The sequence below is a fragment of the Bradyrhizobium sp. ISRA442 genome (assembly GCF_038085055.1).
In the GTDB taxonomy this organism is placed as follows: Bacteria; Pseudomonadota; Alphaproteobacteria; order Rhizobiales; family Xanthobacteraceae; genus Bradyrhizobium.
On record NZ_JALGCN010000012.1, the window covers coordinates 57672 to 170125 of the forward strand.

A 112454-nucleotide genomic window follows, 5' to 3' on the forward strand; every position below is an offset into this window, starting at 1 on the left:
GCTCACGGGCGAGCGCCGCGGGCTGAAATACGACCCGGAACTGCTTTACCTCGGCGCCATGTTCCACGACATGGGCCTCACCGAGAAATATTCGAGCCCCGATCTGCGCTTCGAGGTCGACGGCGCCAATGCCGCCCGCAAATTCATGAAAAGCTACGGCGTGCCCGAGCGTGACATCGAGGACGTCTGGACTGCCATCGCGCTCCACACCACGCCCGGAATCCCCGAGCATATGCGCCCGACCATCGCGCTGGTGACCGCCGGTGTGGAGATGGACGTGCTCGGCATCGCCTATCACGACTTCACGCATGAACAGCGCGACCATGTCTGCATCCATCATCCGCGCGAGACAAATTTCAAGGAGAACATCATCGATCACTTCGCCAACGGCATCATCAAGAAGCCGCTGACGACGTTTGGAAACGTGAAGGCCGACGTCCTGGCGCTGAAGGACATGAACTATGTCCGTCAGAACTTTTGCTCGATCATCCTTGGCTCAGCCTGGCCGCACTGAGCGCTCGTTGCTCCGAACCGAACCGAGGAGGCCGAGATGGATACCAGCCGTGCGAGCATGTCCAGTCCTGAAGGAGCCGCCACCGGCACGGGTGAGGGAGATGTCGTTGCGCGGGGCCCGATCGATCAGATCTTGGCCGGGCGGTTTGCGTGCCGCGAGTTTTGCAACGCTCCAGTCCCGCGACGCACAATTGAGCAGATTCTCCGTATCGCGCGGTTCGCCCCCAGCGGTGCGAACATCCAGCCTTGGCACATCTACGCGCTGGCTGGCGCGGCCAAGGACAGAGTCTCGACGGCGCTGTTGGACGCGCACGAAAACTCGCGCGACGAGCACGTCTCGGAATACAAATACTACGCCAGCGATTTACCGGACCCGTACCTCAAACGGCGGCAAGAATTTGGTCGGTTGTTCTACGGATCGCTCGGAATTGCTCAAATCGATCTCGAGGCGAGGAGCAGACAAACCGCGAAGAACTACACATTCTTCGGCGCGCCGGTGGGATTGATCGTGACCATCGACCGTCGCCTGGAAGTCGGAAGCTGGCTCGACCTCGGAATGTTCGTGCAGAACGTGATGCTCGCGGCGGCGGGACGCGGGCTTCAATCGTGTCCGCAGGAAACGTTCGCAAAATACCATCGAATTTTGCGCCCGCTGCTGTCAATTCCGGCAGAGCAGATGGTGGTGTGCGGTATCTCGGTCGGGAAAGCCAAGGTTGAGCGGCCGGATAGATTGATGCCGCGGGCGGACATTGATGAGTTCGCCACGTTCGTAGGGTTCGAAACGTAATAGTCGAAGAGGAGAGATCACTATGGGAAGCCGAGAAGAACTGATTCAGCGCAGCATTCCGTTTCTCCGGGAAGTCAAGGACATGACGCCTGGCGCCAAGATGGAACGCTGGCTTAACGAGACATACGGCGAAAACAGCGCGCTTTACCAGGATCTGGCTCGCCTGATCAAAATCGGCGTCGAGGAGGGATGGGCGGCAAACCAGGAGGTGGACGGCCCGAATTACCGGCGCAGCCGCATCCTGGAGCCCACTCCCGAAACGTTCCAGTTCAGCATCACCGCCGTGTACATGAACAGCGCCGATCCGCACCGCTTCAAGGACGAAGACGATCACGACGTGTTGCGCGGACAGTATCACGGCCACCCCTATGGCGAACTCAACCTCGTGGTGCCCTTGAACAAGGGCGCGGAGTTGAAGGGATTGCAGGGCTGGCAAGGACCGGGGTGGACGGCGCCGGATCCGGGCAGCAGGCACTATCCCGAGGTCAGGGGCGGGGCGGTGATCGCGCTGTTCTACCTGCCGGCTGGACGCATTTCATACGATTTCAAGGCTCCGTCTGATCGGTAACGGAGCTCCGAGGTGGCTCGATACGATGGCCCCTCCGCTTTGGAGCAAAGGAAATGGCGCCAGTTTATCCGTAGAGGGTCAAGGCCGATGACCCGGTGCCGACCCAGCTGTCCGTCGGAAGGCGGAGCAACTCTCGTCACCGCGCGGAGTTCGGGCCGGCATTGTCGTCCACAGTCTCGACGTCGATCCGCAGAGCGACCGCGAGACCGTGTTCTTCGGCCCCGTTGGACAGCAGAAGCCGGCCGGTCCGTTGAACTATGGCTCGAGAAGGGTAGTCAATTCAGCTCCCTCATCAGCGACAAAGACGGCTATCAGTTCGGCCGGTTCGGTGTTGCTCGCGTTGGCGGAAACGAGATGCGTCGCGCCGGGCGGTTCGAAGAACGATTGCCCTACCTCGAACGTCTCCAGCGGGCCACCGCTCAGCTGTGAGCGGACCTGACCTTTGGTGATGTAGGCGGTCACCGAGCCGCCGTGGCGGTGCGGCGGCGTGAAGCCGCCTGGCCCGTAGCTGACGCGCACCGCCGTGACGCGCTTGCCCGGTACATTCGGCAGCGCGTGCGAGGAAATCACCTCAACCTTGTTGAGCGACGTGCCCGACGAAGACATCTCGGCGCACAGCGGCGCCGGGAATGCTGTTGTCGCGCTCATCGCCAGCGCAATGGTCTTAGCGATCCCGACCGCGCAGGCGAAGCCGCTGATAAGGGCCAGTGACAGCGGGTGCCAGTCGCGCTCCGCGAACGGCGCCAGGGCTGCGATTGCGATCTGCATGGGTTTCTCCTCCCTCAGGTCTTGACGTTTGGCGCGAACACGGACAGCGGCGCGGGATCGCGGCTCGGCGGCGGTGGGACCTTGCCGTCGACATCGGTGAAGCCGTATTCGGCCGCCAACTCCGAGGCGAGCAGGATTTGGCCGCTTTTGGCCATCACGCCGGGGTCGGCGGCGAGCGCGGCGACCGCGCGCCCGGCGAACACCGGCGTCTCGCCGCGCTCCGCAATCAGTTTGGCGAGCGCCGGCGGCACGCGGTCGGGCTGCGCCGCAAGCTTCTCGCTCTTGATGTAGCCGGGCCAGATCGAGACCGCGGCAATGCCGAACGGCTTCAGCTCATGCGCCATGTCGCGCGCCATCCGGTCGACGCCCGATTTCTGCACGCCGAACGGAACGTTGAACGTGTAGCGGACGCCGCCGCCCGAGGACGTATTGACGATGAGGCCGCGCTGCTGCGGCAGCATCAGCGGCACGGCGAACTGGCTGGCGACGAAATGCGAGCGCAGGCCGACGCGATGCATGGTGTCCCATAGCGAGGCCGGCACCTGCCAGAACGGGATGTTGACCGGCATCGCGTTCGGCGCCGCAAACACGTTGTTGACGAGAACGTCGAGCCGGCCGTGGTCGCGCCGGACGAGGTCGAACACCTCGCGCACCGCTGTATCGTCCGAGTGATCGCACAGGACGCCGATGCCGCGGCCGCCGGCTGTGTCGATCGCGGCGATGGTCTCGTCGAGCGAGCCCGGCCATTCCGATCCGCCGCTATTCCGCGTGCGCGCCGTGACGATCACGGTCGCGCCGGCTTCGGCGAGGCCGATGGCCACCCCCTTGCCGACCCCGCGGCTTCCTCCTGTCACCAGCGCGATGCAGTCCCCAAGCCGTCCCTTGGTCATGCGATTCCCCGATATGGCTTTCCTTGGAAGACAACTTGACAACAATCTTCCTAGGAAGATAGTAGGCCAAGAACGCCGGAGGCGTCAACCAGGGAGGTTTGCGATGATCACGAGGGAAGAGAACGAATTGCTGTGCCGCGTCACAGGCGACGCGCCGATGGGACGGATGCTGCGCCAGCATTACTGGCTGCCGGCAGTGCTCTCGGTGCGCGTGCGCAAGGGCGAGGCGCCGGTGCGGGTCAAGCTGTTCGGCCGCAATTTCGTGGCGTTCCGGGGCAAGGACGGCACGGTCGGATTTCTCGACGAGGCCTGTCCGCATCGTGGCGCCTCGCTTGCGCTCGCGCGCATCGATGACTGCTCGCTCACCTGCCTGTTTCACGGCTGGAAGATCCGCGCCAATGGCGCGGTGCTGGACGTTCCCAACGAGCCAAACAACCCGAAGGAGTTCGCCAAGACCGTCAAAGCGAAAGCCTATCCGACACGCGAGGGCGCCGGCTTGATCTGGGTCTGGCTGGGCGAAGGCGACGCGCCGCCCGCGCCGGACTTTGAATGGATGGATCTGCCGCCGGACCAGGTCTACGCCGCCGGAATCGAGCTGAAGGCGAACTGGCTGCAGGGCGTCGAGGCCACCATCGATTCCTCGCACGTCGCACTGCTGCACCAGAGCTGGACCGCGACTTCGTCAACCGACTTCGGCGCAACGCGGGTCAACACCGAAGTCGGCTACGAGTTCGAGAAGAAGCCCTATGGCTTCCGTGCTGCGGCATTGCGCACTGCGCCCGACGGATCGTGCCTCGCCCGCGTCACCGAGTTCGTGATGCCGTACTACGGCTTGATCGCGCCGATCTTCTCCGGACCCCAGCAGGATCGCACTGCGATCATCGCGGTGCCGATCGACGATGAGAACCTGATCCAGTGGTACATCTACTACAATCCGGAAAAGCCCGTGGATTCCTGGCGCAAGGTGCAGCGTGCCAACCAGTGGCCGATGGCCGGCGGCCTGCCGGGCGATCAATCAAACAATTGGGGCCAGAACCGCCAGATCATGGATGCCGGCAACAGCACCGGCTTCCATGAGATCGTCATCGAGGATTTCGTGGTTATGGTCAGCATGGGCCCGATAGTCGACCGTTCGCAGGAATATCTGTGCTCGGCGGACCAGGCGATCGTCAGGGTGCGTCGCCAGCTGCTCGACGAGGTGCGGGGCTTCATGGCGGGAAAGCCGCCGAAGAGCGGCCAAAGCGAGACCATGTCCTACAAGGACATCCGCGCGGTCGGCGGTCGGCTTGCCTCCGCCTCCGAGGATTGGCGGCAGATTCCCCGTTGACGGGATCGAAAGCGAAGGACGCGACTGCATGTCCGCGTCGATTTCCCAGCTCTGATCGAGGAGATGCCCCATGATCTGGCACCGCCTGTGCGCCGTCGCGAAACTGTCGGAGGGAGAGCCGGTGGGCTTCAAGGTGAGCGACCGGCGCATCGCACTCTACAAGGTCGGCGACGATGTCTTCGCAACGGATGACGTCTGCTCGCACGCATTTGCGCTGCTGTCGACGGGGTTTCTCGAAGGCCATGTGATCGAATGCCCGCTACACGGGGCGATGTTCGATGTCCGTGACGGAAAATGCCAGTCCAGCGCCTACAAGGACATCAAGGCATTTAAGGTCGAGATCCGTGATGGCGACGTCTATGTCGAGCTCGACGGCGACGCTGCCCTGCAAGCCGCCGGTCACGGCGGGGTCGACGTCAAGCCATGAGCGGACTTGTCGTCATCGGCGCATCCTATGCCGGAATCGAGGCCGCGCTCACGGCGCGGGACGCCGGCTATGCCGAACCGGTGATCGTGGTCGCCGACGAGACGTCACTGCCCTATCAACGGCCGCCGCTTTCGAAGGAGTTCTTGCTTGATCAGTTCAGTGCCGAGACGCTCATTCTGCGCGATGAGGCTGTTTTCGCGGGCAAGCGGATTGAACTGCTGCTGGGCCACCGCGCCGTCGCGATTGACCGCCATGCAGGAAGAGTAGCGCTGGCCGACGGCACCGTACTTGGCTTCGACAGACTGGTCATCGCTACCGGCTCGCGCGCGAGGCGGATAGCGGTCCGCGGGGCCGAACTCGACGGGGTCTGCTATCTCCGATCCGCCGCAGATGCCGCCGATCTCAAGGCGCGGCTCGGCCGGACGAGCGAGATCGTGATCGTCGGCGGCGGCTTCATCGGCCTCGAGGTGGCTTCGTCTGCGGCCAGGCTCGGCAAGCGGGTGACGGTGGTCGAGGCCGCCTCCCGGCTGCTCGAGCGGGCGGTATCACCGGTGCTGTCGCGCTTCCTGCTCGACATCCATACCCGGGCGGGCGTCGGGGTGAAGCTCGGCACGTCTGTTTCGGCAATCGTCGGCGATGGGGGACGAGTGGCGGCGGTCGAGCTGGACGGCGGCGTCCGCCTCGGCACGGACCTGGTCGTCGTCGGCATCGGCGGCATCCCGAACCACGAGCTCGCCGCCGCTGCCGGGCTCCGATGCGCCAATGGCATCGTGGTGGATCAGCACGGTCGAACCGCACGCGAGAACATCTACGCCGCTGGCGACTGCACCACGCACTTCAACCGGTTTGCCGAGGAATGGATCAGGCTGGAGTCGGTTCAGCACGCGCAGGACCAGGGACGCACCGTCGGGCTTGCAATCGCGGAGAGCCGGCAGCCATACAACAGCGTGCCGCGGTTCTGGTCGGATCAGCACGATCTCAAGCTTCAGATCGTCGGTCATGCCGCGCGCAGGGACAGCATCGTGATCCGCGGCTCGATCGAGGCTGGCCGCTTCTCCGTGTTCAATTACCGGCAGGGCAGGCTGGTCGGCGTCGAGAGCATCAACAATCCCGGGGATCAGATGGTGGCGCGGCGCCTGATAGCAGCGGGCATTTCGCCGACGCCGAGCCAAGCCGAGGACAGTTCATGCGATCTCAGATTGCTGCTGAAGGCGGGTGCCAGGGCCATCGCGTAGCCGGTGCCGCAGCTAGTCCGCCGCGGTAAGCCGGCCGGACTTCTTCGGCGTCACCGTCCGCACCGCCAGCAACTTGCGCAGGCAGCGATCGAGCATCACGATCTCCGCCTTGGTCAGCCCGCTTGCCTCGATCGTGCGCGCGACGACCCTTGCCACCTCGGCGATGCCGCGGTCGGCGGTCGCAAGACCCTTGGCGGTGAGACGGACCAGCTCGGAGCGGCCGTCGTCGCTGGCGGAGACGCGCAGCACGAAGCCGCCTTCCTGCAGCCGTGCTACGCGCTTGGTCATCGCGCCCGATGTGACGAGAAGGGCCCGGAACAGGTCGGTGGGACGCAGCTCGTACGGTTTGCCCGAGCGCCGCAGCGCCAGCAGCACATAGAGCTCGCCAGTCTGCAGTCCGACCGCCTTCGATATTTCCTGCAGGCGCATTTCGTGGAGCTGGTTGACGCGCTCCAGCCGCAGCAAGGTGCAGGCGGCGGCGAGGTCGAGGTCGGGCCGTTGCTCCAGCCACGCGGCCTCGATATCGTCGTAAAGGGTGCTGTCAGGCGATGGCGGCTGCTTGATCGCGGGTTCGGCGCGGCGTGACACGCTGCTCTTCTTCATTCCCTTCCAGCCCCCTTCGCCGCGCGCCAATTGCCCGGCATCATGCGTCGCAGCAATCTAGCACCGCCAAATTCAGGTGTCGCCTCGCAAGTTCTTGGTCTCGCTCCAGCCCCGTGCATGGCCGCGGCGCAGCGGCCAATTGCGGCCGCGTAGCGCGGGTTGACAAAATACCTTCCTAGGAAGAATATTCCAGGTAAGAAAAATCGAGGGAGGAGCGCAATGCGCGGATTTTGCGCGACATTGGTGTTGGCGGCTGCACTGGCTGCTTGCGGTTCGGCCAGGGCGGCGGACACTGAACTGGTTCTCGGGCAGACCATGCCGTATAGCGGGCCGGCATCGGCCCTGAGCGCCGTTGGCAAGGTGCAGACCCGCTATTTCCAGATGATCAACGATCGCGGCGGCATCAATGGCCACAAGGTCAAGCTGATCTCGCTTGACGATGGCTATAGTCCGCCGAAGGCAGTGGAGCAGACGCGCCGACTGATAGAAAATGACGAGGCGGTCGCGATCTTCGGCAGCATGGGAACCGCACAGAACGCCGCGGTCCAGAAATATCTCAATGCCAAGAAGATCCCTCAGCTGTTCGTGTTCGCGGCCAGCGAGCGCTTTGCCGATCCGAAGACCAGTCCCTATACGATCTCGGGGATGACGCTGTTCAGCACCGAGGCTGCGATCTACGCGCGGTTGGTGGCCGAACACACGCCCGGAGCGCGCGTGGCCGTGTTGTACCAGAACGACGACTACGGACGCGAATATCTTCGCAGCTTCAAGGCCGAACTGGCCCGGCTCGATCCCAAGGCCGAGATTGTCGCGACATCGCCTTACGAAGTCACGTCGCCCACAGTCGATTCGCAGGTCGTGGCGCTGGCAAGCACCAACGCCAACGTCTTTCTCAATGCGTCGACCGGCAAATTTACTTCCCAGGCGATCCGCAAGGCGGGCGAGCTCGGCTGGCGCGCGCAGCAGTTCCTGCCGATCGGCAGCAACTTCGTGCCGACGATCCTCAAGCCGGCCGGGCTCGACAACGCCAAGGGAGCGATCTCTGCGACGCCGACCAAGTCGGTCGGCGATCCCGAATGGGCCAACGACCCCGCCTATCTGGAGTGGCTAGCTTTCATGAGGAAGTATTATCCCGAGGGCGATATCGAGGATCAGCTCAACTTCACCGGGTGGAACGTCGCTGTTCTCATGACCAAGGTCATCGAGGCCTGCGGTAACGATCTGTCCCGGCAGAACATCATGAAGCAGGCCACTGCACTGAAGAACGTGGCGCTGCCGGGCCTGATCCCGGGCATCACCGTCAACACCAGCCCGGCTGATTATCGCCTAATCACGTCGCTGCGCCCGCAACGTTTCGACGGCGAGCGCTGGGTGCCAATGTCCGGTACCATGGCCGCGCAATGAGGGCTGCCGATAGTGTGGTGAAGCGGGGCCAGCCGCTCGCGGCGGTGCCTGAGCTCTCCGGTGGCCCGCCGGAGCACCTCGTGAAGCCATTCGTGCCAAGGCTCGTCCTCGACGCGTTCGTGCCAAAGCAGCCGAACCTGGGGCGAGCCATTGGACATCGCGACGCGGTCCTCTTTCTCGCCTGCAAGCCATTCTCGACCGGTTCGATCGTCGTCGTTGATGGGAGCGCAACGATCGCGGCGTGAACGACCCTGAATCGGTGGACCGCTTTGACGGGCGGGGTATCATCGAAAAAGAGGAAGATGTTCGTCCATTGAACACAACGATCGGGAGGTTGGAATGGTCTGCAGGTCGGCGGCGCTCGCGATGCTCGGTGCAGGAATTCTATTCGCAGGCGCAGCGCCCGCTGTTGCCCAGCAAGGAGATGTCAACTCGCCCGATCTCGTCCTCGTCAACGGAAAAGTTCTAACCCTCGACGAACGATCCAGCGTGACCGAGGCGATCGCCGTTCGGGACGGAAAAATTCTCGCGACCGGTAGCAGCGCATCCATCCGGGCGCTCGCCGGAGCGCGCACGCAAGTGCTCGACGTGTCCGGCAAGACCGTGATTCCCGGCCTGATCGATACTCACGCTCACTTCAAGGCGGCCGGTCTCGCTGACTATGTCGTCAACATGAGCCGCGCCAAGACGGTCGCCGAAGCCCTCGAGGCGATCAAGACGTTCGTGGCCAAGAAGAAGCCGGGCGACTGGATTGTGGGCGGCGCGTGGCACCCGCCGTCGCAACTCGCCGAGAAACGGTATCTAACGAGGCAGGAGATCGACCGCGTCGCGCCCGACAATCCGGTCTATCTGCGGACCGTCGGTCATTTCTCCATGGCGAACACGATGGCACTGCAGAAGGCAGGGGTCGACAAGACCACTGCGAACCCGAGCGGCGGTTCCTTCGAGCGCGACGGCGCGGGTGAACTGACCGGCCTCCTCGTCGAGACGGCGATCGACCGGGTCGAGAAGGCTGTTCCGCCGTGGACCGAAGACGACGAAATCAGGCAGTTCGCGCTCGCGGAGGGGGCACTGAACAGTTTCGGGATCACGAGCGCGGTCGAAGGCGCCACGGAAGCGCGCGACGTCCGCACACTGCAGAAGATCGCCGCGTCCGGACAAGCGACGTTGCGGACCGGATTGATGTTCAGACCCGAGCCGCCCGCCGAGCTGACCGCTTGGGAGGCAATCATGTCGGGCAACGGAGCTTCGTCAGGCTTCGGCGACGACTGGGTCAAGTTCGCCGGCATCAAGATCTTTTACGATGGCGGCATGACCCTGAAGACGGCGCTAATGCGCGATGTCTATCCGGACTCGCACGATAACTACCATGGCATCGCCCAGCAAACGCCCGAACGGCTCAAGCAACTCGTCTCGATCTGCAATCGCTACGGTTGGCGTGTAGGCGTGCACGTCGTCGGCGATCTCGGTATCGACCAGGTGCTCGATGCTTTCGAAGCGGCCGACAAGGAAAGGTCCATCCGGGACCGTCGCTTCGTTCTCATTCACGCGAGTCTGATCAGGCCCGAGCAGATGGAGCGCGCTCACAAGTTGGGGGTCAGGGTCGATTTCCAGAACGTCTTTATGTGGGATAAGGCCGCGACCGTCGAGCGCTTCCTGGGACGGCCGACCGCCGATCGCGCCGTGCCGACCAAGACCTTGATCGAAAAAATGGGGCTGGACAGTCTCGGTGCCGGAACCGACTTCCCCGTCAACCCGATCAACCCGTTCCTCAACATGTACATCATGGTGACGCGGAAAGATCCCAATGGAAGCGTGTACGGCGCCGCGGAAGCTATTAGTCGCGAACAGGCGCTCCGTCTCTACACGTCGGGAGCTTCGCGCTACACGTTCGACGAAGCACGCAAGGGTACGATCCAGCCGGGCAAGCTTGCAGACCTCACGGTCCTTTCCGCCGACTACATGGCCATTCCGGAAGAGCAGATCAAGGACATCCAGGCGGATGTCACGCTGGTCGGAGGCAAGATCGTCTTTCAACGCTGACTCAGGGAGGAGGCTGATGCCCAAGCGCGTAGTGTCGACGTCGAGAGCATCCGCCGACGCCAAATGCCTGGGCCGGACCACAGCAATGTAGGGGAGCGGCTCCGAGGACCGGCGTTGTGTTCCGGTCATCTTACGGTACTTGAAGATTGTCTCAGCAGCGCACGCGGCTCGCCATCCAATCGATAGACTTCGATAGGTAGCGGAATTGCTAGTGCTTATGAGGAGCAAAATTATTCTGTGAATTCAAGACTGAAAGATTGCAGTGGGTATGCCGTCGGCATTTGTCCGTCAGACATGGAAATTTGTATTTGCAAATCAACAAGGAAGCGCCGTTCGAAATGATTGAGTGGGAGTAGTGCGGCCGGTTAGCATCGTGCAGTTTAGCGTAGTTTTGTCGAGTCGTTCTCGCTTCCTCCACATTGAGAATCCTACCCAAGGCTTATCCTAGCAGAGGCTCGACAATCCATTGCGTGTTCACGGGTGGGTACCGCAGCGCGCGCTATCGTACGGAAGGTTCGAGGGCCGAAGCTTGGCAGGTCCCAGTCTAAGAGAGCGCGCCGAAAAGACTGAGATCAAAGGATCTCCAGTTTCCGGACGGCCGTAAGCAGATCCCACTTGCTTTGATCGGGAGAGCGGCCAGCCGTGTCCACGGTCGTCTCTGCTTTTGAGTAGAGCTCCGCTCTACTGGTCAGAATGGAGTTGAGCTCTTCCATCGCTTTGGGATTCCCGCTCATGGGGCGAAGATCACCCTGGTTACGCACCCGTTCCATGTGATCTTCTGGGCGCGCCTTGATCCAGATGGTGTGGAAGTGACGCAACAGGTAGCTGAACGTCTCGGGCTCAGCGACAATTCCGCCAGCGGCCGCAAGCACTGTTTGATTGGACGTCGCGACGATGCGCTCGAGCGCGTCGCGCTCCAGCCGCCGGTAGCCCTCCTGACCATACAAAGCCATGACTTCCGAGACGGGCATCCCGCTGATTTCCTCGATCTCCTGGTCGAGCTCGAGGAAGGGAAGCGAGAGCTCGTTGCTCAGCATCCTGCCGAGGGTTGATTTTCCGGCGCCGCGTAGCCCAATGAGGCAGATCCGCTTCTCGCGCAATCCGGCCGGATCGCCGGGATCCAAGATCTTCATCACGCGGCGGCGCTGCTCCTGCGTTGCCCTCCGGAAAAGCTCCGCGCAATGGACGGTTTCCGATTTCCAGGGGTCGTCGGCTCCAACCAGCCACTCGATCCGATGATCGAGCGCCTCGGACACGCGCCACAACAGGGCGATCGAGATGTTTCCGGTCCCGCCCTCGAGATGCGCAAGATACCTCAACGAAACCTGGGAAAGCTCCGACAGGGCCCGTCGCGAGATGCCTCGCCGCTCACGCGCTTCGCGCACGCGCTCCCCAACCAGGGCGACGAACGTTTTCGCGTTGGTTTCCAGCCGAGCCTTTCTTTCGCTGGCGCTCTTGTTGGTTCGGGACTTTTGTGCCGTTTTCATGCGCGCTGGCGGAGGAGGGGCCTTAGACGGGACCTCCAACATACAGCACAGATCGCCTTTCAAGCAGCGCGCCGCAACTTTTCCCCGCCAAAGGTCGGGCAGCCCTACCGCTCGTCAGGTCGGGTTGAAAGATCGATTTCGCGACTGCCAGGGACAACCTGAGACGCAGTAGCATCTGATGATCCGCAACAGCCGTGTCGCGTAGTCCTTCACCGTGGCGTCCGATGTGTCGAGCGTCACGCGCGCGCCTGCGTAAAAGTCGTCCCGGCTTTGTAGGATCGTGATCAGTTCGTCCATCGCGGCCTTGTCTGCGGCCATGGGGCGAAAGTCGCCTTGCGCGCGCACCCGGCCCATATGTTCGGCCGGAGTGGCCTTGTCGTACTTGATCTCGTGGAGCCAGTCCGGGCCGGACGGGACGCTGGTTGCTCTGCTGGGCAGACAGAACTCGAAGGTGCTGGGCATGATGAGAAGATAGGGCCGCGATGCGGGAATTGCGAATCGAACGACCCCGACAGCGCGGGGGCTTGGGGGCACCGCCGGGGCCGCCATTCCATGCCGGTCAATCGGCGGTAGACCGGCACAATACCAAGCTGCTTGGGAACCGGTGGTTCCTGCGGCGCTCGTGCGTCTCCATTTATCTTCGAAGTGGTCTGAGGGCGGCGGCATTTTGCTCGGCGTTGGCCACTGCTTCTATCAGGACGGGGCACTTTTCGTAGGCCCCGGCCTCGCCCGCCTCAGTACCGCGAAGCTCCCGGCATTCGCCGCCGTCCAAGAACCACTTGGTACTTCCAATGGCCGCGATCACTTTGCATTTGGGACATTGGACCTGCATTTTCGCTAGGCTCCCGACGTTGATTTTCCAGTCGTGCGAAAACGCCGCGAAAACGGCCCCACCCCGACAATTAAGGGATGGGGCTGTTCTCATTCCAAGATACGCATTACTGGTCGGGTGGGGTGTGGAGACCCGACAACCCTCAGTATAATCGCAGCGCCCTAACTGATCGTTACGGGTGGGCCAATGCTACAACACCGGCATGCCTGAACTGAAGGGCTGGGGCCGCCCGTTCGACGACCCGATCAAGCTGCGCGACGGCGCGCTCGACCACCTGCAGCGGCGGGGCGTTGCGCCTTGCGCGAGGCCGGCGAGTACATCGCCGCGCTCCCTGAGACCGTGCACGATCAGCCGGAGTGGCAGACGGCGCTGGAGGCGTCAAAGCTGACATCGGCCATTGGCCTGTTTCTTCCAATAACAACGCATACGCGAACGAGTAGAATTGTTCGCAGCCGTTGGGTCGTCCGGGGAGCGCGATGCTGCCAGTAAAATTACGCGAACCCCCGCCATTCATTAACATTTTGATTACCGTTGCTGGTAACGGCGTCTTTTCGGTTTTGCTGTATCTTGCATGCCGGGGAGAACTGCATGGGCATATCAATCCGATGGGCTACGCGCTTGCGCGTTGCGCTGCGACGCTGGCGCAGCGCGCCGCTGACCTGGCTGATTGCGGGCGGCGTCGTCTTGATGGCGGCGACGGCCATCGGCACGGCTCTAACGGTCGAGCGCTTTCGACAGAACGCGATTGAAGCGGGGCGTGAGAACCTGGAAAGTGCCGTGCGCCTGCTGGCGCGACACTTCGACCGCGAATTCGAAGACTTCTCGGTGCTGCAGACGAGCATCATAGCGGAAATGGAGAGCCATGGCATCGCTTCTCCCGATGTGTTTCGCGGTGACATGGCCACGTTGGCCGTGCATGAGATGCTGCGCGGAAAAGCGAGCGGGTGGACGGATGTATCCGGCGCCAACGTGTTCGATGCTAGTGGCGTTTTGATCAACTCGTCGAAACGCTGGCCCGTCGACGACATCAAGATTTCAGATCGTACGTACTTCAAACGACTAAGAACCGAACCGACCTCCGTGGAAGAGGTCGAAGTCGTGCCCGGTCGGTTCAGGGGCGGATTTGCAATCGTATTTGCGCGCCGCGTCTCCGGTCCGCATGGTGAGTTCCTCGGCGTCGTCACGCGCGCGATTACGCCGGAGCAATTGGAGGCGTTCTTTGTATCGACAGGTCTCGGCGAAGATTCCTCCATTGCCATGCATCATCAGAATGGGCAGTTGCTCGCGCGCATTCCGCGCTCTCATTCCATGATCGGCCAAAACTTTCGGGGAGGATCGGCGGAGCAGATGACCGTCTTCGACCGGCCGTTTGTCACGACCCAGCTTGCAAGCCCGATTGACGGCAAAGAACGCCTCGTTGCCTCGCGCATGTTGACGGCAGAGCCGCTGGTGGTGGTTGCAACGAAGTCGGTCGATGCAACACTGGCAACTTGGCGTACCCAGACCAAGTTTTTCGTCGCGGTCGCAGTGGTATTAATCGCGCTACTTGTGTTGACGCTGTACTTGGTATTCCGGCAAATGACACGCAGGCTTTCGCTGGAAAAACAGCGCCTCGATACTGCGATGAACACCATGACGCAGGGCCTCTTGATGTTTGATCAGGACGAACGGCTCATCGTCTGCAATCGCCGCTACCTCGAAATGTATGGGTTGTCGGCAGATGTCGTCAAACCGGGCATCAGTTTTCGCGATGTCATCCAGCACCGGCACGACACTGGCTCATTTCAGGGCGATATCAATTCCTACTGTAGCACCACACTGAGTGCAGCCGGCAGTACCCAGAGCTCAATCGTGGAGACGACGGATGGCCGTCTTATTGAGATTCGAAATCAACCGGCCGTTCCTGGCGGGTGGCTTGCCACACACGAGGACGTCACTGAGCGGCTCCGTGCCGACGAACGCATCGCGCATATGGCGCATTACGACACGCTCACAGACCTCCCTAATCGCGGGCTGTTGCGGGGACACCTCGAACGCCGGGTCGCCGAACTAGCCGATGGCACATCGTTTGCGATTCTCTACATCGACATCGATGAATTCAAGGGTGTGAACGATACACTTGGCCACGAGGCTGGAGACGAACTGCTGCGGCAGGTCGCCGAGCGCCTGCGAAGCTGTGTGACCGCCAACGACTTGGTTGCGCGTCTCGGCGGCGATGAATTTGCGATCGTCAAAGCGGACGCCCGAGATTCAAACGAGCTGAGCGCGCTCGCGCAGCAGATTTTGGAAGCCCTACGTGCGCCCGTGAACTGCAAGGGGCAGCAGATCTCGGCGGACGCCAGCATCGGCATCGCGATCGCTCCGGACCACGGCGACAATATCGACGATCTGCTTAAGCGTGCCGATCTCGCGATGTACGCAGCGAAGTCTGAGGGCCGAAGCACGTTCCGTCTCTTCGCGAAAGAATACGACACCAAGTCGAGCCTACGACGTCAGCTCGAGCTCGATCTCCGTCAAGCACTGGCTCGTGGGGAATTTGAGGTCCACTACCAGCCTCTGGTAGATCTATCGGCCAATACGGTGACAGGTTGTGAGGCGCTGCTGCGTTGGCGGCATCCTGAACGCGGCATGATTTCCCCGGCCCAATTCATCCCCGTTGCCGAAGAAACCGGCCTCATTGGCGAAATCGGCGATTGGGTTCTGAAGCAGGCCTGCACAGAGGGAGCCAGCTGGCCCGACCAGATCCGGGTTGCCGTCAACGTGTCACCAATTCAGTTCCGATCCAAAACCTTGGCCCTGAAGGTTGCCGCCGCACTTGCCGAATCGAACCTCGCGCCCAGCCGGCTCGAGCTGGAGATCACCGAGACAGTTCTCATCCGTGATGATCAGGAGGCGCTAACCATTCTTCAGCAACTGCGCGAGTTAGGGGTGCGCATAGTGCTTGATGATTTCGGAACCGGGTACTCGTCACTCAGCTACCTTCATCGTTTCCCTTTCGACAAGATCAAGATTGACCGTAGCTTCATTAATGACATCGGGGAGCTCGAGGATTCCTCCCCGATTGTGCGGGCCGTGGTGACCATGGCCGCCGCACGCAGGATGGCGACTACGGCGGAAGGCGTCGAGACGGAGGAGCAGCGTGAGATCCTCAGAGATCTCGGCTGTAGTCAAATGCAGGGTTATCTTTTCAGCCCTGCCGTACCAGTCGCGCGACTAAAGCAGCTCTTATCGACTGAGCATGCCTCCGCTGCATGATTTCGAGTAGCGCCGCGTATTCGGCCTGGCTGGGCCGGCCAGATCAGTCTCGCATGCCGTGAGCTTCTGGTCGAAGCATGGTTTAGCTTTGTTCCCATAGTGACCAAGGCGGTCATCGACATCGCCAAGCTGCTGGGGATTGCCGTGCATGACCACATCATCGTCGGCAGGAACGGGCATGCGAGCTTGAGGGGGATGCGGCTGATCTAGGGATCTCGTGTTGGCAGCGGACGGATACTTTTTTTGACCACCTCATCGAGTTTTGGCGCGCGAAAAATGGGCGCCGCACCCAATTTGTGTGCGTTGGAGATTTCCGATATCGAAATTCGGCAGCCGCTATCTCGGTGTGAGATTTGCTTCCCCTACCCCATGAAGCCGAAACCCAAGGAGTGGACCGAGTCTGAGATACAAGTGATGACCCGCATGGTGCGGCAGGGGGCAAGCACATCCGAGATATCGGGGAAGTTAGGCAGATACACCGCCTCGGTCAGGCGCATGGCCCGCAAGCTAGGGCTCTTGCTCAAAAAGTGAACTAGACGAGGGCGTAACGCCCTGGGTCCGTGTCGTTAGCTTGAGTACAATTCTCGCACCTGTTGGCGCAACCGATCGAGCTTTCCAATTAGCGTCGCTAGTTTCAGCTCGAAATCATCCTTAGCCGGCCCTGGCTTCAGTCGGCCGCGAAGGTCTTCAGCGTGTGCTAGGGCGGTCTCCAGATGACCGATCGCGACCCCCAGCTGCTCCTTTGAAAGCGTGCTCAATGTGCCCGCAAGAAATCGATCTTCCTTCTGAACATCGAGCTGTGGATTTGAGCGCCCGGCCGGCCGCCTAAAATGAACAACCGCACCCATAACTATCTCCAAATCGGCCTTTACGAGCTGAGCGCGAGACGGATGAAAAAGAGAATACTCGCTTTCAGTGATGCCGCTGGGCTGTCTAAGCCGCGCGGATGGAATTGAGGAAATTGTCGACTTCGCATTTCAAGCGATCGCTTTCCAACGTAACCGACCGCGCGGCAGATAGCACTTGAGTGGATGCAGATCCGGCCTCGACCGCGCCAAGCTTGACCTCCGCATTCGTTGACGCGACTTGCGTCGTGCCGCGGGCGGCATGCTGCAGGTTGCGCGACATTTCGCCGGTCGCATTCGCCTGCTCCTCCACCGCTGCAGCAATTGCGGCCGTCGTTACCGAGATACGATCGATTGTTGTGCTGATGTGCTTGATTGAATCGGCCGCTTCCTGTGTTGCAGTCTGTATCTCGTCGATCTGCTCGCTGATCTCGCTGGTTGCCTCAGCAGTCTGCGCAGCCAGAGCCTTGACCTCGGTTGCGACAACCGCAAAGCCTCTGCCGGATTCGCCGGCACGGGCCGCTTCGATCGTCGCGTTCAGCGCAAGAAGGTTGGTCTGTCCGGCAATTGTCGTGATAAGGCCGACAACATCGCCGATGCGGCTTGCAGCCTTCGACAGCCTGCTGATTCGAAGGTTCGTCTCCGCAGCTTGCTGCACCGCTTCGTCGGTGATTTTTGTCGAGGCTTCAATCTGGCGACCAATTTCGCCGATAGAAGACGTCATTTGTTCAGTAGCTGACGCAGCGCTCTGAACATTTTCAGACGCCTCCTCGGATGTCGAGGTGACCGTGCCCGAAAGCGCCTGCGTCGCCTCTGCCGTCTTGGATAGAGTGGCGGCCGCCTTTTGGAGTTCGCTAGAAGATATCGACAACGATCCCGTCAGCTCACCGATCATGGACTGGAAATTCCCGGCGATCTTGTCGATCCGCTCCCCGCGCAAGCGCTTGGCTTCCGCCTCGATCGACGCGAGCCGGTCGGCGGCCTGCTTGGCGAGGAGAGACGCTTTGAAGGACTGCAAGGCGGCAGCCATTTGACCGAATTCCGTTGCTTGGCTCTTGTCCGGCACCGTGACGGTCAGGTCTCCGCCGGCCAAAGCTCGCATGGGCAGGATAATCGAGCCAAAGCCCTTCGCAACGTCGCGCACAAACCAGAGACTGACGAGCAAGGCCAACGTTGTCGTCGCTGCAAAAATCGAAGCAATCAGCGTGAAAGCAAAGGTGTAACTCTGCTCGGCATGGCCACCCGCCGCCGCGGCTCGCTGGTTGTTGATCTCGATCGCCTTCAGCAACATCTGCCCGCTGTCTTGCCGTAGCGGCTGCATCTGATGAACGATGAGATCGGCTGCGATGGCGAGATCATTCCTGCGCGAAGCAGACAGCACGTCCGGAACCTGATCGACATAGGCGTTCCAGAGCTGCTTGAAATCTTTGTACAATTTCTGCTCGTCCGCAGACAGGACCAACGCCTCATAAGCGTTCCCGTCCTTCTCGATATCGCGGGTCAGATCGGCAAGAACTTTTTCGGCGGAGGCCTTCTTTGCAGGATCCGTTTCGAGAATGTGATCGCGCACCACGCTGCCGTATCTGATGGTGTAGGCCCTGAGGCTTCCGAGGAGGCGGACAGCGGGCAACCAGCGGCTTTGCAACTCGACTGCGCTGCCGCGGATGAGCTGCATATCGCTGATGGCAAGGAAACCAGTACCCGCGGAGACAAGAACCAAGAAGGAGATGATGGCAACCAACTTACTCTTAATCGAAAAGCGCGAAAGCATGGGCACTCCATGAAAATGTAGAGCTGGCAAAGTCGGCAAAAATGAATCAGCTGCTTCTCAACGCTCATGCTGCGACGTATTCGTAAACTTTTCGCCAAATTTTTAGTTGAAGCCTTTGTGACTGCAATGTGCGGCTGCACAGAAGTTGTGCATGTTGCTTGAGGTTCTGGCGGAGTATCGCGCAAGTTAAGGAGGTGCACGTCAGTCGGCGCTTTGCGCCGGTCATGCGCAAAACTCTGGACGATATTGGCCTGTCCGCAGAAACTGTGAAACTGTTCGCGTCTAGAGAAAGGGCAACATTGGCAGGTCGGCGATCTCATAGGCTCAGCTGCGGAAGTGTAAGCCTCCGAGGAGAGACGCCTTGCGGCGGGCTGGCCGGATGGTTGAGAACTGTACGTATGGACAGCCATACGATCAGTACGTTGAATCGACTGGAGGTGGTTGATACAGGCCGGCGCCGGCGTTGGTCTGAGGAAGAGGAGGCGCGGATTGTTTTGGAGAGCCTATCCGAGCCGCGCCAGGTTGCGGCGACAGCCCGGCGATACGGCTTGTCGCGTTCTCTATTTATAGCGCGACAATCAGGATGAGAGCGGAGTCTCACCCTGATTGCCGCCGCGCACTCTATTGGTGACTTGGCGAAGAGCCTTCGTGGCGAAGACCAAGTCTGAGACTGTTGTGACCGAGGGGGTGCCCGCGGCGTCGGAGAGCGCGACCGCACATTCAATGGAGCGTCGGATCGAGATCGAGCTGCCCGGCAGGCGGCGCGTCATTGTTGATGCGGGCGTTGACGTTGAGGCGCTTCGCCGGATCATCGCGGTTTTGGATCAGCGATGATTCCGGTTCCTACGGGAGTTCGGGTGTGGCTGGCGACGGGCCACACCGACATGCGTAAAGGCTTCGCCTCATTGTCACTGCAGGTGCAAGAGGTGCTGCGCCGCGATCCGCTGAGTGGTCATTTGTTCTGCTTTCGCGGACGCAGAGGCGATCTATTGAAAGTGATCTGGCATGACGGCCAGGGAGCATGCCTGTTTTGTCTGTAAGCTTCGGCCATGAGGACATTGAATCGCGGCGTGCCGGCTGAGCTTCCGCGTCATCCAGATTGGTCAGTAACTTTTCCATCCGATCGGAAGCTTGCTCTGTGTCGAGGCCGAGGAAGATCATATTGTCATTTCCAATGCTGGCTCTCGACTAGACCAGCCGCAGCGCTAGTTGCCGATGGTGCCCTTCGTGGCGTTCGACGAAGTCCTGCAGGCCTGATGGCACGTCGGCGAGCTGCAGGTCGAAGCGCCGCCGGATCTCGCGAGCAACGTCCTCGGACACGTCCTCCGACCAGCGCTCGTGGGTGTTGAAGGCGATGACGCGGAGTGGGTCTTTGTACTCGCCCGCCATCAGGTCTGTGATGACTGTCTCGAGGTCGGCAGCTTCGGCATCAGCCTCGCGCCAAACGGCGCCAAGGCGGCCCAGATCATCCTTCACCAGGTAGACCGTCTGATCGTCGCCACCGGGCACGATCGAGGGCATCCAGCCACGGCCTTGCATACTCCAAACTCCACGCTCACTGACGTAGGAAAGATAGTCACGGAGGTGTGGAATCGCGAATCTGGAACCGGGTCAGGGCTTGTGCCACAGCCGGGGGTAGTCGATTTGAAGTTAGTAAAGTAAGCCCGCCTCCGGAAATGCGGCGGTTGGAGGCGGGCCAATTTAGATGGCAGCGCACCTCTTATTATTCCATTCGGGCTGGCAGGAACGGGGGTGCTTGCCGAACAAGTGTGCACTTGAAAAACCGTAGGGGCAACAAAAACGCCGCCCGCTTAAAATCGTCGCGAGCGGCGGCCTTTCCAGCCCCGGGTGGGAATAAGCAATTCCCCGGTAAGGATGAGTCTAAATGGACTAGGCTAAGGTTCAATGAAGGGAGAAGGCACCCGCAGAGGCGGATTATGATACCCATCTTTGCTCGATGAGGCGGCCTCACTCTTTCCAATAGCCGCTTGAGTGGCACCGGGCCAAACCGTCGCGATTGGCTCCTAGCCGCCCCGGGTGTTCCTGCGCCCGCCTGAGATTGGACGGCTACAGGCCCGGCTTGCCCCCTTTGACCAAAACGTAGTGCTTGAAACGGCGGGCCAACTAGGTTTCGATGGACGCGTTCTTGCACGCAATCATTTTATTGTCTGTCGGCCCCCAATTTGATGAAGCTCTTTCTGCTGGCGCTCGACAGCTGGCTGCTGCTGAATGTGCTCTACGTTGTGATCGTCATGCCGGCCCGGCGAAACAAGCCATCATCCCAGCTCACACGAGTAATTAATGCACTTCGACGCCTCATCCGAGGTCGGGGCCGTCCTCCATCCTGAGAGGTGATCGGCGTCTGGCCCCATCGCTGCCGCATCCCACGGCCGAGGATATGTCGGCTGTCAGGAGTAATGACGTGGTCGAGGGTGGCGGCTGCGGCGGTGTCGAAAGGCGCTTCGTTTCAACGCTTTCGTGTCGAACGACTGGAGCCTCTGAGCGGCGGACACATCAGGCTCACTTGTCGTGAGCTCGTTGTCGATGCGCGTGCGGTCGTTCTCGCCGCCGGCGCCTGGTCGCGCTCTCTCGCGCGGCAAGCCGGCGAGAACGTTCCCCTCGATACCGAGCGTGGCTACCACATCGAATTCGCGATGGAGGCTTGTCCCATCAAAAGGCCCGTAAGCCCCGTCGATCTCGGGTTCTATGTCACGCCGATGGAAGGCCGTCTGCGAGTCGCCGGCACCGTTGAGCTTGGCGGGCTATCCGCGCCTCCCAACGCCGATCGCATCGCTGTTCTCGAGCGGGGTGTACGCAAGCTATTTCCGAAGCTTGGACCTGCTCGGACCCAATGGTTGGGGTTCCGGCCGTCGCTTCCGGATTCGCTGCCGGTGATCGGACGGGGCCGACGTCAGCCGAATATCATCTTTGCTTTTGGCCATGGACATCTCGGCATGACGCTCGCTGGTGTGACCAGCCGCATCGTCGCGAGCATCATCGACAATCGAGACGACGGTTTGAATCTCTCGGCTTTCCGACCGGATCGCTTCGGGTGAGATCTTTCGCGGCCGGACTCGCGGCGAGCGGCGGTCGCTTTCGAGCTCCGGACCAGCTCGAGCCCGGCAAGTACACGCTCCTGCCGATGCGCTTGTTCAAGCGGTCAGCTTGCTGGTGCTGCTCGGCGATCTGCTAGACCGACAGGCCGCCAGCGCCAGAGTCAACAAGGGCGGCGCTTTCCAGCGTCCCGAGCGCGCCCGACGCAACCCGCCTCGTTCAGGTCGCTCAATGGCGGAAAGTCCATCGGTCCTCACCTCCAAGACGATTCCGGGAATTCTCTTCCTTCGAGCGCGAGACCATTCACCGACGCCAACAGGCAACTCGAGCGAGCGAGTGCCGCTTCTGACGAAGACATAGGGTGCATCATTTCGAGTGCCGCTTGATCGTCTCAATCGCATGGCCCAGTCCGTGCCAGCCCAGGAATTCGAGTTCTTTCTTTTCGAGCGCGACCGTCGCTCGGAAGAATTCTTCGAGTTCTTCGACCGCTCGGGCGGGGAGCTTCCGGATGTCCTGCAGATCGGTCTCCAGAGGTGAGTGTTCGCCAAAACGGGCGGCGTTCGGAGGGCAAAACGACTGCCTCGAGAAGCAGTTTGAGATGATTGCAGGTCCGGGATTTGAACCCGCAATCCGACCTGCGTGAATCTTGACCAGAGACCGCGCCCAACCAAACGAAGGCGGCATCGAGAAAGGGCCGCTTTCGATTTTTCGCGACAAAGGCCGCCTTCACCCGACCGGTAGTCCGGGATCTTTCAACGGGCGTAAAGCCTTGCTTACCTTGGGGTCCATCAACGTCTGATTGCGTAAGACTGGATGAGATATCGTAGGTTTGGTTGGTGTGGGGAAAGGCGGTAGCGCTCCCCCGCTACCAACGTTCCCCCCGACATAGCCATGTTCGGAAACAGCGCCGGATTTTCGCAGAGCGCGGCGAGCCGACCCTTGATGTCGATCCGCACGCTCCGATCATCTTCGGCATTGGCTTTGCTTCGGGCGCCGCCCGGCCGGCTCGGGGCGGCATGCACGATAATCGCTGTAAGCAATTCGCGGATAGTCGCGAATTCGATTGGGGAGCCGCGCTTCAGCTCGTCGGCCAATTCCCGAACTGCGCGCTTGTAGCGGTCGATCGCTTTGGGATGCAGGGCGATCACGGTGTCGGCTTCGTTGGTCTCCTCAAGGCGCGCGGCGAGCGCCTTGCGATCGGTCTCCAGTTCATTCATTCGCGGGATGAGCGCGTCGGTAGCCATCCCTTTCACGATGAAATCGACGATGCGCTTGATCTCGCGCTCGATCTCGCCCAGACGCCGCTCGATCCGGGTGCGTTCGGTGCTCGCCTCTTTCTTCAGCCGTTTGCGCTCCGCGTTGTAGGCGTCGACAAACGCGGTGATCACCTCGGGATGCGCGAGGTGCTGGCGCAATCCCTTGATCGCCAACGCTTCAATCTCGTCGAGATAAACCCGCCGGCCGTTGGGACATGAGCCGCTTTCCCGATGCGTCGTGCACTGCAGGCGCACGCCTTTGCGGTCGGTGCCGATCGAGGCCATCCCGCCGCCGCAGCAGCCGCACCTCATCAAGCCAGAGAAAACTCGCTTGGGCGCTCGTGCTTTTTGCACCGTCGCGGGCGTCGCATTGTGACGCCGGTTGATCTTGATGGCTTGCGCGGCCTTCCACGTCGCATCGTCAATGATGCGTAGATGCGGTGCCTCGATGATCTTGTATTGATCTTTCGGATTGGCGCGCGACAGGCGCTTGCGCGTCACCGGGTCCTTGACCATACGCACCTTGTTCCAGACGATCCGCCCGGCATAGAGATCGTTCAAGATCATGCCGCCACCGCGTGACACGTTGCCGTTGATGGTCGATGCGTTCCATAGCCGACCGCGCGGCGGGCGCACGCCGCGCCTGTTAAGATCGTGCGCGATCTGGCGCGGCGTCTTGCCACCGATGTAGTCAGCGAAAATCTGGCGAACGATCTCGGACTCATCCTCGACGATCTCCAACTCGCCAGGCTTGCCGGCTACCGCACGATAACCATACGCGCGCCCGCCAGCGTGCCGTCCGTCGCGGATCACGCCTTCAAGGCCGCGTCGCGTATGCAGCACCAGATTCTCGATGTACATCTCGCTCATGAGCGCTCGCAACGCGCCATCGAGCTTGCCCACCTTGCCGCTTGCCGTGTGTATCGCGATACCGAGATGATCAAGATGTTTGCGGGTTGTGTGGTAGTCGGCTTGGTCGCGGAACAGACGATCCATGTCTTCGGCGACGATGACATCGAACAAGCCCGCTTCGGCAGCGCGCAGCAATGCTTGAAATCCGGGGCGGTTGATTGCTCCGGCGCCGGAAATGGCGCGGTCCTCAAAAGTGGAGATCACCGCCATCCCCTCGCGCGTGCATAGATCGCGGCAAAGAGCAATCTGATCGTCGATACTGCGATCTTTCTGGCGGTCGCTTGAAAATCTGGCGTAGATGACGCAGCGGTTCATGGGCGCTTGGGGATAGCGGGGTTCGATGCTTGGCGGGCCGCGATCTCCGCCTCATGATCCTCCCGCGCGAGTCGTTTGGCAAGCTCCCGCACATAGCGAAGAACGGCCTCGTCGGGCCGATCCGGTGGCATTCTGAGATTCGCGCGCGACATTTCGCTCGCGCAATTGCACCCAGTTCGACCTTGTGGGAAGCTAAAGCGGCGGTGGGCATTCAGCCCACCGCGTTATGTTCGACCCAGCACCGCACCATGGCTCGGAACTCGGCTCCATCGAGGCAGCATTACGCCGTGCACTATCCGGTAGTGCTCGAACGTGCCGGCTTGACTGATGCTGATGATCTTGCGCCGGAGTTCGAGACGCGCATCCGCGAAATCTTCAATGGGTATTGGGCGGAGCGTGAGCGGCCGACGATCACTGCTATACAAGAAGCGCTAGAGCTTTATTGTAGGGTACAGCCCATGGTGCGCGACGCCATGAGATGGCTTGGCCCCATTCACAGCGAAATCGCTTTTGCCGCTGACCTCGCTGACCTCCGTGCCCAGGATCGAGAAGAGAAGATCGAACGGTATCTTGAATTTCGTGCCGAGACCGATCACCTCACCAGAGCCGAGATGGAGCAGTATGGCGAGCTCGTCCCGGGCCCCGACCTGGATGCGCTGATCCTGGAGCGAGATCGCGGAATTGAGTTCTTGAGGGAAAATCCCGAGGTGCTCGCGAGGATACTTAAACGCCAGACGGGTGATTACAGGAAAGATTCTGAGACCGCACTGGTTGTCCATCCAGCTCTCGATGTGCTGGAGATGATTGGCTTCGCGCCGTCAAAGAAATTGACGCGCAAGGCATTCTTTGAAGCCCTGTTCGATCTGCTCGGCATCGAACAGGAGCGGCGACCGACCCCCGCCAACATCAATGTGATGGTAGATAATCGGAAGAAGTCGCGGTCCGTCCCGACATAAAGCGGCCATTGCTAACCGCCCACCGCTTTAGCTGTCCAATTTGCAGGAAATGTCTATCTGGGACAGCACCCGAGGTGACGTGAGTCAGCGGGTGCACGACCATGCATTGGCGTGCGTTTTGCTCAAATAAGAGGAGCACGACCACGTGAAGCGCTCTCCCTCTCCGATATCGCCGCCGCACAGCCTGGCCGTGGCTGGAATACGCGCCATGGCTGATAGTTTCCAAATTTGTCAGGGCGCCGAACACCTGAGCCGCGCCCAGCGTCGCCAGATGAAGAAGCTTGCGGCCCGTGTCGAGAAGATCACGGACGCTGACCGCAAATTCTTCGAGCGGTTCCCCCATCGGCAACATCGGGTCCGCCTGGCCGGCAGCGCCGAAATCGAACAGAAGGCGCTGATGCATGGCCACGCCACCGAGCGTCTGCCGCCCGGTCGCAGTTACTACGCCATCATCAAGAACATCGTGCCGGGCTCGCAGCTGCGCATGATCGTGGTTGGCAAGGAGGGTTGGGACACCAAGCTTTCCGAGCAGGCGGCCCGTGAGCGTTTCGAGGCCGAACGCACGGCGCAGGTCACCCTGGTCGAGCAGGAGATGATCGAATTGGGCCGCAATCGCGGCCTCGGTGCCTGCAATGCGTAGTCGCGCGCCGAACGTCACCGGTGAATCGACTGCAGCCTCGATCAGAGCTGCGTGGCGCGGCGTGGTCCAGAGCGCACGGCGGTTGAGCGCGTGCGGCGTCGCGGCGCTCCATTATGCGTCCATGGGTCTGGAAGTCTTCCCCGCTCCGCCTGGACAGAAGAAATCGCATAAATCGGAGAAGCACAGCCGGGCCAAGTGGGGCAAGACCACCGACCCCGACGAGATTCGCAACGATTTCCGGAAGTGGCCCAATGCCAACGTCGCCATCGTCACTGGCACGACATCTGGCATCTTTGTCATTGAGGCCGACACGGCCGAAGGCCATGGCGTCGACGGCCTCGCGTCGATCCGAGTGCTGGAGGCCAAGCACGGCCCTTTTCCTGAAACGCGTATGGCGATCAGCCCCAGCGGGTCGGTCCATCGCTATTACCGGCATCCTGGTGCCGGTGTTTATATCAAGAACAGCACAAGCGAGCTCGCGCCCGGCGTCGATGTTCGCGGCGACGGCGGCATGGTGATCGCGCCGCCAAGCATCAAACCGGGCGTCGGCGAATATCGCTGGCTGAACGATCTGCCGATTGCGGAAGCGCCGGTTTGGCTGATCGAAGCCGCGACGAAACAGAAGGAGGGAAAGAAAGCTTCGTCACGCGGACCTGCACGTGAAAAGGCGCGCACGGGGAACGGCCTAGAAGAGCGTGGTGGTCGCCGCCATCAGCTCAAGGCCGGTGCTGATCTCGAAGAGATCGAAGCGGCCCTGATGGCGATCCCCAACAATGCAAGCGTGAACTGGGCGGAGTGGAATCGGATCGGGATGGCTGTGTTCGCTGCGACCGGCGGGTCGACCGCCGGCATCGCGATGTTCGACAAGTGGTCGCAGAAGTATCCGGCCTATGATGCCGCTGCGACTGAAGCGAAATGGAAGGCGCTCGAATCGTGCCCGCCGGCCGAAATTGGCGTCGGCACGCTCTTCTACCTCGCAGAGCAGGCGTCGCCGACGTGGCGGGCCGACCACCGGCTGGCGGCCATCACCCCCGATCCCATTCGCGCGGGCAGTGAGGCCGAGAGCATCAGCTTGGTCGAGCATGCGCTCGAGCTGTTCGATAGCGCACAGCCGCTGCGGGGATCGCTTGCTGAAAAATATCTGGCCAGCCTTGGCCTCACTGCGCCGGATGCAGCGCACGAAGTGCTGCGCTTTCATCCTTCTTGTCCGTTCGGTGATTTCAGCTTTCCTTGCCTTGTCGCTTATGTGCAGGACAGCCTCACCAACGAACCGGCTGGCGTCCATCTCACGGCTCTCAGCCCAGCGGCGATCGTGATCGAGCGCAAGACAATCGGCTCCATCGATTGTTATGGCGTCATCAAATTCGGCGGTGAACTCACCAACTGCCGCGGCGAGCTGACGATTGCGGCGAGCATCGAGACGGCGTTGGCTGCGATGATATTCGGCTTCAATCCGGCATGGTCGGTGTTGTCGGTGGAGAACATTGCGTCATTTCCGAAACCGCGCTTTCACAGCATCAAGCGACTGACGGTGATCGTCGATTGCGAAGAAGGAAGTGAGGCCGCCGATAAATGCACGAAAGTGTGGGGTGGTCTGGTTCGCATTGCCGTGACGGCGCATAAGTCAGCCGATCTGTTTCCGTTCGATCAGACGCTGCCGGTGATCCAGCGATGAACGATACGTTTGTTGGCATTGATCAAGAGGCGAAGCCTAGCAGTGCCGTGCCGGTGGACATTGCGCGCGAGCAGATGCGCGCGATCATCGATGTGTTTATCGAACAGGCACTGCGGTTTCACGCGACGCCGGCGCCCCAGGAAGGTGTGATTGATCTCGACTATGAGCCCGCGCTGCATGCCGCCCTCAAGCTGACGACCGGGGGCGGGAAGTCCGAGCAGATGCGGCAGGGCGCCGCGAAGTTTGTGCTGGAGCAGAAGCGTCGGCGCCATCAACTGTATCGCGTCATGTTTCTGGTGCCGACTCACCGACTGGCTGAAGAGGCCAGCGGCAAGCTGATGGCCGTGTTCGGTTCGCACGGCATCTCGACGGCAATCTATCAGTCGCGCGAGGCGAAGGATTTGAAGACAGGCGAGCTGCTGTGCCGCAACATTGACGCAGTAAAAGCGGCGCAGACCATCGGTGCCGATGTGCACAAGACCTGTTGCGATGACGGTAAGGTCAGGTGCCGTTTTTTTGATCGCTGTGCATTTCAATTGCAGCGCGAGAAGGCGAAGGGTGCCGATGTGGTCTTTGCGGCGCACGAGCTGATGTTCGTTACGCTGAATCGGTTCGGCAAGGACACGTTCGGCCTAGTGATTATTGACGAGGGCTTCTCGTTGAAGGGAATTCTCCAAGACCCGCGTCAAACCCGGATGAAGGTCAGTGAAATTTGCGATGCCAATCTGACTACCTATCCGGTGCGCAAGAAAAAGGAGATTCTCAAGGAGGAGACCAAACAGCTGAGTGAGCTCAGCAAGAAGCTGCAGGCTGCATTGATGCAAATGCCCGATGGCCGGTTGAAGCGACAGGCCCTGATCGACGCTGGCGAGCTGAACATCAGCTATGCCGCCGCGGCCAAGCTCGAATACAAGCGCATGGTCAAGATCGAATTGCGGCCGAACACGAGTGCGGATGACCGACGCAGGTTTGTCGAGCAGTACAAGTATATGCGACAAGTCCGGCGCCGCGCCCGCATGTGGAAGACGCTGGAGGAATTCCTGAACGGCGACCAGGAGATCGCTGGTCGTTTGATCCTTGAGACCGTCGTCGAAAACGATGTGGCCGCGCGCTATCTCCGTGTGCTCGGCAAGAAGGAGATTCATAAGACGTTCACCGCGCTGCCTCTGTTGCACGGCGACGCGACGATGGAAATTGAACTGGTGCGGCATCATTTGCCGTACCTCACGATGCTGCAGGAAATCAATGTGGCGGCGCCGCACGAGCGCATCACGCAGATCGTTGGTCTCGCGGTCGGCAAGAAAATTCTCGCGCTGCCGGATGAGGCAAAGCAACCAGCAGCCTATGCAAAACAACAGGCTCGGCGGGAGCGGTTGCGGGCGCTAGTAATCCATCTCGCGCGGGGGCGCCGGACGTTGGTGATCTCCCAGAAGCATGTCGAAGACGTGTTCGAGGACATTCCCTATGTTGATACCGCCCATTTTGGCGCCATCGAAGGGCTGGATGGGTATGGCAATGTGGAGATGCTGATCACCGTCGGTCGGCCAATGCCAAGCCCGTCGGCGATCGAGATCTCGGGATCTGCACTGATTGGCAAGGCAGTCATGGTTGGCAAACGGGTGAAGCAGCAGCGGCCGATTCGGTTCAAGGACGGCACCGAGCGGTTGCTGCGCTGTAATGGCTACGACAATGCCGATGCCAATCTGCTTTCCCGGGCCATCGCCGAAAGCGGTGTCTTGCAGGCCCTCGGTCGCTCGCGGGCGGTGAACCGGACGGCGCAGAACCCGGTCGAGGCATTTGTGATCCTCGACGACCTGACGCTCCCCTTGCCCATTGACGCTCTGGTGCACGTCGCGGACGTCGAGCCCAATGAAATCGACGCGATGATGGCGCGCGGGCTGGTCCCGGAATGGCCCGCGGATGCGGCGCGGCTGTATCCTGATCTGTTCAAGGACCGGAGGGCCGCCGACTACAGGTATCGCCGCGACGGCCGCGTTCCGGCGGTGTTCGCCGCCGCGTCTTATAGCGTGGTTGGGCTCGCCTCCGCCCGAGGTGAGCCGAATGACGCTATAGATGGATATTCTTATAACGCTTTTGGGCTCACCTCGATGTTGTGCCGCTTCAAGGTTAGCGGGCGCGGGCAACGCGAGCGGCGAGCGCTGCTGTCTTCTGATGCGGTGCCGGGCGCGCGGGCGCGGGTTGAGGCGGCGCTGGGGACGTTGGCTTTTTTCGAATCCGTGGACGGTCTTGCAGAGGGCGCCGGTGGCGGCGATGGGGCAGGGGCGCCCGATGAGCGGATGGTCTCCAAACCGCATCAAAAGCCGCCTGAGCAGCGATAACTGCGCATCGCCGCCGCCATCGCAGGGCGGGCGCGATCGGCCTGGGCACGTCGATGGCGCGGCGGCAAGCTTCGAAAAGGAACAATGGATCGTGAGTGCCAGGGCTCGCACAGCAACCCAGCTGAAACAGGATCAGCGCGAGCGCGAGCAACGTTCCGAGTACCTCGCCGCCTGCCGTGTCGGGCTGGATGTCGTCGATCGGGGCGGATTGGACATGACCGAAGCCGTTGATCCTGGTCGGCGGCAACGAGTCCTCTGGTCGTCGCCGTCGGCAACGAGTCCTCTGGTCATCGCCGTCGGTCGCCCTGGAGCAGCCGACATGCTGCGGCGACTTGCTGATCGCGTCGAAGCCGAATGGCCGCCCGCTGTTCATTGACCCATGACCGGGGGCGGGGGGAGCAAAAATCTAGACGCGGCGGCCCCCGCGACCGCACGGGGCCGTCCATATGCAATGGGATAAAATTCCTAAAGGGGGGTTGCCCATTTTGAAGGCATTTAGCCGGGGAGCGCGGCGGCCAGCTGATCCCGGCCGAGCCGCGTGACGTGGGGGATGGCCCCCTTCAAGCGGCCGCCGGCCGAACTTTTTGGGGCTTAAGTTGGCGCGGGAGCCTGATGTTTTTATACGGGCATCCCGGCACGCCAACCACAATTGACTTCTGGCAAGATGCAGGCGTTTTGCATTGCTTACCTATCAACGTTGTCCCTGCGGTTTAGCACTGTGCTCGCCAATTGGTATTGACCGCTCTTCGGTTCATAGCGCTGTGCCAAATTCAAAAGGCGCTTCTTGATAAAGGGATCAGCTTGCTCTGCGAGTTCGCGCAATAGTTTTGCACGTTGTTGATTGAATTCGTCGTCCAGCATGGTCGTCCTCACAATAATATATGAGACCGGAGATTGCGGCTTGGGCTTCGTAAAGAAAGCCCGCAACTAATTCTCTTCCCAGACTTAATGGCAGGACGACCGGGGCGCGTTACAGAAAGACCATCAAAAGAGGGTCTTTCTGTAGGCGCCGGATACATGCGCGTTTTCTTCCCCGCCGATCACAATATTACCAGTCAACTTCACGCGCAGAATATCTTTGCAGGTCAGGCTTATCGTGTGAAGCCGAAAACACGACGCAAATCATGGAACAAGAGAAGAGTTGCCTGGGTGCAACAAACAGCCTCTTCATCTGTCCAATTTGCCCACGTGACGAGTTGCGGCACGAGCAACGGTGCTCTTGCTGACGCCGGTTTCCTTCGCGATCTCACGAACTGAATTGTGCGAGGCTGGCTGCGTCGCCTTCTCGGCGTCACGCCAGCGCGGCTCGTAAGGCCCAGCGTAATCGCCGAGAATTCTCACAGCTCCACTTCTCCGTTGGATGCTGCCGGTTCTTCACCTTGATCCAGTGCTTGGTCCTGCCGCCCTGATACGGCCGGTCCCACCATACTGAGAGAGTTGAGGAGAGGCCGCCCACAGGACGGCCTCTCCTCCGGTTTTTTTTAAGACGATGGCTTCGACCGGAGCGATCCCCGCCGCCGTCTTCCGCGCGTGCCGACGCTCTCTTGAGCGGGGAGCAAGCGGCTTAAGGAAAGAGGCTCGTTCCATTACGCAACCCAAGTAATACTAATGCACGAAAGTCCTTGCGCCGGGCAGCAGGGTGCGGATGCTGGACGCAGTCGCGAAGTCGTCATCTCGCGCGTACCGACGTTCTTCGCGGCGAGGGGTCGCCATCCTTCTGGTCGACGGCCACGCCTTCTGATGCTGCAAATCTTGAGGTCTCGGAAAGTGATGTCTCTCGCATGGACCGGTGTTGAGCGGCGACGCGTCACACGCAAGACGCTCGAACAAACTGTGATGCTTTCGCTACCAGGCAAACCGACGATCACGCCCTGCAAGATGCTGAACCTCTCCGTCCTCGGGGCCTGCGTAAGGCTGAAAAGTGGTTCGATCCTATCGACCGATTTCCGATTGTCATTTGACGAGTTTCGGACGTCATTCGACTGTCGCTTGGTGTGGCGTCGGGAAGACCGCGCTGGCATCTCGTTCGTCTGCTAAGGTCCCAGGAGCGCGAGCGGTTCGCTGCAATCAACGCGCTTCCGTGCGGCGGCTTGCGTTCCTTCCCGGTCTTTGCCGCGCGTCGCTCAACTGGTCACGCGGACCAGATTAACTTAAGGGGCGCGCACCACGGTCTTATGGCCGCGCGGATTTCGGCCGCAACCGGTCGGACTGGCCCTGGTTGGCCAGCGGTTTGCGGTGGCCGCCCCGCGCAAGTCATAACATCGAGATCATCAATGCTTGCCTACCAGCAAACTTGAGCTGTCAGTTCGTTGCCGGCTAGGCGACTATCATTGGAGGAGCGTGGGATATCGGCTTCTGACCCCAACCGGACATCTATTCGGCGTCATAAACCGACGACCGTCCCGCAACAACTTGTAAGAGGGTTAACTTAGTCAGCAACCTTGACCAACGCGAAGCCGCAAAAATCTGCTAGGCTTGAAAATTCTGGCGTTTGAGCCCTACGGGGGAGGCAATGGTGACGAACTCGGAAGTCTCCAGCGACCTACCGGACAAACCGGCATCCGATAATGACCCACTGAACAAGACGGCCTCTGATAACGAGCCACCGGACAAACCGGCATCGAGTCTCAACTTTAAGGGTCGCCTCCGGGCGCGATTGCAGCTGATCGGCGGGGCGCTCGCTTCGATTGCCGCGATCGGCGCGATCGCGGGTGGCCTCGCCGGCTACTGGACTGTGTGGAAGACGCTGCGCACCGACGTGTTTCCGGACAAGCAACAGACGCAGAGGGAGGCCACGGCCCGGCCCGACGTTGCTCCCCGCTTGTCACTGGTCGTCCTGCCGTTCGCAAATCTCAACAACGATCCGGAGCAGGACTATTTCGCCGACGGCATTACGACCGATCTGACGACCGACCTCGCGCAAATGCCCGGCGCGTTCGTTATCGGACGTGGAACGGCGTTTACATACAAGAACAAGCAGATCGACTTCAGGACGCTCGGCAGGGATCTTGGCATCCGCTGGGCAGTCCAGGGCGCGGTGCGGCGCAACGGGAATCAGGTCCGGGTCAACGTATCACTTACGGATATCGCGAGCGGTCGGGACGTTTGGTCCGACCGTTTCGACGGCGATCGTACGAACCTCGCCGCCTTGCAGGACCAGATCACAGCGCGGCTCGCCCGCTCGCTGAACATTGAACTGATCCAAGCCGAAAGCCGTCGCAGCGAAGCGGACCGGTCGAGGAATCCAGACGCCATGGACTTCACGATGCGCGGTTGGACAAAGTTCTACGAGCCGCAGTCGAAGATCCAAAATGCTCAGGCAAAGGACCTATTCGATAGTGCGCTGCGCCTCGATCCCGACAACGTTGAGGCCATGGTCGGGAAAGCGCGGTGTTTAGCCGCTAATGTGAACAATCGATGGTCTGCTTCCGTTGTTGAAGACAAAAAACAAGGGCTCGACCTCATCGACAGAGCTCTGTCCAAAAGCCCGGCAAGCGCGGGTGCTCATTGGGCCAAGGGAAACCTTCTGCTATTTGGAGACCCTGAGGGGGCATTGGCTGAATACGATACTGCGCTCGAAATTGATCCAAATAATCCAGCAGTCTACGGCGCTAGAGCAATTACACTTATCACCTCCGGGCGGACGCGCGAAGCTTTCTCGCCGGCTCAATTGGCTCTCCGTATCAGTCCCAGAGATCCTTTTGCTTCCGTTTGGCGCTACTGGCTCTGCCATGCACACTTGCACCTGCGCCAATATGCAGAAGCCATCGAGGAATGCAGGCGCTCGGTCAATCTGAACAACTTGAACTTATACAGCTATGTAGATCTGACATCGGCTTATGGAGCCACGGGGCAATTGGAACAGGCACAGCAGAGCTTGACTGAATTGAACAAGCTCCGACCAGACTTTACGATCCAGTGGTACCGTGATCTTGGTTACTCAATCTCAAGCAACCCGCAGTTTCGTCGGGAGTTCGATGGCATTGTCGATGGGCTGAGGAAGGGAGGCGTCCGGGAGCAATGAAGTGCTTGCTGACGCAGACGTCTCCTAATGGCTCATACCGACGAGATTCGGCGTTCGTCCATCTGTCGGCTGGGGGGGGGGTAAACGGGACCTAACCAAGTAGCGGCAAGATCGACGCCAGTTGACCCCGAAAGAGACATTGGGTGCCAATTTTGATAGGCTAATCCGGTTCTCGCTAAAGACGAGGGGCATCCGATGCGGACCCCGATATCGTCAGTTGCAGAGTGGTTGGCAACGCTCGGGTTTTCCGAGTACGCGGATCGTTTTGCCGAAAACGACGTCGACATCTCCATCCTGCACCTTTTGACCGATCAGGATCTAAAGGAGCTTGGCGTGTCGCTTGGCCACCGGCGCAAGATGCTGGCGGCGATTGTCGAGTCCTTCGGGGGCGCGCTATCGGCGGCAAGCACCAACTCTCTCGATGCGAACGATAAACCGTTGCCGCGCGCTCCCCCGGAGCGGCCGCCGGAGCGACGCCTGCTGAGCGTCCTGTTCTGCGACCTGGTTGGTTCCACGGAGCTGTCTCGTCGGCTCGATCCCGAGGATCTGCGCGAGGTGCTTCGTAGCTATCAGGATCTGGTCGCCGGCGCGGTCACCCGTTATGGGGGTTACGTCGCCCGATTCATGGGCGACGGCGTCATGGCGTATTTCGGATGGCCATGCGCCTACGAGGATCACGCCGAACGCGCGGTCCGAGCCGGGTTCGAGGCCCTGGGCGCCGTGCAACTGCTGAATCCCAACGATGTCGAGCTCGAGGCCCGGGTCGGCGTAGCCACGGGGCTCGTCGTTGTCGGGGACCTCGTTGGAGGCTCGGTCCGCGAGGAAGGTGCGGTGGCGGGTGAGACGCCCAACCTCGCAGCCAGGCTCCAGGCGAGCGCGCAGCCGAGTCAACTCGTCATCGCAGAGGCGACCAGGCTACTGATCGCCGACGCCTTCGTCGTCGAGGACCTCGGTGAGAAACACCTCAAGGGATTCGGGACAGGCACCCGCGTGTATCTCGTCAAGTCCGAGCGAGAGGTTGAAAGCCGATTCCACGCGGCACATGCCGGAGAGCTGTCGCCATTCGTAGGTCGCGTGCACGAGGTCGCGCTGCTCGTTGAAAGGTGGGAGCTTGCGCGCGCAGGAGAAGGACAGGCAATCCTGCTCTCGGGGGATGCCGGTATCGGCAAATCCCGGTTGGTGCAGGCCTTTACAGAAAAGCTGGGCGCGACGCCGCATGTCGTCCTGCGTTTTCAATGCTCACCCTATCATACCCACAGTACCCTGTTTCCGATTGTTCAGAATCTCGGCCGCGCCGCCGACTTCCGGCCAAGCGATAGCAACGATCAACGGCTCGACAAGCTCGAGCATATGCTCGCCGACGTGGGCGCCGACATTCGGACGGTGGCTCCGGTCTATGCAGAGCTTCTGTCCCTCGATTGCCATGATCGGTACGGCAAGATCGACCTGACGCCACAGCAAAGGAAGAGCCTCACACTGCAGACGCTGGTCGACCGGTTCCTGCAGCGCGCCGCGCGCTCTCCAGTGCTGATTATTGTCGAGGACGCTCACTGGATCGATCCCACTACCACCGAGCTGCTCGATGTGCTGATGGCGCCAATCAACCGAGCACCGATCATGTTGCTCGTGACACACCGGCCGAGCTGGACTTCTGAATGGCCCGGCCTTTACGACCATGTGCTGCAGCTTTCCCTCGGGCCGCTGGCAAAGCCTCAGATCGCCGATATGGTGCGGCACATTGCCGGCACCACTGCCAGCGCGCGCATCATCGATGAGATCGTCGGTCGGACCGATGGCATCCCCCTGTTTATCGAGGAGCTGGCCCGCTCTCTGGTCGAGCGCGCGGCCGGTGTGGGCGAATTTGAGGTGGGGCTTCCGGCGACGCTGCAGGGCTCCTTGATGGCACGCCTCGATCGCTGCCAGCCGACCGCGAAAGAAACCGCCCAAATCGCCTCTGTCATCGGCCGCGAGTTCAGCCGAGACCTGCTTGCTCATGTGTGCGATTTTCCGATCGCCGATCTCGATGCGGCCGTCGCCGAACTGATGGCGGCGCATCTGGTTCTGAGAGGGGGTCCTTCCGAGGATGCCTTGGCGTTCAGGCACGCCCTCATTCAGGACACGGCATACCAGTCCCTGCTGACGAGCAGAAGACAGCGGTATCATGCGGCAATTGCCCGCGCCCTTGCCGAGTACCGCCGTGAGACAGCGGACACCCAGCCGGAGCTGGTTGCGCGGCACTTTTCCGAGGCCGGACTACCACAGCTGGCCCTGCCGTTCTGGCGGCGTGCCGGTGAGCGCGCGCTGGCGCGCTCGGCGAACTACGAGGCCATCGATCATTACGGGAAAGCCCTGGCCATCGCTGAGAGACTGCCCGATTCGGAAGGGCGCGAGGACGCCGTGCTCGAGACAAGAATCGCATTGGGTCGGGCGCAGTCGGCGGCCGGCCATCTGCGACAGGCTTCCGCCACATTCGAGCGCGCCGCCGGCGAGGCACGAGCGCGTGGAAACAGCGATGCACTCGCCAACTGCGCCATCGGTTTTGGACACGCCCGGTTCTACTATCACGACGCTCTTGAACCTTCCATCGCGCTGCTGCTCGAAGCCTTATCGGCGATCGAACGAGGAAACAGCCGGCAGCGCTGCCAGATATTGAGTGCGCTCGGTAGAGCGTTCTTGATGAAGGGTGATTTCGAGCGTGCTGACGTGTTCAATTCCGAGGCGATCGAAATGGCGCGCCGCCTCGAGGACGACCGCTCTCTTTGTGAAGTTCTGTTTACTCCATTTCTGGTGCCGGCAGCACTCTCGGGGACACAATCTGCGGACTTGCGCAACCGCCTCAGCGAGGCGCTCGCCATTGCCGATCGGCTGAATGACGCCGACCTCCGCACCCGAATTCTTTCTGTGCACATCTATTATTCGGCCGAATTTGGCGACTACCAGGGGATGATCGCGGCTTTGGACCAGTTTCAGTCATCTATTGAAGGCCGTCAGATGCTGCACCAGGAATGGGTTGCGCAGCTAGGGCGAGCCATGCAGGCTCTTTTGATCGGCGACTTTGCGGCCGCTGAGAACCTCGCCGAGAGCGCGCATGCGATGGGTCGCAGGACGCATGGGGAGAGTGTCGAAGGCGTCTACGGCATGCAGATGTTCTCGATCCGCCGAGAGCAGGGACGCCTGGCGGAGATTGCCCCTGTCATCAAACAGTTGATCAATGACGAACCAGAAGGCAATACCTGGAAGCCCGGATTCGCGCTCGTCGCGACGGAGCTGGGCTTCAAGCCGCAGGCACAAAAGATGCTGGACGAGTTGCGGCAGACCGATTTCGCCTTCCCAATGGATGCGAAGCGGAGCACGACGCTTTCCTATCTTGCCGATGTCTGCGCGGCGCTCGAGGACGTGCGCTGCGCACGTACCTTGTACGATCTGCTCGAGCCCTACCGCCACATGACCGTCACGGCCGGCATCGTGACCGTCTGCTACGGATCGGCCGGCCGTTTCCTCGGAGCTCTCGCCGACGTGCTCGGCGACTGGAATCGTTCCGAAGAGCACTTCGAGGAGGCGCTGCGGATGGACCGGCACATGCATGCATGGCCTTGGTTGGCGCACGCGCAGAACCGATACGCGCAAATGCTGCGCCGCCGCGGCCGCCATGGCGACATCGCACATGCCGATGCGCTGTTGAACGAATCTCTGGCGATGGCAAGTCGCCTGAACATGACCGCTCTGCTTACGAGGCTCCGCGGTCAACTGCACTGATGTGCCCACGTCGTACACGGGAGAGGGCCATGCCGCGCTTCATTATCGAGCGAAACTTCGCAGAAAAACTGGAGTTCACGAAGGAAGGAGTCGACAGAGTCGATCTCATCAATGACGAAGAAGGAGTGAAGTGGATCTTCTCCTTTCTGAGTGCCGACAAGCGCAAGACCTACTGTCTTTATGAGGCCGAAAACGCCGACGCCATTCGCAATGCGGCGAGGCGCGCCAATATTCCGGCCGACGTTATCATCGAGGTCGACCAGGTGACGCCGGAGATGTTTGCGTGAGACCTTCTTGAATGTCGTCGGATGGAGTAAGGGCCGTGCAGTTGTACACCGCGAGCTTTGCTGGCGGCTATTTGAGGTTTGGCCGAACGCATCGATTTCACCATCAGAGATGCTCGATAAATGAGTATCATGAAGGCAATGTTGATGTGCATGTTCGGCCGGCTGCTAGTTCTCTCCTTTGTTTCTCGTCAGGCCGCTGGCCGCGGTACGGCGGACCGCCGGACGTTCTGGTTTAACCGGAACAGGTTGGCGGGATCGTACTTGTCCTTCAGCGCCGTGAGACGAGCGTAGTTTGTTCCGTAAGCGCCGGCCACGCGATCGGTCTCGTCCTCAGGCATGAAGTTAACGTAGACGCCGCCGGTTGCGTAGGGTGCAGCCTCCGCAAAAAGCTTGCGCGCCCAGGCGATCGAACGTTGCTCATCGGCCGGGTCGCGCCATCGCGTATGGACGTTCATGACAAACCTTGCATCGCGGTGGGGGAACGCGGTGGCGTCGACAGCTACGCGACTGGTGGCGCCGCCAAGCTGACCAATGAAAATTTCACACTCGCTGGTCGGCAGGCTCGTTGTCTGGCTTACGAGCGTGTCGAGGAGGCCTTCGCTGAGCTCAGCGAAATTGTGCGATTTCCAGTAATTGTAGGCGCCGGACGTGAGCAGCGGGTCGAACGCGGTCTGCCAGGCCGCGAAGGGCTGCATGGCGATCACGTCGGCAATCGGCTCCCCAAGCGCACGCAACGGTTCCAGCGCGCGCTTGCCCTCGTTCTCGTCTCCCGTGTAGCAGACAGCGAAAGCGACGATCTCATTGCCGTGAACCTCGGCAGGCAAGAACGCCAGCGGCGGCGCCTGTCTGAGCACCACCCACACCGTTAGCTCATCGGGCGCTTTCGCGGCGACATCGCGATAGTCTGCGAGTAGCTCCTTTGCCCGCGCAAACGGATGGACAATGAGTCCAGCCAGAACCATTGGGCCGACGGGATGCAGGCGGAACTCGAACGAGCTCACCACCCCGAAATTGGCGCCGCCTCCGCGCAGCGCCCAGAATAGGTCGGTATTCTCGGCAATGCTCGCCCGCACGAGCTTGCCTTCGGCCGTCACCACGTCGGCCGAGATCAGATTGTCCGCCGCAAGCCCGAACTTGCGGCTAAGCCAGCCGAAGCCGCCGCCCAGCGTCAATCCCGCAACGCCGGTCGTCGAGTTGATGCCGAGCGGAGTGGCAAGGCCGAAAGCCTGCGCCTCCTTGTCGAATTCGCCTAGCGTTGCACCCGGCTCTACGCGCGCTGTGCGGTGAAATGGATCGATCCGGACCGAGCGCATGAGAGAAAGATCGATCAAGAGCCCGCCTTCACAGACAGCGTTCCCAGCGATGTTATGGCCGCCGCCGCGGACGGCGAGCAAGAGGCTGTGCTCACGCGCAAACCGCACGGCACTAATGATGTCTGCGGCCCCTCTGCAGCGCACAGCCGCGCCAGGGTGGCGGTCGATCATTGCATTCCAAATCGTGCGTGCCTCATCGTAACCCGGCTCCGAGGCCAGGCAGACATTGCCCCGTAACGTTTGACCAAAAGCCGCGATCGTATCGCTTCCAAGCGCAATCGCCCCGCCATGCAGCGAGGCCAGCCGGATCTCCGTCATGGCATCTCCTCCAAAAGGTACGGTGGTGAGGGCTTCGGCAAGCGCCGGCTCACTTCTTCCGAACAGACTCAGCGGACAAGCGGCCGCTGCATGCATTGCAGCCGGGGAGCGACGAATCGTGCAATTGACGCCGCTCGACATGGCGAGCGGTAAAGTTCCGCTTGGAGGTTAGTCCTCCCGGCAAAAAAATGGTTCACTGAAAAACAGTATCTCGTTCGAGTGAGTTGAAGGTGGCCTTTCTGCTTTAACCGCGGAACTTCTTCGCTGAGAACCCCGGAGCTGGCTCCCAGTAGACGCACTTGGGGGCTCGACAAACTGCGGCCCTTCGCAATCCACCTTCTTGCAATGAGGAGTGCAAAATCTAGCGAGGGTGACACGTCTCTCTTGTCCGGTTGTGTGAAGGGTTTCGGATGCCGGCCGCATGAGGGACGGCGCCGCGTATTCGGCGGTCGGCGTCCGAAAGCCTCCAAGGGAGGAAACCGCGCTTGAGGGAACGTAAGGCGTTGCGGCGGGCGCTATGGGGATTTGAGCGCCGCGGGCGAGCTGGCTGATTTGGATGGAGCCGTTGCAACGAGTTGTGCGACGGTGAAGCGGCTGACGAATGCGCGACGAATGGCATCGAACTCGACAGGTCGCCCGAGGATTTGCGTCGGCAGGCGGATGTCTGAGCGCGCTCCGCCGTGGCCGGTCGAGAGGCGGCGAGCGCGATGAGCTGATTTGCAGGATTGAGACGCGGTCATGAGGTGTCGATCCTGGTGCGGTTCGTTGGAGCTGTCGCCCGATGCCGCGGCGTTGCACCGCGCGCGAACACCTCGATGATGATCATGCGGCCGCCGCAGCATGGACAAGTCGGCTTGCTTTGATCGACGGCGGCAGGCTTGCCTTCAGGTCTTGCAACGGCGAGCAGCTGCCGCGCGCGGGCGATGTTGTCGGCGCAGGAGGTTTTGGCGAACAGGCCGTAGTGGCGGATGCGATGCAAGCCGCGTGGCAGCACGTGGATGAGGAAGCGGCGGATGAACTCGAAGGTCCCGAGCGTCATCTGCTTGTAGCGATCGCGGCCCTCGATGCGGTAGTCCTTCCACCTGAAGGTGACGCCACGCTGGTCGCAGGCAATCAGGCGGCTGTTGGCGATGGCAACACGGTGGGTGTAGCGCGACAGATAGGCCAGCACGGCCTCGGGCCCGCCGAACGGACGCTTGGCGTAGACGACCCACTCGGCTTTGCGCAGCGGCGCCAGGAAGGCTGCGAAGGATTGCACCTCGGCGAGATGAGCGTCATCGCCAAAGAAGGTCAGGCGGCCCGCTTGATGGGCGGCGACGAGCTTCTCCAGGAACAGCCGCCGGAACAGGCGGGAGAGCACGCGCACGGGGAGGAAGAAGCCCGGCCGGCAGGACACCCAGTGCTGGCCGTCGGGCGAGATGCCACCGCCCGGCACGATCATGTGCACGTGGGGATGATGGGTCAGCGCCGAGCCCCAGGTGTGCAGCACCGAGGTGATGCCGATCCTGGCGCCCAGATGCTTGGGGTCGGCGGCGATCGTCAGCATGGTCTCGGCCGAGACCTTGAACAGCAGGTCGTAGAGGACGGCCTTGTTCTGGTAGGCGATGTCGGCGATCGCTCCTGGGAGCGTGAACACCACATGATAGTACGGCACGGGCAACAGCTCGGCCTCGCGGTCGGCAAGCCAGTCCTTCGCGGCGGCGCCCTGGCACTTCGGGCAGTGCCGGTTGCGGCAGGTAATGGGTGACGCCCATTACCTGCCTTATGGGCAAAGCCGGTAATGGGGAGCTGCCAATCGCGATCACCGTATTTTCCTGTGTATTGCCGCTCTTGAGCTCTCCATTACAAGTCGCCCGTGCGGCCCCGTTGGGTCGGCCACTGATGGCCGGTCACATACGGAGACGGACATGTTGGAGACGTACTTCTCGGCAGCGAAGATGCTGGGGCATCTGCGCAGTGGGCCGAGCGGGCCTTACCTTGACGGGTTTGCAGCGGCGCTGGAGCGGCAGGGCTATGGCCCCGAGACAGCGGTACGCTATTTGCGAGCGGCGGCTCACATCGGCCATGTTATGGCCGAGCAAGGCGCGGGCCTGACGGACGTTGATCTCGCCGCGTTTGGCGAGCACCTGCGCACTTGCCGGTGTCCACGCGCCAAAGGCGGCCGGCGCAACCACCACACCATCTACGGTGCCAGGCTCTTTCGTCGGCACCTCGTCGAGCTCGGCCTTTGCCGGTCCGCGGCCGTGGGGGCAGCACCCGCCGAGCCGCAGCTGGTCGCCGACTTCAAGACGTGGCTGCGCAAGCATCGCGGCGCATCCGATGCCACCGTCAGGCTCTACGCCCGCGACGCCGCGGGCCTGATGATGAAGCTTCGATCTGACCCGGACGGCTGGAGGCCGAACGATGTCCGCAGTTACTTCCTGGAGCGGGCGAGCAATAGCGGGAGTGGCACGATCGAGAAGATGACGACGAGCCTGCGGGCCTTCCTGCGGTATCTCGCAGTCGCAGGCCGTTGTCAGGCAGGTCTCGACGGCGCCGTTCCAGCCTACGCTCATTGGCAGCTTGCCGACATGCCCCGGTATCTGTCGACCGAGCAGGTCGACCGGCTGATCGCTGCCTGTGACGGCGACGTCGGTGGGCGCCGGCGTGATCGTGCGATCGTACTTTTGTTGGTGCGCCTCGGCCTGCGGGCCGGTGACGTGGCGCAACTGCGTCTCGCGGATATCGAGTGGCAAACGGGATCGCTACGGGTCTGCGGCAAGTCGCGCTACGAGGTCCGGCTGCCGCTACCGCAAGACGTCGGGGATGCGATCGCCGCCTACCTCGAATGCCGGCCGTCTACCCGCCGGAACGATCTCTTGTTCCTGCGCACGATCGCGCCGTGCCGGCCATTCCGACGAGGCGACGGCATCTCGTCGGTGGTCAAGCGTATCATGAAGCGGGCCGACATCGTGGCGCCGGTCAAAGGGGCCCACGCTCTGCGGCACACCGCGGCGACCGAGATGCTGCGCCATGGCGTGCCGCTCGACAAGATCGGCCTCGTCCTTCGGCATCGCGGCATCGACACGACGGCCTATTACGCAAAGGCCGACGTCGCGCTGCTGAAGCAGGTTGCTCAGCCCTGGCCGGAGGCGCTCTGATGCTCGACGCCATCGAGACCTATCTCGCGCTCCGCCGCACCACGGGCTTCGCGATGTCGACCGCGGAGCACCTGCTGAAGAGCTTTGCCGTCTTCGCGGCCGAGCGCGGACAAACGTACGTCGAGACAAAAACAGCGATCGACTGGGCCGCGCTCGGACCATCCGTCGCGCAACGCGATGCACGGCTCAGAGCCGTCTGTCGCTTCGTACGCCATGTCCGGGTGGAGGACGTCCGGCACGAGCTGCCGCCGGCAAATCACTTCGGTGCCCGCAAGAAGCGTCGCACGCCGCACATCTACACGACAGACGAGATCAGTCGGCTGGTCGAAGCTGCGCTGCGGCTTCGGCCAACGCGCGGCTTGCGCCCGCACACGCAAGCGACCTTGATCGCGCTGCTCTCATCCACCGGGCTCAGGATCTCCGAAGCCCTGAAGCTGACGATCGCGGACGTGATCCGCGACGGTCTGCTGATCCGCGAGACCAAGTTCCGCAAGACGCGACTGGTGCCGCTGCACGACACGGCGGTCGCCGGCTTGCAGCGATACCTGGCACGTCGCGGGCCCGGCTCAGACGATGATCCGGTCTTCATCGACAAGCGCGGTCGGCCGCTACGCTACATTGCCGTCAAGGAGACCTTCGACAGGCTAGTCGACAAGGCTGGCATCAGATCGACGTCGGCTCGCCGTCCTCGCCTGCACGATCTACGGCACACGTTTGCGGTGCGCGCGCTGCAAGGCAGCCCTACCGGCCGAGGCCGGTGCGGGGCGCACATGGCGGCACTCGCGACCTACATGGGTCACGTCAACATCTATGCGACCTACTGGTATCTCGAGGCCACGCCCGACCTCTTGCGCGATGTCGCCATGGCCGGCGAAGCGTTCATGTCCGAAGGGAGGTCAGCATGACGCCGATCGCTCCCCTCATCGAGACGTTCCTGCGCGACACACTCGCTTGCCAGCGGGGCGCCAGCCGGCACACGAGGGACTCCTATGCCTCGAGCTTCCAGCTGCTGTTCGTGTTCGCCGCCGACCGGCTCAAGGTCAAACCTTCGGCGCTGACGCTCGAACAGATCGATGCCGGGCTCGTCAGCGCCTTCCTTGAGCATCTTGAGGACGAGCGCAAAAACGCGGCCGTGACGCGCAACGTTCGCCTGGCGGCGATCAAGTCGTTCTTCCGCTTCCTCGAGTACCGGCAGCCGGCGGCGCTCGAGCAGATCCGCCGTGTACTGGCGATCCCGTTCAAGAAAACTGACACGCGCCTGGTGCCCTACCTTCTGCGCGAAGAGCTCCAAGCCGTGCTCGACGCTCCCGATCCGGCGACACGCGATGGCATCCGCGATCGCGCAATGCTGCACGTGGCCGTCTGCGCAGGGCTGCGCGTCTCCGAACTGACCGGCCTCAAGGTCGATGACATCGACCTGCCTTCGATGAGCATCCGCGTGCTCGGCAAGGGACGCCGGGAGCGGACGCTGCCGTTGTGGAAGCCGGCGGCCGCTGCACTGCGTGCCTGGCTGGCCATCCGCGGGCAGGTCGCGACACCCGAGGTGTTCGTCAACGCCCGTGGTGAGCCGCTGAGCCGATGGGGCTTTGCCTATCTGCTCAGGCAGCACACCGCGACTGCGGCTCGCAAGCAGCCCGGTCTCGCCAAGAAACGCGTCTCGCCCCACGTGCTCAGGCACACCTGCGCGATGGTCGTTCTGCAAGCGACCGGGGACATCCGGAAGGTGTCGCTGTGGCTGGGCCACGCTACGCTGACGACCACCGAGGTCTACACGCGCGGCGATCCAACCGAGAAGCTCGATGCGATGGAGGCGATCGTGCCGCCCCACCTGCGGCGCGGCGTCTTCCAGCCCACCGACCAGCTGATCGAACTCCTCAGGCGTACCTTGTAATGGAGAGCGGGGTTGGCGGTGATTGGTGCAGGAGCGCGATCAAATTGCCGCCAGCTCCCCATTACCGGCTTTGCCCATAAGGCAGGAGTTGTAGGCGATGGTCGTATAGGCGCAGTCCTCACAGCGCGCGACATGGCCGCCGAGGGCTGCCGTGCGGCAGCGCTCGATCGCCGACATCACCTTGAGCTGGTGGAGGCTGACATGGCCGGCATGGGCCTTGCGCCATGCCGGGCCATGGTCGTGGAAGATATCCGCAACCTCCAAAGCCGGGCGCGACACCGCTTTGGCGTCAGCCGGGCGGCCGGATCTCCTTGAGCTTGAGCGCGATGTGCTCCAGCGGGCTCATGACCTCGCTGATCGTCTTGGTAGCGACGCGGGTAGCAGCGCCGTGGTGTCGAGCTTGGCATGACCGAGCAGCACCTGGATCACGCGGACATCGATGTTCTGCTCCAAGAGGTGGGTGGCGAAGCTATGCCGCAAGGTGTGCAGCGAGACGCGCTTGTTAATCTCCGCCATTTGCGCAGCGGCATGACAGGCGCGGTTGAGCTGGCGCGTGGTCATCGGCTGGGCCGGATCGCGACCCGGGAACAGCCAGCCCTGGGGGCGCGCCGCCTTCCACCAGGTCCGCAGCAGGTCGAGCAGGTATGGGGAGAGCATGACGTTACGATCCTTGCCGCCCTTGCCCTGTTCGATGCGGATGATCATGCGCTGGCTGTCGATGTCGGAGACCTTGAGCGAGACCACCTCGGTGGCGCGCAGGCCGGCGCCGTAGGCCACGCTCAAGGCCGCCTTGTACTTCAGCCCCGGCGCAGCATCGAGCAGTCGCGCCACCTCCTCGACGCTGAGCACCACCGGCAGCTTGCGCGGCTCGTGAATGACATGGGTATGCTCGACGATCTCGTGGCGCTTGAGTGTGACCCGAAAGAAGAACCGCAGCGTCGAGACGGTCTGGTTGATGGTCGGCACGCCAACGCCGCTTGCCGTCAGATGTAGCTGATAGCGGCGCACGTCCTCGAAGGTCGCCGTATCCGGTGATCGCCCGAGAAACGCGGCGAAGTTCTTGATTCTTTGCACGTAGTCATGTTGGGTCTTCGGCGCGAGCTTGCGGATCGTCATGTCTTCGATCATGCGCCGGCGCAACGGGCTCATTGCCTCGTCGGTCATGGGGATGCTCCTGTCTTGGGTGAAAGTTGCGAACCCCTCATCTCAAGACAGGACGCCCCGTCGCGCTATCGTCTTGGCTGTGTCGCCAGCCCCGGGGGCCCTACCGCGCGAGCGGTTTAGTCCTTTGGCCCATCTGCGAAGTGGCGACAGCTCTCATCGAGGTCCGTTTAGTGGGGCATAGCGGACTAGATTTGCTCACACCGAGTTCTTGGCAGTTTGACGCACACCGGAAGTCGCACCTGCTTCATTCAAAATTGAGCATTCGGCGACATCCATTTTAACCCATCACCCCTCTGGCACCCCAGCCATGCGCATGCCGCGATAGGTGCGCTCGCGCCCCGCGAGGTACGCCGGATGGTTGCAAGCCGCGCTGGCGCGGTAGCGGCGGATGGTGAAGTTCGGAAGGAGCGCAAGTCCCGCCTGTGCCGTAGTCCGTGCCTCATCCAGCTCACCAAGCTGCGCTAGGGCAGCGGCGAGATAGAAATGCGCAAGGGCGTAATTTCGGTTTGTCTCGATGCATTGGCGCAGCCTGAGGACCGCGTCGGCGTCGGCGCATTGCCACAACTTTGCGACGCCGGCCCACATCATCCAGATATGGGCGCGGATATCGCGAGGAGAGAGGCGGAGCGCCTCCTGGATGTGACCCTCAGTTTCCGCGCCTCGACCGATAAAATACTTGGCCATACCGATGTAACCGTGCGCATCGGCCAAATTTCGATCGAGCGCCAATGCCCGCTCGCATTGAGCAATGCCAAGAGCCGCTCGGTTCGTATACATTTGCACCATGCCCAGGACGCGATTGGCCGAGGCATGGTTCGGCGCCAGGGACAGAGCTTTGATCGCAGCCGCCTCGGCCGCAGCCAAGCGTTCGGTTCGATCGTCGGTAAACAGGATATTGGCGGTTTGAGCGTGGACAATGGCCGCGCCGACCAGCGCCTCGATATTGTCTGGATCGAGCGCCAAGGCATGTTCGAAAAAGCCGCGCGCTCGCGCGATGTGTTGGGGGGTAGGACCTTTATTCAAGTAAGCCCAGCCCTGGAAATACAAGTCCATTGCATCGGGGTGCAGTGTGCGTTCAGCGCGTCGCGCCTCAGCCGCAATGAGCTGCGCATTAAGCGTATTGGCGAGCCTTGATACGATTTCATCCTGCATATCGAATAGGTCGACGACGGGCTTATCGAACCGGTCGGCCCAAAGATGGTTGCCGGTTTCGGCGCCGATCAGCTGCACGTTGACCCGAAGCCGGTTGCCGCCCCTCTGCACGGAGCCTTCAAGCACATAGCGGATGTTCAACTCGCGGCCGATCCGTCTAAGATCAACCGCTTTGCCTTTGTAGGTAAATGCGGTGTGCCGACCGATCACGAACGCGCCGCTGATGCGCGAAAGGTCTGTGGTCAAGCTCTCGGTTACACCATCGACGAAATAGTCCTGCTCAGGATCCGCGCTGAGGTTGGCGAAAGGTAGCACAACGATGGAAAGACGAGGCGGCGAAAGCGCGCCCGATCTGGTGTCATCAACCTGTGTTGCCGGGCTACGTCCATCCCAGACCACGGCAAAGGCTCGGACCGGGCGGGTAATGTTTTTGAGGTTCTGCTCTCCCAAATCGGCGAACTCAACGCCGACCTTGCCCTGGACATGATCGTAGGCAGAAGACGAGATGCAGATGCCGCCGGGTTCAGCGATGCTCTCAAGCCGTGCTGCGATGTTAACGCCGTCTCCAAAGATGTCATTCGGCTCGACGATTACGTCACCGATGTTGACGCCGACGCGGAAGACAATACGGCTGTCCTCAGCGTCGCCGATAGTAAGTACCTTGATGCGGGTCTGGAACTGCACAGCAGCGCGGACCGCTTCGACCGCGCTTGGAAACTCCGCCAACAACCCGTCGCCAGTGTTCTTCACGATGCGGCCGCCGTGTTCGGAGATCGCGGGCGTGACACTATCCGCGAGGAGTGCGGTCAGTCTGGCGTGCGTAGCCTCTTCGTCATGGTGCATGAGCCGCGAATAGCCAGCCACGTCGGCGGCCAATATCGCCGATAACCTGCGCTCGACCCGGACTGGCCGCTCTTGAACCATGGCCCGCAATCCAACCCAGAGAATACTATGACGGATCGGAAGGCGGTGCCAGTCGCGCTTTGATGCCCCGCGTGGCTCATGTCGGTTGATGGCCCATCGCGTCTCGCTGCTTCGCAGCAGCCGCGTCAGTTTTGGAGCACAGCGGAAGTGCGTCACGCCACCGATTAATACATGGTCTTAGGCACGTTCGATTGCGTCCTCCATCCGCTTAATGTCGGCTTTCAGGGACTTGAGCGGAAATGCCGGCTAGGCGGCGCAACCGACACTTTTGACCCAACTCGACTTGACAGGCTTCCTTACACATCTCTGCCATCGATCTCAGATATTTGCATCCGCCCATGTGAGCCGGTTCACATCCACCGCGCACGTTTGATCCCACCGTCAGCTCGGGCACTTTCAACATGTGCCCCGGGGGACGTCACCAACCCGGATGCGTATGCAAAGGAGTACGCTCCGAAGGCTCAGGCCATCATCAAGGCAGCCGGCGGTCGCTTCTTGGCTATCGGCGGATCCGCCGCGACTACAGGAACCGTGACCGCATTTGATGGGGACGCCCCGAAGCGCGTGGTCGTTCATCGAGCTTCGCAAGGTTGGCGAAAAGTACGCGAACTTCCGCTCGTTTGCTGTTGATGGTCCTGCCACAGTAGCTTGAATACCTGAGCCAGAGGCCGCCTTTTGCTGGCGGCCTCTTCATTTTTTAGCCAATCGAGACGGCTCGAACGATCCCCATCGTTCACGGGCATTGAACAGGGGCTCGGTTCGATCATCGACGGGCCGCGGAGCAGGTGATGCTTCGTCTCACAGTGGGGCAACGGGATGTCAGTCTGACACAGCACATGAGTCCGAGTCTGGCCACATCTTGCGTTGCCGCACGAACTTGGTCGCTATCGGGACAATGCGGACGTAGAGTCGCGCCGATGGTTCTATGGGTACACGGCCTAGCTAGCTTAAGGATATAATCTGACCAACCTCCAGTCGGACTGCTGCCAGGTTCAGACCCATGAAGCGGTGGCGCTCAGTCAGCATTCTCTGCATGGTTGTCACTGCGGCCCTGCTGGGCGCCGGGGCCCTTGTCGTCGGCCAGTCACGCGTGCCGACAGAAGCCATTGCATTCTCGGTAACACGTACACCGGAGCTTATGAAGCGCGCGTGGCACCTGCCAGTGGCCGCCACATTCCACAAGAACGTGAACTGGCAATCAAATAGCTCTCGTTGCGGACCTGCAGCTGTTGCGAATGCGTGTAGGTCGCTCGGCGAGACGGCAAGCACTGAGGGTAAGGTGTTGGCCGGCACCGGGCGGTGCTGGACGGGCTTATGCGTCCTGGGTCTCACGCTTGACGAACTGGCCGAGGTGGCGCGGACCAATGCGAGTCGTAAAGTCACGGTCTTGCGTAATCTCAGCGAGGCCCAGTTTCTGGAGCATTTGCGTCGCTCCAACGATCCAGGCCGACGCTACATCGTGAATTTCAATCGCGCGCAAATTTTTGGTGCTGGTGTTGGACATCATTCGCCCATTGGCAGCTATCTGGAAGCCGAAGATCGTGCTCGATGTCAATCCCAATTGCCAGCCATGGCAAGTCGAGCGAAAGCGGCTGTTCGCAGCTGTGAATACGTACGATGGCGATAAGAAGCGCGGGCTGCTGCTGATCGAGTAATTGCGAATCTCCGCAGCCCTGAACTGAAGAAGACGAGCGAGGCGGTGGAGGTGACGAGGCGATCGAATAAAACAAGGCTGCGAGCAGCTGCCTTGCGACGGGTCTGCTCGTGGCCCTGAGTCAAACAGCACTCCAGCCGTTACGACGTCGGCTGTTTGATGTGGTCCGGATTCCGATGAAGCATTTTATGGAAGGACAGTCGGTTTTAGCGCGTCTCCCTGTTTTACTTTTGCTGGGCGGTTGTGCCGGAACGATGCCCGAGTGTGATTCTTTGGATGCGCGTAATACAGTGATTAAGATCGTTTCGGACGATAGCAACAACGCGCTTGTCAACTACGCCGTTATGAATTCGAGCGCGGTTGCGGCGATGATAAGTCATGCGACCACAGAGGCCGAAAAACTAGCGATTTGGGAAAAGGCGAGACAAGGTGCCGCTTATAGGTTGGATGATGCGATAAGCACAAATTCAAGAAGCAAAGCCAAGCGAGCGGTTACCTGTACCGGGTTGTTGTATGCGAGGGTTGAGGATGTGACAGCGCAAAAGGAGGTTGACTTCGAGGTGGAACTAACTGCAGACGGCAAGATTTCCGTTTCGGTCAGACCGTTTCAATTTTGACCGATGCCACGTCTGGCGACTTGAGGTAGGGCGAATTGGTTTTGTCTTCGAGATGGTCTGCTTATCGGAGTAGACGGGAAGTCAATTGTCCGCGGCGTGCTTCAGACACTTCAGGATGGTGCAGAAACCGCTGATCATCCCGACTGGATGATCGAATATTGCTTAGCACCAGGGATTCTCGAAGAAGGGCGACCCGGTTTCTATCGGATCACGGACCTTGGCCGCACCGCTTTGGAAGGAGAGCTAACCCGGGAGTAAGGCCGCCTCAGTTGGCGGCCTCTTTCACATCAGGCCAAGCAGGGAATGTCGCCTGTTGTGCCCATCGCGGCCAAGGCCGCCCACCACCTAAACGTCAGCTGTAAGGGGTAGAGCGGGCGCAACCGAGATCAGGCGCAACCGTCGAGAAATGACCCTAGACCGACATTGAATGTGGCAATCGGCTCGGTCGATTTCGGTCGCGAAGCGGACCTCAGGCCTTAGCTCCCTTGCGCGGTCGGCGGGAGGTGGCCTATCCACGGCGGTGACTTGAAGCGCCGGATTAGCGCTTTCCGCGCGCTAGCCTGGTCCATACCGGCGACGCGCCGTCCCAGCCACGAAGTCGACCATAGAACCGCACTCTCACCCCGGCCTCGGTGAGCCGCTCGCGCTATCGCCGTCAACCCCGCGCGTGCCGCGCCCCTTCGGGCTTCGGGGGTTGACCGCGACAGCGGAGCCAAGCAAGTGGCCTGCCATGCCAAGAATGCACACGAGCGCGTCTGCGTCAGGGCGCCGTGGTCGTGGCTGAGACATCGGGCTTCGGACCGAACGGGTTGTCGAGAGGTTGCAAGGTCTTCTGTTCGAGATCGAAATAGCCGAGATCGTAATGCATGAAGCTGACGAGCCAGATGCCCTCGTCGACCTCCTTGATGCCGAGCTTCTGGCCCGCCAGGACGGTTGAAATGTTGATCCTCTTGCGATGCAGGCAGAGGCGGCCGCAGGCCGTGACGACGACGTCGCGGTCGTGGAAGGGATAGCTCAACTCCGGCAGGCCGGCATAGGCCCGCGCTGAAGCGGTGTAGACCTCGGCAGGACACTTCATGCCGAGCGCCTCGTGGGGGCGCTCGGTATTGAACTCGTGCACGAAGGCATCGAAGCGCTCCTGCTGTTGCAGGCTGTTGAAGCCAGGCGGCCTGGTGGCCTCCTTCTTGAGGGTGAGGTGCATGCGCTCGTGCCGGCCATTTTGTTGCGGATGACCTGGCTTGATGCGCTCGATGGCGATCCCGAGGCGGAGCCACCATACCGAGAGCTTGGAAAGATTGAACAAGGCGTTGGGACTGGCAAACGGCACGCCATTGTCGGACCGAATGGCAAGCGGCAGGCCGCGCTCGCGGAATAGGCGCTCGAAGGCGGTCATGGCGGGCTCCTCGCGCGTGGAGTCGAGCGCCTCGCACAGCAGCAGGAAGCGCGCGGCATGATCGCTGACGGTCAGCGGGAAGCAGTAACGGCCATTGCCAAGCTTGAACTCGCCTTTGAAGTCGGCACACCAGACATCGTTCGGAGCGGTCCCTTGCGATAGCGACGTGCCGCGCGCGCGATGGCGCGGCCCGCCGCCCCGCCTGACCAGGCCGTGGCGATCGAGCACCGCATGAATGGTGCTTTTGGCCGGCACCCGGACATCGCCGTCGAGCCGTCGCACCAGGAGTTCGCGGATCTTGCGGGCTCCCCAATGCGGCTTCTCGGCCTTGAGCTGGACAATCAGCGTCTCGATCTGGGCCGGCAGTTGATTGGCGTAGCGAACCGGCCGCCTGGAGCGGTCGCTCAGCGCCTCCAGGCCATGTTCCTTGTAGCGATCGAAAATCTTGTAGCCGGTCTTGCGGGAGATGCCGAACTCCCGGCAGACATCCGTCATGGCTTCCCCGTCCAGCAGGCGGGCGACAAAGCGAAGGCGCTCCTCCATTACCGAACTCGCTTTCCACGGCATCCACACCTCCCGCAGAACAAAAGCGGAAAGTGTAACCCATGTGTCCGGTACGTTCTGTCACCTATGTCCCGAGCCGCTCACCGAAAAGTCCTTGAATTTCATCACCTCACGAAAGTAGCTGTTTGGCGGCCCATACCTGGCCCATACTTCCGATCTCGTGAGCAACGAGCCCTTTGCTTGCGTCTGGCGCCGGTCGCTAATCATCCATCCCGATTGGACGTCGCAAGCCTCGAGCGTCACCTTCAGCGACGGCGCCGCGATCGCGAGATCGTAGAAGCCCAGCGACGTCTGAAATGTCTTGAGCTTCCTTGCCATGGACGTCGGCAGCCCTGCGGCTTGGTCCTAGCGCCGGCGCGCGACCCAGGTGCCGAGTAGGAACGCGACGAAGAGCGAGGACAACGGCGCCTGCACCGTCACCTTGCGCAGCCGTTCGGCCCAGCGCAGCGCCGCATCATTTGAAGGCTGGCGGAGCGACCTTCGGGTTCCGGCCGGCTCGGTCTGGCCGCTCGGCTGCGGTGCGCCGATGGCGTCTTGATCATCGACCAGGCCAGAGGCTTCGGTCATCGCGGAAGCTTCTTTCATATCCATGCGGTCCTCCAATTCCGACCTCAGGCTGACTTCCGCTGCGGCTTGGCCGCCGGCTTCTTCGCCGCCGTCTCCTTGGGCTTCTTGCCCTCGATCGGCATTAGCATTTCCTTCTGACCACTCGATGCCTTGCGCGCTTTCTTTGCTGGCTTTGCGCCCTTCGCCGGTGCGGCCTCCCGGCCGACGCTCCGGCGCAGCGCTTCCATCAGGTCAACGACGTTAGTCGATGCAGGTCGCTCTTTCGGCGTGATTGGCTTGCCCGCGCGCTCTGGTTGATGAGGTCAATGAGCGCTGTCTCGTAGTGGTCCTCGAACTTCTCGGGCTCGAAGCGTCCCGCCTTCTGATTCACGATGTGCTTGGCGAGATCGAGCATGTCCTTCGTCACTTTGACGTCCTGGATCTCGTCGAAATACTCCTGTTCGCCGCGCACTTCGTAGGGGTAGCGGAGCAGCGTGCCGACGAGACCCCTGTCGAGCGGCTCGAGCGCGATGATGTGCTCGCGGTTAGTCAGCACCACCCGGCCGATTGCGACCTTATCCATCTCGCGGATGGTCTCGCGGATTACGGCGAAGGCGTCGTGGCCTACCTTTCCGTCCGGACGCAGGTAGTAGGGGCGGATCAGGTAGCGCGGATCGATGTCGGACTTGTCGACGAACTCGTCGATCTCGATCGTGCGCGTGGACTCGAGAGCGATTTCCTCAAGTTCCTCCTTGCTGACCTCGATGAACTGGTCCTTGTCGAGCATGTAGCCCTTGACGATGTCCTCATTGGGCACCTCGTCACCGGTGTCGGCGTCGACCTTCAGATACTTGATGCGGTGGCCGGTCTGGCGGTTGAGCTGGTTGAACGAGATCTTCTCGCTCTCGGAGGTGGCGGGATAGAGCGCGACCGGACAGGTCACGAGCGACAAACGCAGGAAGCCTTTCCAGTTGGCACGGGGGGCCATGTACGCAGAACTCCGGTTCGAGACGGCCTGGATTCAAGACGAACGGCAGACCATGGTTCCGACAACGGCTGCCTCGCCATTAGCGCCCAATTTTTCGGTCGGGGACTCGACTCTCTTGTTCTTGTTATGTTCTAATCGGACATGACCGAAAGCAAATGGAGAAGATGGCAGCTCTCGTCCGCAAGAACGCGCCGCCGAAGCCCGGATTGGCTCCAGACAATGATCTGCCGCGGGAATACTGGGAGGCGCTTCTCGCTGACCCCCGCGCCGATGCCAAGCCGGCAAGCTCCTCCGGAGGAACGCTGCGGCTGAGCCAAATTCCTCAACATATTCTGAGGGTGGGCTGCCGCCGCTGCGCCAGGGTCGTCGAGATCCAGAAGGCAGATGCCGCTCGTCTCTACGGTCCGGACGCGCTCTGGAAGGATGTCGGGCAGCGGCTGTTGGACAATACCTGCACCCAGCGGACCGGGCGCCATGAGGAAGACGGTTGTTGGCCTACCTTCGAGTAGTCGCCGGCGCGTCCGGAACTGGATGCTGCCATGGCACCGAAACATCACCCGACGCCCCTCTCCGGAGGAGACCGCAAGGCGCTCGCCAAGGAGCTCGGCCGGGCACGCGCGATGACGACGATCCTCGCAGGACAGGCCGCCGAAGCCCGGGCTCAAGGCGAAGCTCTCATTCGCCAGGCCGACAAGTTGCTCGGCGAATCCTGGAACGAACGCATGTGGGCGGATGGCGGGCCCATCGAGCCATCACCGACGGTCGACCAAGCCATCAACGGCGGCTTCGTCTCGCTCGAGATCGAATGCCCGCGGTGCAAGACCCGACGGGACGTCGACTTGGCAGCGCTGCGTCATCCGTCGACCACATTTATCCACGACTTGGCCAGCCGGCTACGCTGCAGCAAATGTGCTAAGGCCGGCCGTCGGCCGTCCGCCACGCTGCTGCAACTGATGTCGCGGCCCCGCCCAACCGCTCCGGAGAGCTGATCGTGTGCAATCTCTTCTCGATGACAAAAAACGTCGACGCGATCCGTCGCCTGTTCGGCGCGCTGAACTGCAGCGTCGGCAACTTGCCATCGATGCCAGGCATTTTTCCCGACTACCCTGCACCGATCGTGCGCAACGGTGCTGAGGGACGCGAGATCGCCATGGCACGCTGGGGCATGCCGAGCTCGCAGCGGGCCCTCATGGACGCGACCAAGAAGCGCGCGGAGAAACTGCAGGCCAAGGGCAAGACCGTCGATTTCAAGGAATTGCTCCGGATGGAGCCGGACGGCGGCACGACGAACATCAGGAATGTCAGCAGCGCTCACTGGAAGCGATGGCTCGGACCGGAGCATCGCTGCCTGGTGCCGTTCACGTCGTTTTCCGAGTACGACACGATCGACGGCAAGAAAATGCCGGTCTGGTTCGCGCTGGACGAGACGCGACCTCTGATCGCATTTGCCGGGCTGTGGACCAATTGGACCAGTGTGCGCAAGGCGAAGGAAGGCGAGATCACCACCGACGTCTTCGGATTCCTCACCTGCGAGCCGAACGCGGAGGTCAAGCCCGTCCACCCCAAGGCGATGCCGGTGATCCTGGCGACGGCGGAGGAGTACGATGTCTGGCTCCGCGCCCCTTGGGACGAGGCGAAGTCGCTGCAGCGGCCCCTCCCGGACGGCGCGCTGCGGATCGTCGCCACCGGCGAGAAGGAAGACCCGGCACTCGCCGCGTGAGCGAGGCCCCTTGGCGGCAAGCTGCCGCCAAATTGGAGTTCGCGGCTGTACACAGGCCGGCGGAACACGTGGACAAGCGGCGGCTCCAGCGATTTCGAATCCCTGCCCTGTGCTAACCGCCGGGAACGACACGGACGGCACAAGGATTCGTCCCGGCGGGAGCGATCTCGATGCTGATGACGAAACAGAGAAGACCGGCGATCCGGACGCTGCGCGGCTGGGCAACCTCCGTGCTGCAGGAAGTCGGCGCTATCCGCGAATGCGAGGAGCACGGCTGGATGCAGGATCGCGCCGACCCGCACGCCCGCGATCGCGCTTATGATATCGCTCGTCGGGATCCACCGGCAGGCGTTTCTCCCGACGAAGCCACAGATGCGATCACAGAGCTCTTGGATTCGGTCGGCGATACCTGCCCCGAGTGTCCGCCCAACGACTTGGTCTAGCTGCGACGGCTGGACGGCGAACGTCTATAATCCAGGGATGGTCCGGTCCGATTCAGAGCAAGGCGACTCGAACGCGCCTCACCGCAAGATCATCCATATCGACATGGATGCGTTCTATGCGTCGGTGGAACAGCGCGATAATCCCGACTTGCGCGGAAAGCCGGTCGCGGTGGGCGGCTCGGCAGAGCGCGGGGTCGTGGCGGCCGCGAGCTACGAAGCCCGCAAATTTGGGGTGCGCTCTGCGATGCCCTCGGTGACCGCGAAGCGACAATGTCCCGACCTGATCTTCGTCCGGCCGCGCTTCGAGATCTACAAGGCGATCAGCCGGCAAATCCGCGAGATCTTCGCCGAGCACACAACGATCATCGAACCTCTGTCGCTCGACGAGGCCTATCTCGACGTCACCGAAAACCTTCAAGGCATCCCGCTCGCCAGGGACATCGCGTTGCGCATCCGTGAGAAGATCAAGGCGGAGACCGGCCTCAACGCCTCGGCCGGCATCTCCTACAACAAATTTCTGGCGAAGCTCGCTTCCGATCACCGCAAGCCAAATGGTCAGTTCGTCATCTCGCCTGAGATGGGGCCGGTCTTCGTCGAGACGCTTCCAGTAGGTAAATTCCACGGGATCGGCCCGGCGACGAGTGCGAAGATGAACGCTCTGGGCATATTCACCGGTCTCGACATGCGTAACCAGACGCTGCAGTTCATGAACGCGAACTTCGGCAAGTCGGGCGCCTACTACTATTGGATTTCGCGCGGCCTCGACGAACGGCCTGTTCGAGCCAACCGCACCCGGAAATCCGTCGGCGCGGAGAATACGTTCTCGACCGACCTTACCGAAGCCGAGGCCATGATCGCCGAGCTTGAACCGCTGATCGACAAGGTCTGGCGACACTGCGAATCGGTCGGCACGCGTGGACGAACGGTGACGCTCAAAGTGAAGTTTGCCGACTTCGAGATCATCACCCGCAGCCGGTCCGTCTCTTCGGCTGTGGCCAACCGCGATGGCCTCGCCGAAGTGGCCATCGGCCTGCCGCAGGACAACATGCCTTTTCCGAAGCCGGTTCGGCTTTTGGGGGTGTCACTGTCTTCCTTGCAGGTCGGAAATGGTGCGGAGCCACAACTGGATTTCGGGCTTTGATCCGGAATAGATTCACGACGGTCGCCAAACCTACTGCGCATTGTCCGAGGGATAGTAAGAATCGAATGCTCGAAGCTGATTTAACTTTGGCCGCGATGGCCGAAAGGTTGGCCAAATCTGCTGACTACCGCGTCCTTCGGCGCTTGGTTCACCGCGAGCCTTCCACTCGGATCACAGGTCAAAGCACCAAGACAGCCATCCTGCTCGACGTGGAGACGACCGGCCTAGACCAGCAGAAGGACGAGATCATCGAGCTCGGAATGGTCAAGTTCGACTACCTACCCGATGGTCGTATTGCCGGGCTCCGGGATGTCTTCTCGTCATTCAATGAGCCAGCCGAGCCGATCCCGCCAGATGTAATCGCACTCACCGGGATTACGAACGAGATGGTCGCGGGCCATCGGATAGACGAGGAAGCGGTATCATCGTTCGCAGAAGATGCCGTGATCGTCATCGCCCACAATGCCGGATTCGACCGCAAATTTGCCGAGCGCTATTGGCCGATATTTCAGCGCAAAGCTTGGGGGTGTTCGGCGACCGAGATCGAATGGCGAAAGCACGGTTTCGAGGGCTCGCGTCTCGGTTACCTGCTGAACGACGTTGGTCTCTTTCACCAAGCTCACAGGGCGGTTGACGATTGCTACGCCCTCCTCGAGATCCTTGCGTTTGAACTGTCGACAGCCGGCGCGCCGGCGCTCAGATCCTGCTCGAGCAGGCTCGCAAAAAGACGATGCGAGTGTGGGCCGAGCAGTCGCCGTTCGAGCTCAAAACGCGCTCAAGCGGCGCGGCTATCGTTGGAGCGACGGCAGCGATGGCAGGCCGAGGTCATGGTACGCCGACATCGACGAAAGCAAGCTGGACGACGAAATTGCGTTTCTCAAGGCCGAGATCTATCTCCGCGACATCGAGCCGCGCTTGCAGATCCTCACGGCGTTCGACCGATTTTCCGTACGTGCATAGCCAACTGGCCGGCTGCAAGCCGGGCTCCGGCGAGCGCCGCGCGGCCGACGCCTCAGGCGGCTCCGGAGAGAGTGCGTCGCCTCCTCCTCATGCTAAACTAGCGCCAGCATCGCATGGCCGGCGAATGCGCCCGGCAGGCGCCTCACCGTGAGATCAGACGATGAAAGAGGCTATCGATACATCGCCTTCGCGTCGCCAAGTGTTGCGGCTGGCGGCCATGGTTACCGCATCTGTCGTGGCTCCGAAGGCCGTGAGCGCCGAAGAAACTCTAAAGCGGGACGTCAGCAACTCCTACGTCCCCGCTGATGGCGTCTCGACCTTCGAGAGCGTCTGGCAGACTGTACGTGATCACTTTTACGATCCGCGTCACAGCGGACTGGACTGGCCGGCAGTCCGGGAGCGATATCTTGCGGACGTTCAACAGGCAACTTCCCAGGCATCTCTGGCGCGCATCATCAATACCATGCTGTCTGAGTTGCGCGCTTCGCACACGCGTTTCTATACGCGGGATGAGCCCGAATATTATCAACTTGCAGAAATCTTTGCAGGCGCACTGCGACGCCGGGGACTGCAGCGTGCGTTTCCAGACGGCCGCGTATCGTACCCTGGTATAGGCGTCATTTCGCGTCTCGAGACGTCTGGCCGTAACGCGATCATCGCCGTCATTGACGGAACGCCGGCTCAGCAGGCGGGCCTCCGTGCTGGAGATGAGATAGTTGCGGCTGACGGGACGGCATTTGAGCCGGTCGGCTCATTCCGTGGGAAGGTGGGCGAGTCGGTTGTCTTGGAGGTGCAGCGGGGCGCCGCGGCAGCGCAAATCCCGGTCAGGCCGGTCGATCTCGAGCCCACGAAAATGTTCCTTCGTGGGTTGGAGTCGAGTGCGCGGATCATTGAATCCAACGGACGACGCATCGGCTATGTCCATGTTTGGTGCTATGCCGGCTACGTCTATCAACGCGCTCTTGAACGCCTGCTGTCGCAAGGTACGCTAAAGGACGCGGACGCGCTGATCTGGGACTTGCGGGATGGCTGGGGCGGCGCACAGCCCGAATATCTCGACCTGTTCAACGCCAAGGCGCCAACAATGCAGGTCACCGACCGAAGCGGCACGAGCGAATTCGAAAATGTGAAGTGGCGCAAGCCGGTTGCGATGCTCATCAACGGCGGTACGCGCAGCGGCAAGGAGGTCCTTGCCTATGGTTTCAAGAAGTACCGCTTGGGCGAGCTCATCGGCACCCGGACAGAGGGCGCGGTCCTTGCCGCCACCGCATTCCTCATCGGAAGCGGCTTGCTGCTACTCGCAGTTGAAGACGTCCGGATCGATGGCGAGCGCCTGGAGGGCGTGGGTGTGACGCCGACGATCGAGGTCCAGGCCGGAGCCACCGCCGGATCGGACGACCTCCAATTAAGCCGTGCAGTCGCGGTTCTATCCGGGACATGATCCGGGCGCTTTACTCATTGGCAAAGCGAAGCCAACGCGAGACAGCAATTGGAGGCGCGTCTCGGTTCGCCGGCGCAGGCTTGTGTTAGCTCAGATCGCTCTTGATGAGCCCCAGCGCGTGCCGTCAGGACGATCCAGCCTCTTGATGCAGCTCGCCACCCCGCATCAAGCGGCGGGCGATGTCGGCTGTCTGCAGTGCCGCGCGTTCAGTCGGTGAATGCGCCGCCAGATAGCGGGCAACCGCGATGAGGATGTGCCGGCGTGCGTTGGTGCCGTCCCACGCGCCGAATTGCCGGACGGCCGCCTCAAGCATCTGATACGCATGAAAGCCGGCATCTTCGCGCAGCACTGCATGCGCGAGCGTGGCGATCAGCGCCTGCGGCGAATGGCCGAGCGTGAGATGCCGTGCCACTAGGCGTGCCGCAAGATCGACCTGTCGCTGCCGGTCGAAGGCGTCGAGCAAGGCGGCGCCGATCGTCTCTGGATCCGCAGGCAGATCATCGAGCTGCTCGCCGCCATCGCCCGGGATGCGCGCCGGCGGCACATTGAGATAGCGAGCAAGGTAAAGCGCCATCGCTCCGTGCAATACGCCGCGGACGGCCGTGACGTGCGTGTCGATGTTGGCAGTCCCGATTCGCGTCAGCATCTGGTGGACTGCGTTGGCGTAGGTGAAGACGTGATGCGCCGTCTCCCAGTCGGCGTGCTCGTTGGCATTGCCGAAGCGCGCCACCCTGAGCGCGGCCGCGTATGCGAGGGATTGGCCAAGGTCCACAGGAGCGGCACCGGCGCGGATGGCCTGCTTGAGCGCATCAACGATCCTGGCCGGATCGTCACCGAGCAGCTCCAAAGCAAGTGCGGCGTGACCCGACCAGTCACGCAAGCCGCGCCCGGCAGCGAACAGGTCCGCAAATTCGCCGGTTGATTCCTCACACAACGCAACAAGGTCGACGGGCTGGCGCCAGGCCGTCGATTCCTCGGCGCCGCGGGCCGCCACCATCTGACCGACGATAGTCGGCAGCAGAGCCGCCGCGTGTTGCCAGCCGATCAGGTCGAGGCACTCGAAAGCCTTGTTGATGAAATCGAGCGAGTGGCCGGTGTCAGCGAACACGTGCTCGGTCGCGGCAGCGAGCAGGGCATCAGCGAGTTCAGCCGGGGAGAAGCCGGCCGCATTCGCCGTGATCAGGGTGCGCTCGGCCGCCTCGCGATGCCGCACCTTTGTCCAACGCCGCAGCCAGCGTTTGAGCGTCGCCGGATCCGGCCGGCTGCCAAGCGGCGCGCGTTCCCGCCGCGGCGCCTCGCCATCGCAGTCCGCCGCCACGCGGCGGGCGCCGTGGAAGAGCGCGAGATAGGCTTCCTCCTCCGGCAGGACAGGCTGGAGATTGGCGAGTGCCGTAAGGATCGTCAGACCCACGCCCCAGCCGTCGCGATTTTGCGCCCCGAACAGCGCCACCTGCCGGACGATTGCGGCGTGCGGTACGCCGGCCGCGAGCTGACCGTGGATGGCCTTGGCAATGACGAGGCCGAGGTCGTGGTCGAGACCGTCCGCAAGCCGCTGCCGCCAGTGCGCGGCGGGATCGGTATGAGTGAAGGTGGTATTCACCCAGACGTCACCATTGCGTACCTCGACCGCGCAGATCGGCACGTCGTCCGCCCACAGATCGAAGGTGCAGCCGCTTTCAAGATCGAACCGAGCGTGGTGCCAGTGACAGGTCAAGATGCCGTCCTCGACGCTGCCGCGCCCGAGGGGAAAGCCCATATGTGGGCACCGATTGTCGAGGGCGAAGACGCGCCCGCGGTCGTAGATGACGAGGATCGGACGATGGGCACCGTGCACAACGAGCCGCCCCTTGATCTTCAGCTCCTCAAGGCTGCCCGCCAGAGCAAATTCCTTGCTGGGCGCGTCCATGAGCATACCTCCCATTGTCGCTTTGGGGCTGCTGCAGGTACTCCACAACATAGGGATCCTCTCGTGCTAAGGCGAGAGGATGCCGTGGATCGGGCTTGCAAGAGGTTCCTGATTTTATTGACGTTCTAAAGCTTGCGCGGCAATCCCTCCCTCTCCGCCATATCGAGGAACTTGAGGCTTTGTGTTCCTAGCTCAGCTGAGCTGAACGTCAGCACGCGCCGTTGAGCTGAACCGCGAGGGCTCATTCCTTCAGCAGCCGACATGACCATGCACGTCGAAAAGCGGCTCATGCTCGGATGTAGGGGCAGAGGGTACCATCACGCCGCCGAAGGCTCGGCAAGGGCCAGGCTGCGAAGATAGTCCGCAGCCTTCGATGCTTGGCTGCACGCCGTAAAGACTGCCCGTTTGTCAGCCTTCAAAAGCTCAATCCAAGAGCCGATATACCCCGCGCTCCGTAGGTCCCCGTCAAAGCCAAATTCCGCACACAGGAACGCTGCGCACAACTCGGCGATCAGTTCCTCGGCCGCGTAATTGCGTGAGCCGAAACGGTTCTTCAAATCTCGATCGAGACGCGACTTGTGTGCCGTCCAATGAGTCAATTCGTGGAATGCCACGTTGTAAAAGTGATCGGCGCCCTTGAAAGCCTCAAATGCGGGCATCGAGATAAAATCGCGGCTCGGCACATAGAAAGCTTCGCCGTGTCCTTCGCGGATGTCGGCTCCAGTTGAGTGCAAGAATGCGTCGGCGAGTTCGTCGCGCGCGTCAGGATTGCGAGCTCGCATCGGCTTTGCTGTATTGATGCTATCGGGAAGGTTTTCGCATTGGTCAACATTGAAGACCGTGTACTCACGCATCATCGGCACTAAGCGCGTTGCAGAGTTATCGTCCGACTCCTTATCGTGAACCTGATGTTGCTTCACGAAATACACCTTCGTACCGTGCTCGCCCCTGCACACGTTGCCGCCCAACTCCGCGGCCTGTTTGAATGTCAGAAAGCGAGGCGTGCGATAGCCGGCCGTCTGTGCCATCCACAACAACAAGACGTTGCTTCCTGAGTAAGGTCGATTGGTCACTGCGTTGCATGGCGTGTTCATGCCTGCTGTTGCAGACCATGGCTTAACCCAAGGGGCGGCACCGGCTTCTAGCTCTGCAACAATGCGCGTCGATACTTCTGCGTAGAGATCACGTTTCATAGCCCGCCTCGCTCGCTGTTATGGCTGACGCGATCACGATTGGCCGCGCGCCATAGCCGCGTTGGGCAAAGCTTCTTTCTACGGTCTCACAAATTACTCCTAGCCCCATGGCCAAGCCCCCCCGTCTCGCGTGTCGACAGAGGGTGCGGAGAAATATCTCTGGGTCCAAAGAGAACTCAAAGGGGCGAGCAGCCGGGGCCCATTCGGAAGCGACGGGAACGAGCTAGATGTCGAAGCCGATGGCGTCTATACCGCCGTCCAACTATGTGCATCTGGATCCATGGCGACCGCCGACCACCGGTGCGTTGCGTGCCTAACGGCGATGGCAGTTGCGTAGTCAACTAGGAATTCTGGCGGTCCTTGCCCTCGGGACAGCAAATGGGTTCGTTGTCGCAGCCCTTGTCGCCCTCGTTTAGTGGGCGAGGAGAGTGGACGGCCATCGCAAGTCAAACCATCCGCGAAAACCCGTCCCTGCTCGGCGGAACATCGGTCTTTGCCGGTTCATAGATCCGAGCTTCGCACTATCGCCGCCTCTCGTGCCTGGCGCCTGTGTTCTCATCGCGCGACAGCCGGCCGACTTTCGGCGTCGTCGCGGCAGGAATGTTCCAGGCCTCCAGTATTCAGGGTGCTTCGGAGGTTTGCGACTTCGGCACAAATATAGTATACCCCCCTATGTCCACCTTCCGGAGCCTTAAAGATGCACACCGTTCGCGGAAAATCCAAGCTGCTGGGTCGTGTCCGCCGCATCCGCGGGCAGGTTGAAGCGATCGAACGAGCGCTCGATCAGGAAATCGGGTGTGCCGACGTGTTGCAGCTCATTGCGTCTGTGCGCGGCGCGATCAACGGGCTGATGGCCGAGGTGATGGAAGACCATGTCCGCGGACACATCCTTGCGGCCGAGAATGATGCCCAGCGGCGCCACGGCTCCGAGGAGCTCCTTGAGGTGGTTCGCGCCTACCTGAAATAAGTAAGGGAGAAATCGCATGGCTTTGCAGGACAGCCTGCGTCCGATCCTCCGGCGATCGTCAGAGGAACACACAGGTCCTCGCGACGCTGGCCACGCAGCGGAGCAGGATCTGCACGATCCGCACCCCCACGAAGATGATCACGATCATGGGCATGAGCATGCGTTCGAGTGGCCCGAAGCGGTTCGCATTGCGATTGTCGCTCTCGCCGCCGGTGCGGTGTGGTTTCGGGTCTGGGAGCCTTACCCCGCCGTCAGCGTCATCGGAGTGCTGGGTTTAGCGATCGGCGGATGGCCGATCTTGAAGGAAGCGTTCGAGAACATCGTCGAGCGCCGCATGACGATGGAATTATCGATGACGATTGCCATCGTCGCAGCGGCCGCAATCGGCGAATTCTTCACGGCGCTTGTCATCGCCCTGTTCGTGCTGGTTGCCGAGGTACTGGAGGGGATGACGGTCGGTCGCGGACGCAAGGCAATCCGCGATCTTCTGGAATTTCTGCCGCGCGAGGTCTCGGTACGCCGCGCCGGCTCGATCCGCTTAGTCGGGGCAGAGGCGGTGATGGTCGGGGACGCCGTCTTGGTCGCGCCGGGCGGCCGGATTCCAGTGGACGGCATTGTGCTTGATGGCCATTCATTCGTCGATGAATCCCGCATCACCGGCGAATCCATGCCGGTGGAGAAGACGGCCGGTGTCCGGGTCTTCGCGGGCTCGATCAACCAGTCGGGCGCGCTCGAAATCAGTGTCGAGCGGATCGGCCGCGATACCAGCTACGGCCAAATCATCGACGCCGTCGAGCGTGCTGAAAAATCCCGTGCCCCTGTGCAACGCCTCGCCGATCGCTTGGCGGGGTATCTGGTCTATTTCGCGCTCGGCTCGGCTGTGCTTACCTTTGCGTTCACGCGCGACATGCGTTCGACCATCTCGGTTGTCATCGTCGCCGGCGCCTGCGGCATCGCGGCTGGTACGCCGCTTGCGATTCTTGGAGCCATTGGCCGGGCCGCTCGTCTTGGCGCGATTGTCAAAGGAGGCATCCACCTGGAAACGCTCGGGCGTGTCGATACCGTCGTGTTCGACAAGACGGGAACGCTCACGCTCGGCAAGCCGGATGTACAGCAGGTCATGCCCGCGCAGGGAACCTCGGCCAACGCAGTTCTCGCGGTTGCAGCTGCGGCCGAACTGAGATCGGAACACCCCTTGGGCAGGGCGATCGTCGCGTATGCCCGCAGGCAGGGGTGCGACATCGCGGAGCCGAGCAGCTTCGCTTACATACCGGGACGTGGAATTCTCGCGAGGGTCAACGATCACGTCGTTCTTGTCGGTAATCAGGCCTTGCTCGCGGATAACGGTGTCAAGGTTCAAGGCTCGGCGGCTGGCGACGCAGAGGCGGGAGCGGAAGTTTTCGTTGCGCAAGACGGATGCTTGGTCGGCTCGATCGTTGTGGCGGATACCGTTCGTCCGGAGGCGCAGCGTGCGGTCGCGACCCTACATGGCATGAATATCAAGACGGTGCTTTTGAGCGGAGACACACGCCGCGTCGCGTCTGCGGTCGGCGCCAAGCTCGGTGTTGAGGAGATCGAGGCGGAACTTCTTCCCGAGGAGAAACTGTCGCGCATTCGCAAGCTGGTTGCGCAAGATCGCGTGGTCGCGATGGTCGGTGACGGCATAAACGATGCGCCGGCGCTTGCCGAAGCGAGTGTCGGGATAGCCATGGGCTCCGGCACCGATGTGGCGCGGGAAAGTGCAGACGTCGTTCTGCTCGGCAATGATCTGGCTCGCCTGGCCGAGACCCTCGCGCTCGCCAAGCAGACGAGGGGCATCATTTGGCAGAATTTCGCGGGAACCCTGATCGTCGACACGCTCGGCATCGGCCTGGCAGCGATAGGCGTTTTGGGCCCGCTCCTCGCCGCCTTCATCCACGTAGCTTCGGAGCTTGTGTTCATTCTCAATTCCACCCGCTTGTTGCCGGGGCGGGATCCCAGGTAGCTCCGTCAAAGGCCGTCGCGGACAAGAGCAAGGACCAGGTCGAAACAAGGATGAACCGCACCAAGTTGTGTGGTTCTTTGCGAGTTCGCATCGCGGGGAGCTCGATGGAACGCCGAATTGATTGTCGTTGGGAAGGAGCAACAGTCACGATCGGGATGGAGGAGGGCGGCAATGGGTCATCTGTCGTGCTCTTGCCCGCTCTAAGTTCGATTTCGACGCGCGCGGAGATGCGCCCGCTCTTTGACCGGCTAAGGTCGGACTTCCACGTAACCATGGTCGACTGGCCAGGGTTTGGCGACCTGCCGCGCCCGCGGACCGATTGGTCGCCCGATGCACTCTCCGCATTTCTCAATTGGGTTTTGAGCGGGATTTTACCGGGATCGCACACTCTCATCGCGGCCGGCCACGCTGCAACCTACGCGCTGTACCACGCCGTTCATCGTCCCGAATCGACCAACTGTCTCGTATTGATCGCGCCGACATGGCGAGGACCGCTCCCGACCATGATAGGAGCCTATCGGCCGTGGTTTGCTCGCGTGAGGACAGCTCTTGATCTGCCGATTGTTGGGGAGTTGCTGTATCGGCTCAATGTGAGCCAGTTGGTTTTGAGAAAGATGGCGCGCGAGCACGTCTATAGTGACCCGGAATGGCTCTCAGGCGATCGCCTCTTGGCCAAACTCGCCGTCGTGCGGGCCCCCGGAGCACGGCACGCTTCGGTACGGTTTGTCAGCGGGTATTTGGATCGGGTCACGAGCCGCGATGGCTTTGTCAGCCTGGCGCAGAACGCGGATAAGCGGACGCTGGTCGTTTACGGGGATGAGATCCCTGCGCGCTCGCGCGCCGAAATCGCCTCACTGGCAGCTCTGCCGAATGTTCAGATCAAGCGCTTGCCCAAAGGCAAACTGGCTCTCCATGAAGAATTTCCTGATGAAGTCGTTTCCGTCATCCGACCATTTCTTTTCGAGAGAGCAGCGAGCGGAGTCTGATTACGACTTCGACCAAGTTTCGGCAGGTTAATCCATGTTTGACGCGCGCCTTCATGGGCTCACAATGTCTCTGACCTGCGCGTTGCGGGGCAGCGATCCATTCCTTTAGGATGAATCGTAGCCGGACCGCGCATGCGAGGCCGTGCAGTGCTGAGTTGAATATGCTCTAAGCTCTCCGGCCAGACGATGCTGCCAAAATCGCTGTGCCCCAGACACGAGAGAAGGACGCGCGTCGGCCTGAAGTCACGAGCCGCCTCGTCGGGCCATCTGGCAGCTAGGCCATTGTCAGCGGTCCATGATCGTCACAATGACCGTTGTGTGGATGATGAAGTCGCCCGTTGACAAGGTAGTCGATGTGATCCCCGTGAGGGACTGCCTCATGCCCGCAGCCCGGTCCGTGAGTATGATCGGCGCAGGCGATGTTTGGCGTGCAATGCACAGGGTTGGTTTCGTCAACTGCGATCACATGCTCATCAACAAGATCTCCATGCATGTGGTGCAAATGACCGTCGTGCAGGTAATCAGTGTGGCCTTCGTGCCGAACGGCCGTATGCCCACAGCCAGGACCGTGCTGATGGGAATGGTTGGCATGTTGCGTTTCAGCCGTCATAGTTTTCCCTCCGATCGAGATGGCCTAGAAATCGGTTAGTCCAACGATAACTCCCGCTGCTTGGCTTCGTTGCGTCAGCCAAAGGGAACTTTGATGGCCACTGAGGTGACGCTCGCGACTGAACAGAAGGAATTGGAACGGCTCAAAGCCGGACACTCCGGCGCCGCGCCCGAAAGGCGCGCGCCGCCGGCCGCAACATGCCGGCCGGTCGCGCAAGGCGGCGCGAACGCGCCGTTGGCACCATGATCGTTCGCCTTTTGTTAAACCGCGCGGGCAACCTGATTAGGACCGAGGTGACGAAAAGGGCGGTACCGTCGAAGGATGAACGGTCACTCCAATACGTAAACGAGCGAATTTACCGTTCCTTGCAAATCGGCGTTGGCTGTTGCGCCGGTGCCGGATGATCCTTCTTGTATTGAGCCAGGACTGGCTCGAGGGTTTCCTTTGGCCAAAATTTCGGAGCGCGGATTTCGTTCAAACAGGAAGCGTTCCAATATAGTCCCACGCTGGATAGCGAGCGGCCCGCCGCCACTGCTCGCGCGACGGCTTCGATGTCGGCAGCGTCAGGATAGATGTAAAGCGTCGTCGGATTATCCTTCACCATTGCGATGATTTGGCCGGCATCCGATGGCGACCAACTGGTGCAGCCGTTGCTGCGGCCGCCAGTGTAATCCTCCAGTGTTCCAAAAGGAACGTATCCGTCGTGGTTTGCGTACGGACTGCGTGGATCCTTTCGAAGACAGACGTTCCTCAACAACTCGGCCGGATGCCCGCCGATCTCGCGCTGTCGGGCATTTGCGGTCTCGCCCTCGCCATCAAACTGAACAAACGAGCGTACCAGAACTGCGTCTTGTTTCGCCGAGATACGGTAGTAGCCTTTGAAAGACGTCTTTGTCTCGCCGGTTACATAGGCCCCACCAGTCGTCAGAGTTGAATCCATCGCATTGCCGAAGTTCTTCGCGCAGCGTCTTCCGTTCGCGAAATCCGCGACGCCTTTCAAATCGCGACCGGCGCCGTGACCCGCCGAAATTGCACGAAACGATCGCTCGGATTCGCAGATAACGTAGAACCGACGCCCCAATTTGCCGCCGCCTAAATCGTTTGGACGCGTCGCGTCCATCGAAAAAAAGCAGGGATTTTTAACCGCGCCTTGGTTCACTTTTTGCTGGTAAAGTGTGCGGGCCCTTTGCAGGACCACTTCTGCAATTTGACCTTCGCCTTCGCCGACACGGGTCCTCAGCCAAGCCGGAACATCCGATGATTGCTGCGTAGCAAAAGACCTTGGCGCCGCCGATAAAGCGATGGCGATAGTGAACACGCCGCAGATCAGAAGGACGGACCTGGACCGCACCGGATTAATTCTCCTGTTCCGAACCGTTTGCCTACAAGTTCAAGCATCGCAGTGCATTCAATCGTTCGCGCTGGATCACGCGGACAAGCGTGTTACTCCATCAGGGCTCTCGCAATCGTTCTGGTATTGTGCCTGATCATCTCGATGTAGCCCGGAGCCTCGCCATCCTTCGCCGTCAGGCTGTCCGAATAAAGAGTTCCGCCGATCGCTGCGCCGGTCTCAGAGGCAATCTGGCGCATCAGTCTGGGGTCGCTGATGTTTTCCAGGAAGACCGCCGGAATCTTCTCTTTCTTGATCTGCGCGATGATGGTTGCGATATCCCGCGCGCTCGGCTCGGTCTCGGTCGAAACGCCCTCCGGCGCCACGAACCTGATGTCGTAGGCGGCGGCGAAATAACCAAAGGCATCGTGAGTTGAAATGACCTTGCGCCGCTCGATGGAGAGGGACGCGACTGCCTCGCGTACGTCGCGGTCGAGCGTTTCCAGCTTGGCCAGATAGGCCGATGCATTGGCTCTGTACGTCGCAGCATTGGCCGGATCGACGGCTACCATCCCATCCCGGATATTGGCGACATAGATCTCGGCGTTCGCAACGGATTGCCAGGCATGCGGGTCCACTGACCCCACGCCACGATCACGACTCAGTATCTCGCCGGCAGCGACCTTGCGCGGCACGATGCCATGGGTTGCGACGACGGTGGTCGCGTTGCCGCCGGATGATTTGACGAGCCGCGGCAGCCAGCCCTCCAGGCCGAGGCCATTAACGATCACAAGTCTGGCCTTCCTGATCGCCTCCGCATCGGCGGTCGTCGGCGTGTAGACGTGGACGTCACCGTTGGGACCGACCAAGGTCGTGACGTCGACTCGATCGCCGCCAACGTTCCTGGCGAAATCACCGAGGATCGAAAATGTCGCCACGACCTCTAGTTTCGTTGCGTCTTGTTGCGCAGAAGCCGGCAAGATCGCCCAGGCCGCCGCAACCCCAACCAAGATCAGCAGCCGACGCCGTCGAAAGCAGGCCTTCTGCCACACGGAGGCATCGTATGCCGACCGACGGACCAAATCCAAATCAAACTGCCGTCGAGCGTCGGCATCTACTGGGGTGTCGCGACACAGCCGGAACAAGAGGGCCTCTCGGAATTGCTTGATTGATGGTCCCTTGTGCCTTCTTTCGACCACATGTAACGTTATAACATTACACTCCGGATCGCAACGAGTTCGGGGCGGCATTTCGCACACGCCTTTCTGCTCGACGACGGCCCGAAGCCCACCATGCGCAGATCAGCGATCCCGACGATATGGCGAAAAGCGCCGCCCGCGAAGCGCGAGGAGAAAACAACACCATGGCCGATGCTGCACCCCAGATTCCCGTCACGGTTCTGACCGGCTATCTGGGCTCCGGGAAGACCACGCTGCTGAACCGCATTCTCTCCGAGACACACGGCAAGCGGTTTGCGGTGATTGTGAACGAATTCGGAGAGGTCGGCATCGACAACGATCTCATCGTCGACGCGGACGAGGAGATCTTCGAGATGAACAACGGCTGCATCTGCTGCACGGTACGCGGCGACCTCATTCGAATCATCGCGGGGCTGATGCGCCGCAGCCGCGGCTTCGACGGTATCGTGGTCGAGACGACGGGGCTCGCAGATCCCGCGCCTGTCGCGCAGACCTTCTTTGTCGACGAAGACGTCCGCCGCAAGACGAAGCTTGATGCTATCATCACCGTCGCGGACGCCAAGCACTTGCTCGACCAGATCGACCGGACCCCTGAAGCGCAGGAGCAATTGGCGTTCGCCGACATCGTTCTCGTTAACAAGGTCGATCTTGTCGATGCGGGCGGCCTCGCAACGGTCGAACGTCGTATCCGAAGCATCAATCCATATACGCAGATTCACCGAACCGAGCGCTGCGGTATCGATCTCGCCCAAGTATTGGGACGAGACGCCTTCAATCTCGAGCGCATCCTCGAAGTCGAGCCGGGTTTCCTCACCGAAGAACACGAGCACGAACACGATGACAGGATCGCCAGCCTGTCCCTGGTCGCGGACCGACCAATGAAGCCCAATAAGTTCGTGTCCTGGATTCAGGATGTCACCCAACGCTACGGGACGGACATCCTGCGCATGAAGGGCATCGCATCAATAGAGGATGACGATCGGCAGTTTGTCGTTCAGAGCGTCCACATGCTCATTGAAGGCGGAAGTCGGCGTCCTTGGAAGGAGATGGAGCCGCGCCAGACGCGGCTTGTTTTCATCGGGCGTGACCTGCCAAAGGACCTGCTTAGGCAAGGCTTTGAGGCTTGCTGTGCCTGAGGGTGAGCTGATGGGCAAGATCGTAGAATTTGTCAGCAAATCCGAGCTCGAGCGACTTCGCCTCATTCGCGAAGCTCGCGCGATATATGACAGCATCTTTCCACCGACCGATGCGGTCGGTGAGCGGCCGCACGACCTAGCCGGCAAGGGTGATGCAACCGGACAGAAAGAGCCTGCTCCCTCGAAAGGAACCATTCGAATGACGGGGCGCTCGTAGCCCCTCGATCGCCATTTTTCCTCGTCCGTTGCAGGGTGATCGCCAATTCAACACGGTTGCGCGGGTTCGGCCGAAGGCGATAGCTTCAAGGACCTCAGAAGGGAAACGGCTCCTTGGCGGGGGCGAAATCGATGTCAGCACGGGTCTTCACCCGGCGATTCGGAGCCTATCTCGCGCTGGCGGCGCTTGTGCTGCAGCTCGCGCTGTCGTTCGAGCACGTCCACAAGCACGATCTCACTTTTTCAAGCTTCGGCCGCACCGACGGCGAGAGCCTCAGGCACGCCCGGCCAACAGGGCAATCCGTAACGCAGCTGCCGGCGCGACTGGCCGATCACGATGACAACTGCCCAATCTGCTTCTCGGGCTTCCTGCTGTCGAACTCCTCACTACCGGATGCGCCTGAAGGGCTGAAAGCGCTCCAATTTGCAGAAATTGATCGCGCGTCAAATTCGGTTTCCGATCGGGTGATTAAACCGCGTCACCCGGCATTCCTGTCACGCGCGCCCCCCACCGTCTGAAGCCTTGCCGTCACTTCCGTGCCGCAGGACTCGTCTTGCGTGGCGCGAGGCAGGGTGCATGCGTCACCTAGTGCGCTATCACGCTCTGATGCGCATTTGAGATCACCGTCCCCGCTGATGCGGGTCCACTCATTACTCGATTCGGCAGATAGACCATGATCAAACGCTCGTGTTACTCCGCCGCCATTCTTCTCTTGTTATCCGTCAACTGCGCCGAGGCGCACCCCCATGTCTGGGTCACGTTTCACAGCGAAGTCCTCTACGCCGCTGATGGCACCATGACAGGTGTTCGCCACGCCTGGACCTTCGACGACATGTTTTCGGCTTATGCGATTCAGGGCATCTCGCACGCCAAAAAGGGCCAGTACACGCGCGAAGAACTCGCCTCGTTCGCGCAGGTCAACGTGGATTCGCTGAAGGAGTATGGCTATTTCACCTTCGCGCGCGCGGACGGTAAGAAAGTGAAGTTTTCGGACCCCGTCGACTATTGGCTGGAATACAAGAACGCCGCCCTGACTCTCCATTTCACTTTACCTTTGAAGGCGGCCGCCACGGCAAAGGCAATGCAGATTGAGGTCTACGATCCCACGATCTTTGTGGATTTCGAATTTGCCAAGGACAAGCCGGTTTCCTTGAGCGGCGCGCCGCAATGCAATCTGACTTACGATCTGCCGCACCAGCCAACGGCGGCGGAACAGTTTCGGCTCAGTCAGCTCGATAGCGATCCGCTTGATGCCTCCAGCACCTACGGGGAAACCTTCGCGAACAAGATGCTGGTAAAGTGCCCATGACCAGACCGCGCGCCGTCTCCGTCACTGCCCTCGTGGCGATCCTTATCGCCTTTGCAGGTGGTATCGTGTCGGCCTGGAGCGCGCCGTTTGGTGCGCCGCATCCCGCCGCAGCCGGCATCTTCGCTTCGGGCATTAGCGGTTGGATTTTTGCCGAGCAGGCCGCCTTCTACCGCTCGATGTCGGGCTTCATCCGGGCCAGCAAGGAGGATGGGGCCGCGATGTGGGGTCTGTTCGGCATCTCCTTTCTCTATGGCATTTTTCATGCCGCAGGCCCGGGGCATGGCAAGGCGGTCATCTCCTCCTACCTCATCGCCAATGAAGAGACGTGGCGCCGGGGCGTTGTCCTGTCATTCGCATCCGCGGTCATTCAATCCGTTGTCGCCATTATCGTCGTCGCCATCGCCGCCGTTCTTCTCGGCGCTACAGCAAAGGCGATTGGGCTGACGGTCCGTCTCGTCGAGATCGCAAGCTATGCTCTCGTGATCCTGATCGGGCTCAGGCTTCTCTATGTCAAAGGTCGCGGTTTCCTCATCGCCTTGCGCGAACTGACATGGAGGACGGCGCCCGAACTCGCTTTCGCGTCGGTTCCGGTGGCCAAAGGCCAAACTGCGACTACCCTAGGGTTGTCCGCGGGGAGGCCTTCCGCGATTGCCATGCGCGGCGGCCAATGCATGGTCGATGGCTGCACCGTGCACGGCTTTCATTGTCACGATGAGCATCACGCGTCGGCCTGGGGTCACGCCCATGGGCCGGAGCCCGCTGAGCTTGCAGGCAGCGGCGGTTGGCGCCGAGGTCTGACCGCGGTGGTCGCGGTTGGATTGCGGCCGTGTTCCGGCGCGGTCATCGTGCTGATCTTCGCGCTGGCCCAGGACCTGTTCTGGACCGGTATCGGCGCCACCTTGATCATGGGATTGGGGACGGCTGTGACGGTCGCGGCGATCGCAACACTCGCCGTCAGCGCGCGCGGACTCGCAACGCGCCTCGCTCTTACGCGAGCCGGGGTTGGCATGCTCGCGATGCGCGGAATCGAGGCTGGCGCCGCAGCACTTATCGTCGCTTTTGGCACATTGCTACTGGCGGGTTACATGGCCAGCGAGCGACTCTGGATGTTCAGCGGGTGAGGGCTAGCCTCTGAGCGCACCGGCGACAATTTGATTGAATTGCTTACTCGGGCAAATGAAGCCGAGTTACAGTTTCGGCGCGCGCATGGCGCTGCAAAATAACGAAGAAATGGCGCACCCGACACGGTTCGAACGTGTGATGTTTGCCTTCGGAGGGCAATAGTTTGTCGATGTGCCCCACGGTGGTCATGGCCACCTGCTGCGCGATCCATCGGCTCCGGGTACACCCATGCTTCGGACCTGGACTAGGTAGGACGTGTCCTCATGAATTGATCATGTCCGCTTAAGCCGCAAGAGCGGCGCAAAAGCCGACATTTCAATATCGACGCGACGGGCCAATACCTGACCTTCACGGAAGACCTGCTACTAGCGAAGCCGGTAAGGCCTCGTAGTTCTCACATCTTCATGCCGGAATGATCGGGCATCTTCTTCATCTGCATCTTGCCGCCCATACTCGAGCCGCCTGACGGTCCCTGTGCGCCGATGCCCTCGACATCGAGTGAGAGCGTCACCTTACCTGCCTTTTCGAACTCGAGAGTGACCGGGACCTTGTCGCCCCGCTTCAGCGGTTGCTTCAGATCCATCATCATCAGATGGTAGCCGCCCGGCGCCAGCTTGACTGTCTTGCCAGGCTCGATGGTGAGCCCGTTCTCAACCGGACGCATCTTCATGACGCCGCCCTCCGTCGACATTTCGTGGACCTGGACGCTGCCCGCGACATCGCTCGATCCGCCGATCAGTCGGTCCGGCGCGCTGCCCTTGTTCTCGATGGTGAGATAGCCGCCGCCGGTCTTCGCTCCCTTCGGCGTGGCGCGGCTCCAGGCTTGGCTGATAGCGAGATCACCGGCCTTGATCTCATCGGCACGCGCGGGCGCAGTCGCGACATAAGCGGCCAAGGCAGCGCAGGCGATCGACGGTAGCGTAAGCTTTCGGAATTGCATGTGGTTGCTCCCTTCTTGTCCTTGGGCGGTTCAATTCACGAGATGGATGGCGGGATGCAGCGTGCCGAGCACCCCGACCACGGCAAAGATCGCAAGTCCGAGCGCGATCTCGGTGAGCGTATTGCGTGCCAGTGCTGAAAGCGCGTTAGTATCCGCCTGGGCGTTCATGACCAAGGCGAGCTGAGGTGTCAGCCAGAACCGGTTGACCGCGGCAAAGCCGAGCATGGCCACGAAGGCCACGATCTTGAGCAGCAGCAATTGTCCATAGTCCGTCACGAGCAGGGCGCGGAACGAACCGACGAGGATCCACGCATTCACGATTCCCGATAAGATCAAGGCAGCGACGCTGATCATGCCGAGGGTTGAAAACCTGAGGACGGCGTCCAGTTGCAGCGATCCCCACTCGAAGTCCGAACGGCGCCGACCGACCGCGAACAGAATTGAAAGGCCCAACAGGCCTCCGATCCACGCGGACGCGGAGACAAGATGCAGCACGTCGGCGGTGAGGTGCAGATTCCCCAATTCCCCCAGCGTCGACCCAGCGTGCCCGGTCCAGGCGATCGCCCCGACCAGCCCTAACGCGGCGACGAGCGCAAGCCAACGCGATGGGGCAAACCAGTCGAGAACCAGACAGGCCGCCAGCAGAAGAGCCAGCGCGGCGCGGACTTTCGAGACCTCGCCGAATTGGGTCTCGTTGGCAACGGTCAGCATCGCACCCGATCTCATCGCCTCTCCGAAGGGAAGGCCCATCATCGACATGGTCTGCAGCACAAGCCAAACCAAACCGGTTGCGGCTGCGATGGCGAGCCCCGTCCAAGTAAGCGCGGCCAGGCGCGCTCGGACAATAGCATAGCCATCCGGCGACGGGTGCAAAGCGGGTTCGGCGACGAAGACGCGGAACATCACCGCGCCGGCCGTTGTCGCCGACGACGCGAAATGGATCGCGCGCGTCATAACGAGGGGACCGTCAATGTCCGTCCCGAACCAGCTCATCGGACTTTCCCGCTGGCGTTACTGGCCAACCTGGAAGGTGAAGTTGCCCTCTGTGGTATGCGTATCCACGGACAGCACATGCCAGTTCACGCGGTAGGTGCCTGCACCGCCGGCGCGCAGCGGGATCGACATCTGGTTGCCGCTGACGCGGGGTTTTCCGCTGTCGACGCGCTTACCGGCTGCATCGGTCACGGTGAGGCTGCTGAAGGCGGGCTCAAGCTTTTGGGTGAACCACAGCGTCACCTCGCGCGGCGGGCTTGCAACTTTGTTGCCGACGCGCGGCTCGGCATGGTCCAGAAAAGCATGCGCTTGCGCTGCGCCTATTGTGAGCACGAGCAAGAGCGGAGTGATTCCAATCAAAGATGATTGTCGCATGGTCGATTACCTCGGAAAGGGGCTTGCCGGCTGGACAGGGCCGCCGAACAGCGGTTTGCCGATCCCGCGCGGGTCGATGTCATCGAGGTAGAGGTGCAGCTGCGCGATCACGCCGACATTGCTGCCACTTTGCCGGTTGATCGGGATCAGCGCCTCTATGCCGACCTGGAAATAGTTGCCGACCCAGATCACGCCGGGTTGGATGGTACCGGTGGTCAGCCTTCCCGAGGTCAGGGTGTTCGCCACCGGGGTCTGCAGATTGGCCTCGACCAATGGGATCAGGTGGTTAATGAAATCCGGCAGGCCCAGATCGACCACGGACGATTTCAGATAGGGCATGCTGTATTGAATGGTCCCACCCCAGTTCAGCACACGCGGGTGGAACTCGGTGTCGGCAGTCAGGGCGCCGGTGTCGGGATCAACCCCGAAGGTCGTCGTGAAATTCCGCCCCGGGATCGCATAGCCGACTTGGCCGGTGATCGCGACCGGCCTGAGCCAGGACAGCGTGTCTGGCAGATCTCCTAACCCTTTGCCGAAAAAGAGCGTCGGCGTGTAGGTGTTGAAGGGGTCGGCGCCCACAGTGGAGGAGCCGGTGCCGCCCCATTCCACGCCTAAGCCCACCGACATCACGAACTCATGCTCGGGATTCTTGAACACCCGATACTTGAACATGGTGTCCAGATTCTGGAAGCCGTTGGCCCCGGGCACCGTCGGATCGATCGGACCGAGAAAGGTGTAGGTCGTGCCAAACGATATCGCGAAATCCTCTGTGATCCGCTTGGAAAACTCGCCGGAGATATCGCGCTGCCGCACCGGCGGAAGGTCGCCGGTTTTGAAGCTGTCGACGGTCGGTAAAGACAGCTCATCGTTCACGCCGGGATCATCGATGCTGAGCGTTGCTGGAAAGAAGCGGTTGCCAACGATTTCGTGGGCCAGGCTTCCGGAAAGAGGAACAAGCGCGATTGCGGCACCCCAAAGGCCTGCACGCGCACGAAAGATAAACATGGAAGGTCTCCACAAAACGACGTGCAAACGAAGCGGCCTAGGCCGCCATGTTCACGCCGACAGCGGAGGTCCGCGCGCCCTGCTACTGGAGCCGACCCGATCCGATGCGGATATCGCCGATGCGTCCGGCCAGCGGACAATCAGCACCTCGCCAGGCTGAGGTGGGATGGCGTGGGTTCTCGGTGCATCGACGGCTGCTCCCGCGTACGACACGCAGACCACGCACAGCCCGTCATGCGCGAGGTTTTCGCGATCCTGATCGCCCGAGCCAACGCCTCCACCGACATGGCAAATGCTCGCCGTTTGCAGCGGATCGACGAACGCGATGGTAGCGGCCCAGCACGCGGCGACCGGCGCCAGGATTTGCATCACCAGCGCGAGCACGACGATGGGAAGAAACAGTTCTAGCCTATGGCGCATCGGTCTACCATGCGCCATAGGCTATCCCAAGGACGGGCTATGGTCGAGGCGGGCGGCGACGCCCAGGCGCTGGACGGAGGGTGGGCCTGACAATTAAATGGGTGTGTTGTGGGCCGGCAACGGCGTGTGCACGCGCCTAAGGCGCAAATCCGCGCGCAGTCAGCTTGAACTCGCGGCGAACCGACTGTCAGCTCGGCTGCGGGCAGCTAGAACGAGCGCTCGGAACGAGATCGCTACCGTCCCCTGAGTACCTCGCCCGCTGCTCTCGCCATCACCGCGGCCTCGTCGATGAGCTTCTTTCGGCGGGCCAGGACGTCGCCGACCAGGGCAGGACCAGCCTGGTCTGGCGCGCCAGCATCGAATGGCGGCTTCGGATCATATTCGATCAAGAGCTGCGCGCGCTTGGCGACATCCTCGCCTGAAATCTTGGCGGCTATCGTGAGCGCGAAATCAATGCCTGCGGTGACGCCCCCGCCGGTGATCCTGTTGCGATCCACAACAACGCGATCCTTTCGCACCGTGGCTCCCATCAGACTGAGAAGGTCCCGGACATACCAATGCGAGGTGGCCTCATAGCCATTCAACAGACCGGCGGCCCCGAGCAGGAGTGACCCTGTGCATACGCTTGTGACCAGGCCTGCAGTCGCGCCATGCTCTCTGATGTAACCGAGAGTCGGACCGTCCTTTATTGCGTCCAGCGTGCCTTTGAGGCCCCGGGGACAAACAGCACGTCGAAGGCTTTTGGCGAGTTATCGAAAGTAACCGAGGGCGTTATGGGAACCTGCACATCGGGGATTACCGGCTGCATGGTCCGTGAGACCAAGTACAGCTCTGCCTGCATAATGTTGAAAACCGTGAGCGGTCCGACCAGATCGAGCAGGATCATGTCATTGTGGATCAGCATGCCGACTTTTGGGCGTGCCCCCGAGCTAGATTGCGCTCGGGCAGTCGACGCCAGAAACTCCAACAAAGGAGCCGCGAGCATTCCTGCATTGAATTCTCGTCTGTTCATCGGTTGCTCCTTGGCTCTTGTCAACGGATCAGGATTGGCGAGGCAATCTTCACCTCGTCATTCTCGGATAGCTTGATCTCCAGCCCCATGCTCCAGCGGCCGCTCGATGGAAGAGTCACCGTGGCACGCCATTGATCGTCGACCGTGTGCACTGCCGGGGCTTTGATCGTCCCACCACCAGCTTCGGGACCGGACAAGATCACCGAAACAGCAACCGCCGGCAGCGGCATCTCGTCGACCGTTTCCAGTTGAACCGCGATTTCGACAGGTCCAGCTCGTCCCGGCGTCACAGTGACATTCGCCATCGCGCGCTCGGTATGAAGATGCGTGAAAAAGCTCTCATCATCGACACCGGCAGCGGCTGCTATCGTTGCGGTAAACACCGGACCGGCGAGGCCCGCCAACAGAAGTAGCTTTTGGAGTTGTGAGATCATACTGCGCCTTTGCGTGTTCGTTTGGGGCATCCCCGGCGGTATGGCAGCCGGAGGTGTGTTTATTATCGACATTCGGGCGATCACTTCGATGGATGCGCGTCGCCGCGTGCTTGATTGGACGTACTGTCCATCGTCACCATTCCCTCGAACCGGGAGAACATGGCCACACGTTCGGGATCGGCCTTGCTCTCCGCCGCCGCAAGATCGCGTTCCAATGAGATCGCTTCCTGCGGCGGGACTCCGGCTTGCCTCAGCGCTTCACGCGATCTGATGCCGTCACCGGCGCACAGCGTGATCACCCATGACGCTTGTTTGCGGCGAAGCAGAGCCCGACCGCCCATGTCGCCCTGCGTCCAGTCGGCAATGGCGAAATCACCAGCAACCACGACCGGGGCTACCTTGAGAACAACGTCCGGCTTGTCGAACATGCCGTGCAGTAGTTCTTCGATTTCGGCCTCTGCTCCGACTTCCGTGGCCAGCACCGCTGCGTTGGCCAGCAGAAGGAGCAAAAGCGAAAACGCACGAAGGCTCACGCTGCTCAAATGTCGGTTGAAAACCGCCCTCGAGGTGCCTCGCGAATTGATTGTGCTTACCATCGATACCTCACCCCAGCGTAGATCGCCCTGCCGTTGCCAGGCTCGAACAGAGGTGACGTCGGAGTGGCTCGGTCGATGATGCTTGCGCTCGCGATATAGGCTTTGTTTGAGATGTTGCGCGCCTCGATGTAGCCCGTGAATGGGCCGCCATTGTCGAAACCTGCCTTGAAACCCCAGATCGCGTAAGCCGACGTCATCAGCGTGTTGGCGCTGTCAACGAAATAGGCCTGCGGCACCCATTCCAGGTTGGGCCCGAAATAGACCCCCGTCGGGTGCTTATACAACAGCTCGGCCCGGATGTAGTGCCGCGGCGCGCCGGGCAGAATGTTGTTGCCGAAGGTCGGATCATTGTCGAAGCGGAAATCGTTGAGCGTATAAGCGAGATTCAGCCAGATCTTGTCTGGCGCAGCTCCACCGACGAAGATGTCGCGGAAAATTGCGGCCCCTGCGCCGGCCTCAATCCCCTGATGAACCGTGCGGTCGGCGTTGGTGACATTGCAATTGCCGAACGCGCTAAAAAGACATTGCAGTTCGTTGCGGATGTCGGCGCGATAGAGGGCGATCTCCCAAGCGTAATCAGGCCGCTTCATACGGGTTCCGATTTCGTAGGTTGTGGCGGTTTGTGGCTTGATCAAGAAGAACGGAATGTTGGGCAAAGTCGGGTTTAGGAAGTTCGGGCTCACACTCTCGCCAAAGCTAGGGACCTCTGCGCTACGCGAGATGTTGCCAAACACCTGCCAGGTTGGATCGACTTGCCACAGCAGGCCGACCTTGGGGCTCCACAGGCTAAAGGTGCTCCGACCGTTGACGTCGCCATTGGTCGAGAAGTTCACCTGCTGATCGCGCACCGCATATAGATATTGCGTGCCCGCCACGAATGCGACGTTTGGTACGAAGTAGAACGAATTCTCCGCATAGGCGGAGTAATTTTGCGGCTTCTGCAACAACGACGACGTCGGCGTCCCCTTGAAGCCGCCAACGTTGACGAATTGCTGCGCGTCAATGGTGCCGTTCAGGATGTTGAAGCCGGCGACGAATCTGTTGCGGAATCCACCGATGAAGCGATCGTCCGTGACCTTTGCGAAGCCGCCATAGTCCTTGTACCGGTAGTCGAGCCATTGAAAGATCGGATGCATTAAGTGGCGATCGACCCCGAACGCCCCGAGCTCAACTTGGGTATCTTCGAAGCGGATGGTCGTCTTGTTTCCTATCCGCACGGTGTCGATATTACGCTGCCAATCATTAGCGACGTTGATCGGAGCCGCCGAGGTAGGCGAGGTCAGCGCTGTGGTTCTGTCAACGCTGCCCGGAATGCGCTGGCGTACCTCGTTGGCGTTGAAATAGAACCGCGTTTCGACGTCTGGCGATATCTGATAACCGATATTGCCGTTAATGCGGTTGCTCGATCCGAAGCTGTGATCCCGAAAGCCGTCGGATGCCTGCGTGGAGGCGGTGACAAAGCCATCCCATGGACCGTTCGCACCGCCGGCATTGGCTTGCAGCCGCTTGTAACCGAAAGCGCCAAGATCGAAGGACGCACCGTTTGGAAGCGGATCGGGACCAGTCGGAATGACGAAATTGATCGCGCCGCCCAAGGAGTTGGCGCCATATTGCAGGGCGTTGCCGCCCTTGTAGACGGCCACGTATTTGTAAGCTGTGGGATCGATCTCCTGAAAATCGCCGTAGCCATCTGCTGTGTTGATGGGAATGCCGTCCATGTAGAGCTGGACGCCGCGCAGATGGAAATTGCGCGACAGGCCGGAGCCGCGGATCGACAGGCGAGTGTCGTCACCCCATTTCGGCTGGGCGAATACGCCCGGGACGTAGTCCAAAATGTCCTTGATCGTGTTCGAGACGGTCGAGTTTCTGTAGGCCTCGGCGGGCACGAGCGCCACACCGCCCGGTGTGTTGTTGATCTCCCTAAGGGCCTGCTGTGCCGAGAGGACTCCCAGCGCTGCGCGCGCCGCGCCGCCCTGGTCGCCGGCCGATTGGGCCGGTTCGGCCGGCACCCGTCTGGCACGCGCAGTTCGCGGCGAACGGGCGGTGTCCCGGGATGGACGGCTAGTCGCATCCCGCCTTTGCTGGGGTGCTTCAACGGTCACGGGCGGCAGTTGCTTCTGCCCGTTTGATTGCGCGTTTACAGGTGAAGAAAGGATGGCGGCGGCGCTGGCGAGCGCTCGCAGCCGCCTGGCAGCGGATGACATGGCAAAACTCCCAATTGAACTGAATATTGGCGCCGTAGCGCTGTTGTCAGATTAGGAGGGGAGGTCCGCGAGATTGGTGATCGTATGAACGAAACCGCGCAACAAACCGTGTTTCGAATGCAAAGACGATGGCCGCCTCAACATACGAACGGTCAACGAAGGCAACTTGCGGCGGCGGAAGCGCGCTTATGACGTGATGTCCGACGCATAACGGACAGTGTATCGCGAGCGTCTTGCCGCTCTTGTCTGCGTCAGGCCGGGTAGCGTCCAAATTGGCGCTGCTGATACACAGCTCGTGAGCCGCGACGGCAGCAGCCGGTGAAACGCCTGCAACCAGGATGCTGGAGAGGATGAGATGGAAAACGAGTGCGTAGGCCGCAATGAATGCGGCCCCGCAGCCGATCCGCCGTTTGAAAACGAACCTCGTCATTCGCCTGATCCCCGTGGCAGGGCTACCACAGCGCAAGGTCGAGTCAAATGCGCGCGGAGTCGCATCCGGCTGATCGTGTACCTAGTGTTGCCCGGCTACCACGCTGAACCAACGCATCGCGTTGAGCATATCGGCATTTGCTTGATCGGGAGCACCCGACGGCGCCTCTCTACGCTCCCAGCAGCGACATTTGGCACGGAAGCGATACAATGCACATGCGCAGCAAAGCGCGGAGCGTGGCAGCGCCATTCAGTCGGAGGTCCATCGCGTCGATTGAGGCGTCCCAGAAGTTGGGCAGGTGTCGCTCGCGTCTTTGAGACCGGCTCTCGGGAAGCCTTGACCACGGCTCGAGTCATGCGGAGCTGTTGGTGCCAAACAAGGCGCGTGGCATTCCATGGGTGAACGACCGTGCGTCGTTGGGGCGAGCTTCTCGCTCTAGGTCTCGATGATCTCGCCGTCTTCTTTCTCGAAGCGGCCGATATGCGGACTAGGCAGCAGAGGCAATACTGCTTCCGAGGGCCGACACAGCTTGACCCCTTTGGGCGTGACCACGATCGGACGGTTGATCAGGATCGGATGCGCGAGCATCTGATCGATCAACTCGTCGTCTGACCATTTCGGGTCGGCGAGACCGAGCTCGTGAAACGGCGTGCCCTTCTCGCGCAGAAGCGCGCGAACGGGAATGCCCATGGCCGTGATGAGTTCGACCAGCTTTTCGCGGGACGGCGGCGTCTTCAGATATTCGATGACCATAGGCTCGACCCCGCTCTGCCGGATCATCGCGAGCGCGTTGCGCGAGGTGCCGCAATTCGGGTTGTGATAGATCGCGACGCTCATCGGGTTGTCTCCGCGATCGGGACGGGGCCGCGCGCCTTGGGGCGTCCGAGCAGCCAGTTCATCAGCAGCATGCCGGCGAACGCTCCGCAGAGCTCCGCGAGGATGAATCCGGGCAGGTCCGCCGGGCGAATGCCCGAGAACGTGTTCGTCAGGGACCGTGCGATCGCCACGGCGGGGTTGGCGAACGATGTCGAGGCGGTGAACCAGTAGGCCGCCGTGATGTACAAGCCGACCAGCCAGGGGACGGCCGTCCGCTGGAAGCGGATGCCCGCCAGGATCGTTGCGACCAGCCCGAAGGCAGCGACGGCTTCGGCAAACCATTGCGGCCCTCCGGTCCGAACCTTCGTCGAGAAGTCAAGCAGCGGCAGTCCGAACATCAGATGCGCGGCCATCGTTCCCGCGATGCCGCCGGCGATCTGCGCGATCACGTAGAGCGCGGCCTCGTTCACCGGTAGCTCGCGTTTGCCGGTGAAGACGATCGTGATGGCCGGGTTGAAGTGCGCGCCGGAGATCGGACCGAGCACGGTGATCAGGACAACCAGGATGGCCCCGGTCGGCAAGGTGTTGCAGAGAAGCGCGAGAGCGACGTCCTTGGTCAGCGTTTCGGCCATGATGCCGGACCCGACCACGGTGGCGACGAGAATCCCTGTGCCGAGCGCTTCGGCCGCCAGGCGCCGCGAAAGGTCGAACGTGTCCATCAGCCGGCCTTCGGCGTTGGGCGTGTCGCGCCTTCGGAACGACCGATCTCGCGCAGCTTGGTGCCGAGCGAGAGCTTGTCGATGCTCCGCAGCGGGAGGCTCACGAAGGTATCAATCCGATTCCTCAGGAAGCGGAACGCGGTGATGAAGGCCGCCTGTTTTTCCAGCTCCGTGCCTTCGGCCGCGGCGGGATCCTCGATGCCCCAGTGCGCGGTCATCGGCTGACCGGGCCAGACGGGGCAAGCCTCTCCGGCGGCGTTGTCGCAGACGGTGAAAACGAAATCCATCACCGGCGCATCGGGGGCGGCGAATTCCAACCAGCTTTTGGAGCGCATCCCGTCGACGGGATAGTCCATGCTCTCGAGCGTGCGCAGCGCCAGTGGGTGTACCGCGCCTTTCGGCGTGCTGCCGGCGGAGAAGGCCTGGAAGCGGCCGGCCCCGTCCTTCCGCAGGATCGACTCGCCGAGGATCGAACGCGCAGAGTTGCCGGTACAAAGGAACAGAACGTTGTACATGTGATCAGGCACGGCTTCGCTCCTTTCGCTTCGGAGGGCAGCAGGACTGCAGGCTCTCGACGACCGGCTGGCAAACTTCCGGCCGCCCGCCGCAGCAGTCCCGAAGCAGGAAGACCGCGACGTCTCGAAATTCGGTGAGGTGGGCGCGGTAGACGATCGAGCGGCTGCGCCGTTCGGACGTCACCAGGCGCGCGCGGGTCAGGATCGACAGATGGGCCGAGAGCGTGTTCGGCGGGACTTCCAACAGACGAGCGAGGTCGCCGGCCGCAAGACCATCAGGTTCGTGCCGGACCAGCGTCCGGAACGCCTCCAGACGGGTCGGTTGGGACAGGGCGGCGAGCACTAGGACGGCTTCTTCGATTTCCATATATCCAGACTTATGGAATTATTAGGCCGGCGTCAATCCGGAAGCCGGGAGCCTGCCTGATGCCCTGATGCCGGGTTGAGGACAATGGCAATATTTCGAATATTCTAGAAATATGGTTGACGGCAATATCGAGCGGGCGCATAGTGCCGGCCATGAAAATCGACGATGCAGCGGCACGCTTGGAAGCGTTGGGCAACCCGACCCGGCTGAAGATCTACCGGACGCTCGTCCGTGCCGGTCACGCCGGCCTGCCGGTCGGGCGACTGCAGGAGCGGCTGAAGATCCCGGCCTCGACCCTGTCGCATCACATCAAGGGTCTCGTCGCCGTCGGCCTGATGACCCAGCTTCGCGAAGGCACGACGCTGATCTGCCATGCCGAGTACGACACAATGCGGGGCCTGGTGGATTTCTTGGTCGCCGAGTGCTGCGCCGACGAAGTGGAGTGTGGCACGGCAGCGCGCCCTGCGGCATGAGTTTTTTTGAACAGTCTTTCGGTGATTCTAGAAGCATAGGAGAAGCGAGATGAGCGCGGGAAAGACGGTGGCGATCATCGGTGCTGGGCCGGTCGGTCTGGCGGCAGCAGCGCATGTTCTCGAACGCGACATGACACCGATCGTGCTGGAGGCCGGACCCGAAGCGGGACACTCCATCCGGCGATGGCGGCACGTGCAGTTGTTCTCCCCGTGGGAGTACAACGTCGACAAGGCGGCCGCGCGCGTGCTGGCGCCGACGGGCTGGAATTCGCCGGATCCGCAGGTCTATCCGACGGGCGGCGAGTTTCTCGAACAGTACATCGAACCGCTGGCGACCAGGACCGTGCTGCGCGATGTGATCCGGATGAGCAGCCGCGTCACCGCGATCGGTCGCGTCGGCTTCGACAAGGCCAAGACCAAGGGCCGGGAGGCCGCGCCTTTCGAGATCCGCTACCGGAACGGCAAGGGTCCCGAGACGCTGCGCGCCGACGCCGTGATCGACGCGTCTGGGACTTGGGCCTCGCCGAACCCCGCCGGCGCCGGCGGACTGCCGGCGATCGGCGAGCGCGAGGCCGCAGCGCGGACTTCGTACGGGATGCCCGACGTCCTCGGTATGGAGCGGGCCCGGTTTGCGGGCAAGACGGTCGCAGTGCTCGGCACCGGGCACTCGGCGATAGGCACCCTGACGGACTTGGCGACGTTGGCGCAGCAGGCTCCCGGCACGCGGCCGATCTGGCTGCTCCGGAGCGGGAATCCCGAGAAATCCTTCGGCGGCGGAGCGAATGACAAGCTGGCCGCCCGCGGCGAACTCGGCGCCCGCTTCGCCTCGATCGTCGCCTCGGGGCAGGTGCAGGTCGAAGCCGGCTTTCCCGTCGCCGCCATCGCGCAGGCGGACGGCCGGCTCCGGATCTCGACCCCATCCGCCTGCTGCGATCGCATCATCGTCGTGGACGAGCTGGTGGTCGCGACCGGCTGCCGCCCGGACTTCTCCTTCTTGAGCGAGATCCGTCTCCGCCTCGATCCGGCGATCGAAGCGCCGGCAGCGCTGGCGCCCCTGATCGATCCGAACGAGCACTCCTGCGGCACCGTGCGCCCGCACGGCGCGCGCGAGCTCGAGCAGGACGACCGCGGCTTCTACCTCGCCGGCATGAAAGCCTACGGACGCGCCCCGACCTTCCTGATGATCACGGGCTATGAACAGGTCCGCTCGATCGCGGCCGACATCGCCGGCGACCGGGAAGCCGCTGAGCGCGTCGAGCTCGAACTGCCCGAGACCGGCGTCTGCACGCGCGGCGGGGTCGAGGGCGGCGGCGCGTCCGGATGCTGCGGTGGTCCGGCGAAGCAGGACGCATCCGGCTGTTGCGCGGCGGATGAGGGTGCAAAGAGGGCTGGCGCCGCTGGCTGCGGATGTTCGTAATCGGCTAGGCGGGAAGATGAGCGGTCGAAACGTGGGCCTGAACGGCCGGTCGCTGATCGTCGCGATGTGTCTCGGGCAGATCGGGAATCTGCTGCCGCATGTCGCGCTTTCCGCCAATCTCGCCCAGCATCTCATGCCGGCCTGGGGAATGAGTGCCGCGGAGGGCGGTCTCATGGCGAGCGGCTATGCGTTCGGCTACATGCTCGCCGTTCCGGTGCTGACGACGCTCACCGACAGGATCGATGCGCGTCTGGTGCTGCTCTGCGGGTCCGTCGTGAGCGGACTAGCGACGACCGCTTTCGGACTATTCGCGCAAGGTTTCTGGTCCGGGACCGTCATCTGGGCCTTGGCCGGTCTCGGTTTCGCCGGGGCTTACATGCCTGGCCTCAAGGCTCTCACCGACCGGTTGCCGGCTGGTGACACGTCGCGCGCCGTCACGCTCTACACGTCGAGCTTCTCGCTGGGCGTGGGTATCTCGTTTTTGGCTGCTCAGGTGATTGCGGACGGCTGGGGCTGGCGCTGGGCCTTCGTCCTCACCGGCGCGGGACCCATCGCGATGGTCATCGCGTGCGTCCTAATGGACGCGCGCCTTCCGGAAACCAAGCACGGGCGCCTCTTGAACTTCAAGCCGGTCCTCGCGAACCGCGAGGCCCTCGGTTATATCCTCGGCTACGGAGCTCACTGCTTCGAGCTCTACGGCATCCGGACCTGGCTCGTCGGATTTTGGACATTCGTGATCGGACATCAGGGCGCCCCCTCATGGCTGTCGCCCGTCACGGTGAGCTTCTTCTTCGCCATCCTCTCGATGCCCGCCAGTATTCTCGGCAACGAAGCCGCACTGAAGTTCGGCCGTCACCGCGCGATCACGATCGTGATGATCGCCTCGGCGGCGGTAGCTCTGCTCCTCGGATCGAACGTGAGTGCCCCGGCGTGGGCCCTCGCCCTCCTGCTCCTCGCCTACGGACTGACTGTCCCAGCGGACTCCGGCGCTTTGACCGCCGGCATGTCGGCGGCGGCTACCCAAGATCACCGCGGCGCGACGATGGCGCTTCACTCCACAGTCGGCTTCGGGCTTTCGGCCGCCGGCGCCTGGGGAACGGGCTTGGCGCTCGATCTCGCCGGTGGCCCGCAAAGCGCGGGAGGATGGTTGCTGGTGTTCATGGTGCTCGCCGTTGGGATTTCGGTGGGCCCTCTCGCCCTTCTCTGGGCTCGCGCAGGTGAACGAAACGCAGGTGCGGTCGCCGGGTAGCGATCGCGCTCGTCGTGTATAGCGTCGTCGTTTTTCAAATCCTCGCATGCGGGCGCCTGAGGGCGTTGCCCGCCACCCTGCTGTCCCTCCGGTCTGGCTGATCGTAGCCTTCGGCGTGCTAACCCTCGCCGGAGGGCAGACATGACGCCAATCCGCTTTTCGCGGTCATCTCTCAAGGAGGGCCGCTGGCACGAATACGTCATCCGCTTCGCGCTTCGGCGGTGCCGCAACAGTTTTCACCTGTCCAGTCAGTAGTGGCTATGGAGCCTTCATCGGCGGACTCTTCCTCGCTCTCAACGACCTAAGCCGCTCTTCCAGGTGCAGTCTCGCTGCCCTTGCCATGCGTGTGGGTTGGCGATCAGGGCAGGGTCGACACGAGCACAGTCCAGTGGTACAAGCGTCGGACTAGGCGGAGAGGTAAGTAACTGTTTTTGCTATAGTTTAACGGATCGAGCCCCAATCCTTTCCTGGGCACCATTTTGCAGGTTTTGCCGCAAAACGGGGCTGCTTCCGATCAGTCGAGGTAATAACGCGCCGACTCTCCTCGCGCCGCGGCCTGTCGGTCCGCCAACCTCACACCACCCGCTTCCCCATCCGCTCGGCGACCGCCTTCTGAACAAAATACATCGCGACCAGCGCGATGGCCGCCGAGGCGACTACGACGTAGCCGATCCGGTCGAAATGGATCAGCGACCCATCCGGGCTCTGCGCGATGATCGCGCCGGCGAGCACGGAGCCGAGCCCACCGGAGAGCTGCTGGAGCGAGGCGCCGACTGCGCTGAACGCGCCGCGCTGGCTGGCGTCGGGGATCGCCGACATCAGCGCCTGCGAGGGGATCATCCGCGAGAAGATGCCGACGAACATCACGACGTTGACGAGGATAGCGGTCGCGAGCGAAACGGGGCCGAGATGGGTGTAGATCAGCACCATGATCACCGACACGACGCTGCCGAACACGAAGGTCGGATATTTGCCGAATGCGTCGCTGGCCCGGCCGACCATCGGCCCGGTGACGATGCTGAACAGGCCGGAGACGAGGTAGATCGTCGGCAGATGCGTGATGTCGATGCCGAGATTGTGCACGGTGTAGGCGCTGGAGAACGGCATCAGCATGTACCCGCCGGTCGCCAGCAATGTCGTCACGGCGAAAGCCAGCCTGTAGCGCGGCTCGCCGACCGTCGCGATCAGATGGAGGAACGGGTTCTTGTCCTGCTTCAGCTTCAGATGTGCGTCGACCGGCTCCATGGCGAAGGCGATGATCGCGATCGTTGCGATCGACAGCACGACGATCGCGACGAAGCAGACATGAAGCTTGAGATCGCGATCTGCTATTGAGCAGATCAACAAAACTAGGTTGAGGGCAGACACATGGTCGTCCGGTTGACAGCGAGCGACCTGGAATATGGGCGGCGGATCGCCGCAATAAAGGCAGGGTACCGGGTGGTTCGGCTTTCGCCCGAAATCGACGATCTGATTCCCATTGCTCGGCTGGAAAAGCGCATCCGCGAACTGTGGCATCGCGACAAGCCCGAGAACGTTTTGGCTGCGCGCATACTGGTTCGAGAACAGTCGCGGTTGCGGCTTGCCTACGAAGCGCGGCATGGCCGGCCGGCAGACACGAGGCACATGCCATGAACGGTCCAACTCCTGAAGAACGTCGCGCAGTGGAAGCCAGAGTGTCGCCCCAGCGGCGAGCCGAGATCGAAGGCTTCGTCAAATCGCTGGCACCGGTGATCGGCGATTTCGTGCTGGCAGCAATCACGCCGTTGAAGAACCGGATCAAGGCACTCGAATCGCGGCCCACGCTGCGCTACTTGGGCATTTGGGATGCATCGCGGACGTATCCGCCGGGGTCTTTCGTCACGCATGCCGGTTCAGTTTGGCATACCGACGTGGAAAACACCGGCATTCGGCCGGGTGAAGGCGGAAATATTTGGAAATTAGCTGTAAAGCGAGGTTCAAAATGAAAGTATTGGACGATGCAAACGCCGAGTTGTGCCGCCATCGCGATCTTGCGCTCACGGCCTATGCGCACCGTCTGGTCGCTCAAGGTGCCGACATTCACGGGGAACAGTTTCGTGCGGACTTGGCGAAATACGCCGGCGAGCTGGAGTCGTGGCGGCGCAAAGCTATGGATCGCTTGCGGCAGTTTGTCGAGGCGATGACGGAGCGGCCGTCCGCGACGCTCCACTAGTGGCCGATCATCCGTAGCGCCGTTAGTCTGCTGTTGTGAGCCTCACAAGGGCGAGCTAGCGGCCGAGCGCTTTATGCCTCAGCCGTACCACGTTCTGCACCAGATCAGATGCGGTAATCGACGACATCAAAGATCGTAAGGCACGGCGGATGTAACCGGCCTGATGATCTTGAAAGGCCCCGACGTGTAACATCGTCGGGGCCTTTGTTGTGGCGCGCGCCTCGCCGTCACACAAAGAAGAAGTCAGTCGAGTGCAGGTTCGACAGTGCAACACCCGTCAGCGTGATTGTGTCGTTCGCATCGTACGTGATCACGGTGTTGCCGTGGCCGTCATTGGTTGCATGGGCTTGGACACTAGAAAAGTTGGCGAACAAGGTGTGATCAAACTGGATGTGGTCCGCGCCGGGCTTGAAGTCGGTGATCACGTCCTTTCCAAAGTTAGGATCGAAGACGAAAGTGTCCGAGTCCTTGCCGCCGGTAAGCGTGTCGTTACCACGCCCACCGATCAATGCATCGGCGCTGTTTCCACCGACGAGGACGTCGTTGCCGTTTCCGCCATCTAGGACGGTTGAGCTGGTGCCTGCCCTCAGTGAGTCGTTACCATCTGTTCCTCTCACATAGGTCTGACCGGCACTTACAATCGAGACGCTAAGCGTGGCCGTGCTGGTGCCGCCATGACCGTCATCCACCGTATACGTGAACGTGTCCTGTGGCAGCACTGGCGCCGTACTGCCGCCCTTTGCGGCGGCATAGCTGTAGCTGCCGTCGGCCTTGAGCGTCAGAGTTCCAAATACGCCAGCAAGCGCGTGCCCGACATTCCCAGCAACGCCGTTGACGGCACTGACGTGCAAGGTGTCGTTGTCCGGGTCGGTATCATTGGCGAGCACACCATGCGTGGCATCGGCGGTGATGACCTTTCCCTTTGTAGCCCCGGCGATGTCATCACCTGCGACCGGGGCTGAATTGGTCACGGGCGTCGCGAGAAATCCATGGAGGACGCCCTCGTTGTCCCTATAGTACCCTGTGACTTGGCCCGCGTCGTTGATATCAGCGACATACGTGAAGCTGGTAGCGAATGGATCGTCAACGGTGGTGTAATTGCCGCCGCTGTAAACGAAGCCGTGCTGAGACCCGCTGCTGTCGTAATAAATCCCGGTGATCTGGCCCGAGGCGTTGATGGCGTATGGGAAGGTGCCGGATGAATCGGTTGCGAAGGGATCGTCGATCTTGGTGTAGCTGCCGTTGCTATAAAGGAAACCGTGCCCAATCCCGGTAGCGTCGTAATAATAGCCGGTGATCTGGCCGGAGTCGTTGATGGCGTATGGGAAAGTGCTTGCGGGGCTGACGAACGGAATATCTATACTGGTATAGGTGCCATTGTTATAAAGAAAGCCATGCGCACCCATAGCGTCCTGATAGTACCCGGTGATCTGGCCCGAGGCGTTAATGGCGTATGGAGTGGTGCCGTAGGTGGCGAAGGGATCATCAATATTGATGTAGCTGCCGCCGCTGTACAGGAAACCGTGATCGAAGTAGCTGCCTTGATAATGATAGGACCCAGTGATCTAGCCCGAATTATTGATGCTCCGAGGCACGGTGTTGATGCCAAGCGGATCGTCGATCGTGGTGTATGTGCCACCGCTGAAGAGAAAGCCGTGGTCAGCGCTGCCGCTGCTGTCGTAGTAGATTCCGGTGATCTGGCCCAAGTCGTTAATACTGAAGGGGGTGGTCTCGTCGCTGGGACCATCGATGGTGGTGTAGGTGCCTCCGCTGTACACAAAGCCGTGTAACTGGAAATCTTGGTAATATCCTGTGATCTGGCCCGAAGCGTTGATGCTCTCGGGAATTGTGTATTGGTATCCGGCCGGATCGTCGATCGTGATGTAGGAATAAGTCGTCATGTGGAAATCCTTTGACAGCTAGCGGCGACACTAAGAGACTTCGAGAGCCTAACGCCGCGAAGGGGCCATTCAGCAATGCCGCGAGGGGATCATTCATCCGGGCGCGGTGTAGCGATAGCCCGCCGCGTTCGGCGGCGGACCTGTGGTCAATCGTCCAACTCACAGTTCCTTGCTGCGCCATGCCGCATCGTCGCCTTACATCGCCGGCGTGAGATCCCTGGTTGGCCGATCTCACGCGCGCCGAGCATCATCAGTATCTTTGCTGAGTCTGCTGCATAGCAGGATGGACTTTCCCGCCGGGACCTTCGCGGTATGCTGAAAAAACTGCATCAAAATACTTGTGGAACAGCAACTCCGGATTAATACCGTGAGAAGAGCTGACCGATGCTCCAAGGGGCGCTTACATCATCGGTGATGACGCGCGCCGCTGCGCGCATCTCGCCCAAAGGTGATCATTTGGACGGCCATCATCTGAATGCGTCTATCACCCGCTCCATAGCGGGATGGGTACGGTTCTTCACTTTGACCCAGTGATACCAGCCCTTCAACTCCCAGCTTGCCGGCAGCGCGAAACAGATCAGGCCCAAGCTCACCACGTTCAAAGGGATTGATGAAGACGCCTTCAGGACGCCGCGCCAACAGGCGCTCCAAGCTCGCCTTCCGCATCGATAACGGGAGCATGCGGAGATCATCACCGCCTTCGGCCAGAATATCGAAGGCGCAGAACTGCACTTCGTGATCGTGCTTGCGCGAGTGCAGCGCGTTGAAATCTGAGATGCCATCGACGCCAAGCACGACCGCTTCGCCGTCGAGGACGAACTGCTTCTGGCGGACCTTACGCGCGGCTTCCACGATCCATGGATAACGGCTGGCCCAATTGTAGCCGCCGCGCGTGATCAGACGCACGCGGTGGCCGTCGCGCTCCAGGCGGAGGCGATACCCATCGTATTTCACTTCGTGAATCCAGTCCGGGCCGTCCGGGACTGCAATGCCCTTCGTCGGCAGGCAAAACTCAAATGAACGCATGCGGGAAACATACATTCCCATTGGATTGCTACGGTTCCGAATTCCGGAACCCCAGTCAGCAGGCGCAGCCGAAGTCCGGTCCTAACCAATCAGCGGAATGATGCGGCTTTTCGAACCTCTTCGCCTTCGCGCCAGGACCCGACGTTCCATGCTGACCTGTAGGGCCACAGATCCCTCATTGCGCCAGCTCGTCGAGCATCGCCTTCGCCTGCTTCAAATCCACTGTGTCGAACCCCTCGCTGAACCAGCCGTAAACCGGAGCGAGAAGGTCCTTGGCTTCGTCTCGTTTTCCTTGGTCGCGCCATAGCCGCGCCATGCTCATCGCGGAACGGAGTTCCCAGGATTTTGCCTGCTGCTTGCGCGCCACTACGAGTGCGCGCTCAAAAAAGACTTCCGCTTTCACCGGATCTGGTTTCGGCAACAACAACGCGATCTCCCCGGCAGTGCGGTTGATCTCGGCCTCGCACCACGTTTCCTTGCTCTGTTCCACTGAAGTCAGTGCCTCGTCGATGCAAGTCCAGCTGTTCTCAAATTTTCCGACCTCCGCGTAGCTATTTGCCAGAAATGATAGAAACAGCGGCATCCACACTGTTGCTCCCGTTGATCGCCATGCGGCCACTCCGGACGTGATCATTTGAATTGCATCCGAGTGCTTGCCGATCAAGGCAAAGAGCCAACCCCGCCGGAGGATCCCGCCCGCTTTCCAGAACGACGCACGCTTTTCGTCGGCTAAAGCAACTAGTTCTTCGATGAGCTTGTTCGCCGTAGCGTGATCTCCACAATACATGTGGATAAACGATACGTGGAAGAGCGCAAACATGAGCGTAGCGGCGTGACCGATTTCGCGCGCCTCCTTGAGCGCTTGATCGGCGTCAGCGAGCGCCGCCTCCGGATGACCAAGCGACCACAATGCCCATGAACGCCAGGGCAAAATTACCACGCGCACGTCCTGGCCAAAGCGCGCCGCCAGCGCGCGATGGACGGCGGGGTCGTACAGTGCGATAGCCGAATCCAGGTGCGCGCGCGCTTGCACGAAATTTCCTGCGCCAAGTAAAGACATACCCACCAAGCGGTGCCCAATCATCAGCGGCACTCTTTCGCTTCGTATTTCTGCGAGCGTCATGAAATGGGACGCAAGCTCGCGCATTACGTCGCCTCTGAAAGAGATAAAGCTCGCGACCCAGGAGCCGTAGAGTACGGAGAACAGCAGCAGTGGGTCTTCGGGAGACTCTCCGAGCGCTTCAGCTTGTTCGATTAGCACACGTGCCCGCTCCACGGTCGCCCTGGTTTCAGACGCTGCATACCCCTTGAGATGGAGAAGTGGGGTTATGAGAGCGACTTGAAGATTGATTTGTTCGCGGCGCAGGGCTGGCGTTCCAGGCAACGCTGCAATCTGGTCAAGTGCCCGGGTGAACTGCGCGACGGCCTCCTCTAACGCCGAGCGCTCCAGCGAGAGCTGTCCCGCCTTGCCCCACAAACCCGCGGCCTTTTCGATCTGCCCAGCCTCGGTGCAGTGACGCGCAAGCAGTTCCGGCTGGCTCTCGGCCATCTCCGCGAATTGATTTTCAAGGCTTTGGGCGATGCGGGCGTGAAGCGTACGTCTCGGCTCGCGTAGCAACGTGCCGTAGGCCGCGTCTTGCACCAGGGCATGCTTGAACAGGTAGCTCGCATCCGGCGGCACGCCGCGCCGGAAGAGTAATCCGGCTTCAACGAGACGGTTGAGCGCCCGTCTTAACTCCGCCTCTGGCTTGCTCGCAATTGCGGCCAGCATGGCATGGGAGAACTCCCGCCCGATTGCCGCACCAACCTGCGCCACCTCCTTGGCGGGGCCGAGCCGGTCGAGCCGAGCCATAAGCGACGCATACAGGCTTGCCGGGACATCGGCGGCCGGGGACGGAACCTCAGCAGCGGTCCGCCGCGCTTCGCTTTCGCTCTCCGCTTCCAAAACCGCCCTTGTCATCTCCTCCACGAACAGAGGAATGCCATCGGTGCGCTCAACGATGTTCTCCCGGATGCCGGGGGGCAGCGGCGCGCTACCCATGAGACCATGGATCATGGCGAGAACATCGCGCTCCGTTAGCCGATTGAGCATCAGGGCCGAGACGTAAGGCCGTCCGATCCACGGCGCGTCGAACTCCGGCCGGAACGTCACGATCAGCAGCACGGGAAGGGTCTCAATCACGTCCACGACCCGACCGAACGCTTCCAAGCTTGTGGGGTCGGCCCAATGAGCATCCTCGAAAATCATCAGCACTGGATTCCGGCGGGTCAGCGCCTCCAATTGTGATATCAGCGCTTCCAGTGTTTTTTGCCTGCGCTGCTGCGGCGTCAACTCGAGTACGGCATAACGTCCATCATTCAAGAGCGACAGCATCTCGGCAAAAAGCGCTGCATCCTGGGCTGAGGTGAAAGTCTGCACAAGCAGGGCATCGAGCTTGTCGAGTTTCGCTTGCAAATCGTCGTGATGCGCGAACCCAGCAGCACGCTCCATCTGGCCGATAATCGGGTAGAGGGCGCTATGCGTGTGCTGGGGCGAGCAAAAATACCGCAAACGGGTGTGCGGTTCGGCGGCGAGGCGGTCCAGGAGCGCGGCCGTGAGCCGCGATTTTCCAATGCCCGCCTCGCCCGAGAGCAGCACCACCTGGCCTTCGCCAGTCTTTGCAGTGCTCCACCTCCGCAGCAGCAATTCGAACTCTTCTTGGCGGCCGATGAGTTCGGTGAGCCCGCCTGCGTGTAGAGCCTCGAAGCGGCCCTCGATCAAAGAAGGTCGCAGTGCTACCCAGGCTCTGATGCTGCCCGGGATGCCTTTGAGTTCTTGGGGTCCAAGGTCCTTTAGGTCAAACAGATTGCCCAGGAGCCTTCGCGTGCTCTCAGCGATGAGCACCGCGTCGGGCTCAGCCACGCCTTGCAGACGTGCGGCAATGTTGGGTGTTTCCCCGACTATGCCGCGCTCCTGTGCCTCCCCTGATCCGATCAGATCGCCAACCACCACAAGCCCCGTCGCAATACCAACGCGCGCTTGCAGCGTAACGGACAATTTGAGCGCCCCAACTGCTGCAATCGCCTCCAGCGCTGCGCGCACGGCTCGCTCAGCGTCATCTTCGTGCGCCTGCGGATAGCCAAAGTAGACGAGCACCCCGTCGCCCATGTATTTCGCGACGAAGCCCCCAAAGCGCCTGACGGTGTCAGCGACACATCTCTGATAGGCCGATATGATCTCGCGTAGGTCCTCCGGGTCCATACGTGCGGAGAGCGCCGTCGAACCGACGAGGTCCGAAAACACTACGGTGACTTGGCGGCGCTCGGCGGTGTCGTCGGCAGCTTTGTCGGCCGCCAGAGGCGCATCGGATAGCGGCGCTGGTGCACCCGCTTCGGCCCGCAAGTTGGCAATGGCATTGAGCAGCTTACGACGATGCCCGACAATTGCGACGCCAAGATCCTTCAAGTCCTCGGCCGTCAAGCTCGGGAGAACAAACTCGTCGATCTCGTTCTCGCGGAATGCCGCCTCATACTCTTCGAGGCCGAGCCTCCGCAACCAATCTCCGACATCCATGGCGGCGCCTCTGGTTCGGCGACCACTGCATGATTCCCCAGGCGAGACTGTCTGTCCAGGTAACTGTGAAGACCGGTTTGGGTCAAAAGCAGCGGTCCGAAGTTCTGATGCGCTGGTCCGGTTCACCCGTAACAGCGGACATATCCACACCCACCATTGCGGGTAGCTCAGCCCCGGTCCCATCCCCAACAGATTGATAATTTGCGTATCGGCCGCCGCCGCGTTTCATTATTCGCATGGGTAGCAAGTCACGAGAGAGCATCTACGGCGGCTCAGTCCGCGCATCGGCAGAGCGGGCGACGGAGGCGCGCAAGGTCGCCGACCGGCTTGCCTGCGAAGCGTGGAATAAACGCATGCTCGCGTTTCAAGGACCGGCCCAGCCATCGCCAGCACTCGCGGACGCACTCAACGCAGGGTACCTATATCTCGAAGTAAAATGCCTTGGCTGCGACACCCATCAGACCGTCGCACTCGATGTCGTGCGGCGGCCGAAGATGACGCCGATCCATGAGCTGGAGCGGTACATGCGCTGTAAGGACTGTTCGGAGGCGCGCGGCTATCCGTACAAGCGCAGCCATTTGGTGGCGCTTCGGCGCACCAAGATTTCGGCGAGCGATCCGCCATCAACGTGGTGGCCGGGTGAGAGGTGAAATGATGATGAGGGAGCGACGATGAACGGGAGCCGCTACTACGTGGTGCGATCAGAGGGCACGAAATACGGCATAGGCTTTGGCAGCGCGCTCGCTATTGCCATCAGCTACACCACCAATAAGTCGATCCTCTGGGCTATCATTCACGGCATTCTGGGCTGGCTGTACGTGATCTACTTCGCACTGTTCTGGTCGTAGCCGTCGCCGATGTGCAACCTCTACAGCATCACCACCAACCAAGCCGCGATCATCAACCTGTTCCGCGTCGTCAATCGCTACGTCGGGAACCTCGCCCCGATGCCGGGCGTCTTTCCTGACTACCCGGCGCCAGTAATCCGCAACACCGACACCGGCAGCGAACTGGCGATGATGCGATGGGGCATGCCACCCCCGCCGCGCACAGGAGGCCCGCCCGTCACCAACATTCGCAACACGTCCTCGCCGCACTGGCGCGGCTGGCTGAAGCCCGAGAACCGATGCCTTGTGCCGTTCAACAGCTTTGCCGAATACGCGCCCGAACCGAACCCGGAGACGAAGAAAAAGGATGTCGTCTGGTTCGCGCTCAGCGATGACCGTCCGCTCACGGCGTTCGCGGGCATCTGGACTGAGTTCAAAGGCGAGCGTGGCACGAAGTCCAAGCCGATATCCGGGCCGCACAATGTCTATGGCTTCCTGACGACGACGCCAAATGCCGTTGTCGAGCCGATCCATCCCAAGGCGATGCCGGTTATCGTGACAACGGAAGAGAGCGCGATGTTTGGATGCGGGCGCCGTGGGAGGAGGCGAAGACGCTGCAACGGCCATTGCCGGATGAGGCGCTTAAGGTCGTGATGCGTGGCGAGGACAAGGAGGATCGGATCGCGGCTGAGAGGTCTCGATGACTAACATTCAGACGTCCATCGTGGAACCGCATACGCCCGAGTTGGCGATCTGCGCGCGTTGGCGCGCAAATGCCTTTTCAGTATTGAAGGCGTCCTTCGAACAGGAATTGAGGTCTCTAGAGCTGTTTACTTCGGACCAGAGCCACGGTGTTGCGTTGTTGGCGAAGGCCGATGGCGAGCCAATCGGCACCTGCCTTCTTGTCGAGTCCGAGAACGAGCCCAACCATGATGTGTCGCCATGGCTTGCAGGGTTGTTCGTTGTCCCTGAGCATCGGCGAAAGGGGGCAGGCGTCGTATTGGTTCGAGCCGTCGAGTATCAAGCGCGACAGCGCGGGTTTTCGCGGCTCTACCTCTACACTACAGATGCTGTCGGGTTCTATGCGAGGCTCGGTTGGTCGGTCCTTGATCGCACCAACTGGAGGGGCTTAGACACAGCTTTAATGGTCCGCGATCTGTAGATGTTAAGGTGTACTCTCGATCCCGCTGCCCGACGGCGGCAAGCTTTCACGCTGTATGACGCCTCCCAAATTGGGAGACGTGGGGCGCGCCTTCCAAGCAATCGACCGAGCTGAAATCGCTTAGTGGTGCAAAGCTGTTTCGTTTTCGAATGACGCATCTGACCTACTGAACCGCGAACTCACCTTGCCATCGTCGTGAACGAAGAATGAATATATCCCGTATTCGTTCGCTTCCTTCAGATGAATGCCGTACCGAACGTCAGCATACGACGGAAGCCGAAACACCCCTATTTGCCCGTCTTCATAGTTGCCGATTGGGGAGCCTGACTGTTCGGCAACCCGGCACGCTAGATAGTAGCTATCGACGGCGCTTCTGAGAGAGGACGCGAACGCCCGGTCCTTCAGTTCTTGCATGCAACGCTGAAAGCTCTTGTCATCATCGTCGGGGAAAATAGGTCTATGCGAGCGGCTATCTTGTATTCTCGTAAGGATCAAGAATTTCGAGATGTCGAGATAAGCATCAGAGAGTTCTCCGTCCTCACCCCATAGCGGCTCACCGCTGTACGGGACAAAATGCTTCGTGCCGATTTTGTCGAAATCTTCATAGGCGGGGTATTTGTGCGTGAGGGCCGTCAGCTCAGCTTGAACGCGCGCCTTGTCGGCGTTCAGCATCTCTCGCTCTTGGGCTTTCGCCTTCCGGTATAGCGCAATCATCTTGTCCGGGTTATCGCGGGCGATGATGTTCGCCAGCTCCCGTTGGAGCACCTCAAGGTATCGGTCGTTTGCCTCGTTGGCTGCTGAGGCCTTTCGGTCGGCTGTGCGGGCCAATGAACCGAGCGCGGCCTTTTGAGATTGGCGGCCAATGTAGATGCCGACGGCCAATGTTGCGGCGGCGATGATGACGACTGAAAAATCCATTTTGCCATCCGAAGGCGCAGAAATTATCGCTGTTTGTAGGGTTCGACGTACGGGTATTCCTTCCGGAACATGTCGATGATTTTGCCATACTGAAAGCGAAAATCCCGGCTCAGCATTTCTTCCTCAAAAGCTTGACGCTGCTCGCGGCCGAAAAGAATACTGCGGTTGCGGATTGCTGCGAGAACGAAGGCGCTGCCGTCGCGCTCAAAAGATGTTCTCATCTCTTTTACGGTCAACTTGCCGTTTCCATAGTAAGCCGCTCGCATGGCAACGTCGTTTGATTTCGAGGTGGCCCGCAATTCATTGTCCTTCAACGCCGTTCCGTAGAGTGAAGCGATGACACAACGAAACTCGTCCGTCATCGAAACGTTCTCAGCAAACAATCCCTTAGAGTCCTCGCCACTTCTGTCTCTGATGTCGAGTGACATCCATCGCTGCAAAATATCTTGCAGTCGCTCAGTCCGGGCAACATGCAAGGGGTTCAGATTGTTGAGAAGATCAAAGAGAACCGTTCTCCAGAGTGGGCTTACTGGCGCGGTTTCGACAAGCTGTAGGATCGCATTATGAATGCGGAAGTGCCCCAAGTCGGGACTGTAATCGTCGTCATTGTTGGTGTTTAGGCGCTCATTCTCGCGCGAACTATGGACCAGCGTCGCGAGGCGTTGATCCGGCACGCTCGCGAATGCTCCTTCCCGCTTGTATAGCTGCTCCAACAGTTGGTCGGACACCGCAGGATTTCGAACGAGAGTTTCCGCCAGACCGTATTCGCTCTCTCCTAATATGTGTTCGAATTCGTCGTCGCCGATTAGCTCGCGAGGGAAGTCAAAAATGAAGTGCGCCTTCTGTATCGTCGCATTGGAAAGGCAGCCGAGCAAAAGGCCACGGCGATATATTTCGTCGGCTTTGTCCGTTGGGGCTCCGCGACCATGATTATACAGCGCGACAAAGACGCTTTTGTTAGTGCAGTAGCAGGCGAGACCTAGATTGATCAGCGGCTGACCGCGTTCGATCAACAACGGTTCAATGCCGTCTGATCCCGACATGAGGAGGGTTGTACGTATCTCATTGGAAATGTCCCTCAATTCCGCGAAGACTTGATCGGGACTTGCCGACAAGAGCCTTGCATCGCGCGTAAGTTTTAGTTGGTGGTCATCCCACGACATTCGGCCGCCCCCCTTGTTCTTTTGTTTTTTTATTGTTGATCCGGGAGGCTATCGGCGGCCGGTTCGAGTTCTAAACTGAGCTGAGCCTTTTCAGGCGGCAAGGGTAAATCAGACAAGGTGATGACCTTGATCTTCGCGAGCGCCCCAAGCGTGGCAACGTCTCCATCGTCGGAATAAATTTCGGTCGCGCCGTGAACCCTCGCGATGGCGACAATCTGACGATCAACTTTCACCTTCTGCCATGGCGCTTTGCTGTTGCCGCGCTTGTTTCCGTTTGCAAGCGCTGTGCGCAGCATCGCTGCGGCTTCCAGAGCAGCGCGGGTATCGAATGGCTCGATTGCGAACACAGCGTATTTCTGCAAGTCCTCTACGATTTTCTGAGAGGCTTCCGGCCCGGCCGTGACTAGGGCCTCGCTAAGCGCGGGCGTCGGTATGATGATTTTCGATTTGTCCTGACTCAGCCGGTGCACCAAGTACTGGATTCTATCCCGAGGGCGGATGATGGGGGCACCGTCCGCTCCATTGGGAACGCGGGTACCAGGGCGCAGTAGCAGTAAGAGATTAGTGGAATCAATGACCACCATTCTTGCTGCCTCCCGGTCCCTTTCGCATATCGATCAGCTCCTGATACGCGTCGTCTCCCCATTCGGTGGGGATGTCGCGTAGAGCCGCGAGCGCGTCGGTAAGCTGGGTCTCGCGGAGGGCTTCAAAGCTCTCCACCCGGAAGTTCTCTAGTGTCCAAGTGCCGTCCGCATCGCGAGTCCATTTGCCCTTGCCGAACAGTCGCACAGGCTCGAAGAGCTTAGCCCCGAGCTGTTTGGCTATGGCGCGTGTGGTTTCGCAGCCGCTTATCTGTTGAGTTTCAGATTGCAGCGTTATGTGGATGGAGCTGTCTTTGCCGCGAATGCCGGTGACAATGCCGTCAATCGAGCCTTGCTGTTTGACGGTGAATCTTTCCTCCACCGCCTCGCGTCCGGGGAAGCGGACGATGACCCCACGGGGCGCGGCGTCTCGCAGCACGCCGACCGCGTTGTCGGCCTTAAGAAGCTTGTTCAGGGTGTTGAAGGCCCGGAGGGTGTCTCCGCTAGCATCCCCCGCGCGTACGGCTACCACGCGTGCGCGGACCTTGGGCATGGCCTCCCGGTCAACACGCGCGTTTAGGATCGTGCTGCCCTTTGTGAGACCTCGAAAATGCACCGCGTCCCGCTCGCCGAGCAACGTTGCCAATTCGGCCATGTACTGAGCTAGCCGTCCCATCGGCATGGTGGCCGGGCTATAGGCGTCAATCCTGAACTGATATTCGCTGCCGTGCGGACGGGTCGCTTTGTTCGGAGGCTTTGCCATTGGCGTCAACTTTTTAAGGGGCGCACGTGAGTAAAGCAGAGCCGCTTTAATAATACTACCAATGCGGGCGCGAACCGACGAAAGTAGAGCAGGGCGCGCAACACGCTGCTTTGGGGACCGGATCACGGGCGGACGGGTGCTAAGTCAGGCCGCCCGATAAGTCTTTGAAAATAAAGGCTCGTATTGAGGGGGCCGTTCGTAGCGCTCCCCCGCTCCAAGCCACATCGCCGATAAGACCCGCTGTAGGGGCTTTCGGAAAACTAAGCAGCCGAGATCAGAAACTCCGGAAAATCCTGTGGGGGGAACGTAGGTAGCGCTCCCCCGCTACCAACGCTTCCCCACCCACGGCACGTTTCAGGAACGGCGCGCCCAAGAGTTCCTGCAAGCGCCCCTTAATCTCCACGTCAAAAGCCCCCTTAACGCCTGGTTGGGCGTGAATCACGACGCTATGGATCAGCCGCCGCAGTGGCGCGACCAGCTCGGGGCGCTCGCTCGCGTCTGCGTCGTCGAGCGAACTGCGCATAGCCGCAATGTCGTCGAGATAGTTCCTGATCGCAGCCGGGTGGATCGCGACCGGCTTACCCTTGTCGTTAGCTGCGGCGAGCTGCTCTTCGACTGACAGCCTTTCAGCCTCTAAGGCTCTCAGCTTCGGCCCGATCACGTCTGCGGGAGCAGTGCCTTCAGCAATGGCGTCGACCAGGCGCTCAGTCTCGCGCTTGATTTGCCCGGCCCGGCTTTCGAGCTTGGCGCGGTCCCTGGCTGCTCCACTGGCGAGCTGGCGACGTTCATCGTTGTAGACCTTCAGATAGTGCTTCCAGTAGCCGGGGTCTTTCAGGACTTCGCGCAGACCTTCGAGCACGGCCGCTTCGATCTTATTGCGATTGACCATACGGCTGTTCGTGCACGACCCGCTCTCGCGATACGTCGAGCACTGCACGCGGGGCTCGCCACGGTGCAGGCCTACAGAGCCCATCCCTCCACCACACACGGGACAACGGAGCAGGCCGCTAAGCAAGCGCGGCACGCGGTGCATTGTCGGCTTGACGATGCTTCGACGCTTCGCCCGCACGGCTGCCCACGTTTCGTCGCTGATAATGCGAAGGTGGGGCGCATCAGCACGTTTGTGCTTCGACGCAGGATTGGGGCGCGACAGTCGTTTGCCAGTGGTCGGGTCTTTGACCATGCTGACTTTGTTCCAGACGATCTGTCCGACGTAGATTTCATTTTGCAAGATACCGTTGCCGCGCTGTGCGCTACCTTGGATCGTTGAGGCGTTCCAGCGCAGTCCGCTAGGCGGTGTGACCTTGTCTTTATTCAGACGACCGGCGATGTCCCGCACCGTGCGGCCTTCGAGATACTCTTTGAATATGCGTCGGATGATGGCCGCTTGCTCTTCGACGATCTGAAGTTCGCCCGGCTTGCCGGGCACAGGCTGATAACCGTACGCCTTGCCGCCTGCGTGCCTGCCGTCACGGACTACGCCTTCCATAGCGCGCACGACATGAACCTTCAGGTTATCAAGGAAGTGCTCACCCATCAGCGCGCGAAGCGCGCCGTCCAGCTTGCCGACCTTGCCGGACGCGGTGTGGATGGGGACCCCGTGATAATCGAACCGTTTGCGCGCTGCGTGGTAGTCGGCCTGATCGCGGAAGACGCGGTCCATGTCTTCAGCAATCAGCACGTCGAATTCGCGCCTTTCGAGCGCGCGCATCATATCCTTGAAGCCCGGCCGGTTCGCTGTGGACGCGGCCGAAATTTTTCGGTCCTCGAACACTGCCGAGACTTTCCAGCCTTCGCGCTGGCAGATGTCTCGGCAGAGAGCGATCTGATCGTCTACCGATCTGTCGTTCTGGTTATCCGATGAGTATCGAGCATAGATCGCGGCGCGAAGCATCACTTCCTCTGTGTGGCCTCATGGTCTCGGCGGGCCGCGTAACGGGCGAGGGCCTCCACGAACGCGACTAGATCAGGGTCAAGTTTAGCGGGGTCGGAATTCCCCGGTAAGCCCCTTTGAGGGACCGGCCGGTGGGTCGGTCCACAGGAAACAGGCATAGGTTCTCCCGGCACCGGGAGCCGTACAGCCTACCCGGAGCTGATTTCGCAGAGCGAAACTGATTGGAGCCCGGAAGGACCGGGCGCTTTTTGCTTTGGGCCACAGGGGCTTTTCCAATTGATCTGCGGCCCAGAAACCCCGGATGACTGAATTCTGTCAATTAAATTGCCCTCCGACCGGGGGAGGGGTCATCTGATTTTTTTTTCGATCAAGAATGAAAAACGAGAGATGGGGCGTTGAAGAATGTGTGAAGAGCACGTCACGCAGGGAAGTTTAGGGGAAAAAGTCGACAAGATAGTCAGACCTATGTTTCTCTAACCTTGCCGACGACAAGCGGCACACGACGTTATCTCGCGCGGTCGGGAAGTCCCCACCAGGGACCAGGAAATCAGCGCAGCATTCTGACGGGGAAATCCCCGCGTCGGACAGGCCAGACAGCCAATCCACATTCGACACCCACTCACGGCCGCAGTGCGCCGAATGCGCACGCGCGTCCGAATCTCGGAGTCTGACTGATGACTACTCCTCTGCTTAGCGTGGCCGACATGCGCGCCCGCTATGGGACCAACGGCAAACCGGCTAGCCGACCCTACATACGCGCCTGCGAGAAGGCTGGCGACATCCCGCCTTCCGCCATGATCGGCGGCAAGCGCTTTTGGCGGCTCGCCGACGTAGTCGCCTTGGAAGAACAGCGCTTCGCCGCAGCGCGCGAGGTCGCCTAATGACCAACGATATCGACACGCTCACGCGCCTGGTCCGCCGCCACGCAAACCGTCAGCCGCTTCCGACCCACATTGTACGCGACGGGCATGCGGTCCCGCTGATTACTTGGCTCGAAGGACGCCGCACAGACCAGCGGCCGTGCCCGATGGCCACAGCGATGCTGCTCGACCACCCGGCTGAGCGACCGACAGTTAGCGAGATCGCGCAGACATTGGCCGCTCGCATCACCTGAACCGACAAATCATACGCCGCTTGGCTCGCAATCTTTCAGACAAGATCGCGCCGCGCGACGACGGGGACTACCTTCCATGACTTACACTACACCCGCTTCGCTGTTCGATGACCGCGAAGCCCTCGCCCACGATGGCGAGACCGACCTTAATGAGCCGGTCCGCGCAAGCGTCGCGTCACAGCGCCTTGAGGCTGCGGGCGATGCCTGGTTAGCCGAACGTGGATTTGACGCCAATGCAAACGAGCTGACCGCTGATGGGGAGCCCATCGCAAGCGAATGCCTCATGTCGCAAGGCAAGCGCGTAAGCGAAGCGCGAGCTGCACAGCCGCGCCCTGAGTTCGTAAGCGAAGCCGCGCTACATAGCGGGGCTCGCCTGCACGAAGACCCGGAAGTCTCAATTGACACGAAGCGCCTGCACCGAGTGCGGCTACAGCGCTACTACGTCGGGCTCACCAAGCCGTGCTCCGAATACGCGTGCCGTTACAAGCGCATTGAAGATGGGCTGCAACTGCTCGCCAGCGCTCAATCCGATTTTGAGATTGACGTTATCGTGGGCGCAATTCGCCGCGACTGCAAAATTCTCGAAGTCGCAACACCGGCTGCACTCGCAGTGATCCTTGGGTGTAGCACGTCCACCGTCTACACGCGGATGAAGGACGCGACCCTAGAAGCCGCTATCGTGGCGATTGCTGCGGAGAAAGAACAGGCCATCGCAGAAGCCCGTCAGTCGCGCAATCTGAAGCTGGATGTCCGCTTGGCCACGAAAGGCACCGTCTTTGATAGTCCCGCATGGCATCGCGAGATTGAGAAGCTCTACGTCAGTCTGCGCTTCGAGACCATCAACGCGCTCACGCGCGAAACGACGCTAAGTCGTTTGGACTCGCAGAAGGGCAGCGACCGCGCTCTGAAGATGATCCCGCAAAGCCGCCTAGAACTGCTCGATGAGTTGGGCGTTCTGACGCCGGAGGTCTGCCGCATGCTGGGTACGCTGAGCGAGGCTGACCGAGACGACTGGATTGCACAGCGTGACGCCGACGACCTCGCGGAGCTTTGCGGCGACGTGGATCAAAGGCGCAAGGCGGCAACCCGATACGACTCTCAGAATTACGCGAAGAGGATCAAAGCCTACCTTGCGGCGAACGGTAGAAATCCTAACGGCCCCGTCTTGCCGAAACCGAACACGCCGACCACACTCGCGCGCAAAGGCACAAAGCGCACCGCGTCAAAGAAGGCTGCCTGAGTATGAGCAATTCCGCTATGGGGGCAAACGTCGTTAGGTTGCCCAACCAAGATGATGCGCGCCGTGTACGGAACAAGCATAACGCGATATCGCTCGCACGGAACGGCATCCCCGTGTTTCCGTCCAGTGGCAAGGTGCCGTTGGTAAAGCTCTATAACCGTAAGGATACGGAGATCAGTCCCGCTGATCGCGCAGCCGCGATTGAGCAGGCACGCGAGGAAGGAAACAAGCAGCTCACTGTGTTCGTCGGGGCGACGACAGATCCTGACATTGCCAAGCGTATGTGGCGTCATCCGAACCAAGACGCCGTGCCGTCTGTCGCGTGCGGCCCCGCTCGCCTGGTTATCCTTGATGCGGATACCAAGTTCAACGGCCCGGAGCTGCTCGGCAAGCTCTTCGAAGAACATGGTGGCGTGCCGGAAGGCGTACAAGTCATCACGACACAGTCGGGAGGTCGTCACTACATCTTCAGCGATCCCGACAACGCATTCACGAACAGCGCAGGTGCTCTGAAGAGACTGTATGGGACGGACGTGAGAGGGCGCGGCGGTCAGTTCGTGGCTCCGGGTTCTATTCGCGTGGACGGCAAGCGCTACGGCGACCAAGCCGCGCTCACGGAGTTCATCGAAGCTTACACCAGCGGCTCCATTCCGCCGCTCCCTGATTACATCGTAGAGCTGATCGGCAAGTCTTCGTCGGAAGCGGGGGAAGAGATTGCCCCGTCCAAAGAGCGCGAGGTCGTCAAGCAGCTCGACCAGGCCGAGGTCCCTGATTGGGACGAACTCTGCACGCCGCTCGGTGAGTACGACTTCGACAAGCTGCAAGCCGACAACGCAGAGTTCAAATCGCTTTACAGCGAACCGGGCGCTGACTGCTCAGACAATCGCTTCAAGGCTGCTCGCCACGTCATGCGCGAATGGCCGAGCATGCCGGTGGAGCATCTCGCGTCGTTCTTCCGGGCATTCGATGGCGCGGGCGACCTTGTCGACGGCAAGCCGCGATCAGGCGAGTATGACAATCGGCAGGTAGCGCGCGAGTGGCTGAAGAACCAGGGGCTCAGCAAGGCTTCGACCGGCGAGGCGTTCGGCGCTGTCGTCGACGAAGACGACGGTGAAGACGAAACGAGCGTTAAGTCTATCAGTCCCACGAAGTTCGCTTATCTCGACGATCTTCTAGCGAGCGGATTGCCCCGTCTTGACTGGGCTGTGAAACACGTTGTGCCGCTGGCGACGACGGGCTTTGTCGTGGGCGGATGGGGTAGCGGCAAAACCGCGCTGCTCTTGGACATCGCGTTGCGTATCGCTCACGGCATCTCATTTGCCGGGCGCAAGGTGACGAAGGGTGCTGTGATCTATTGCGGGTTGGAAAACTCGGCTGAGGTTGAGCGGCGAATCCACGCTTGGCGAATTGAGGCCGGAGATTCTGCGCGCGATGGTGCCTTCGCGCTGCATCGCGGGCCGCTCAGCCTGTACAAACCGGACGGGACGCCGACTAGGGACGAGCGCGAGCTGATAAAGCATGCGAAGTCCGTAGAGCAACGGTACGGCGTGCCTGTCAGCCTCATAGTAGTAGACACCCTCGCACAGGCGATCATGCCGGGCGACGACAACAGCGCGCAAGACGCGGGCGTCTACACGGCCGCTGCGCAACGCATCTGCAATGCGACGGGCGCTTGTGTGGTCACGCTTGCCCATCCGCCGAAGAACGGCGCGAGCGTTCGCGGTAGCGGCGCATTTGAGGCCAACACGGACTTCGTGCTAGTGGTGTCCCGTGACGAGCGGGGAAAAGGTCGGATCAAAGCGGGGAGCAAGTTTCGAGTCGGTGATCCCCACAAGATCGATTTCACGTTCCGCCTGCGCGGCGTGACGGTCGGCACTGACGAAGATGGCGAGCCCATCGAAACCGTCGTGGCGTCGGTTGGTGTTGACCTGGCTGTAACGGACCCTGACGAAGTGGGAGCTGATGAGGAAGCGCCTGCGCTCAAACTGTCTGACAGGCTTGACGACCGAGTGGAGCGCGTTCTGAAGGTCTTCGAGCACGAAGCCGCTCGCCAGAAGGCCGACGATGAGTCCGTGGCGGCCGTTCGGAAGCTGATCGAATTGCAGTCCGGTGAGATCGAGAGCGCGGTGAACGCAGGTCGTAAAGCGGACGGCCTTGAAGCGCTGGGCCGCTCGACCGTGCGGGACCACATTCGTTTGGCCGTTGAGGCTGGCAGTCTGGAAGTCGTGGGGACGAAGGCCCGTCCGCTGTACAGGCTCGCTTAGGGGGTCGCGCGGACTGGCGGACGAACTGGCGGATTTCATCCGTCCGCCAGTTTCCGCCAGTTGATCCGCCAGTTCGATCCGCCACTTTCCGCCAGTCCGTCCGCCAGTTTATCGGCCTGATTGTATTGATGAAATCGGCGACTGGCGGAAAGTGGCGGAAACTGGCGGATCGAAAATACACCAACTGGCGGACAACCCCATCCCCCTTAAGGGGATGGGTTCGTCAGTGGATCAGCCGGACAGACAGGTTCATCGGCGAGACGGGACCTGAGTGCTTAGTTCTTTTAGGATGCGGTCGCGGTCCTGTTCGTGAAGAGACTGCGTGTCCCGCATAGTGGCCAGAACTTTGCGGGCGTCGGTGAGGTCATGTCCGGCCCGCTCAAGGTCCGCGATCAGTGCCTCTTGGCGAGCTAGTTGGCGCTTGCCTTGCGCAACGTGCCGCTCGACAATTTCCAAATGCTGTTGAAGCATAGTGCGGTCCATCGCCAACCATACCAGCTAATCGGGGACAGTACCGTGCTCATTCGGTGGACCCGTTTGATTTAGAGAGATCAACAGCTTAGCGGACAGATTCCGGCTTCTGCGCGATTCTTGGAGGGCGGTCTCCATACTATAGGGCCTCACGCTTGCAGCCCGGCCTTGACGTGATCCGCTTGCAGCCTCCCCGTCTGCGTGCCGGGTCCGCCTGGTGGGCCGCGCGGCTGCTCCGAACAGTTGGGCCTTCTCGTAAGCCGCCCCGTGGGATGGGGTGTCCGCCAAACGGGGCGGCTTACTTGAGCCCCTCTCATTCAAGCCTGTCGCTTCACTACCCTGAAAAGGATTATCGGCCGTGACCAATTCCAATCCCGTCTTCGACGGCCTCGCAGAGGGCCTAGCGACGATCACTGTTGACCTTGAGACGCTGCGTGCTTCCGAGCGACTTCGCATCGTGAATGCTCTCGAACGGCAGACCGAACTAGCCGAGACCAACTTAGCTGTGCAACAGCGCATCGCCGATGCCGCTGGACGCCAAGCTGAGGCACTGGAAATCATCGCCGCGCTGTTCGCTTCTACCATCGGCGTTGGGAACGTCACTTGCGGACATGAGGCCGGTGTGACCCAAACCGTGAACTTCCTTCGCACCGGCTCCGGTCGCAAGGATTTCCGGTGCGATAACGACAGTGTCGCGAATGCAGACGATTCCGATTGAAGCGTAGACGTGGCGGGCGTTTGCGCTTCAAGCGCGCTGCATGGGCTTGGTCTGTGCAGCGCGCGTTCCCGTCTAGATTGAGGTTATCGACATGAGCAACTTTCTGCAACTCGCGTTGACCGGCTTCAATGTCATGCGTAACGCGCGTGAGCAGCGAATGTTGGGCGAGATGGAGCTTGAGCGGATTGCTCGGCACCGCGCCAACGCAGAGCCGAAGCCCGATGTGGTCTTCATAAGTGAGGTAGCGCCGCGAAGGACAGCGTCCCAATGGCTTCACTGACCGTAAAGCTAGACGCGGCTTCAATGGAGCAATGGGCGGAGACGCTCTCAACGCGCGGTATTCGCAATGCCATTCGTCGCGCGGTCGACAAATCCGCGACCGCAGCTCGCAAGGTTGCCCTTGAAGTCATAGCGAAGGACGCGGGAGTTCCTGTCGCACGCATTAGGCCCGGCGTCACGAAGGTGAAGCGGACCACACAGTACGACCTAAGTGCCTCGTTCACAGCGAGCAAACTGCGCATTGGCATCTTGAACACGCAGGGCGCTTCAGTCGGAGCCGGTGGCTTGACCGCGAGTACCTTCCGAACGACGGGTGGCGGAAGCGCGAAGCTGGGCGTTACGAACGCGTTCATTGTCCACGCAAACGGCGGCACGTTCGTCGCAATAAGACGGCCTGGGGTTAAGCGGTTACCGATTAAGGGCATCTACGCGGAGATGCCGTCGACCGCGATGGGTCAGGACGATGGCGCAGCGCGTGTCGCGTGGCAGAAGGAAGCCAATAAGCAGCTCGCCGAACGCTTGCCTGTGGAGATCGCGAAACAGCTACTCGCAGAGGGTCTGCCGTACTCACCACCCGCAGATAGCGACGATTGACCTATGACCAACACAACACCGCTCAGCGCGCGGTTATGACGGGACGAAGGTTAAACACCGTCGACACGTCCTGTCTCGCAGCGCGGGCGGCTTCGCGCGCCGTGCCTCACTACGTGTAGCTGACACCTAGCAGGCACGGCGCGCGATCACTATCCCACGCAAGCGTCACCAAGGCCCAGGCGACCACGCCAAAAAAAGGTAGTGCCCAGCGCAACGCCAGTGCACCCCGTGGACCGCGCATGACGCGCTGTGCGGGTCCCCTGCGAGCCCCTCCGCCATCCCTCGCGGCACGCTGCCGCACTTTTCGCGCAAAAAACAACAGCGATTCCAATAGCAGAGAACGACCATGGGCCGACCACCAGGCATAATCCGCAAAATCGCGGAGGAAGCGGGCTTAGACCAAGCGACCGTGCGTCGCGCGCTCGCTGCATCCGACATGAGCGAACAGGATTGTGAGGCCGACTTCACAAAGGCCGTCGAGATCGTGATGACGCTGGCTGACAGCGACAAGGTCATAGGTCACGCGGCCAATGGTAGGGGCGAAGGCCATAGCTCGGCTTACGCAGAAGCCAAGGCACAAGCCGAACTTCACCGCGCTCGTCGCCTTGAACTGATGAACCTCAAGGCTGAGGGCAAGTTAGTCGACCGCGCCGAAGCCACCGAGATAGGCGTTAGAATTTTCGCCGAAATACGCACAGCCTTCCTCGCGCTGGGTCGCCGCGTAGCAGACAAGGCAGCGGGGCAAACCGCCCGCGAGGTCACGCGCATCATTGATAGCGAAGTTCGTGACGTGCTCACCACTCTCGCCGACGAGGCGAGATTCATCAGAGCGCTAGACGACGAGGCGTTGAGTTAGGATACCGCAAATGACCGAACATGGCCTAGCGCGGGATTGGTTGCGCGCTCTGGCCCCGCCGCCAATAGTGGCACCCACCGCGTTCGCTGAAGCAGAAATCGTTCTGCCCGCCAGCTCGAACGCGGTGCCTGGGCCGCTTAGGCTAACGGCATATCAGCGCGAGCCTATCGATGCGATCACCGATGACGATACGGAAATCATCGTCCTCATGCTGGCGTCACAAGTCGGCAAGTCAACGATCATCAACGCCTTGATGGGGCATTGCATCGCCAACGATCCCGGCCCGATGCTTCACGTGTCGCCCACCGGGGCGCGCGCGGACGAGTTTGTACGTGAGAAATTTGATCCCCTCATTGCGTCGTCGCCTGCGCTGCGGGCACTGATCGGCAAAGGGCAAGAGACCCGAAAGGGTACTAGTGGGGGCGTGAACTCCGTCTCTGCTAAGACCTTCCCTGGCGGTCAGCTCAATTTCGCTTCGTCGCACAAGCCTGACGAACTGGCCGCACGTGCTATCCGATATTTGTTTCTCGATGAGGTCGACAGGTTCGCTACGTCAAATGGCGAAGGCGATCCCATCGCGCTTGCGGTTAAGCGGACCAAGACTTTCGAGGGTAAGGGACGAAAGATCGTCATCGTTTCCACGCCTACTTCGCGCATCGGCTCCCGGATCAATCAGTGGTTTTTGCGCGGAGATCAGCGCCGGTTCGTTGTGGCCTGTCCAGACTGCGCGCACTGTGCGCCCTTCGGCTTCGAGAACCTAAATTGGGAGCCCGGCAAGCCAGAGACCGCGCACCTAGTGTGCGATGACTGCGGCGTGGTGTTCGATGAGCCCAAGCGCCGCGCCATGGTCGAGCGGGGCAGATGGGAGGCAACTGCTATCGGTGAGCCGGGCATCAGGTCCTATCATCTCACTGAGCTGTCTTCGCTGTTCAGTAAAATGGCGTCCGTCGCGCAGCACTTCGAGTCGTCGACAACACCGGAAGCCAAGCAAGTTTTTTACAACACGACGTTGGCCCGAACATACGACGCGGGGACCGAAGTCGAGTTGAGCGCTTCCGAACTCCAACAACGATCAGAGCGCATCGTCACGCCGTATGCAGCCAACATCGGCTTCGTCACTGCGGCCGTAGATGTTCAGTCGGATCGATTAGAATGCACCTTCTTAGCGCATCACGCCGATCAGACGTTCAGCGTCCTGAACCACTTCAAGCTTATGGGCGATACGTCTGGCGACGCGGTGTGGCTACAGCTTGACGGTACGCTCGGCACTACCTTCGACCTCGCCGATGGGCGAAAGCTCCCCATCAGCGTTTGCGCTGTCGACTCCGGGTTCAATGCCGATCAAGTCTTGAAGTTCGTTCAGTCGCAGCGCCGAAAGTCGCGCCACGTGTTCGCGGTGAAGGGCATGGGTGGCTTCGACCGTATGCCTCTCGCGCGCGGCGGCCGCCTCAAGGGCCAAACCGGATTGCTGATCGTGGGCGTGGATGCCGTGAAGCTGTCAGTCCAAAAGGCTCTGGCCATTCAGGACCCGACCGGTTCCGGCTTCATTCACTTACCCGATCATCTCGACGCCGACTACTTCGAAGGCCTTGCGTCTGAGGAACTGCGGGTGCGCTACGTAAAGGGCGCGCCGCGCTACGAATACCACAGGACCGTAAAGCGGAACGAGCCATT

General features: G+C 61.0%; 106 protein-coding genes and 9 pseudogenes (2 of these 115 cut by a window edge). 66 read left to right on the forward strand and 49 right to left on the reverse strand.

From position 1 onward, the window contains the following. The 3 genes in view from MTR72_RS24335 to MTR72_RS24345 are tightly spaced (at most 36 nt apart) and all read left to right on the forward strand, a layout consistent with a single transcriptional unit that may run on beyond the window. Window positions 1-514, forward strand: partial view of an HD domain-containing protein gene (locus MTR72_RS24335; RefSeq protein WP_341511257.1) — the 3' portion only. 128 nt of this gene lie to the left of the window's left edge; 514 of the gene's 642 nt are visible here — the last part of the coding sequence; the start codon falls outside the window, past its left edge; it ends in the stop codon at window positions 512-514. A gap of 36 nt (window positions 515-550) precedes the next feature. Further along, window positions 551-1300 carry a nitroreductase gene (locus MTR72_RS24340; RefSeq protein WP_341511258.1) on the forward strand — a complete coding sequence of 250 codons (750 nt, stop codon included), beginning with the start codon at window positions 551-553 and terminating at the stop codon, window positions 1298-1300. 22 nt (window positions 1301-1322) lie between these two features. After that, window positions 1323-1868: a 4-hydroxylaminobenzoate lyase gene (locus tag MTR72_RS24345; RefSeq protein ID WP_341511259.1), complete on the forward strand. Its 546-nt coding sequence runs from the start codon at window positions 1323-1325 to the stop codon at window positions 1866-1868. 255 nt (window positions 1869-2123) lie between these two features. On the opposite strand, the gene MTR72_RS24350 is transcribed toward MTR72_RS24345, so the two are convergent. After that, window positions 2124-2636, reverse strand: a complete 513-nt coding sequence (locus tag MTR72_RS24350) for a cupin domain-containing protein (RefSeq protein WP_341511260.1) — start codon at window positions 2634-2636, stop codon at window positions 2124-2126. Between the two features lie 14 nt (window positions 2637-2650). Beyond that, on the reverse strand, window positions 2651-3526 hold the full coding sequence (locus tag MTR72_RS24355; RefSeq protein WP_341511261.1) for an SDR family NAD(P)-dependent oxidoreductase: 876 nt from the start codon (window positions 3524-3526) through the stop codon (window positions 2651-2653). Between the two features lie 103 nt (window positions 3527-3629). On the opposite strand from MTR72_RS24355, the gene MTR72_RS24360 reads away from it, so the two are divergent. From MTR72_RS24360 to MTR72_RS24370, 3 genes are all read left to right on the forward strand, one after another. After that, complete coding sequence (locus MTR72_RS24360) at window positions 3630-4853, forward strand: Rieske 2Fe-2S domain-containing protein (protein WP_341511262.1); 1224 nt, start codon at window positions 3630-3632, stop codon at window positions 4851-4853. Window positions 4854-4923: 70 nt separating this feature from the next. Next, entirely contained in the window at window positions 4924-5280 is a 357-nt protein-coding gene (locus MTR72_RS24365; RefSeq protein ID WP_341511263.1) for a non-heme iron oxygenase ferredoxin subunit, read from the forward strand. Continuing rightward, entirely contained in the window at window positions 5277-6515 is a 1239-nt protein-coding gene (locus MTR72_RS24370; protein ID WP_341511264.1) for an NAD(P)/FAD-dependent oxidoreductase, read from the forward strand. The genes MTR72_RS24365 and MTR72_RS24370 overlap by 4 nt, the downstream gene beginning before the upstream one ends. Before the next feature lie 12 nt (window positions 6516-6527). On the opposite strand, the gene MTR72_RS24375 is transcribed toward MTR72_RS24370, so the two are convergent. After that, entirely contained in the window at window positions 6528-7118 is a 591-nt protein-coding gene (locus MTR72_RS24375; RefSeq protein ID WP_341511265.1) for a MarR family winged helix-turn-helix transcriptional regulator, read from the reverse strand. Between the two features lie 219 nt (window positions 7119-7337). Between MTR72_RS24375 and MTR72_RS24380 the strand changes: the two genes are divergently transcribed. From MTR72_RS24380 to MTR72_RS24390, 3 genes are all read left to right on the forward strand, one after another. After that, window positions 7338-8522, forward strand: a complete 1185-nt coding sequence (locus tag MTR72_RS24380; protein ID WP_341511266.1) for an ABC transporter substrate-binding protein — start codon at window positions 7338-7340, stop codon at window positions 8520-8522. A 17-nt stretch (window positions 8523-8539) separates the two neighbouring features. Further along, window positions 8540-8767: a hypothetical protein gene (locus tag MTR72_RS24385; RefSeq protein WP_341511267.1), complete on the forward strand. Its 228-nt coding sequence runs from the start codon at window positions 8540-8542 to the stop codon at window positions 8765-8767. 94 nt (window positions 8768-8861) lie between these two features. Next, window positions 8862-10565: an amidohydrolase gene (locus MTR72_RS24390; protein ID WP_341511268.1), complete on the forward strand. Its 1704-nt coding sequence runs from the start codon at window positions 8862-8864 to the stop codon at window positions 10563-10565. Between the two features lie 572 nt (window positions 10566-11137). Here the strand turns inward: MTR72_RS24390 and MTR72_RS24395 are convergent. Together MTR72_RS24395 and MTR72_RS24400 are read right to left on the reverse strand one after the other, a co-directional pair. Next, on the reverse strand, window positions 11138-12052 hold the full coding sequence (locus tag MTR72_RS24395; protein WP_341511269.1) for a helix-turn-helix transcriptional regulator: 915 nt from the start codon (window positions 12050-12052) through the stop codon (window positions 11138-11140). Window positions 12053-12166: 114 nt separating this feature from the next. Beyond that, window positions 12167-12514 (reverse strand): hypothetical protein, encoded by a 348-nt coding sequence (locus MTR72_RS24400; RefSeq protein WP_341511270.1) that lies wholly within the window; start codon window positions 12512-12514, stop codon window positions 12167-12169. 958 nt (window positions 12515-13472) lie between these two features. Here MTR72_RS24400 and MTR72_RS24405 point away from each other — a divergent pair. Both MTR72_RS24405 and MTR72_RS24410 read left to right on the forward strand, forming a co-directional pair. Beyond that, window positions 13473-16139 carry a bifunctional diguanylate cyclase/phosphodiesterase gene (locus tag MTR72_RS24405; protein WP_341511271.1) on the forward strand — a complete coding sequence of 889 codons (2667 nt, stop codon included), beginning with the start codon at window positions 13473-13475 and terminating at the stop codon, window positions 16137-16139. A 99-nt stretch (window positions 16140-16238) separates the two neighbouring features. Further along, window positions 16239-16349, forward strand: a pseudogene (locus MTR72_RS24410) (JAB domain-containing protein); the annotation flags it as partial. 356 nt (window positions 16350-16705) lie between these two features. On the opposite strand, the gene MTR72_RS24415 reads toward MTR72_RS24410, so the two are convergent. Together MTR72_RS24415 and MTR72_RS24420 are read right to left on the reverse strand one after the other, a co-directional pair. After that, window positions 16706-16987, reverse strand: a complete 282-nt coding sequence (locus tag MTR72_RS24415) for a hypothetical protein (protein ID WP_341511272.1) — start codon at window positions 16985-16987, stop codon at window positions 16706-16708. Window positions 16988-17072: 85 nt separating this feature from the next. Beyond that, entirely contained in the window at window positions 17073-18755 is a 1683-nt protein-coding gene (locus MTR72_RS24420; RefSeq protein ID WP_341511273.1) for a methyl-accepting chemotaxis protein, read from the reverse strand. A 398-nt stretch (window positions 18756-19153) separates the two neighbouring features. Between MTR72_RS24420 and MTR72_RS24425 the strand changes: the two genes are divergently transcribed. From MTR72_RS24425 to tnpB, 3 genes are all read left to right on the forward strand, one after another. Continuing rightward, a complete protein-coding gene (locus MTR72_RS24425; protein WP_341511274.1) occupies window positions 19154-19342 on the forward strand; it encodes a transposase in 189 nt (62 codons plus the stop codon). A gap of 61 nt (window positions 19343-19403) precedes the next feature. Then, window positions 19404-19589 (forward strand): hypothetical protein, encoded by a 186-nt coding sequence (locus MTR72_RS24430; RefSeq protein ID WP_341511275.1) that lies wholly within the window; start codon window positions 19404-19406, stop codon window positions 19587-19589. A 23-nt stretch (window positions 19590-19612) separates the two neighbouring features. Further along, a complete protein-coding gene (tnpB, locus tag MTR72_RS24435; protein WP_445819629.1) occupies window positions 19613-19795 on the forward strand; it encodes an IS66 family insertion sequence element accessory protein TnpB in 183 nt (60 codons plus the stop codon). Between the two features lie 148 nt (window positions 19796-19943). On the opposite strand, the gene MTR72_RS24440 is transcribed toward tnpB, so the two are convergent. Then, complete coding sequence (locus MTR72_RS24440; RefSeq protein WP_341511276.1) at window positions 19944-20294, reverse strand: hypothetical protein; 351 nt, start codon at window positions 20292-20294, stop codon at window positions 19944-19946. 878 nt (window positions 20295-21172) lie between these two features. Here MTR72_RS24440 and MTR72_RS24445 point away from each other — a divergent pair. Next, window positions 21173-21811, forward strand: coding sequence for an NAD(P)/FAD-dependent oxidoreductase (locus tag MTR72_RS24445; RefSeq protein ID WP_341511277.1), 639 nt, complete (start codon window positions 21173-21175; stop codon window positions 21809-21811). A gap of 364 nt (window positions 21812-22175) precedes the next feature. On the opposite strand, the gene MTR72_RS24450 is transcribed toward MTR72_RS24445, so the two are convergent. Next, window positions 22176-22526 (reverse strand): inorganic diphosphatase, encoded by a 351-nt coding sequence (locus MTR72_RS24450; protein ID WP_341511278.1) that lies wholly within the window; start codon window positions 22524-22526, stop codon window positions 22176-22178. Window positions 22527-22597: 71 nt separating this feature from the next. After that, on the reverse strand, window positions 22598-24292 hold the full coding sequence (locus MTR72_RS24455) for a recombinase family protein (protein WP_341511279.1): 1695 nt from the start codon (window positions 24290-24292) through the stop codon (window positions 22598-22600). Window positions 24293-24345: 53 nt separating this feature from the next. On the opposite strand from MTR72_RS24455, the gene MTR72_RS24460 reads away from it, so the two are divergent. The 5 genes from MTR72_RS24460 to MTR72_RS24480 all read left to right on the forward strand — a co-directional run bounded on the left by MTR72_RS24460 (window position 24346) and on the right by MTR72_RS24480 (window position 30278). Continuing rightward, complete coding sequence (locus MTR72_RS24460) at window positions 24346-25248, forward strand: hypothetical protein (RefSeq protein ID WP_341511280.1); 903 nt, start codon at window positions 24346-24348, stop codon at window positions 25246-25248. A gap of 208 nt (window positions 25249-25456) precedes the next feature. Next, on the forward strand, window positions 25457-25888 hold the full coding sequence (locus MTR72_RS24465) for a hypothetical protein (RefSeq protein WP_341511281.1): 432 nt from the start codon (window positions 25457-25459) through the stop codon (window positions 25886-25888). Next, the gene (locus MTR72_RS24470; RefSeq protein ID WP_341511282.1) at window positions 25881-27563 is read left to right on the forward strand and encodes a bifunctional DNA primase/polymerase; all 1683 of its coding nucleotides are present in this window, start codon (window positions 25881-25883) and stop codon (window positions 27561-27563) included. Before MTR72_RS24465 ends, MTR72_RS24470 begins: the two co-directional genes overlap by 8 nt. Beyond that, window positions 27560-29902, forward strand: a complete 2343-nt coding sequence (locus MTR72_RS24475; RefSeq protein ID WP_341511283.1) for a DEAD/DEAH box helicase family protein — start codon at window positions 27560-27562, stop codon at window positions 29900-29902. The genes MTR72_RS24470 and MTR72_RS24475 overlap by 4 nt, the downstream gene beginning before the upstream one ends. Continuing rightward, window positions 29853-30278: a hypothetical protein gene (locus tag MTR72_RS24480; RefSeq protein ID WP_341511284.1), complete on the forward strand. Its 426-nt coding sequence runs from the start codon at window positions 29853-29855 to the stop codon at window positions 30276-30278. The genes MTR72_RS24475 and MTR72_RS24480 overlap by 50 nt, the downstream gene beginning before the upstream one ends. Before the next feature lie 308 nt (window positions 30279-30586). Here MTR72_RS24480 and MTR72_RS24485 read toward each other — a convergent pair whose 3' ends face one another. Further along, the gene (locus tag MTR72_RS24485) at window positions 30587-30763 is read right to left on the reverse strand and encodes a hypothetical protein (protein WP_341511285.1); all 177 of its coding nucleotides are present in this window, start codon (window positions 30761-30763) and stop codon (window positions 30587-30589) included. A gap of 156 nt (window positions 30764-30919) precedes the next feature. On the opposite strand from MTR72_RS24485, the gene MTR72_RS24490 reads away from it, so the two are divergent. From MTR72_RS24490 to MTR72_RS24505, 5 genes are all read left to right on the forward strand, one after another. Continuing rightward, on the forward strand, window positions 30920-31159 hold the full coding sequence (locus MTR72_RS24490; RefSeq protein ID WP_341511286.1) for a hypothetical protein: 240 nt from the start codon (window positions 30920-30922) through the stop codon (window positions 31157-31159). A gap of 513 nt (window positions 31160-31672) precedes the next feature. Continuing rightward, window positions 31673-31939 carry a PilZ domain-containing protein gene (locus tag MTR72_RS40540; protein ID WP_445819630.1) on the forward strand — a complete coding sequence of 89 codons (267 nt, stop codon included), beginning with the start codon at window positions 31673-31675 and terminating at the stop codon, window positions 31937-31939. Window positions 31940-32414: 475 nt separating this feature from the next. Beyond that, window positions 32415-33926, forward strand: coding sequence for a tetratricopeptide repeat protein (locus tag MTR72_RS24495; RefSeq protein WP_341511287.1), 1512 nt, complete (start codon window positions 32415-32417; stop codon window positions 33924-33926). A 195-nt stretch (window positions 33927-34121) separates the two neighbouring features. Continuing rightward, window positions 34122-37682 carry an AAA family ATPase gene (locus MTR72_RS24500; protein WP_341511288.1) on the forward strand — a complete coding sequence of 1187 codons (3561 nt, stop codon included), beginning with the start codon at window positions 34122-34124 and terminating at the stop codon, window positions 37680-37682. A 29-nt stretch (window positions 37683-37711) separates the two neighbouring features. Beyond that, window positions 37712-37969 (forward strand): DUF4242 domain-containing protein, encoded by a 258-nt coding sequence (locus MTR72_RS24505; protein ID WP_341511289.1) that lies wholly within the window; start codon window positions 37712-37714, stop codon window positions 37967-37969. A gap of 188 nt (window positions 37970-38157) precedes the next feature. Here the strand turns inward: MTR72_RS24505 and MTR72_RS24510 are convergent, their stop codons facing one another. Together MTR72_RS24510 and MTR72_RS24515 are read right to left on the reverse strand one after the other, a co-directional pair. After that, entirely contained in the window at window positions 38158-39600 is a 1443-nt protein-coding gene (locus tag MTR72_RS24510) for an FAD-binding oxidoreductase (protein WP_341511290.1), read from the reverse strand. 736 nt (window positions 39601-40336) lie between these two features. Further along, window positions 40337-41338, reverse strand: a pseudogene (locus MTR72_RS24515) (IS91 family transposase); the annotation flags it as partial. A gap of 169 nt (window positions 41339-41507) precedes the next feature. Here MTR72_RS24515 and MTR72_RS24520 point away from each other — a divergent pair. The 3 genes from MTR72_RS24520 to MTR72_RS24530 are packed head-to-tail and all read left to right on the forward strand — an operon-like array spanning window position 41508 to window position 44631. Continuing rightward, on the forward strand, window positions 41508-42740 hold the full coding sequence (locus tag MTR72_RS24520) for a tyrosine-type recombinase/integrase (RefSeq protein WP_341511291.1): 1233 nt from the start codon (window positions 41508-41510) through the stop codon (window positions 42738-42740). Continuing rightward, window positions 42740-43645, forward strand: a complete 906-nt coding sequence (locus MTR72_RS24525; RefSeq protein ID WP_341511292.1) for a tyrosine-type recombinase/integrase — start codon at window positions 42740-42742, stop codon at window positions 43643-43645. Before MTR72_RS24520 ends, MTR72_RS24525 begins: the two co-directional genes overlap by 1 nt. Further along, window positions 43642-44631 (forward strand): tyrosine-type recombinase/integrase, encoded by a 990-nt coding sequence (locus tag MTR72_RS24530; RefSeq protein WP_341511293.1) that lies wholly within the window; start codon window positions 43642-43644, stop codon window positions 44629-44631. The genes MTR72_RS24525 and MTR72_RS24530 overlap by 4 nt, the downstream gene beginning before the upstream one ends. Window positions 44632-44712: 81 nt before the next feature. Here MTR72_RS24530 and MTR72_RS24535 read toward each other — a convergent pair. The 3 genes and pseudogenes from MTR72_RS24535 to MTR72_RS24545 form a co-directional block, all read right to left on the reverse strand. Beyond that, window positions 44713-44910 (reverse strand): annotated as a pseudogene (locus MTR72_RS24535) (transposase zinc-binding domain-containing protein); the annotation flags it as partial. A 10-nt stretch (window positions 44911-44920) separates the two neighbouring features. Then, a pseudogene (locus tag MTR72_RS24540) lies at window positions 44921-45795 on the reverse strand (tyrosine-type recombinase/integrase). Window positions 45796-46080: 285 nt separating this feature from the next. Further along, window positions 46081-47871 carry an adenylate/guanylate cyclase domain-containing protein gene (locus tag MTR72_RS24545; RefSeq protein ID WP_341511295.1) on the reverse strand — a complete coding sequence of 597 codons (1791 nt, stop codon included), beginning with the start codon at window positions 47869-47871 and terminating at the stop codon, window positions 46081-46083. Between the two features lie 1000 nt (window positions 47872-48871). On the opposite strand from MTR72_RS24545, the pseudogene MTR72_RS24550 reads away from it, so the two are divergent. After that, window positions 48872-49526 (forward strand): annotated as a pseudogene (locus MTR72_RS24550) (phytochelatin synthase family protein). Window positions 49527-49701: 175 nt separating this feature from the next. Then, window positions 49702-50142, forward strand: coding sequence for a hypothetical protein (locus tag MTR72_RS24555; protein ID WP_341511296.1), 441 nt, complete (start codon window positions 49702-49704; stop codon window positions 50140-50142). Window positions 50143-50902: 760 nt separating this feature from the next. Here the strand turns inward: MTR72_RS24555 and MTR72_RS24560 are convergent. From MTR72_RS24560 to ku, 4 genes and pseudogenes are all read right to left on the reverse strand, one after another. Beyond that, a complete protein-coding gene (locus MTR72_RS24560) occupies window positions 50903-52102 on the reverse strand; it encodes an IS481 family transposase (protein WP_341511297.1) in 1200 nt (399 codons plus the stop codon). A 210-nt stretch (window positions 52103-52312) separates the two neighbouring features. Continuing rightward, a pseudogene (locus MTR72_RS24565) lies at window positions 52313-52417 on the reverse strand (cell envelope biogenesis protein TolA); the annotation flags it as partial. Window positions 52418-52444: 27 nt separating this feature from the next. Then, a complete protein-coding gene (locus tag MTR72_RS24570; protein WP_341511298.1) occupies window positions 52445-52690 on the reverse strand; it encodes a hypothetical protein in 246 nt (81 codons plus the stop codon). A 20-nt stretch (window positions 52691-52710) separates the two neighbouring features. Next, window positions 52711-53633, reverse strand: a pseudogene (gene ku / locus MTR72_RS24575) (non-homologous end joining protein Ku). Window positions 53634-53788: 155 nt separating this feature from the next. Between ku and MTR72_RS24580 the strand changes: the two are divergent. The 7 genes from MTR72_RS24580 (at window position 53789) to MTR72_RS24610 (ending at window position 59338) form a co-directional block, all read left to right on the forward strand. Then, window positions 53789-54142: a hypothetical protein gene (locus MTR72_RS24580; RefSeq protein WP_341511299.1), complete on the forward strand. Its 354-nt coding sequence runs from the start codon at window positions 53789-53791 to the stop codon at window positions 54140-54142. A 30-nt stretch (window positions 54143-54172) separates the two neighbouring features. Next, window positions 54173-54622, forward strand: a complete 450-nt coding sequence (locus MTR72_RS24585; protein WP_341511300.1) for a hypothetical protein — start codon at window positions 54173-54175, stop codon at window positions 54620-54622. Window positions 54623-54624: 2 nt separating this feature from the next. After that, the gene (locus MTR72_RS24590) at window positions 54625-55353 is read left to right on the forward strand and encodes an SOS response-associated peptidase (protein WP_341511301.1); all 729 of its coding nucleotides are present in this window, start codon (window positions 54625-54627) and stop codon (window positions 55351-55353) included. Between the two features lie 170 nt (window positions 55354-55523). Further along, entirely contained in the window at window positions 55524-55796 is a 273-nt protein-coding gene (locus tag MTR72_RS24595) for a hypothetical protein (protein WP_341511302.1), read from the forward strand. Between the two features lie 37 nt (window positions 55797-55833). Beyond that, the gene (gene dinB / locus MTR72_RS24600) at window positions 55834-56937 is read left to right on the forward strand and encodes a DNA polymerase IV (protein WP_341511303.1); all 1104 of its coding nucleotides are present in this window, start codon (window positions 55834-55836) and stop codon (window positions 56935-56937) included. Between the two features lie 65 nt (window positions 56938-57002). Next, window positions 57003-57998 carry a 3'-5' exonuclease gene (locus MTR72_RS24605; protein WP_341511304.1) on the forward strand — a complete coding sequence of 332 codons (996 nt, stop codon included), beginning with the start codon at window positions 57003-57005 and terminating at the stop codon, window positions 57996-57998. Window positions 57999-58057: 59 nt separating this feature from the next. After that, window positions 58058-59338, forward strand: a complete 1281-nt coding sequence (locus MTR72_RS24610; protein ID WP_341511305.1) for a S41 family peptidase — start codon at window positions 58058-58060, stop codon at window positions 59336-59338. 124 nt (window positions 59339-59462) lie between these two features. On the opposite strand, the gene MTR72_RS24615 is transcribed toward MTR72_RS24610, so the two are convergent. Both MTR72_RS24615 and MTR72_RS24620 read right to left on the reverse strand, forming a co-directional pair. Further along, window positions 59463-61244 (reverse strand): Rieske (2Fe-2S) protein, encoded by a 1782-nt coding sequence (locus MTR72_RS24615; RefSeq protein WP_341511306.1) that lies wholly within the window; start codon window positions 61242-61244, stop codon window positions 59463-59465. A 317-nt stretch (window positions 61245-61561) separates the two neighbouring features. Continuing rightward, entirely contained in the window at window positions 61562-62437 is an 876-nt protein-coding gene (locus MTR72_RS24620) for an ArdC family protein (protein ID WP_341511307.1), read from the reverse strand. Between the two features lie 697 nt (window positions 62438-63134). Here MTR72_RS24620 and MTR72_RS24625 point away from each other — a divergent pair. From MTR72_RS24625 to MTR72_RS24645, 5 genes are all read left to right on the forward strand, one after another. Beyond that, window positions 63135-63404 carry a metal/formaldehyde-sensitive transcriptional repressor gene (locus MTR72_RS24625; protein ID WP_130229661.1) on the forward strand — a complete coding sequence of 90 codons (270 nt, stop codon included), beginning with the start codon at window positions 63135-63137 and terminating at the stop codon, window positions 63402-63404. Window positions 63405-63420: 16 nt separating this feature from the next. After that, window positions 63421-65388 (forward strand): heavy metal translocating P-type ATPase, encoded by a 1968-nt coding sequence (locus MTR72_RS24630; protein ID WP_341511308.1) that lies wholly within the window; start codon window positions 63421-63423, stop codon window positions 65386-65388. Window positions 65389-65438: 50 nt separating this feature from the next. Continuing rightward, the gene (locus MTR72_RS24635) at window positions 65439-66374 is read left to right on the forward strand and encodes an alpha/beta fold hydrolase (protein WP_341511309.1); all 936 of its coding nucleotides are present in this window, start codon (window positions 65439-65441) and stop codon (window positions 66372-66374) included. A 295-nt stretch (window positions 66375-66669) separates the two neighbouring features. Beyond that, a complete protein-coding gene (locus MTR72_RS24640) occupies window positions 66670-67023 on the forward strand; it encodes a hypothetical protein (protein ID WP_341511310.1) in 354 nt (117 codons plus the stop codon). Between the two features lie 54 nt (window positions 67024-67077). Beyond that, window positions 67078-67230: a hypothetical protein gene (locus MTR72_RS24645; RefSeq protein ID WP_341511311.1), complete on the forward strand. Its 153-nt coding sequence runs from the start codon at window positions 67078-67080 to the stop codon at window positions 67228-67230. 109 nt (window positions 67231-67339) lie between these two features. Here MTR72_RS24645 and MTR72_RS24650 read toward each other — a convergent pair whose 3' ends face one another. Together MTR72_RS24650 and MTR72_RS24655 are read right to left on the reverse strand one after the other, a co-directional pair. Then, window positions 67340-68335, reverse strand: a complete 996-nt coding sequence (locus MTR72_RS24650) for a hypothetical protein (RefSeq protein WP_445819631.1) — start codon at window positions 68333-68335, stop codon at window positions 67340-67342. 92 nt (window positions 68336-68427) lie between these two features. Then, window positions 68428-69330 (reverse strand): metal ABC transporter substrate-binding protein, encoded by a 903-nt coding sequence (locus MTR72_RS24655; RefSeq protein WP_445819635.1) that lies wholly within the window; start codon window positions 69328-69330, stop codon window positions 68428-68430. Window positions 69331-69677: 347 nt separating this feature from the next. Between MTR72_RS24655 and MTR72_RS24660 the strand changes: the two genes are divergently transcribed. The 5 genes from MTR72_RS24660 to MTR72_RS24680 all read left to right on the forward strand — a co-directional run bounded on the left by MTR72_RS24660 (window position 69678) and on the right by MTR72_RS24680 (window position 73296). Beyond that, window positions 69678-70649 carry a CobW family GTP-binding protein gene (locus MTR72_RS24660; protein WP_341511401.1) on the forward strand — a complete coding sequence of 324 codons (972 nt, stop codon included), beginning with the start codon at window positions 69678-69680 and terminating at the stop codon, window positions 70647-70649. A 10-nt stretch (window positions 70650-70659) separates the two neighbouring features. Continuing rightward, window positions 70660-70866 (forward strand): hypothetical protein, encoded by a 207-nt coding sequence (locus MTR72_RS24665; protein ID WP_130229665.1) that lies wholly within the window; start codon window positions 70660-70662, stop codon window positions 70864-70866. A 131-nt stretch (window positions 70867-70997) separates the two neighbouring features. Next, a complete protein-coding gene (locus MTR72_RS24670) occupies window positions 70998-71384 on the forward strand; it encodes a hypothetical protein (protein ID WP_341511313.1) in 387 nt (128 codons plus the stop codon). Window positions 71385-71539: 155 nt separating this feature from the next. Then, window positions 71540-72175, forward strand: coding sequence for a DUF1007 family protein (locus tag MTR72_RS24675; RefSeq protein WP_341511314.1), 636 nt, complete (start codon window positions 71540-71542; stop codon window positions 72173-72175). Then, window positions 72172-73296 (forward strand): nickel/cobalt transporter, encoded by a 1125-nt coding sequence (locus MTR72_RS24680; protein WP_341511315.1) that lies wholly within the window; start codon window positions 72172-72174, stop codon window positions 73294-73296. The genes MTR72_RS24675 and MTR72_RS24680 overlap by 4 nt, the downstream gene beginning before the upstream one ends. 395 nt (window positions 73297-73691) lie before the next feature. Here the strand turns inward: MTR72_RS24680 and MTR72_RS24685 are convergent, their stop codons facing one another. From MTR72_RS24685 to MTR72_RS24750, 15 genes are all read right to left on the reverse strand, one after another. Further along, entirely contained in the window at window positions 73692-74237 is a 546-nt protein-coding gene (locus tag MTR72_RS24685) for a copper chaperone PCu(A)C (protein ID WP_341511316.1), read from the reverse strand. 30 nt (window positions 74238-74267) lie between these two features. Beyond that, complete coding sequence (copD, locus tag MTR72_RS24690) at window positions 74268-75191, reverse strand: copper homeostasis membrane protein CopD (RefSeq protein WP_341511317.1); 924 nt, start codon at window positions 75189-75191, stop codon at window positions 74268-74270. A 57-nt stretch (window positions 75192-75248) separates the two neighbouring features. Continuing rightward, complete coding sequence (locus tag MTR72_RS24695) at window positions 75249-75563, reverse strand: copper resistance CopC family protein (RefSeq protein ID WP_341511402.1); 315 nt, start codon at window positions 75561-75563, stop codon at window positions 75249-75251. A 48-nt stretch (window positions 75564-75611) separates the two neighbouring features. Continuing rightward, entirely contained in the window at window positions 75612-76610 is a 999-nt protein-coding gene (locus MTR72_RS24700) for a hypothetical protein (RefSeq protein ID WP_341511318.1), read from the reverse strand. A 51-nt stretch (window positions 76611-76661) separates the two neighbouring features. Further along, window positions 76662-77048 carry a DUF2946 family protein gene (locus MTR72_RS40545; protein ID WP_445819632.1) on the reverse strand — a complete coding sequence of 129 codons (387 nt, stop codon included), beginning with the start codon at window positions 77046-77048 and terminating at the stop codon, window positions 76662-76664. A gap of 215 nt (window positions 77049-77263) precedes the next feature. Further along, entirely contained in the window at window positions 77264-77728 is a 465-nt protein-coding gene (locus tag MTR72_RS24710; RefSeq protein ID WP_341511403.1) for a DJ-1/PfpI family protein, read from the reverse strand. After that, entirely contained in the window at window positions 77716-78042 is a 327-nt protein-coding gene (locus tag MTR72_RS24715; RefSeq protein WP_341511320.1) for a hypothetical protein, read from the reverse strand. Before MTR72_RS24715 ends, MTR72_RS24710 begins: the two co-directional genes overlap by 13 nt. Window positions 78043-78062: 20 nt before the next feature. Further along, window positions 78063-78446: a hypothetical protein gene (locus MTR72_RS24720; protein WP_341511321.1), complete on the reverse strand. Its 384-nt coding sequence runs from the start codon at window positions 78444-78446 to the stop codon at window positions 78063-78065. Between the two features lie 110 nt (window positions 78447-78556). Continuing rightward, window positions 78557-79072: a copper uptake system-associated protein gene (locus MTR72_RS24725; RefSeq protein WP_341511322.1), complete on the reverse strand. Its 516-nt coding sequence runs from the start codon at window positions 79070-79072 to the stop codon at window positions 78557-78559. Continuing rightward, window positions 79066-81276 (reverse strand): TonB-dependent receptor family protein, encoded by a 2211-nt coding sequence (locus MTR72_RS24730; protein WP_341511323.1) that lies wholly within the window; start codon window positions 81274-81276, stop codon window positions 79066-79068. Before MTR72_RS24730 ends, MTR72_RS24725 begins: the two co-directional genes overlap by 7 nt. 46 nt (window positions 81277-81322) lie before the next feature. After that, window positions 81323-81706 carry a DUF2946 family protein gene (locus MTR72_RS40550; RefSeq protein ID WP_445819633.1) on the reverse strand — a complete coding sequence of 128 codons (384 nt, stop codon included), beginning with the start codon at window positions 81704-81706 and terminating at the stop codon, window positions 81323-81325. A gap of 435 nt (window positions 81707-82141) precedes the next feature. Further along, a complete protein-coding gene (gene arsC / locus MTR72_RS24735; RefSeq protein ID WP_341511324.1) occupies window positions 82142-82543 on the reverse strand; it encodes an arsenate reductase (glutaredoxin) in 402 nt (133 codons plus the stop codon). Continuing rightward, entirely contained in the window at window positions 82540-83241 is a 702-nt protein-coding gene (locus MTR72_RS24740) for an MIP/aquaporin family protein (RefSeq protein ID WP_341511325.1), read from the reverse strand. The genes arsC and MTR72_RS24740 overlap by 4 nt, the downstream gene beginning before the upstream one ends. Continuing rightward, window positions 83241-83768, reverse strand: coding sequence for an arsenate reductase ArsC (locus tag MTR72_RS24745; protein WP_341511326.1), 528 nt, complete (start codon window positions 83766-83768; stop codon window positions 83241-83243). The genes MTR72_RS24740 and MTR72_RS24745 overlap by 1 nt, the downstream gene beginning before the upstream one ends. Continuing rightward, a complete protein-coding gene (locus tag MTR72_RS24750; protein ID WP_341511327.1) occupies window positions 83761-84123 on the reverse strand; it encodes an ArsR/SmtB family transcription factor in 363 nt (120 codons plus the stop codon). Before MTR72_RS24750 ends, MTR72_RS24745 begins: the two co-directional genes overlap by 8 nt. A gap of 152 nt (window positions 84124-84275) precedes the next feature. Here MTR72_RS24750 and MTR72_RS24755 point away from each other — a divergent pair, with 152 nt between their 5' ends. The 3 genes from MTR72_RS24755 (at window position 84276) to MTR72_RS24765 (ending at window position 87262) form a co-directional block, all read left to right on the forward strand. Further along, window positions 84276-84596 carry an ArsR/SmtB family transcription factor gene (locus MTR72_RS24755; protein ID WP_341511328.1) on the forward strand — a complete coding sequence of 107 codons (321 nt, stop codon included), beginning with the start codon at window positions 84276-84278 and terminating at the stop codon, window positions 84594-84596. A gap of 49 nt (window positions 84597-84645) precedes the next feature. Beyond that, on the forward strand, window positions 84646-86013 hold the full coding sequence (locus MTR72_RS24760; RefSeq protein WP_341511329.1) for an NAD(P)-binding domain-containing protein: 1368 nt from the start codon (window positions 84646-84648) through the stop codon (window positions 86011-86013). 64 nt (window positions 86014-86077) lie between these two features. After that, a complete protein-coding gene (locus MTR72_RS24765; protein ID WP_341511404.1) occupies window positions 86078-87262 on the forward strand; it encodes an MFS transporter in 1185 nt (394 codons plus the stop codon). Between the two features lie 573 nt (window positions 87263-87835). Here the strand turns inward: MTR72_RS24765 and MTR72_RS24770 are convergent. Continuing rightward, window positions 87836-88570: pseudogene (locus tag MTR72_RS24770) on the reverse strand (MFS transporter); the annotation flags it as partial. 60 nt (window positions 88571-88630) lie between these two features. On the opposite strand from MTR72_RS24770, the gene MTR72_RS24775 reads away from it, so the two are divergent. The 3 genes from MTR72_RS24775 to MTR72_RS24785 are packed head-to-tail and all read left to right on the forward strand — an operon-like array spanning window position 88631 to window position 89456. Next, entirely contained in the window at window positions 88631-88897 is a 267-nt protein-coding gene (locus MTR72_RS24775) for a hypothetical protein (RefSeq protein WP_341511330.1), read from the forward strand. Next, window positions 88894-89229, forward strand: a complete 336-nt coding sequence (locus MTR72_RS24780; RefSeq protein ID WP_341511331.1) for a hypothetical protein — start codon at window positions 88894-88896, stop codon at window positions 89227-89229. Before MTR72_RS24775 ends, MTR72_RS24780 begins: the two co-directional genes overlap by 4 nt. Then, complete coding sequence (locus MTR72_RS24785) at window positions 89226-89456, forward strand: hypothetical protein (protein WP_341511332.1); 231 nt, start codon at window positions 89226-89228, stop codon at window positions 89454-89456. Before MTR72_RS24780 ends, MTR72_RS24785 begins: the two co-directional genes overlap by 4 nt. A gap of 227 nt (window positions 89457-89683) precedes the next feature. Here MTR72_RS24785 and MTR72_RS24790 read toward each other — a convergent pair whose 3' ends face one another. The 4 genes from MTR72_RS24790 to MTR72_RS24805 all read right to left on the reverse strand — a co-directional run bounded on the left by MTR72_RS24790 (window position 89684) and on the right by MTR72_RS24805 (window position 95936). After that, the gene (locus MTR72_RS24790; RefSeq protein ID WP_341511333.1) at window positions 89684-90862 is read right to left on the reverse strand and encodes an Ig-like domain-containing protein; all 1179 of its coding nucleotides are present in this window, start codon (window positions 90860-90862) and stop codon (window positions 89684-89686) included. Window positions 90863-91021: 159 nt separating this feature from the next. Further along, window positions 91022-91357 carry a hypothetical protein gene (locus tag MTR72_RS24795; protein WP_341511334.1) on the reverse strand — a complete coding sequence of 112 codons (336 nt, stop codon included), beginning with the start codon at window positions 91355-91357 and terminating at the stop codon, window positions 91022-91024. A 405-nt stretch (window positions 91358-91762) separates the two neighbouring features. Continuing rightward, window positions 91763-92383 carry an ATP-dependent DNA ligase gene (locus MTR72_RS24800; protein WP_341511335.1) on the reverse strand — a complete coding sequence of 207 codons (621 nt, stop codon included), beginning with the start codon at window positions 92381-92383 and terminating at the stop codon, window positions 91763-91765. A 175-nt stretch (window positions 92384-92558) separates the two neighbouring features. Next, complete coding sequence (locus tag MTR72_RS24805) at window positions 92559-95936, reverse strand: adenylate/guanylate cyclase domain-containing protein (protein WP_341511336.1); 3378 nt, start codon at window positions 95934-95936, stop codon at window positions 92559-92561. Between the two features lie 236 nt (window positions 95937-96172). Between MTR72_RS24805 and MTR72_RS24810 the strand changes: the two genes are divergently transcribed. The 4 genes and pseudogenes from MTR72_RS24810 (at window position 96173) to MTR72_RS24825 (ending at window position 97925) form a co-directional block, all read left to right on the forward strand. After that, window positions 96173-96586 (forward strand): hypothetical protein, encoded by a 414-nt coding sequence (locus MTR72_RS24810; protein ID WP_341511337.1) that lies wholly within the window; start codon window positions 96173-96175, stop codon window positions 96584-96586. 42 nt (window positions 96587-96628) lie between these two features. Continuing rightward, on the forward strand, window positions 96629-96784 hold the full coding sequence (locus tag MTR72_RS24815) for a hypothetical protein (protein WP_164939291.1): 156 nt from the start codon (window positions 96629-96631) through the stop codon (window positions 96782-96784). A gap of 9 nt (window positions 96785-96793) precedes the next feature. Beyond that, window positions 96794-97467: pseudogene (locus MTR72_RS24820) on the forward strand (SOS response-associated peptidase). Continuing rightward, the gene (locus tag MTR72_RS24825; RefSeq protein ID WP_341511338.1) at window positions 97464-97925 is read left to right on the forward strand and encodes a GNAT family N-acetyltransferase; all 462 of its coding nucleotides are present in this window, start codon (window positions 97464-97466) and stop codon (window positions 97923-97925) included. Before MTR72_RS24820 ends, MTR72_RS24825 begins: the two are co-directional and overlap by 4 nt. A 120-nt stretch (window positions 97926-98045) precedes the next feature. On the opposite strand, the gene MTR72_RS24830 is transcribed toward MTR72_RS24825, so the two are convergent. The 5 genes from MTR72_RS24830 to MTR72_RS24850 form a co-directional block, all read right to left on the reverse strand. After that, window positions 98046-98843, reverse strand: coding sequence for a hypothetical protein (locus tag MTR72_RS24830; RefSeq protein ID WP_341511339.1), 798 nt, complete (start codon window positions 98841-98843; stop codon window positions 98046-98048). Window positions 98844-98866: 23 nt separating this feature from the next. Further along, the gene (locus MTR72_RS24835) at window positions 98867-100006 is read right to left on the reverse strand and encodes a hypothetical protein (RefSeq protein ID WP_341511340.1); all 1140 of its coding nucleotides are present in this window, start codon (window positions 100004-100006) and stop codon (window positions 98867-98869) included. Window positions 100007-100035: 29 nt separating this feature from the next. After that, the gene (locus MTR72_RS24840) at window positions 100036-100590 is read right to left on the reverse strand and encodes a type II toxin-antitoxin system VapC family toxin (RefSeq protein WP_225182785.1); all 555 of its coding nucleotides are present in this window, start codon (window positions 100588-100590) and stop codon (window positions 100036-100038) included. Next, window positions 100577-101350, reverse strand: coding sequence for a hypothetical protein (locus tag MTR72_RS24845; protein ID WP_341511341.1), 774 nt, complete (start codon window positions 101348-101350; stop codon window positions 100577-100579). Before MTR72_RS24845 ends, MTR72_RS24840 begins: the two co-directional genes overlap by 14 nt. 274 nt (window positions 101351-101624) lie before the next feature. Then, the gene (locus MTR72_RS24850; protein ID WP_341511342.1) at window positions 101625-103244 is read right to left on the reverse strand and encodes a recombinase family protein; all 1620 of its coding nucleotides are present in this window, start codon (window positions 103242-103244) and stop codon (window positions 101625-101627) included. A 674-nt stretch (window positions 103245-103918) separates the two neighbouring features. Between MTR72_RS24850 and MTR72_RS24855 the strand changes: the two genes are divergently transcribed. The 9 genes from MTR72_RS24855 to MTR72_RS24895 form a co-directional block, all read left to right on the forward strand. Then, window positions 103919-104125 (forward strand): helix-turn-helix transcriptional regulator, encoded by a 207-nt coding sequence (locus MTR72_RS24855; RefSeq protein ID WP_341511343.1) that lies wholly within the window; start codon window positions 103919-103921, stop codon window positions 104123-104125. Continuing rightward, on the forward strand, window positions 104125-104358 hold the full coding sequence (locus tag MTR72_RS24860) for a hypothetical protein (protein ID WP_341511344.1): 234 nt from the start codon (window positions 104125-104127) through the stop codon (window positions 104356-104358). The genes MTR72_RS24855 and MTR72_RS24860 overlap by 1 nt, the downstream gene beginning before the upstream one ends. A 76-nt stretch (window positions 104359-104434) precedes the next feature. Beyond that, window positions 104435-105598: a hypothetical protein gene (locus MTR72_RS24865; RefSeq protein WP_341511345.1), complete on the forward strand. Its 1164-nt coding sequence runs from the start codon at window positions 104435-104437 to the stop codon at window positions 105596-105598. A 2-nt stretch (window positions 105599-105600) separates the two neighbouring features. Further along, window positions 105601-107862: an AAA family ATPase gene (locus MTR72_RS24870; protein WP_341511346.1), complete on the forward strand. Its 2262-nt coding sequence runs from the start codon at window positions 105601-105603 to the stop codon at window positions 107860-107862. 829 nt (window positions 107863-108691) lie between these two features. Further along, window positions 108692-109051: a hypothetical protein gene (locus MTR72_RS24875; RefSeq protein WP_341511347.1), complete on the forward strand. Its 360-nt coding sequence runs from the start codon at window positions 108692-108694 to the stop codon at window positions 109049-109051. 91 nt (window positions 109052-109142) lie between these two features. After that, window positions 109143-109331: a hypothetical protein gene (locus MTR72_RS24880; protein WP_341511348.1), complete on the forward strand. Its 189-nt coding sequence runs from the start codon at window positions 109143-109145 to the stop codon at window positions 109329-109331. Beyond that, window positions 109319-109924 carry a hypothetical protein gene (locus tag MTR72_RS24885; protein WP_341511349.1) on the forward strand — a complete coding sequence of 202 codons (606 nt, stop codon included), beginning with the start codon at window positions 109319-109321 and terminating at the stop codon, window positions 109922-109924. The genes MTR72_RS24880 and MTR72_RS24885 overlap by 13 nt, the downstream gene beginning before the upstream one ends. A 436-nt stretch (window positions 109925-110360) precedes the next feature. After that, window positions 110361-110780, forward strand: coding sequence for a hypothetical protein (locus tag MTR72_RS24890; RefSeq protein ID WP_341511350.1), 420 nt, complete (start codon window positions 110361-110363; stop codon window positions 110778-110780). 10 nt (window positions 110781-110790) lie between these two features. Beyond that, window positions 110791-112454, forward strand: partial view of a phage terminase large subunit family protein gene (locus MTR72_RS24895; protein WP_341511351.1) — the 5' portion only. It continues 148 nt past the right edge of the window; only the first 1664 of its 1812 coding nucleotides appear in the window; it begins with the start codon at window positions 110791-110793; its stop codon lies beyond the right edge, outside the window.

Bases quoted from the DNA above. Each gene is read 5' to 3' on its own strand.
- MTR72_RS24340 (WP_341511258.1), top strand. From the start codon at position 551: ATGGATACCAGCCGTGCGAGCATGTCCAGTCCTGAAGGAGCCGCCACC.
- MTR72_RS24345 (WP_341511259.1), top strand. From the start codon at position 1,323: ATGGGAAGCCGAGAAGAACTGATTCAGCGCAGCATTCCGTTTCTCCGG.
- MTR72_RS24350 (WP_341511260.1), bottom strand. From the start codon at position 2,636: ATGCAGATCGCAATCGCAGCCCTGGCGCCGTTCGCGGAGCGCGACTGG.
- MTR72_RS24355 (WP_341511261.1), bottom strand. From the start codon at position 3,526: ATGACCAAGGGACGGCTTGGGGACTGCATCGCGCTGGTGACAGGAGGA.
- MTR72_RS24360 (WP_341511262.1), top strand. From the start codon at position 3,630: ATGATCACGAGGGAAGAGAACGAATTGCTGTGCCGCGTCACAGGCGAC.
- MTR72_RS24365 (WP_341511263.1), top strand. From the start codon at position 4,924: ATGATCTGGCACCGCCTGTGCGCCGTCGCGAAACTGTCGGAGGGAGAG.
- MTR72_RS24370 (WP_341511264.1), top strand. From the start codon at position 5,277: ATGAGCGGACTTGTCGTCATCGGCGCATCCTATGCCGGAATCGAGGCC.
- MTR72_RS24375 (WP_341511265.1), bottom strand. From the start codon at position 7,118: ATGAAGAAGAGCAGCGTGTCACGCCGCGCCGAACCCGCGATCAAGCAG.
- MTR72_RS24380 (WP_341511266.1), top strand. From the start codon at position 7,338: ATGCGCGGATTTTGCGCGACATTGGTGTTGGCGGCTGCACTGGCTGCT.
- MTR72_RS24390 (WP_341511268.1), top strand. From the start codon at position 8,862: ATGGTCTGCAGGTCGGCGGCGCTCGCGATGCTCGGTGCAGGAATTCTA.
- MTR72_RS24395 (WP_341511269.1), bottom strand. From the start codon at position 12,052: ATGAAAACGGCACAAAAGTCCCGAACCAACAAGAGCGCCAGCGAAAGA.
- MTR72_RS24400 (WP_341511270.1), bottom strand. From the start codon at position 12,514: ATGCCCAGCACCTTCGAGTTCTGTCTGCCCAGCAGAGCAACCAGCGTC.
- MTR72_RS24405 (WP_341511271.1), top strand. From the start codon at position 13,473: ATGGGCATATCAATCCGATGGGCTACGCGCTTGCGCGTTGCGCTGCGA.
- MTR72_RS24415 (WP_341511272.1), bottom strand. From the start codon at position 16,987: ATGGGTGCGGTTGTTCATTTTAGGCGGCCGGCCGGGCGCTCAAATCCA.
- MTR72_RS24420 (WP_341511273.1), bottom strand. From the start codon at position 18,755: ATGCTTTCGCGCTTTTCGATTAAGAGTAAGTTGGTTGCCATCATCTCC.
- MTR72_RS24425 (WP_341511274.1), top strand. From the start codon at position 19,154: ATGGACAGCCATACGATCAGTACGTTGAATCGACTGGAGGTGGTTGAT.
- MTR72_RS24440 (WP_341511276.1), bottom strand. From the start codon at position 20,294: ATGCAAGGCCGTGGCTGGATGCCCTCGATCGTGCCCGGTGGCGACGAT.
- MTR72_RS24445 (WP_341511277.1), top strand. From the start codon at position 21,173: ATGACGTGGTCGAGGGTGGCGGCTGCGGCGGTGTCGAAAGGCGCTTCG.
- MTR72_RS24455 (WP_341511279.1), bottom strand. From the start codon at position 24,292: ATGAACCGCTGCGTCATCTACGCCAGATTTTCAAGCGACCGCCAGAAA.
- MTR72_RS24460 (WP_341511280.1), top strand. From the start codon at position 24,346: ATGATCCTCCCGCGCGAGTCGTTTGGCAAGCTCCCGCACATAGCGAAG.
- MTR72_RS24465 (WP_341511281.1), top strand. From the start codon at position 25,457: ATGGCTGATAGTTTCCAAATTTGTCAGGGCGCCGAACACCTGAGCCGC.
- MTR72_RS24470 (WP_341511282.1), top strand. From the start codon at position 25,881: ATGCGTAGTCGCGCGCCGAACGTCACCGGTGAATCGACTGCAGCCTCG.
- MTR72_RS24475 (WP_341511283.1), top strand. From the start codon at position 27,560: ATGAACGATACGTTTGTTGGCATTGATCAAGAGGCGAAGCCTAGCAGT.
- MTR72_RS24480 (WP_341511284.1), top strand. From the start codon at position 29,853: ATGAGCGGATGGTCTCCAAACCGCATCAAAAGCCGCCTGAGCAGCGAT.
- MTR72_RS24485 (WP_341511285.1), bottom strand. From the start codon at position 30,763: ATGCTGGACGACGAATTCAATCAACAACGTGCAAAACTATTGCGCGAA.
- MTR72_RS24490 (WP_341511286.1), top strand. From the start codon at position 30,920: ATGCGCGTTTTCTTCCCCGCCGATCACAATATTACCAGTCAACTTCAC.
- MTR72_RS40540 (WP_445819630.1), top strand. From the start codon at position 31,673: ATGTCTCTCGCATGGACCGGTGTTGAGCGGCGACGCGTCACACGCAAG.
- MTR72_RS24495 (WP_341511287.1), top strand. From the start codon at position 32,415: ATGGTGACGAACTCGGAAGTCTCCAGCGACCTACCGGACAAACCGGCA.
- MTR72_RS24500 (WP_341511288.1), top strand. From the start codon at position 34,122: ATGCGGACCCCGATATCGTCAGTTGCAGAGTGGTTGGCAACGCTCGGG.
- MTR72_RS24505 (WP_341511289.1), top strand. From the start codon at position 37,712: ATGCCGCGCTTCATTATCGAGCGAAACTTCGCAGAAAAACTGGAGTTC.
- MTR72_RS24510 (WP_341511290.1), bottom strand. From the start codon at position 39,600: ATGACGGAGATCCGGCTGGCCTCGCTGCATGGCGGGGCGATTGCGCTT.
- MTR72_RS24520 (WP_341511291.1), top strand. From the start codon at position 41,508: ATGTTGGAGACGTACTTCTCGGCAGCGAAGATGCTGGGGCATCTGCGC.
- MTR72_RS24525 (WP_341511292.1), top strand. From the start codon at position 42,740: ATGCTCGACGCCATCGAGACCTATCTCGCGCTCCGCCGCACCACGGGC.
- MTR72_RS24530 (WP_341511293.1), top strand. From the start codon at position 43,642: ATGACGCCGATCGCTCCCCTCATCGAGACGTTCCTGCGCGACACACTC.
- MTR72_RS24545 (WP_341511295.1), bottom strand. From the start codon at position 47,871: ATGGTTCAAGAGCGGCCAGTCCGGGTCGAGCGCAGGTTATCGGCGATA.
- MTR72_RS24555 (WP_341511296.1), top strand. From the start codon at position 49,702: ATGAAGCATTTTATGGAAGGACAGTCGGTTTTAGCGCGTCTCCCTGTT.
- MTR72_RS24560 (WP_341511297.1), bottom strand. From the start codon at position 52,102: ATGCCGTGGAAAGCGAGTTCGGTAATGGAGGAGCGCCTTCGCTTTGTC.
- MTR72_RS24570 (WP_341511298.1), bottom strand. From the start codon at position 52,690: ATGGATATGAAAGAAGCTTCCGCGATGACCGAAGCCTCTGGCCTGGTC.
- MTR72_RS24580 (WP_341511299.1), top strand. From the start codon at position 53,789: ATGGAGAAGATGGCAGCTCTCGTCCGCAAGAACGCGCCGCCGAAGCCC.
- MTR72_RS24585 (WP_341511300.1), top strand. From the start codon at position 54,173: ATGGCACCGAAACATCACCCGACGCCCCTCTCCGGAGGAGACCGCAAG.
- MTR72_RS24595 (WP_341511302.1), top strand. From the start codon at position 55,524: ATGCTGATGACGAAACAGAGAAGACCGGCGATCCGGACGCTGCGCGGC.
- dinB (WP_341511303.1), top strand. From the start codon at position 55,834: ATGGTCCGGTCCGATTCAGAGCAAGGCGACTCGAACGCGCCTCACCGC.
- MTR72_RS24605 (WP_341511304.1), top strand. From the start codon at position 57,003: ATGCTCGAAGCTGATTTAACTTTGGCCGCGATGGCCGAAAGGTTGGCC.
- MTR72_RS24610 (WP_341511305.1), top strand. From the start codon at position 58,058: ATGAAAGAGGCTATCGATACATCGCCTTCGCGTCGCCAAGTGTTGCGG.
- MTR72_RS24615 (WP_341511306.1), bottom strand. From the start codon at position 61,244: ATGGACGCGCCCAGCAAGGAATTTGCTCTGGCGGGCAGCCTTGAGGAG.
- MTR72_RS24620 (WP_341511307.1), bottom strand. From the start codon at position 62,437: ATGAAACGTGATCTCTACGCAGAAGTATCGACGCGCATTGTTGCAGAG.
- MTR72_RS24625 (WP_130229661.1), top strand. From the start codon at position 63,135: ATGCACACCGTTCGCGGAAAATCCAAGCTGCTGGGTCGTGTCCGCCGC.
- MTR72_RS24630 (WP_341511308.1), top strand. From the start codon at position 63,421: ATGGCTTTGCAGGACAGCCTGCGTCCGATCCTCCGGCGATCGTCAGAG.
- MTR72_RS24635 (WP_341511309.1), top strand. From the start codon at position 65,439: ATGAACCGCACCAAGTTGTGTGGTTCTTTGCGAGTTCGCATCGCGGGG.
- MTR72_RS24640 (WP_341511310.1), top strand. From the start codon at position 66,670: ATGATCGTCACAATGACCGTTGTGTGGATGATGAAGTCGCCCGTTGAC.
- MTR72_RS24645 (WP_341511311.1), top strand. From the start codon at position 67,078: ATGGCCACTGAGGTGACGCTCGCGACTGAACAGAAGGAATTGGAACGG.
- MTR72_RS24660 (WP_341511401.1), top strand. From the start codon at position 69,678: ATGGCCGATGCTGCACCCCAGATTCCCGTCACGGTTCTGACCGGCTAT.
- MTR72_RS24665 (WP_130229665.1), top strand. From the start codon at position 70,660: ATGGGCAAGATCGTAGAATTTGTCAGCAAATCCGAGCTCGAGCGACTT.
- MTR72_RS24670 (WP_341511313.1), top strand. From the start codon at position 70,998: ATGTCAGCACGGGTCTTCACCCGGCGATTCGGAGCCTATCTCGCGCTG.
- MTR72_RS24675 (WP_341511314.1), top strand. From the start codon at position 71,540: ATGATCAAACGCTCGTGTTACTCCGCCGCCATTCTTCTCTTGTTATCC.
- MTR72_RS24680 (WP_341511315.1), top strand. From the start codon at position 72,172: ATGACCAGACCGCGCGCCGTCTCCGTCACTGCCCTCGTGGCGATCCTT.
- MTR72_RS24685 (WP_341511316.1), bottom strand. From the start codon at position 74,237: ATGCAATTCCGAAAGCTTACGCTACCGTCGATCGCCTGCGCTGCCTTG.
- copD (WP_341511317.1), bottom strand. From the start codon at position 75,191: ATGACGCGCGCGATCCATTTCGCGTCGTCGGCGACAACGGCCGGCGCG.
- MTR72_RS24700 (WP_341511318.1), bottom strand. From the start codon at position 76,610: ATGTTTATCTTTCGTGCGCGTGCAGGCCTTTGGGGTGCCGCAATCGCG.
- MTR72_RS40545 (WP_445819632.1), bottom strand. From the start codon at position 77,048: ATGGCGCATGGTAGACCGATGCGCCATAGGCTAGAACTGTTTCTTCCC.
- MTR72_RS24715 (WP_341511320.1), bottom strand. From the start codon at position 78,042: ATGAACAGACGAGAATTCAATGCAGGAATGCTCGCGGCTCCTTTGTTG.
- MTR72_RS24725 (WP_341511322.1), bottom strand. From the start codon at position 79,072: ATGGTAAGCACAATCAATTCGCGAGGCACCTCGAGGGCGGTTTTCAAC.
- MTR72_RS24730 (WP_341511323.1), bottom strand. From the start codon at position 81,276: ATGTCATCCGCTGCCAGGCGGCTGCGAGCGCTCGCCAGCGCCGCCGCC.
- MTR72_RS40550 (WP_445819633.1), bottom strand. From the start codon at position 81,706: ATGACGAGGTTCGTTTTCAAACGGCGGATCGGCTGCGGGGCCGCATTC.
- arsC (WP_341511324.1), bottom strand. From the start codon at position 82,543: ATGAGCGTCGCGATCTATCACAACCCGAATTGCGGCACCTCGCGCAAC.
- MTR72_RS24740 (WP_341511325.1), bottom strand. From the start codon at position 83,241: ATGGACACGTTCGACCTTTCGCGGCGCCTGGCGGCCGAAGCGCTCGGC.
- MTR72_RS24750 (WP_341511327.1), bottom strand. From the start codon at position 84,123: ATGGAAATCGAAGAAGCCGTCCTAGTGCTCGCCGCCCTGTCCCAACCG.
- MTR72_RS24755 (WP_341511328.1), top strand. From the start codon at position 84,276: ATGAAAATCGACGATGCAGCGGCACGCTTGGAAGCGTTGGGCAACCCG.
- MTR72_RS24760 (WP_341511329.1), top strand. From the start codon at position 84,646: ATGAGCGCGGGAAAGACGGTGGCGATCATCGGTGCTGGGCCGGTCGGT.
- MTR72_RS24765 (WP_341511404.1), top strand. From the start codon at position 86,078: ATGTGTCTCGGGCAGATCGGGAATCTGCTGCCGCATGTCGCGCTTTCC.
- MTR72_RS24775 (WP_341511330.1), top strand. From the start codon at position 88,631: ATGGTCGTCCGGTTGACAGCGAGCGACCTGGAATATGGGCGGCGGATC.
- MTR72_RS24780 (WP_341511331.1), top strand. From the start codon at position 88,894: ATGAACGGTCCAACTCCTGAAGAACGTCGCGCAGTGGAAGCCAGAGTG.
- MTR72_RS24785 (WP_341511332.1), top strand. From the start codon at position 89,226: ATGAAAGTATTGGACGATGCAAACGCCGAGTTGTGCCGCCATCGCGAT.
- MTR72_RS24790 (WP_341511333.1), bottom strand. From the start codon at position 90,862: ATGGGTGCGCATGGCTTTCTTTATAACAATGGCACCTATACCAGTATA.
- MTR72_RS24795 (WP_341511334.1), bottom strand. From the start codon at position 91,357: ATGACGACTTATTCCTACATCACGATCGACGATCCGGCCGGATACCAA.
- MTR72_RS24800 (WP_341511335.1), bottom strand. From the start codon at position 92,383: ATGCGTTCATTTGAGTTTTGCCTGCCGACGAAGGGCATTGCAGTCCCG.
- MTR72_RS24805 (WP_341511336.1), bottom strand. From the start codon at position 95,936: ATGGATGTCGGAGATTGGTTGCGGAGGCTCGGCCTCGAAGAGTATGAG.
- MTR72_RS24810 (WP_341511337.1), top strand. From the start codon at position 96,173: ATGGGTAGCAAGTCACGAGAGAGCATCTACGGCGGCTCAGTCCGCGCA.
- MTR72_RS24825 (WP_341511338.1), top strand. From the start codon at position 97,464: ATGACTAACATTCAGACGTCCATCGTGGAACCGCATACGCCCGAGTTG.
- MTR72_RS24830 (WP_341511339.1), bottom strand. From the start codon at position 98,843: ATGGATTTTTCAGTCGTCATCATCGCCGCCGCAACATTGGCCGTCGGC.
- MTR72_RS24835 (WP_341511340.1), bottom strand. From the start codon at position 100,006: ATGTCGTGGGATGACCACCAACTAAAACTTACGCGCGATGCAAGGCTC.
- MTR72_RS24840 (WP_225182785.1), bottom strand. From the start codon at position 100,590: ATGGTGGTCATTGATTCCACTAATCTCTTACTGCTACTGCGCCCTGGT.
- MTR72_RS24845 (WP_341511341.1), bottom strand. From the start codon at position 101,350: ATGGCAAAGCCTCCGAACAAAGCGACCCGTCCGCACGGCAGCGAATAT.
- MTR72_RS24850 (WP_341511342.1), bottom strand. From the start codon at position 103,244: ATGCTTCGCGCCGCGATCTATGCTCGATACTCATCGGATAACCAGAAC.
- MTR72_RS24855 (WP_341511343.1), top strand. From the start codon at position 103,919: ATGACTACTCCTCTGCTTAGCGTGGCCGACATGCGCGCCCGCTATGGG.
- MTR72_RS24860 (WP_341511344.1), top strand. From the start codon at position 104,125: ATGACCAACGATATCGACACGCTCACGCGCCTGGTCCGCCGCCACGCA.
- MTR72_RS24865 (WP_341511345.1), top strand. From the start codon at position 104,435: ATGACTTACACTACACCCGCTTCGCTGTTCGATGACCGCGAAGCCCTC.
- MTR72_RS24870 (WP_341511346.1), top strand. From the start codon at position 105,601: ATGAGCAATTCCGCTATGGGGGCAAACGTCGTTAGGTTGCCCAACCAA.
- MTR72_RS24880 (WP_341511348.1), top strand. From the start codon at position 109,143: ATGAGCAACTTTCTGCAACTCGCGTTGACCGGCTTCAATGTCATGCGT.
- MTR72_RS24885 (WP_341511349.1), top strand. From the start codon at position 109,319: ATGGCTTCACTGACCGTAAAGCTAGACGCGGCTTCAATGGAGCAATGG.
- MTR72_RS24890 (WP_341511350.1), top strand. From the start codon at position 110,361: ATGAGCGAACAGGATTGTGAGGCCGACTTCACAAAGGCCGTCGAGATC.